Source organism: Methylobacterium sp. W2, from assembly GCF_020662345.1.
Lineage (GTDB): Bacteria > Pseudomonadota > Alphaproteobacteria > Rhizobiales > Beijerinckiaceae > Methylobacterium.
Genome location: NZ_VMOA01000006.1, coordinates 1 through 111,392, shown reverse-complemented (window position 1 = coordinate 111,392; position 111,392 = coordinate 1). Strand labels below are relative to the sequence as shown.

Genomic DNA, 111,392 nt, shown 5'->3' with positions numbered 1-111,392 from the left:
CCTGGTCGCGGGCGAAATTGGCCATGGAGAATTCTAGGAAGCTCGGCACCATCGTCCGCATGCTGTCGCCGTAGAAGCGGATAAGCTGGCGCAGGAAGGCCACCGGCAGCAGATTGTCCTCGCCGGCCTTGTTCTCCTGCTCGAAGATGATCTGCGTGAGCACGGAGCGGGTGATGTCGTCGCCCGAGCGGGCGTCGTACACGAGGAAATCCTCGCCGTTCTGGACCATCGTCGAGAGGTCCTCGAGCGTGACGTAGGTCGAGGTTCCGGTATGGTACAGTCGCCGGTTCGCATACTTCTTGATGACGGTCTGCTGAGACTTACCGTTATCCGCCATCCTCGTGGCCTTTCCCGACACGTTCATTCCAGCGCCCAATCCCTTCGAGGCCCGATGCGCCGTCCGGGTATCATTCGTATCCGCGCGTGAGCGGACCTTAAGGCTTTCGCCCGCTGACGAAAACAGCAATCTGACCCCGATCCCCGCAGAATAGTGCCACACGCCGTGCGGCGCCTCCGGTGACAAACGCCGGCCGGTCACTCGCCGACCTTCCGCACGCGCTTGACTTCACTCTGCCCAGCGCTTTCATCGCTTCAGTTGGCCTTAAGTGCGCATGCCCATCGGAGGGCTTCAACGTCGCGCGGGCTACCCAGAGGAGAACGTCAATGGCAGCGGAAGACATCGTCATCGTCGGAGCGGCGCGCACCGCCGTGGGATCGTTCGGAGGTGCCTTCAACACCGTGCCGGCCCATGAGCTCGGCGCCGTCGCGATCAAGGCCGCCCTGGAGCGCGCCGGCGTGTCCCCCGACGACGTGGACGAGGTGATCTTCGGCCAGGTCCTCACCGCCGGCGCCGGCCAGAACCCGGCCCGCCAAGCCGCCATCAAGGCCGGCATCCCGGAGAAGGCCACGGCCTGGGGCGTCAACCAGGTCTGCGGCTCGGGCCTGCGCACGGTCGCCCTCGGCATGCAGCAGATCGCCAACGGCGACGCCACGGTCATCGTGGCCGGCGGCCAGGAATCGATGTCGCTCTCCCCCCATGCGCAGTACCTGCGCGGCGGCCAGAAGATGGGCGACGTGAAGCTCGTCGACACCATGATCAAGGACGGCCTGTGGGACGCCTTCAACGGCTACCACATGGGCAACACCGCCGAGAACGTGGCCCAGGCGTTCCAGCTGACCCGCGAGCAGCAGGACGAGTTCGCGACGAAGTCGCAGAATAAGGCCGAGGCCGCCCGCAAGGAAGGCCGCTTCAAGGACGAGATCGTCGCCGTGACCGTCCCGGGCCGCAAGGGTGACACCATCGTCGACACCGACGAGTACATCCGTGACGGCGCCACCATCGAGGCCATGGCCAAGCTCAAGCCCGCCTTTTCGAAGGACGGCACGGTGACGGCCGCCAACGCATCCGGCCTCAACGACGGCGCGGCGGCCATCGTGCTGATGTCGGCCTCCGAGGCCGAGCGTCGCGGCATCACCCCGCTCGCCCGGATCGTGTCCTGGGCCACCGCCGGCGTCGACCCCAAGGTCATGGGCACCGGCCCGATCCCGGCCTCGCGCAAGGCCCTCGACAAGGCCGGCTGGAAGCCGTCCGACCTCGACCTGATCGAGGCCAATGAGGCCTTCGCCGCCCAGGCGCTGGCCGTGAACAAGGACATGGGCTGGGACACCGACAAGGTGAACGTCAATGGCGGCGCCATCGCCATCGGCCACCCGATCGGCGCGTCCGGTGCCCGCGTCCTCGTCACCCTGCTGCACGAGCTCAAGCGTCGCGACGCCAAGAAGGGCCTCGCCACCCTCTGCATCGGCGGTGGCATGGGCGTCGCCATGTGCATCGAGCGCGTCTGACCCGACCGAGCTCGATTGAATACAGTATAATCTCTGCGTTCGTGACAGATCCGCGAGGATGCCCGCAAACATTGGGGACATTGTCTTGGAGAATTCTTGAGAACGCAGCAAATTTAAATGGCATGGGCGGGCGGAGCCGATTGGGCTAAGCCCGCCCGCGCCGAAAATCTGCAAGAAATTGCATTACGCACGCCATCGAACATCAAAGAAAATCGGAGGAAGCCATGGCTCAGGAACGCATTGCCCTCGTCACGGGTGGAACGCGCGGCATCGGTGCCGCGATCTCGACGGGGCTCAAGGCCAAGGGCTACAAGGTGGCCGCCAATTACGGCGGAAACGACGAGGCGGCCAACGCCTTCAAGGCCGAGACCGGCATTCCCGTCTTCAAGTTCGACGTCGGCGATTTTGCCGCCTGCGAGGCCGGCATCAAGGCCGTCGAGGCCGAGCTCGGTCCCATCGACATCCTAGTGAACAATGCCGGCATCACCCGCGACGGCGCGTTCCACAAGATGACCTTCGAGAAATGGCAGGCGGTCATCAAGACCAACCTCGACTCGATGTTCACGGTCACCCGTCCGGTGATCGAGGGCATGCGCGCCCGCAACTTCGGCCGCATCATCCTGATCTCGTCGATCAACGGCCAGAAGGGCCAGGCCGGCCAGACCAATTACTCGGCCGCCAAGGCCGGCGTGATCGGCTTCGCCAAGGCGCTGGCCCAGGAGAGCGCCTCGAAGGGCATCACCGTCAACGTGATCGCGCCGGGCTACATCGCCACCGACATGGTGATGGCGGTGCCGGAGGACATCCGCAACAAGATCATCTCGACGATTCCCGTGGGCCGCCTCGGCGAGGCCGCCGAGATCGCCCGCGCTGTGGAATACCTCGCGGCGGAAGATTCGGGCTTCATCACCGGATCGACCCTGACGATCAACGGCGCCCAGTACATCGCCTGACGCTTTCCCGCGGCATCGACAAGACGAAGGCCTGCCCCGGCGACGGGGCAGGCCTTCTTCGTTTTCGAAAACCGTCTGCCTTCAGGGACCGAGCTTCAGGGAGCCTTGGGCGCCACGGCGGGCGTGCCCGCATCGGTGCGTTCGATCTTGGCGCTCTCACGCAGCTTCAAGATCAGGTCCTGCTGCGACTTGCGGGTGAGGTACTGGTCCACCTGATCCTTCATTTCGGCGAAGGTCGGCACCGGCTTGGTGCGCCGCTCCTCCACCTTGATCACGTGCCAGCCGAACTGCGTCTTGATTGGGTCGGAGACCTGGCCGACCGGGAGCTTGAAGGCGGCCTCCGCGAAGGGGGCGACCATGCGCTCCTTGGTGAACCAGCCGAGATCGCCGCCCTCGGCTTTGGAGCCGGGATCCTTGGAGAGTTCCGCTGCGATCTTCGAGAAGTCTTCGCCGCCCTTGATCCGGGCCGAGATCTTCTTGGCCTCCTCCTCGTTGTCCACGAGGATGTGGCGGGCATGGGCCTCCTCCTCCGGCTTCATCGTGGTGAGGGTCTGGTCGTAGAGGGCTTTGGCGGCCTCCGGGGTCACTGCCTTCTTGGCCTCCCGCTCGAGGTACTCGTCGAGGAGAAGCTTGCTCTTGAAGTAGGCAAGCTTGCGCTGGAACTCGGGCGAGTCACCGACCTTGGCCGCCTCGGCCGCCTGCGCGCCGACCTTGAGGTCGACCATGTAGTCGATGAGCAGATTCTTCTTCTGGGCCTCGTCGACGCCGGGCAGGGAGAGCGCCGGATCCTCGGCGGCGATGGCGAGGTCGCCCGCGGTGACCGGCGAGCCGTTCACCTTGGCCACCACCGTCTCGGGCGCAACAGGAGGCGCGGCGGGGGCGGCAGCCGGCGGCGTCTGCGCCAGGGCCTGCATCGGCAGCGCGACCGAGACCAGGGGGAGAGTAAAAGCCAGCGCCACGGCGCCGGTGCGCCGAAGAAGGTGGGGCGTCGTCATGAATGGAGTTTCCTCGGGAAATGGTACCACGCCCTCGGGGCACTGTCCGGCCGGGTTTGGAAGCATGGCAGCAGGCAAATGGTAGCAGAACAGGCGGCGGTACGCCGCGAGGATCTGTGGGCCACACGTGGCGCCGGCAAGGCCCGAAGGCAAGCGCAAGCGCGGTTTGATGAGAGTCCCCCCGATCACGATGAAGCGGCCGTGATACCGGACGGTGCGGCGGAGGGCGTCCGCTGCGTGCAGGATCGCCTTGTGAGCTCCGGCGCGGGTTCCTGCGAGATCGACTGACGGCCCCAGCCCTTTGGCGACAGCCGATTCGCCCGTTCTTCCGGACGGGCGCAGGCTTACCTTGCCCTGCGGAGGCAACGCCCGGATTCCCCCCGTGAGGGGCGACCGGGTCATCGTCGCGGGTCCGCGCGAAGGCACAGCCCTTTCGGATGCGCCCTGCAATATTTACCTCTATAAGCCCGCCCAACACACTCTTCCGATATCTCGCTTCAGATATCTCGACCGCAGGTTCACGATGCTCGGCGCCCTCGCTAAGAAGATTTTCGGCTCGTCCAACGACCGCCGCGTCAAGGGCTATCGCCCGCGCATTGCCGACATCAACGCCCTGGAACCGGAGATCGCCGCCCTGTCGGACGAGGCCCTGCGCGCCCGCACCGACATGCTGAAGGCCGAGCTCGCCGCCGGAAAGAGCCTCAACGAGATCCTCGTTCCCGCCTTCGCCACCGTGCGCGAGGCCGCCAAGCGCACCCTCGGCCAGCGGCATTTCGACGTGCAGCTCATCGGCGGCATGGTGCTCCACGAGAGCGGTATCGCCGAGATGCGCACCGGCGAGGGCAAGACCCTCGTGGCGACGCTGCCGGTCTATCTCAACGCCCTGTCGGGTCTCGGCGTCCACGTGGTCACGGTGAACGACTACCTTGCCTCCCGCGACGCCGAGTGGATGGGCCAAGTCTACCGCTTCCTCGGCCTTACCGTCGGCACCATCGTCCACGGGCTCGACGACGAGCAGCGCAGAGAGGCCTATGCCTGCGACATCACCTACGGCACCAACAACGAGTTCGGCTTCGATTACCTGCGCGACAACATGAAGTACGAGCTGAACCAGCTCTCGCAGCGCGGGCACAATTTCGCGATCGTCGACGAGGTCGATTCGATCCTCATCGACGAGGCGCGGACGCCGCTGATCATCTCCGGTCCCGTGGACGATCGCTCGGAGCTCTACGTCTCCGTGGACGCGCTGATGCCCCATCTCGAGAAGGAGCATTACGACCTCGACGAGAAGCAGCGCTCGGTCTCGCTCACCGAGAGCGGCAACGAGTTCATCGAAGACCTGCTCCGCGGCGCTGACCTCCTGAAGGAGGGCGATCTCTACGACGCCCATAACGTCAGCCTCGTCCACCACGTGAACCAGGCTTTGCGCGCCCACACCCTGTTCACCTTGGACAAGGACTACATCGTCAAGAACGACGAGGTGGTGATCATCGACGAGTTCACCGGCCGTATGATGCAGGGGCGGCGCTACTCTGAAGGCCTGCACCAGGCGCTGGAGGCCAAGGAGCGGGTGACGATCCAGCCCGAGAACCAGACGCTTGCCTCGATCACCTTCCAGAACTACTTCCGCCTCTACACCAACTTGGCGGGCATGACCGGCACGGCCTCCACCGAGGCCGATGAATTCGCCGAGATCTACAAGCTCGAAGTCGTCGACATCCCCACCAACAAGGAGGTCGAGCGCGTCGACGAGGACGACGAGGTCTACCGGACGGTGGGCGAGAAATACGACGGCATCATCGCGGAGATTGAGAAGGCGCATGCGCGCCACCAGCCAATCCTGGTCGGCACCGGCTCCATCGAGAAGTCGCAGCACTTGGCCGAGATGCTCACCAAGGCCGGTTTCCGCCAGCTCGACTATTCCGATCTCAACGCGCTGACCGATGTCTACGCCGCCGCCCGCGAGGGCCGCGTGACCAAGACCTTCGCCGTGCTGAACGCCCGCTTCCACGAGCAGGAGGCGTATATCGTCGCCGAGGCGGGCGTGCCGGGCGCCATCACCATCGCCACCAACATGGCCGGGCGCGGCACCGACATCAAACTCGGCGGCAACCTCGAGATGCGTCTTGAGAAGGAGCTCGCCGGTCTGCCCGCAGGCGCCGAGCGGGACGCGAAGGCGGCGGCGATCAAGGCCGAGATCGAGGAGAACCGCGCCAAGGTGCTGGCCTCGGGCGAGCCGGCCGACCCGGAGGCCGGGCGCAAGAAGGCCCTGCCCGGCGGCCTCTACATCATCGGCACCGAGCGTCACGAATCGCGGCGCATCGACAACCAGCTGCGCGGTCGCTCCGGCCGCCAGGGCGATCCCGGCCGCTCGAAATTCTACTTGTCGCTTCAGGACGACCTGATGCGGATCTTCGGCTCCGACCGCATGGACGGGATGCTCACCCGCCTCGGCCTGGAGAAGGGCGAGGCGATTATCCATCCCTGGATCAACAAGGCGATCGAAAAGGCGCAGCAGAAGGTCGAGGCACGCAACTTCGACATGCGCAAGAACGTGCTCAAGTACGACAACGTCATGAACGACCAGCGCAAGGTCGTGTTCGAGCAGCGCCGCGACTTCATGGGCCAGGACAGCGTGCGTGACACCGTGGACGAGATGCGCCACGGCGTCGTCGATGATCTCGTCGCCATCCACGTCCCCGAGAATGCCTATGCCGAACAATGGGACATCGAGGGCCTGCGCCTGCGCGTTACCGAGGTGCTGAACCTCGACGTGCCGGTGGAGGATTGGGCGAGGGAAGAGGGCATCGCCGACGAGGAGATGCGCGACCGCCTGCGCACCGCCTCCGACGAGGCCTATGCCGCCCGCACCGAGAAGAACACGCCAGAGGTGATGACCTATGTCGAGAAGCAGGTGCTGCTGCAAACCCTCGACCATCTCTGGCGCGAGCATCTCGTCACCCTCGACCACCTGCGCCAGGTGATCGGCTGGCGCGGTTTCGCCCAGCGCGACCCGCTCAACGAGTACAAGTCCGAAGCGTTCGAACTCTTCAACGGCCTCGTCGGCAGCCTGCGCGAGCAGGTGACCCAGCAGCTCGCCCGCATCGAGATCACGTACCAGGAGCAGGATTCGCAAGGGGCGAACCCGTTCGCGAGTCCGGAACTGCCGTCCATGTTCGCCCAGCACCTCGATCCCGTCACAGGCGAGAACGAGATGGACTTCTCCGATCGCGGCACGGGCAGTGCCGGCGGTGGCGGGCCGGCCTACGGCTATGCCGCGCAGGCGATGTCCACGGACGCGGCCGTGATCGAACGCGACCCGAACGACGCCACGACCTGGGGCCGCGTTGGGCGCAACGAGCCTTGCCCCTGCGGCTCGGGCAAGAAGTACAAGCACTGCCACGGCACCCTGACGGCCTGAACCGGACACGCACGGCCGGTTGTTCGATCCGGTCCGTGCATCCGCCCGTCGGTCGTCCACCGGAGCATCGCATGCGACAGAAGATCTTCGGGCCGACCGGGCGTCCCGTCCCCGTCATCGGTCAGGGCACGTGGTCCCTGGACGAAGGCCACCGGCCCGACGCCGTGGCTGCCCTGCGGCGCGGGCTTGATCTGGGGATGAGCCATATCGACACCGCCGACATGTATGGCGAGGCCGAACTCGTCGTGGCCGAGGCGATCGCGGGGCGGCGCGACGAGGTGTTTCTCGTCTCGAAGGTGCTGCCGAATCATGCCTCGGCCCGATCCGTCGTCACTGCCTGCGAGCGCTCGCTGGCGCGTCTGAAGACGGACCGGCTCGACAGCTATCTCCTGCACTGGCGGGGTGGGACTCCGCTCGAGGAAACCATCGGGGCTTTCGAAGGGCTGGTGCGGCAGGGCAAGCTGCTCTCGTGGGGAGTCAGCAATTTCGACGTTCCCGACCTCGAGGAGGCCCTGGCCGTGGCCGGAGACGGCCGCATCGCTTGCAATCAGGTGCTCTATCACCTTGGGGAACGGGCGATCGAACATGCCGTCCTGCCCTGGTGCGAAGCACACGGCGTCGCGGTCGTCGCCTACAGCCCCTTCGGCCATGACGATTTTCCCGGGCCGGACTCGGCCGGCGGGCGCGTGCTCGGTGAGATTGCCGCCGAAACGGGGGCGACGCAGCGGCAGATCGCGCTCGCAGCGCTGACGCGATCCGCCTCGGTCTTCACGATCCCGAAGGCCGCGCGCCTCGCGCATGTGAACGACAACGCTGCCGCCGGCGACCTAACCCTCACCGATCGTCAATGGCAGCGCCTCGACGAGGCCTGTCCGCGCGGGCCCAAGCCCGCGCACCTGCCGATGCTCTGAGGCGCGGACCGGGTTCGCCCTGCCCGGAGCGAGAAAAGCCGGGCGTGCCCTTCCGGCCACAGCATCGGGAAGATGATCGGGCCTCTCGAACCGTATCCGAAAAGAAACCACATTTCCCGCCGAGCTAGACCGTCCAGGAAACGGACGGGAGCGAGACGGCATGGGGTATCCCCAATCGGCGACGACGGGACTCTACGGGGTCCTGCTGATGACGACGATGGGCCTCGGTGCCTGTAATTCCCCTACCACGACCGGCTCCCTCGGCGGCCCGGGCCTCGCGGCCAGACCCATGGCGGTGAGCGACGAGGAGCGCGACTGCCTCGGACGCGCCATGTATTTCGAATCGAACCGCAGCGATTCCGAGGGCCTGCTCGCCGTCGGCACGGTGGTGATGAACCGCCTCGAAGCCGCAGCTTTCCCGAATGGCGGCATCTGCGCCGTGGTCGGCCAGCCCCGGCAATTCGCCACCGGCGTGCTCACCAAGCCCATGGCGGAGAAGGATCTGACCAAGGTCGCCGACGCCGCCGACGCGGTCCTGGCCGGACAGCGCCACCCGAAGGTAGGTCGCGCCATGTACTTCCACACCGCCGGACGTACGTTCCACTACAACAACATGCATTACGTGGCCGTGGCCGGCGGCAACGCCTTCTACGAGAAGCGCAAGCCCGGCGCCGTAGAGCAGGCCCGACCGCCGGCCGCCCTGGCCTTTGCCGCGGCCTCCACCCCGTCCATTCCCGAGACAGCACCGGTTCAGGTCGTGGCGAATTCGGCCCCCGCGGGCATTCCCTCGACTCCTCCGGTCGCCGCGCTGCCGGACGTGACGGGGACCCAGCCCGCCTCGACGGCTCTGGCGGAACCGGATCGCGCCGTTGCCGCCTCTCGCGCCGCCGTAGGTCAGGACGCGCGCTTCAAAGCCTCATCGAAGGCGGTCGCGAGAACGCGTGTCGCCCATGCCAAGAGCCCGGCGACGCTGGCCGCCCTAGCCCCCGAGGCGCCTCCGCCGCCGCCCATCATCAACCTGCCGAGGCCGTGACCCGGCCGGCTCAGACCGTGACCTGAGTCCCCACCTCCACCACGCGGCCGGTGGGGATCTGGAAGAAGTCGGTGGCGTCGTTGGCGTTCTTGGCGAGCGTGATGAAGATCCGGTCCTGCCAGAGCGGCATGCCGGAATGTGCGGCGGGGCGGATCGAGCGGCGCGACAGGAAGAACGACGTCGCCATGATGTCGAACTTGAAGCCCTGCTTCTTCAGGAGCGTCAGCGTCCGCGGGATGTTGGGCTGCTCCATGTAGCCGAACTTCATCACGATCTTCGAGAAGTGGGGGCCGATCGGCTCCAGGCGGATACGGTCCGCCTCGCTGGCGCGAGGGGTGTCCACGGTCTCGACCGTGAGAATCACGTTCTTCTCGTGCAGCACCTTGTTGTGCTTGAGGTTGTGCAGCAGGGCCGCCGGGGCGATCGACGGGTCGCTGGTGAGGAACACCGCCGTGCCGCGCACGTGATGGGGCGGGCTCTTCTCCAGCATGCCCACGAGTTCGAGCAGCGGCACGTCGGTCTTGCGGGTCTTGTTGAACAGAATGTTCACGCCCCGCACCCAGGTCCACATCACGACGATCAGGAATCCGGCCAGCACGAGGGGCACGTAGCCGCCCTCGAACACCTTCAGCATGTTCGAGAGCAGAAACAGGAACTCGATGACGATGAACGGCATGATCGCGGCGGCGGCGGCGATCGGCGACCATTTCCACGACTTCCAGAGCACGATGAAACCCATGCTCGCGGTCAGCAGCATCGTGCCCGTCACGGCGATGCCGTAGGCGGAAGCCAGGGCCGAGGACGATCGGAACAGGATCGCCAGGACCACGACCCCAATCAGCAGCAGGATGTTCACCTGCGGCAGGAAGATCTGGCCGGAATGCGATTCCGAGGTGTGTCGGATTTCAAGGCGCGGGAGCAGGCCGAGCTGGATTGCCTGGCGCGACAGGGAGAACGCCCCGGTGATGACGGCCTGGCTTGCGGTGACGGTGGCGATGGTCGCCAAGATCACCATGGGCAGAAGTCCCCATTCGGGGACGAGCTGGTAGAACGGATCGGTCGTGTCCGGTGCGTTGAGAACCAGCGCCGTCTGGCCGAGATAGTTCAGTGTCAGGCACGGGGCCACGAGGCCGAGCCAGGCCACCTGGATCGGCCGGCGCCCGAAATGCCCGAGATCGGCGAACAGCGCCTCGGCGCCGGTTACCGCGAGGAAGACTGCGCCCAGCGCCACCAGCGCCCCGGTGCCGTGGCCGAGAAGATAATGCAGCGCGTACCAGGGATTGAACGCCTGGAAGACCTCCGGCCGCGAGACGATGTGCGGCAGGGCCGCGAGACCCAGAGCCAGAAACCAGACCACCATGATCGGGCCGAAGAAGGCCGCCACCTTGCTGGTGCCCCGGCTCTGCACCATGAACAGGGCGAAGATGATCGCCACCGTAATCGGTAGGACGTAATGCTCAAAGGCTGGGGTGACGAGTTTCAGGCCCTCCACCGCCGAGAGCACGGAGATCGCCGGCGTGATGACGGCGTCGCCGTAGAACAGGGAGGCGCCGAGTAGCCCGAGCATGAAGACGATGCGCGAACCGCCGAGCGCCTTGCGAGCGAGCGCCATCAGCGAGAGGATTCCGCCCTCGCCGTTATTGTCCATGCGCAGCAGGATGACGACGTACTTGATCGTGACGATCAGCAGCAGCGCCCAGAGGATCAGCGACGTTGTGCCGAGGACCTCCTCGGGCAGCAGGATACCGTCCGCCCTCGCCGGGCCGAGGGCCTCGCGGAAGGCATAGAGCGGGCTAGTGCCGATGTCGCCGTAGACGACTCCGACAGAGCCAACGACCAGCGTCCAGAAGCTCGTCTTCCCGTGCCCGTGATTGCCCGCCCCCTGATCGCCGGACCCGGTCTCGGGTCGGGCCGCGGGGCCGGGCTGAGCGTCGGGGACGCTCGGGATGGCGGTTTGCGTCATGCGCTGCGATCAGGCTTCTGCGACGGGGAGAGGGATCGAACGGGGAGGCTCGGATTTTGTGACGCGGGCGACGGAGACGGGCGAGCGCCCCCCTGCCCCGCCTCGCGCCGACGTATCGTGGCCGAACCGGCGGCCGGCCACCAAGACACCGGTGCACGAAAACTCCCAGCGCGAAGCATGCCAAAGTCGTATCATGCGGGTGTGACGCCGAGAACGACGATCCCGCAATGGCCGGGAAGTCTTCTGCGGGGAGGCGAGCGGAGTCGCCCCGCGTGCCGGAGCAGCGCGGGGCGACGGGCGTCACGACGGACGGGCTCACTCGGCGGCGGTGCGGGCGCCCTGGCCGAAACGGCGCTCGATATAGTCGATCACCACCGTCTCGAAATCCTTGGCGAGTGTGGCGCCGCGCAGGGTCATCGCCTTCTTGCCGTCGATGAAGACCGGGGCGGTGGGGGTCTCGCCTGTGCCGGGCAGCGAGATGCCGATATCGGCATGCTTCGATTCGCCGGGTCCGTTGACGATGCAGCCCATCACCGCGACGTTCAGGCCCTCGACCCCCGGATAGGTCTTCTTCCATTCCGGCATCGAGGTGACGATCCAGTTCTGGATGTCGCGAGCGAGTTCCTGGAACGTGGTCGAGGTGGTGCGGCCGCAACCGGGACAGGCGGCGACCATCGGCACGAAGGTGCGGAAGCCCATGGTCTGCAGGAGTTCCTGCGAGGCCTTGACCTCCACGGTGCGGTCTCCGCCGGGCATCGGGGTCAGCGAATAGCGGATCGTGTCGCCGATGCCTTCCTGGAGCAGCACGCCGATAGCCGCGGAGGCCGCGACCAGACCCTTCGAGCCCATGCCGGCCTCGGTGAGACCGAGATGGATCGCGTAGTCGGAGCGCCGGGCGACCTCACGGTAGACCGCAATCAGATCCTGCACCGCCGAGACCTTGGCCGAGAGGATGATCCGGTTCTTGGGAAGGCCGAGTTCTTCGGCGCGCTGGGCCGAGGACAGGGCCGATCGCACCATGGCCTCGCGCATCACGGCGCGAGCATCGATGGGACGCGCGGACCGGGCGTTCTCGTCCATCAGGTGGGTGAGCAGAGCCTCGTCCAGCGAGCCCCAATTGGCGCCGATGCGGATGGTCTTGCCGTAGCGGATCGCCTGCTCGACGATGGTCGAGAACTGCGTGTCCTTCTTCTCCTTGAAGCCGACATTCCCCGGATTGATCCGGTACTTGTCCAGGGCCTCGGCGCAGGCCGGATGATCGGAGAGGAGTTTGTGGCCGATATAATGGAAGTCGCCCACGAGCGGCACGTGGACGCCGATGCGGGCCAGCCGGTCGCGAATCTTCGGGACGGCGGCCGCCGCCTCGTCGCGGTCGACGGTGATGCGCACGAGTTCGGAGCCGGCTCGCGACAGGGCGGCGACCTGCGCCACGGTGGCATCGATATCGGCCGTGTCGGTGTTGGTCATCGACTGGACGACGACCGGGGCGCCTCCACCGACGGTGACGGCTCCCTCGCCCTCGCCCACCGTGACCCCCACCGTGCGGTGGCGCGGCGTCGGACCGGCGATCTCCGGGCCGGTAATCGAAATGCCGGGGCCGAACGGATCGGCGGAAGTGGCTTCCATCATGGCGTCCATCGCTGACCTTGCTTATGGCTTGGCCTGCCCTGAAGCGAGCGCCCGGCCATGGTCGTCTGGTATCGAATCCTGCCGATCCTTTGCGAAGATCGGGTGAAGGGTCCGGTGATCGAGACCCTTGCCGGTTAGCTGAGATGGCGCGCCGCATGCGTCAAGCCCGCGTACCGCATGGTGGAACCACGGGGCAGGACGGACCGCGCGCAACACGTTGGCTCAGCGTCGGCTGACATGTCTTATCTCATGGGCGATGTCGAGGGAATTGGCGCAGTGCGACATGTCCGCCACAGGAACGGGCCAAGCGGAACCGATCCATGCAGTCACCGGTTTGCTGCCCTGCGACCTTTGATGCTGCAATGCAGCATGCCCATGCGCACCTTATCGATGCGCTTGTGCAATCCTGCCACGTGGAGCTGACGATGCTCGATTCCCACCAGCCTGCCCCGGTCGATTCGCCCTCTACCGACATGGAAGTGGCCCCGCCGCGCCCCGCCTCGCGCCCGCCCGTCAGCTTGGCTGGTCCGAATGCCGAGAAGACCGTGGCGCTGGCCCTGCAGGGCGGCGGCGCCCATGGCGCCTTCACCTGGGGCGTGCTGGATGCCCTGATCGAGGATGGCCGGCTCGCCTTCGAGGCCGTCACCGGGGCCAGCGCCGGGGCGATGAACGCGGTCGTGATGGTCGATGGCTGGATTGTTGGAGGGCCGGAGGGTGCCCGCGCCGCCCTCGACCGGTTCTGGCGCGAGGCGAGCCTCGACGGCGACCTGTGGCCGGCCCAGCGCGGCGTGTTCGACCGGCTCTTCGATTTCTGGAACGAGAACCCGGTTCTGGATTTCTGGATGCGGGCGCTCAAGACCAGCCCTTACGTCTCCAACCCGCTCAACGTGAACCCGCTGCGCAAGGCTCTGGCCAAGCACGTGGATTTCGAACGCCTCCGGGCGGCGGAGACCGCCGGGATCTATGTCTCGGCCACCAATGTCTGGACCGGCAAGCTCGCCATCTTCGAGCGGGATTCCCTCAGCATCGATCATCTGATGGCCTCGGCCTGCCTGCCGACAGTGTTCCAGGCGGTGGAAATCGACGGCGTGCCCTATTGGGACGGCGGCTATCTCGGCAACCCGCCGATCTACCCGCTCTTCCACGGGGCCAGGACCCGCGACGTGGTGCTTGTCCAGATCAATCCGGTTGAGCGCCGCGAGACCCCGCGCTCGCGCGAGGAGATCCAGGACCGACTCAACGAGATTACCTTCAACGCCAACCTGATGCGGGAACTGCGCGCCATCGATTTCGTCGACGGGCTGATCGAGGACGGTGTGCTCGGTCGCAACGACTACAACCGCATGCTGGTCCACCGCATCGACGGGACGGGGGCGCTTGACGATTACAAGGCGTCCTCGCGGATGGATGCCCGAATCCGCGTGTTCGAGGGCCTGCGCGACAAGGGTCGCGCGGCGGCGCAAGCTTGGCTCGCCGAGCATTACGAGGGCATCGGACGGACCTGCACTCTGAACCTCAAGGCGACCTATCAATAGGTTGCCGCCCGGCCGGATTAGCCGGCCGGGCTCGCGCGTTAACTGACCATGACGGCCGAACCCACTCAGACCGCCTCCGCCTCCACCATCGTCGACCTCCTGGTCCCGCTGCGACGCTATGCGCGTTCGCTCACGCGCGACGCGCTGAAGGCCGACGACCTCGTCCACGATACGCTCGTCCGCGCGCTGGAATCCGGCCTCTCCGTGAGGCCGAACACCAACCTGCGGACCTGGATGATGACGGTGTTGCACAACGTCTTCATCGACGACCAGCGCCGCAGGCGGGTGGAGGCTCGCCATGCCGAAGCCCTCGTCCAGATGGGCAACGAGAGCGTGCCGCCCGCGCAGGAGGGGCAAGTGCGTCTCGCCCAGATCCGCCAGGCCTTCCTGACTCTGCCGGAAGAGCAGCGCGCCGCGCTCCACCTCGTGACCCTCGAAGGCATGGCCTATGCCGATGCGGCGGCCGTCCTCGGAATTCCCATCGGCACACTGATGTCCCGCCTCGGTCGCGGTCGCGCCGCCCTTCGCGCCTTCGAGGAAGGCCAGGCCGGAAGCGGTCGCAGCCGCTCGGAAATCTCGTCGGAGTCGGGAACGGGCCGGCCCGAGCGACCGCACCTGCGCCTCGTCAGCGACTGGAACGGCCAGGATGCCCGGCAGGACGTCCGGCTCCAGTCGAAAGCCATCGGCGGGTCGTAACCGCACCGAATTCGAGGGTACTCGGTTCCTCCGAGTACCATGACTGCATGGAAGCCCCGCCGTTTCCGATCGTTGAACTGGATACGACCGTCATGATCGACCCGATCACCGACAGTGACCTCGCCGCCTTCGTCGATGGCCAACTCGACGTCATGCGCCGGCTCGAGGTGGAAGCCCATCTCGCCCGCACGCCTGAGGCAGCGGCGCGGGTGATGGCCGAGATGCATGACAGGGACGCCCTGCGCCAAGCCTTCTCGCAACTGCCGGGACCGGGACCGGAGCGCAACCGCGCGGCGGCCCGCCGCCTCGACCGGTCCATGGCCTGGCGGCGCGTGGGCGAGCGGCTCAAGCGGGCGGCGGTGATCGTGCTTCTCGTGGGTGCCGGCTGGATCGCGCATTCGGATACCGGCGTGTTCGGCGTCCCCGATACCTTCGCCGCGCCGGTGGATCCGGCCCTTGTCGCCGATGCGCGCCAGGCGAGGGAGGTGGCTCAGATCCGCGTTCGCCTCGGCTCGCGCGCCACGCCGAGCTACGACAAGGCCGGCATTTCCAGCGCCACGGGCATCGTCCTGCCGGACCTTCCGGGGGATTGGTCGGTGCGCGACGTCCAGATCGTGCCCGCGCGCCATGGTGCCGGCGTAGAGGTCGTAATCGAAGCCCCCGATCTCGGCGAGATCTCTCTGTTCGCGGCACGGGGCACCAACGAGGCGGCCTTCACCGGAGAGGTGACGAGCCCAGGTGACGGCGAGACCGTCTACTGGACGGCGGGCCGCTCGGTCTATGCCCTCAGCGGCACCGGCCGCCAGGACGCCCTGCAGCAGGCGGCGCGACGCCTCGCCTCGGTCGACCCCGCGAAGCGCTGATCCACCGAAGGACGCGGCCTGACCGTTGCCTCGGATCGTCAGCCGATCATCGACGGAACGCGGTCGCCTGCAATGAGTGTCCGCGCCTCGGCTGCGTCCACATCCATCCTGGCGATCAAGGCCTCGGCACTGGAGAAGCGTTCCTCGCCACGGATGTAGCCAAGAAACTCCACGGCGATGGTCCGGCCGTAGAGATCGCCCGAGAAGCCGAACAGGTTGACTTCGAGGAGAGGTGCGCCGTCGTCGAAGGTCGGACGACGGCCATAGCTCGCCACGCCGTCCCGCACCGTTCCATCGGGCAATCCGATGCGGACGGCATAGATGCCGTGGGCGAGGGCACAATCGGGCAAAGCCACGTTCGCCGTGGGATAGCCCAGCGTCCGACCGCGCTTGTCGCCGTGCCGGACCTCGCCGCAGACGAACCAGCGGTAGCCGAGCAGCCGGTTCGCCAGGACGATGTCACCCTGCCGCAGGGCTTCTCGGATCGCGCTCGACGAAACGGGAGCCTCGCCCTCCCCGATGGAGACGGGGGGAATGATCCGGCACGCCAGGGAGGCTTCGGCGCAGAGCCGGGCCAGCACCTCCGGCGTCCCCTCGCGTCCGCGCCCGAAATGGAAGTCGTGGCCAATCACGACGCCGGTGAGGCCGAGATCGCGCGCAAGCAGATCGTGGACGAACCCGGAGGCGGTAGTCCCCGCCATGAGGGCGTCGAAACGGCGCACGATCAGGCCGTCGAGGCCGAGGCGGGCGAAGACGATCTCCTTGGCGGCCGGTCCCGTCAGCCGGAACATCGGCAGGTCGGGGGCGAAATAGGCGCGTGGATGGGGCTCGAAGGTCAGCATCACAGCCGGCACGCCAAGGCGGTCGGCCTCCTCGCGGACGGCCTCCACGAGAGCGCCGTGGCCCCGGTGAACGCCATCGAAATTGCCGATCGCCGCGATGGCCCCGGCAAGGGCCGTCGGCACCGCCTCGTCCTCGCGGCAGATCGTGAAGGGCCGCCCCAACGGGGAGCCGGCTTCGGGGCGCGCGGAAGGATCGTCGGCTGGCGCCATCGGGTTCAAGCGGTCTCGAAGAAGCTGGGGCCGAAGCGGCGACCGTGGGGAGTTCCGCGCGGGAACCTGTCGAAAAGCCGGAGGAGGGTCAAGGGAAGCGGCCGCCCGATCGATGGGGGATGCACGATCGGCTGCGCAGTTAACCGCTTCGCAATGCTGGGTGCGGTACTTTCACGGACGAGAGGCGGCGCGTGGCGGCGCTTCCCCCCAATTCTTTTGCCACTTTTCCGGTCTGCGGCATGCCGCACCGGCCCTGCACCGACGGAGCACCCCGACCCATGGCCCTCGATCTCGGCATGCCGATCCTCGTCGTGGACGATTATCAGACGATGGTCCGCATCATCCGCAACCTGCTCAAGCAGCTCGGCTTCGAAGAGGTCGACGATGCCTCCGACGGGACCGCCGCCCTCGCCCGGCTGAAGAACCGCAAATATGGCCTCGTAATCTCCGATTGGAACATGGAGCCGATGACCGGCTACGAGCTGCTTCGCCATGTTCGTGCCGACGAGGCCCTCCGCACCACGCCGTTCATCATGGTCACCGCCGAATCGAAGACCGAGAACGTGATCGCGGCCAAGAAGGCCGGCGTGAACAACTACATCGTCAAGCCCTTCAATGCGGCGACGCTGAAGAGCAAGATCGAGGCTGTCTGCGGCGCCTAAGCCGCAGACCCGATCTCTTTTCTACGGCGATTCACAGCATCGTGGAGCGACAGGCGATGGCCATGGCGGAAAAGGCACGGACGGCCGGCCCAAACCCGGCATCGACGCGACCGTCGCTGATCCGGGAGTTGGTCGAGATCGCCGACTACATCGCGCATGTCCGCAAGGAGATCGCGGCCCTGCGGGCGAACGAGCTCACCCGCGACCGCCTGCCGATGGCGCATGTGGAGCTCGGCAGCGTCGTCGAGGCGACGGCGGGGGCGACGAACTCCATCATGACGGCAGCCGAAGAAATTCTCAGCCTGCCCAACGATAAGAATTACCGTTCCGCCGTCGAAGCACGGATGAACGACATCTTCGAGGCCTGCACGTTCCAGGACATCACCGGCCAGCGGATCGCCAAGGTGAGCGAATCCCTGCGCCAGCTCGAAGGCCGCCTCTCGCGTTTTGCCGTCGCGGTGAAAGCGAAGGACGAGGGCGGCGTCGACCCGGCCGAGGTGGAGCGCCGGGTACGGGCCGAACTCCTCCTCCTCAACGGGCCGCAGATCAAGGGGCCCGCAACCGCCCAGGACGAGATCGACGCCCTGTTCTCCTGATCGACTGGCCTCGCGGCGCGGGGGCGAAGAGATCCGGGAACGCTACCAGATCAGCCGCTCGATGACGGCATCCGGGCGCACTTCCTGCCGGGCGAACCATTCGGACACCTCGCCGAGCGTTTCGTGTTCGGCAAGAACGCCAAGTTCTTCCGCATGGATGCCGCGGGCCACCAGCAGGTTCGGGATCCCGTAGGCCGCCGCCCCCGCGATATCGGTGCGCAGGGCGTCGCCGACGGCAAGGACGCGGGCGGCGTCCGGTGCGGGGCCACCGTCGAGCTCTGCCGCCATGGCGAGCGCCGCCTCGTAGACGGGGCGGTACGGCTTGCCGGCATAGATCACCGCGCCGCCGATTTTTGCATAGGCTTGCGCGATCAGGCCGGCGCAGGGGATGAGCTTTTTTTCGCGCTCGACCACGAGGTCGGGATTGGCGCAGATCATCGGCACGTCCCGTGCCCGGAATTCGGCTAGCGTCTCCCGGTAATCCTGCGCCGTCTCGGTCGTGTCGTCGAACAGGCCGGTGCAGACTACGCGATCCGCTTCCCCGGCCGCCACGAGGCGGATGTCGAGGCCATCGAAGATCGTCGCGTCGCGTTCCGGCCCGAGATGGTGGATGCGCTCGCCCGGGTGCTCCGCGATCAGCCGCCGGGTCAGGTCGCCGGAGGTGAGGATGGCGTCGTAGGCCTCGCGCGGCACGCCGTAGCCATCGAGGATGGTCCGAACGCCAGCCCAGGGGCGGGGCGCGTTGGAGACGAGGATGACGCGCCGCCGGCGACCGGCCTCGGGCAGTGCGCGGAAGCGGATCAGCGCCTCGCCCGCCCCCACATGGGCACGCGTCCCGTCATGCAGCACACCCCAGACATCGCACAGGATGAGGTCGTAGGCCTCGGCCACGGCGCAAAGCCCGCGCAGAATCGGGACCGGCGCCGAGGGTGCGGCGCGCGCGATCGTTTCGCTCATGAATCTGGCCTGACTGGCAAGGGATCGGGGGCATCGAAGATGGCCGACCGGTTAGGCCGCCCGATCGCCGAAATCAACGCACCGACATCAACGCGTCGGGGTCCGAGCGGGTCTGCCTCAGCCGGCCCTGCGCAAGAAGTCGCGGAACGGCCGGCGCTGCGGCGGCGGTTCCGGATCGTCGCCGCCGGGTTCTCGGGACGGAGGCGGCGCCGGGGACGGCGCGACCTGCGGCGCCGCGACAGCAAGAACTTCGGCCCGCACCGCCCGCGCCGGGGCGAAGACGGTGCCTTGCGCCAGCGGCACGTCGAGGTCGATGAGATCGGGCACGTCGCTCTCGCGCTCGACCGCCTCCGCGACGAGCCGGATACCGGCCCGGGACAGAGAGGCGACGAGGTCGTCGAGGGCGATGTCGGGCATGGCCTGACGGGAGTTGGGGCGCAGCAGGAGATCGGCCGATACCTTGACCTGACTGACGCCCCGGTCGGCCAGGGCCAGGGGGTCGAGGCGCAGGTCCACGGGACGGTCGAGGGCGAAGCCGACACGGCCGCGCAGTTCGGCCAACGCCCCCGCCTGCTCGGCGTCGAGGCTGCGCCAGCTCGACTGGGGCAGCGCGATCACCAGGCGTCCGGAGAGGTCGGGCTCGCCGGCGAGCAGGCGCGGCAGCGTACGCAGGAAGCCGGGTTCGAACAGGGAATGCGGCGACAGGGCGTAGATCACCGCCGCCTGACTGCCGCGTCCGCTGAGATGGCGTGCCACGGTGGCGACGAGGGGAAGCATGCGCCGATCGAGTTCGGTCGTCCGCCCATGGCGTTCGAGGGCCGGCAGGAACAGTTCAGGCTTGAGGATGTCGGCACCCAGGCGCAGCCGCGCCAGCGCCTCGTACGACACGACCTTGCGTTGGGGCAGGGAGACGATGGGCTGGAGATGGACCTCGAGCCCGTCGCCGTCGAAGGCCGCGACCATGACCGCATCCCGGCTCCGGTCCGGCCGAGCCCTGTCCGTGACGGGCTCGGACCGCTCGAGCGGCGGCCAGGCGCGCGGCACCCAGGGCGCCGCGCCCGTGTCGTTCCGGAACGCCGGGGAAGGCGGCGGAACAACGGGCACATCGACGACGGCCTGACGGGAGACCGGCCGGACGACCGGGGGCGGGGCGGGACCGGCCGGCGGCGTCGCCTTCAGGCGGGCGATCTCGCCGTCCTGCGTGGCGACCACGGCGGCGAGCTCGCGGACGATGCCGCTGAGCAGGCCGATTTCCGCCGTGACTTCCTCGACGGCGGCATCCACCGAAGCATTCCCGCCCTGCATGCCCTGCGCCGGACCGGCTTCGTCGGTGCGGGCACGCTCGATCCGCATCTGCTGGTCGGCGATGAGGCGGGCCACCGTCTCCAGGCGAACGAGACGTTGCGAGAGAATGTCGAATTCGCCCGAGAGTTTCTCGCAGCGCTGGTCGAGCTTGCGCGCCCGGCGCGCGGCCAGGATAGCGACGAAGCCGCTCATGGCCGCCAATCCGAAGGCGCCGCCGAGGGGAGAGATCACTGCGAGCGGCGCCAGGACCACGAACCCGATGAGACTCAGGAGCCACGGGACCGTGCGTCGGCCGACGATCCGGGCCATCGGGATACTCTTACCCTCACGACGATCGAGCGGAGATCAGGGAGCCACGACCATGGATTCCGCAGGGATTCCGCAAGTCGAGACAGGCTCCGGTTGTCGCCGAGACGACGAAGTCCCACAAGATGGGCGCAGGCTGCGTGAACCGGTTTTTCGCCATGTGTTGCATGAGCTTCCAAGCTTGGCTTCAGCCAGTCTGGCATCGCCGCGGAAGCCGCCCGGGCCATCCCCCCCTCGCGGCAGGAGCGGATTTGGCGCTACATTGGCGCAGGACATGGCCCAGCGACGGGAGCGGGTGGATGGACGCGAGACGGGTTGACCTGCTGATGCAGGTGGACGGCATGACCTGCGACGGGTGCGCCGAGGCCGTGCGCAAGGCGATCCTGCGGATCGATCCGGAGGCGCATGTCGCCGTCGACCGCGATCACGGCCGCGTGGCGATCACCACCGATGCCCAGGCCCTGACGATCGCCGAGGCGCTGGACCAGACCGGCTACACCGCGACGGCCATGTCGGGCTGACGGCGGCCCCGCCCGCCGCCGCGGGCGATCCCTGCCGGATTCCGCGCTCTCAAATGAAATTTTGCAGACGCGTTGAAAAATTCCGACGCGCTTTTGCTTGCTCCATCGCTCACAGTGATGACAACGGTGAAGCCTGGTGCCCGTGGCGCCGATGCTCCGAACACACGACGTTCAACAATAAACGCCCGCGCGACACGCCATCGCGACGACAGACCGGGAGAGACCCATGCCCTCAGACATCGAGATCGCTCGCGCGGCAACCCTGAAGCCGATCACGCAGGTGGCCGAGACGATCGGCATTCCGGACGAGGCGCTGCATCATTACGGCCGGCACATCGCCAAGATCGACCACGCCTTCATCAAGTCTCTGGAATCGAAGCCCGAGGGCAAGCTCGTCCTCGTCACCGCCATCAGCCCGACCCCTGCCGGCGAGGGCAAGACCACCACGACGGTGGGTCTCGGCGACGCGCTGAACCGCATCGGCAAGAAGACCGTGATGTGTCTGCGCGAGCCCTCGCTCGGCCCCTGTTTCGGCATGAAGGGGGGTGCCGCCGGCGGCGGCAAGGCCCAGGTCGTGCCGATGGAGCAGATCAACCTGCACTTTACGGGCGATTTCCACGCCATCACCTCGGCGCACAGCCTCGCCGCCGCGCTCATCGACAACCATGTCTACTGGGCGAACGAGCTCAACATCGACGTGCGCCGCATCCACTGGCGCCGGGTCGTCGACATGAACGACCGGGCCCTGCGCTCGATCACCCAGTCGCTGGGCGGCGTCGCCAACGGCTTCCCGCGCGAGGACGGGTTCGACATCACCGTGGCCTCGGAAGTCATGGCGGTGTTCTGCCTCGCCCGTGACCTCGACGACCTCGAGGCCCGCCTCGGCCGCATCGTCATCGCCGAGACCCGCGACCGCAAGCCGGTGACGCTCGCCGACGTCAAGGCCACGGGTGCGATGACCGTGCTCCTCAAGGACGCGCTGCAACCGAACCTCGTCCAGACCCTGGAGGGCAACCCGGCCCTGATCCATGGCGGCCCCTTCGCCAACATCGCCCATGGCTGCAACTCGGTGATCGCCACCCGCGCCGGCCTCAAGCTCGGCGACTACGTGGTCACCGAGGCCGGCTTCGGCGCCGATCTCGGCGCGGAAAAGTTCATCGACATCAAGTGCCGGCAAGCCGGCCTGAAGCCGTCCGCGGTGGTCATCGTCGCCACGGTGCGCGCCCTCAAGATGCATGGCGGCGTCTCGAAGAAGGAGCTCGGCTCCGAGAACCTCGACGCCCTGGAGAAGGGCTTCGCCAACCTCGCCCGCCATGTGGAGAACGTGCGCGGCTTCGGCCTGCCCGTGGTCATCGGCGTCAACCACTTCTACGCCGACACCGATGCCGAGCACGCCAAGCTGAAGGAGCTGTGCCGCGACAGGCTCCAGGTCGAGGCCATCACCTGCAAGCATTGGGCTGAAGGGGGTGCGGGCGCCGAGGAATTGGCCCAGGCGGTGGTGAAGCTCGCCGAGGGCGAGCAGAAGCCGCTGACCTTCGCCTACGAGACCGACACCAAGCTCACCGACAAGATCAAGACCATCGCCACCAAGCTCTACGGGGCCGGTGACATCCAGGTGGAATCGAAGGCGGCCACCAAGCTCGCCCAGTTCGAGAAGGACGGCTACGGCAACCTGCCGGTCTGCATGGCCAAGACGCAGTACTCGTTCTCCACCGACCCGAACCTGATGGGCGCGCCCTCGGGCCACCTCATCTCGGTGCGCGACGTGCGGCTCTCGGCCGGCGCCGGCTTCGTCGTGGTGATCTGCGGTGAGATCATGACCATGCCCGGCCTGCCCAAGGTCCCGGCCTCGGAGGGCATCCATCTCGATGCTGACGGGCAGATCGAGGGGCTGTTCTAGCCTGACACCGGTGGCCCCTCTCCCGCTTGTCGGGGAGGGGCGCCTTCCCGGCACGCGTGATCCCTCGCCTCACCTGTGATAGCCGGGACGGCATGTCGTCCCGCCGATTCCGCCGATGATCCCCTGGACCGTCCTCGATACCGCACCGATCCCGGGGGATGCGGGCCAGCTTCGGCTGCTTCAGCGGGGCACGGAATTCTCGATCCAGCTCGGCCATAACGAGCTGATGAACAGCCGCCTCAGCGGCTCGGAGAAGGCGCTGGCGACCCTTGCGGCGGAGCGGGTCGGCACCCGCGCAGGCGCGCGCTTCCTCATCGGCGGGCTCGGCATGGGCTTCACCCTGCGGGCGGCCCTGGATGCCCTGCGGCCCGACGCCGAACTCGTCGTGGCGGAACTGGTGCCGAACGTGGTGGATTGGGTGCGCGGGCCGCTCCGGGACCTGTCGGCCGACGCGTTGTCGGACCAGCGGGTGGCGTTGCGGATCGGCGACGTGGTCGCTGCGATCCGCGCGGCCAGCTCGGCGTACGACGCCATCCTGCTCGACGTCGACAACGGCCCCGACGGCCTCACCCGGCCCGAAAACGACAGGCTCTACAACGAGATGGGTCTGGCTGCGGCCATGGCCGCCCTGCGCCCCGCCGGCGTGCTGGCGGTGTGGTCCGCCCATCCCGACCGGCACTTCACCCAGCGCCTGCGCCGCGGGGGGTTCGGCGTCGAGGAGGTGCCGGTGCGGGCCAACGTCACCAGCGGCGCCCGCCACACGATCTGGCTCGCTTCGAAGTCCGGCCGCGCCCGGCGCTGAAGCCAGAGGGGCGTGTCAGGCCGAGTGTCGACCGCGCTCCAGGCGTCGGTTGAGGCGGGTTACGCCGTAGATTTCGGCGAGGTGACGCCGGGCCGCCTTCACCGGCGCGTCGTCGCGCTCGGTGCGGGCCGCCGCGATGACGCGCAGCGTATGGGCCACGCAGCGCTCCAGACGGACCGTCGCGGCACCGTCCGACGGTCGCCGGTCCTGGGCCGGATTCTCGGCAATGGTCATGCGGCAAGCCCCCTCGCTCACGTCGGACGCGACCGGGTCTAACGGCGCCATGCGGCGGCCATTGGGTGGAGACTGGGCCACACGGTGGCAGCTTGGCCATGGCGGTGGCGCGTGGCGGTGCTCAGTCGCGCGTACTGCCCTCGTTGAACTTGTCGCGGCAGACATATCCGACGAAGCATTTGGCCACGTCCCGAGTGAGTTCGTAGGCGGGCTTGGGCGCTTCCGGCAGGGGACAGAACCCGCCGTCGCGGACGATCCTGTCGTAGGTGATCGGCCCTGTGGTCATCACGATGGCGCCGACGCGGTTCACCAGGGCGGCGGCGTCGGCGCAGAGCATGGCGGGGGTCGCGGGCCGCTCCTGTGCCGAAACAGTGAGCGGCGCCAGGACGATACAGGCGGCGACCGCGGATCTCATGGCGTGGATCTTCATAGCGGAGCGATCGGTTCGACCGGGGTGCCGGGCGGATGCGCCGCCCGATCGGACCGGAGGATAGCGCCCCGGGACACCGCCGCCAATCCGCCGCGTGACGCCATCTCTCACGCCGCCCGTTTCAGCGGTTCGGCGGCGGCGGCCACCGCGAGGGTGAAGTCCAGGGCCTCGTCGATCCCCTCCCGCCAGAGGGAGATCGGCGTCGGACGGGCCAGGATGAGAGCCCCCTTCGCATCGCCATCGGCCAGGGTTACGACGGCGCCGAGCTTCGTGGCGAGTCCGCGCATGGGTCCGTTCCGGCTGAGACAGCGGACATGCAGGTCACGGACGCCGCGGTTGCGCGCCGCCGAGACGATCCGGCGGAAGAGGGCGTGGCCGAGGCCGTTGCGGCGAAACCCGCGCTCCACGGCGAAGGCGGCCTCCGCGTCGCGGCCGAGGCTCAGCCCCGGAACGGGGCCGGTGAGCGGGCGCAATTCGCCGAGCGCGCGCAACGACCCCTCGACGAAGCCGCCGAAGACCAGCCCTTCGACCGTGAGGGCGCGGGCCGCATACGAGACGGCCGCCGCATCGCTCAGGGCGGCCATGAAGCGGTTGGCTCTGGTATCGGGGTCGAGCCGCAGGAAATAGGCCTCGACCATGGCACGGTCGCTCGGCCAGAGGCGCCGGACATTCGGTCCGGTCGGAATCGTGTCGGGCATGGTGGTGCCGTACTCCGGAATGACAGCGCGCACGCTGCGCGGGATCCGGGCGTAACCTCCCTCGAGGAGGCCACCAGATGGCATCGGCCCCGGCTGTGTGCAATGCAACAAAACGTCATCCCGCCGACGCGCCGCGCTTGATCGTCTCGGTGACGCGCGGCAGACCGGTCGCCGGGCCTCCGGTCTCTGTGTCTCTGTGTCTCCGGTCTTCGGGGCCTGTCGCCGGACCGGTTCCATCGACGCGCGGCCGCCGCGCCGTCCCGTATCCGAGGTCGCCATCGTCGTGAGTCCCCCCTCAGGTTCCGCCCCGTCCGCCGGTTCGCAGGGCGGCGATTCTCCTCCCGGTCCGGTCTCGGCACGCTACGACATGCTGGTCTCGTCGGGTGCCATCGAGCGCGACCCGGCGCAGATTCATCTGGTGCAGGCCCTCGACCGGCTGGTCCAGGATCTCGACCGGCGCAGACGGGCGAAGAAGGGCAGCGCGCTCGGCTGGCTGTTCGGGCGCAGCGGCGACGGCGAAGGCCCGCCCAAGGGTCTCTACATCTGGGGCTCCGTCGGGCGCGGCAAGACCATGCTGATGGACCTGTTCCACGAGGCGGCGCCGGGTAAGAAACGCCGCGTCCATTTCCATGGCTTCCTGTCGGATGCCCATGAGCGCATCCACGCCCACCGGCAGGCGCTCAAGGCGGGGACGGCCAAGGGCGACGACCCGATCCCGGTGGTGGCGGACGCGCTGGCCGACGAGGCGACGCTGCTGTGTTTCGACGAGTTCACGGTCACCGACATCGCCGATGCAATGATCCTCGGGCGGCTGTTCGGGGCCCTGTTCAAGCGCGGCGTCACCGTGGTGGCGACCTCCAACGTCGAGCCCGACCGGCTCTACGAGGGCGGGCTCAACCGCGCCCTGTTCCTGCCCTTCGTCGCGGAGCTGAAGAACCGGGTCGAGATCCTGCGCCTCGATTCCCGCACGGATTTCCGCCTGGAGAAGCTCGGCGGGGCCTCGGTCTATCACGTCCCCGCCGACGAGGCGGCCGAGGCCGCCCTGACCCAGGCCTTCAAGGGCCTCACCGGCAAGGCGAGGGGCAAGCCGGCCACGATCCGGGTGAAGGGCCGCGAGGTGGCGGTGCCGGAGGAGGCCGCCGGCGTCGCCCGGTTCGGCTTTGCCGATCTCTGCGCCCAGCCGCTCGGTGCCTCCGACTACATGGCCATCGCCCAGTCGTTCCAGACGGTGATCGTCTCGGGAATCCCGGTGATGGGGGAGGCGAACCGGAACGAGGCCAAGCGCTTCATCACCCTGGTGGACACGTTCTACGACGCCCACGTGAAGCTCATCGCCTCGGCGGCGGCCGAGCCGACCGGTCTCTACACGGCGACCGAAGGCCGCGAGGCGTTCGAGTTCGACCGCACCGTCTCGCGCCTCATCGAGATGCGCTCGTCGGAATACCTCGCTCTGCCGCATGGGCGGGGGGATTCGGAAGCGAGCGGGTCGAGCTTCGGCCTCGTGGAGACCTGAGCGCCCGTTTGCGGTGTTTCTCCAAGGCCTTCCTCATCGTGAGGTGGTCTGCCGGGATGATCGACTTTGGTATCCGCATCCGAGCGGACCGAGCGATCATGCGGTGTGACCACGACGAGATCGACGTGATTCGAAAGGTTTGGCCCGCAGCCGGGGCGATGTCGGCGGAGCCGGCATAGACAACGCGCGACCGTCGAAAGCGTCGCACGATCCCGATACGCGCCGTGCGCAACAGCACATCGAATCCGCGGCCGAGCTTCGCGAAAGCGGCGGCCGTGGCTGCCGGCCGTTGCACTGCAGCACCCCCACCGTTTAATTGGATTCATTATGAGGTACGGGGCGTGGGCGCTTCGTGCACTGCGACGGCTCCCTGTCGAGGGGCGCCGGATCCGCTGCCGCACCTCAATGATGTTTCGATGCGGGACGACGTCGCGCGCGCCCCGCGCCTGACTGACGACCTCCAAGGTATTCGCGAGCCCGACGGATTGGTGGCCAGCCGATCTCGACCGGTCCGTGGCCTGAGCGATGACAGGATACACCGATGATCAAACTCACCGTGAACGGGGCTGAACGCAGCTTCGACGGCGATCCCGACATGCCGCTGCTGTGGTTCCTGCGCGACGAAGTCGGCCTCACCGGCACCAAGTTCGGCTGCGGACAGGCCCTCTGCGGCGCCTGCACCATCCATCTCGGCGGCACCGCCGTGCGCGGCTGCGTCACCCCCATCTCCGCGGCCGAGGGCCAGGAGGTGGTGACCATCGAGGGGCTCTCCCCCGACGGCAACCACCCGGTCCAGGCCGCGTGGCGCGACCTCAACGTCTCGCAATGCGGCTATTGCCAGTGCGGGCAGATGATGCAGGCGGCCTCTCTCCTCAAGGAGACGCCCAAGCCCAGCGACGACCAGATCGACGAAGCCATGAGCGGCAACCTCTGCCGCTGCGGCACCTATCCGCGCATCCGCGCCGCGATCCACCAGGCCGCCGGAAACGCGCCGGCCGCCAACAAGGGAGAGCGCCTGTGATTCACGACGCACAGCTCATGGTCGACCTCGCCACCGAGACGACCGCCGTTCCCCCCGAAGCGCCGAGCGCTCTCGCCAATGTCAGCCGCCGCGCCATGCTCGGCGGCCTGGGCGCCCTGGTCCTCGCCCTGTCCTGGAAGGATTCCGCCCAGGCGGAAGACAAGAAAGACGAGCCGAAGAAATTTGGCGCCGATGCCATGCCGCATGGCTGGCAGGACGACCCGAAGGTGTTCGTGGCCATCGCGCCGGACGGCACCGTGACCATCACCTGCCACCGCTCCGAGATGGGCCAGGGTGTGCGCACCTCCGTCGCCCTCGTGGTGGCCGATGAGCTCGAGGCCGATTGGGCCAAGGTGAAGGTCGCCCAGGCCTGGGGTGACGAAGCCCGGTTCGGCAACCAGGATACCGACGGCTCGCGGAGCCTGCGCCACTTCTTCCCGCACCTGCGCCATGCGGGTGCCGCGGCGAAGGCCATGCTGGTCCAGGCCGCCGCCAAGCAATGGGGCGTGCCGGCCTCCGAGGTTAAGGCCGAGAACTCGGTCCTCACCCATGCGAAGTCGAAGCGCACCCTGGGCTATGGCGACGTGGCGGCGGCGGCGGCCGACCTCGCCGTGCCGGCCCGCGAAAGCGTGACCCTGAAGGACCCCAAAGCCTTCAAGTTCATCGGCAAGGGCAAGATCGGCCTCATCGACAACCGCGACATCACCACCGGCAAGGCCATCTACGGCCTCGATACCCGGCTCGACGGCATGCTCTACGCCCTCGTCGCCCGCCCGCCGGTCTTCGGCGGCAAGGTGGCGAGCTACGACGATGCCGAGACGATGAAGATCCCCGGCGTGGTCAAGGTGTTCAAGATCGACGCCCCCGAGATCCCGTCCGAGTTCCAGCCGATCGGCGGCGTCGCCGTCATCGCCAAGAACACCTGGGCGGCCATGAAGGGCCGCGAGGCCCTGAAGATCACCTGGGACGACGGCCCGAACGCCACTTACGACTCCGTCGCCTTCCGCGGCGAGTTGGAGAAGGCGGCACGCGCGCCCGGCAAGGTCGTGCGCAACCAGGGCGACGTCGACGGCGCCATGGCCAAGGCCAAGCAGCGGATCGAGGCCGAGTATTTCGTGCCCCATCTCGTCCAGGCCCCGATGGAGCCCCCGGCCGCCACGGTGCGGATCAAGGACGGGTTCTGCGAGGCCTGGGCCTGCACCCAGGCGCCCCAGGCGACCCATGACCGTCTGGCCAAGAAGCTCAACCTGCCCGCCGACAAGGTGCGGGTGAACGTGACGCTGCTCGGCGGCGGCTTCGGCCGCAAGTCCAAGCCCGATTACGTGCTCGAGGCGGCCCTGTGCTCGCAGGCCATGGACGGCGCCCCGGTGAAGCTCACCTGGACCCGCGAGGACGACCTCCATCACGGCTACTACCACACGATCTCGGTGGAGCGCCTGGAGGCCGGGCTCGACGACAAGGGCATGCCGGTGGCCTGGCTCCACCGCTCGGCCGCCCCGACGATCGGGTCCATCTTCGCGGCCGGCGCCAAGAACGAGCTGCCCTTCGAGCTCGGGATGGGGCTGACCAACACGCCCTTCGACGTGCCCAACATCCGCCTCGAGAACCCTGCGGCGGACGCGCATGTGCGGATCGGCTGGTTCCGCTCGGTCTCGAACATCCCGCACGCCTTCGCGATCCAGTCCTTCGTCGCCGAGTTGGCGCATGCGGCGGGCCGGGATCCGAAGGAATACCTGCTGGCCCTGATCGGCCCCGACCGGGTGATCGACCCGACCAGCATCGGCGATGTCTGGAACTACGGCGAGGATCCCGCCCGCTACCCAATCGAGACCGCGCGCCTGCGCGGGGTCATCGAGGCGGCGGCCAACGGGATCGGCTGGGGCCGGAAGCTGCCGAAGGGACGGGGCCTCGGCATCGCCGGACATTACAGCTTCGTCACCCACACGGCGGTGGCGGCCGAAGTGGAGGTGGGGTCCAAGGGTGAGGTCTCGGTCAAGCGCATCGACATCGCCGTCGATTGCGGGCCGCACGTCAACCCGGAGCGCATCCGCTCGCAGATGGAGGGCGCCGTCGTCATGGGGATGGGCTTGGCCTTGTCGGCCGAGATCACCTTCAAGGACGGGCGCGCGCAGCAGAACAACTTCGACGGCTACGAGATCACCCGTCTCGACGCCGCCCCGAAGGAGCTGCACGTCCATCTGATCCAAAACGCCGACTATACCCGCCCGCTGGGTGGTGTCGGCGAGCCGGGCGTCCCCCCCGTGGCGCCGGCCATCGCCAACGCGGTCTTCGCCGCCACCGGCCGCCGCATCCGGCAATTGCCGATCCGCGACCAGTTGAGCTCGTAAGACCGAAACGCTCTTCGGCCCCTTTCCTGTAAGGGGCCGAAGATTATCCCGATCGGCGGCCCTGGATTCCGGGCTCGCCTTCGGCGCCCCGGAATGACCAGGTCTTGTCAGACGGGTCCCGGCCTCACTCCGCAGCCACGGCCCCCCCATTCCGGTTCCCCTCGCGATACTCGCCCCAGGCCTGTTTCAGGATCTGGATCGAGGAGGTGAGGAAGATGCCGGCCATGAGGGCGGCGACCGCGAGGTCCGGCCAGGCCGACGTGGTGCCCCATACCGCCAGGGCCGCGCCCATCACCACCACGTTGCCGATGGCGTCGTTGCGCGAGCACAGCCAGACGGAGCGGACATTGGCGTCGCCGTCCTTGTAGCGCATCAGCAGCAGCACCGAGGCGACGTTGGCGGCGAGCGCCAGCAGGCCGATGCCGCCCATCCATTCCGCGCTCGGCACGCCGAGGACGAGGGTCTGGTAGATGGTCGAGCCGAAGACCCAGAGCGCCATCAGGCTGAGGCTCACGCCCTTGGCCAGGGCCGCCATGGAGCGGGTGCGCAGGCTCGCGCCGATGACCGCGAGGCTGAGGCCGTAGGTGACGGTATCGGCCAGGAAGTCGAGGGCGTCCGCCTTCAGCGCCTGAGACCCGGCCGCCTGCCCCGCCGCCATCTCGGTGACGAACATCGCGCCGTTGAGGGCGATGACGAACCACAGCACCCGCTTGTAGCGCGGATCGACCCCGTCGAAGACCGGAACGCCGCCGCCGCAGCCGCAGGATTCGTCGTGCGGCGAGGCCTTGGGTGTCTGCGTCGCGACGGCATGGTGATGCCCGTCGCCGGCCGCATGGGCATGATCGTGGGTGTGGGTGGCAGGCTGGTTGATGCCCGTGCCGCAGCAGGATTCGGCCATGGCTCTCTCCTCGTTTCGTCGTTAGAAAGGAGTCTACAAGCTCTAGCGACTAGAGGATCAAGCGGAAAATGACGTTCTCGATCGGAATCCTGTCGCGCCGCGCCGGGGTGAAGGTGCCGACGATCCGCTATTACGAGCAGGTCGGGCTGATGCCGTCGCCCCCGCGCACCGACGGGCAGCAGCGCCGCTACGGCGACGCCGAGGTGGCGCGGCTCAATTTCATCCGGCATGCGCGCGAACTCGGCTTCGAGGTCGATGCGATTCGCGAACTCCTCGCCATGAGCGCCCAGCCGGAGGAATCCTGCGCCGAGGTGGATCGCCTGGCGCGACGTCACTTGGCGGAGGTCGAGCAGCGCATCGCCCGGCTGATCTCGTTGCGCACGGAATTGCAGCGCATGGTGACGGAATGCGGCCACGGGCGGGTCGGCGAGTGCCGGGTCATCCAGGTTCTGGCCGATCACGGCGAATGCGACCACGACCATGGCGGTGCGCGGACAGGGTTCGCCGAGGCGTAAACTTCGCCGCTCCGGCGGAGCCGATGGGGCCGGCGGCGGGTTGTCCCGTCACAGACCCGCCCGTTGAGGAAACCCCATGATTCAGAGATCCCGTCCCCTCGCCGCCTTGCTGGCCGCCGGATTCGCCGCCGGCCTCGTGGCGAGCCCGGTCCTCGCCTCTCCCTGTTCGGAGGAGATCACGCGTCTCGACGCCAAGGTGAAGGACGAGGCGACCGGCGCCATCTCCGCCTCCACCTCCGGCAAGGCCGCGGCCGGCGCACGGGAAGGCCAGGGCGAGACCGGGCAGGGAGGCAACGCCTCGACCCCGGCCGCTCCGCCGGAGAAATCCGCCGAGGCCGGTAAGGGCGCCGATGCCGCGATGCAGGCCAAGGTCGCCCTGGACGAGGCCCGCACCGCCGACGGCAAGGGCGACGCCAAGGCCTGCGACGAGGCTTTGGGACGGGCCAAGAGCCACCTCGCCACGGCCCCCTGAGGGGTATGACTGTCGGGCGAGCGCGCGGGGCACCGGCCGGGCAATTCCGGCTCGGTGCCCCCGGGTGCACGACGTCTCAAGGATGGGTCAAAAGAGAAGTTTCTTCTTCCGGGGTCGAAACCGAACCCGGTGTCGTCGCGTCAAGAAGTGACTGCGTGCGGCGCAAACCTTGCCGCATCCAGAAGCCGACGCAGGAACACCATCGAAGCCGCAATCGCCGGCCTCGAGACTGCGTTACGCGGCGGCGCTCAGCGCGTGTTTATTGCCCTGAATGCCGGCACAGAGATCGTCGATTTCCGCAAGATCAAGACTTTCACCTGAGTGACTTGCAATTGCATCGATCAGGTGGTCTTGCCGCGGATCGAAAGGATGGCCCTGAAGGCGATAGAATTGATAGTAACGCAATGCCGCCAATACGGTATCGCGCTCTCGCACTGTGATGGTGATGGTCTGCATTCTTTGAAGATCTCCCCTTCGTGCGGCGATCGCCCTCCGAAGACTTGAATCCGACTCGGTGAGCGAGAGCGTTGTAACCCTGCTTCGGCGCAGCCGTCCACAGCCGGAAACCATTCGCTAACCCTGTCGGCGGATGGTCCGGGGGCATGGCGGGAGGCAACCCTTTGCAAGCGCGCCATTTCCTCCCGGAGGGGCGAGCGGCGGATTTATTTCGCCCTTAAAAATGAAAAATGTCATTGACAGAAAAGGGGAAAACTGGCGCTGCCCGCAAAAGCTTGGCCGCACACGTCTTTTGCGGAATCGATAAAATTGTTCTTAACCAATCCGTGTGAACCTTTTGGTCACGACCGACACACTCACCCGTGAGGAGGTCGGTATGAGCGGAGCGCTCCTGATGACCAAAATGCAGCCGGATGACCGGCAGGACGGTCGGGCGCATCGGACGAGACCCGCGCCGCTCTCGGCGAGCGTGAGACGCCATCTCGGGCTGAACCTGCGCAGCCTCTATGCCGATTCGCTGGTCGAACCGGTGGGCGAGCGCATCGAATCACTGCTGACGAAGCTCGGCCGCAGGAAAGGCTGACGCGTCCCCTAGGATGAGCGGGACGACACACGACGTTCAGAATTGCGGTGCTATGGATCCAGCCTACGCACCGGATCCGCCCGGCGCATCCTCAGCGAACCCGCGAAACCCCCTTCCATGACCATCCTCGTTCTCGTCGTCGCCGGAAACATCCTGCTCGCGACCGTCTTCTCTTTGGTGGCCCTCGCCTCCGACTGAGGTCGCCTTGGCCTTCGACTGAGGTCGCCCTGGCCTCCGACCGAGGCGCCCCTTCGGGCAACGCCCTTTCGCGTTCAACCTGCCTCCCCATCACGGCTCTCGAAATCAGCGAGAGCGATCCAGCCCGGACGACCGGTTGCGGCATGCCGCAGCCGGCTTTTCGTCGTGCGTCCCTGAACCGGTCCGACGCCGTCCGGCCCCCTTCGATTCGCTGAGCACGCGGCTTCGATGAATGGCCGTATGTCGCAACACGGATCGGCCTGCGATTCGCGGCAGTACGTCCTTTCTAAAGAACCGCCCTCCGGAAACGCTTTCTTCCCCACTTGGACTCAGTGAGAGAAATCGATTCTCCGCGCCGCCTATAGTTCTTCGAGGCCTCGCCTATTGAAGGAGAATTACCTATCTGAGCATAGTAACCGTCGCCCGGCCAAGCTTGACATTGTTCTTTAAAAAGAACGAAACGTAGCATCACCGGGGCGCCCGGACCGCAAGGGTCCCTCGCCACGACGTAGCCGGAGACAAACCTGTGACCGCGACCATGTCCTCGACGCCCAACGCCCGCCGCCTCTCCCGGAGAAGGCGCGTCCTCGCCCTGTGCGCCGGTTCGGTCGGCCTGGTCTCGGCGGGGCTCGCCTCCGCGTTGCTGACCTCCGGCGCCGCCCAGGCGCAGACAGAACTCCTCAACGTCTCCTACGATCCGACGCGTGAGCTCTATAAGGAGATCAACGCGGCCTTCATCGAGGAGTGGAAGGCCAAGACCGGCGAGACCGTCACCGTCCGCGCGGCCCATGGCGGCTCCGGCTCGCAGGCCCGCACCGTCATCGACGGCATCCCCGCCGATGTGGTGACCCTGGGCATCCCCTCCGATATCGACGCGATCAGCCGCCTCTCGAAGAAGATCCCCGCCGACTGGCGCACCAAGCTGCCCAACGAAGGCCTGCCCTATACCTCCACCGTGGTGTTCCTGGTGCGCAAGGGCAACCCGAAGGGCGTGAAGGATTGGGGCGACCTGGTGAAGCCCGACGTGAAGGTGATCACCCCGAACCCGAAGACCTCCGCCGGCGGGCGCTGGAACTTCCTCGCGGCCTGGGGCTACGCCTACGAGAAGGAAGGCAAGAATGTCGACAAGGCCAACGCCTTCGTCGGCCAGCTCTACAAGCAGGTGCCGGTGCTCGATACGGGGGCGCGCGGCTCCACCGTGACCTTCGCCCAGCGCGGTCTCGGCGACGTGCTGCCGACCTGGGAGAACGAGGCCTATCTCGTGTTCGACGAGTTCGGCCGCGACAAGTTCGACGTGGTCGTCCCGCCGACCTCGATCTACGCCGAGCCGCCGGTGGCCCTGGTCGACGCCAATGTCGACAAGAAGGGCACCCGCAAGCAGGCCGAGGCCTACCTCCAGTTCCTCTACACGGACAAGGCGCAGGCGATCTTCGCCAAGCACCATTACCGTCCGATCAAGCGCGAGGCCGCCAAGCCCGAGCATCTGGCGCAGCTGCCCGAGCTGAAGCTCTTCAAGATCGAGGATCTCCAGGGCAACTGGGACGATATCCAGAAGAAGAACTTCGACAATGGCGGCCTGTTCGACCAGCTGAGCAAGCCGCCGCAGTAACGCGCCCCTCCCCGGCCGACGATAGGCACACATCTCGCGGGCAGCACGGGGCCCCTCTCCTGGAAGGAGAGGGAGCCCGTCGCGCCTCGTGCCGAACCCTCTTGGATGGAGGGACGGCCTGCGACGGAGCGGGGCGGGCGCACCGCCTTGACACCACGCTCCCTCCTCCGCCGAGGCGGGAGGGTGGCGATCCAACGAGCATTCAGGACCACCCCATGGCAGAGCCGCCTCTGCGTCCGAGACGACGCTTCCGTCAGCCCAGCGTGATTCCCGGCTTCGGCATCACCTTCGGCTACACCCTGACCTGCCTCGGCATCATCGTGCTGCTGCCGCTCGCCGCCCTCGTCGCCCGCGCCTCCGGCCTCGGCCTGTGGGGGATCTGGGAGGTGGCCACCGATCCGCGCGTCGCCAGCGCCCTGCGCGTGAGCTTCGGCGTGTCGCTCCTCGCGGCGCTCACCGCCTCGGTCTTCGGCTTCCTCATCGCCTGGGTGCTCACCCGCTACCGGTTCCCCGGCCGCAAGATCGTCGACGCGGTGGTGGACCTGCCCTTCGCCCTGCCCACCGCCGTCGCCGGCATCGCCCTGGCCTCCCTCTATGCGCCCAACGGCCTCGTCGGCGAGCAGCTCGCCAAGCTCGGGATCGAGGCCGCCTACACGCCGGTGGGCATCTACATCGCCATGGTCTTCATCGGCCTGCCCTTCGCCGTGCGGACGGTGCAGCCCCTCATCGAGGAGATCGACAAGGAGATCGAGGAGGCCTCGGCCACCCTCGGCGCCGATCGCTGGCACACCCTGATCAAGGTGGTGGTGCCGCCGCTGATCCCGGCCGTGCTCACGGGCTTCGCCCTCGCCTTCGCCCGCGGCGTCGGAGAATACGGCTCGATCATCTTCATCGCCGGCAACCTGCCCTACGTCTCCGAGATCGCGCCGCTCCTCATCGTCATCAAGCTCTCCGAGTTCGATTACGGGGGCGCCTGCGCCATCGCGACAATCATGCTCGGCATCTCGTTCGTGACGCTGCTGGCCATCAACCTGATCCAGGCCTGGAGCCGCCGGAGGTTCGGATATGTCTAGCGCCAGCGCCACCACTCAGCCCCCCGCCCGCGCCGGAAGCGTGGTCACCGAAGGCTTCGCCGTCCGCGCGTTGCTGATCGGGATCGCGGTGGTCTTCCTCGCCCTGTTCCTAGTGCTGCCCCTGGTGACGGTGTTCATCCAGGCCTTCGCCAAGGGCTGGTCGGCCTATCTCGCCGCCTTCTCCGAGGTGGATGCCCGCTCGGCGATCCGCCTCACCCTGCTCACCGCGGCCATCGCCGTGCCGTTCAACCTCGTCTTCGGCATCATGGCCTCCTGGGCCATCGCCAAGTTCGAGTTCCGCGGCAAGAACCTGCTCGTGACCCTCATCGACCTGCCGTTCTCGGTCTCGCCGGTGGTCTCGGGCCTGATCTACGTGCTCGTCTTCGGCGCCCAGGGCCTCCTCGGCCCGTGGCTGCTCGAGCATGACATCCAGATCATCTTCGCCGTTCCGGGCATCGTGCTCGCCACGATCTTCGTCACCTTCCCCTTCGTCGCCCGCCAGCTGATCCCGCTGATGCAGGAGCAGGGGACGGCGGAGGAGGAAGCCGCCCTGACCCTCGGCGCCTCCGGCTGGCACGCTTTCCGGACGGTGACGCTGCCCAACATCCGCTGGGGGCTGCTCTACAGCGTGCTCCTCTGCAACGCCCGGGCGATGGGTGAATTCGGCGCGGTGTCGGTGGTCTCGGGCCATATCCGCGGATTGACAAACACACTGCCGCTCCACGTGGAGATCCTCTACAATGAGTACAACTTCGTTGCCTCTTTCGCCGTCGCTTCCCTCCTTGCCGGCCTCGCTCTTGTCACCCTCCTCGTCAAATCCCTTCTCGAATGGCGCTTCAGCGCCGAGATCGCAGCAGGCGCACGGCGCCACTGACCCGGCGGGATCATCCACGGCGATCCGGGTCGAGGGGCTGTCGAAGACCTTCGACACCGCGGCGGTGCTGCACGACCTCTCCCTCGACGTGCGGGCGGGCGAGCTGCTGGCGCTGCTCGGCCCCTCGGGCTCGGGCAAGACCACGCTCCTGCGCATCATCGCCGGGCTCGATTTCCCCGATCGCGGGCGGATCATCTTCGGTAGCGACGATGCCACCCGCGTTCCGGTGCAGGAGCGCGCCGTCGGCTTCGTGTTCCAGCACTATGCCCTGTTCAAGCACATGAGTGTCGCCGAGAACATCGCCTACGGCCTCAACGCCCGGAAGCGCGCGGACCGGCCGGCCAAGGCCGAGATCAAGCGCCGGGTCGGCGATCTCCTCGACCTGATCAAGCTCTCGGGCTTCGCCGACCGCTACCCGTCGCAGCTCTCCGGCGGCCAGCGCCAGCGCATCGCCCTGGCGCGCGCTCTGGCCGTGGAGCCCCGCGTGCTGCTGCTGGACGAGCCTTTCGGCGCCCTCGACGCCCAGGTGAGGAAGGACCTGCGCCGCTGGCTGCGCGAGATCCACGACCGCACCGGCCAGACCACGATCTTCGTGACCCACGACCAGGACGAGGCGCTGGAGCTCTCCGACCGCGTCGCCGTCCTGTCCAAGGGCCGCCTCGAACAGATCGGCACCCCCGACGAGGTCCAGGAGAACCCGGTCTCCTCCACCGTGCTGAAGTTCCTCGGCGACACGATCGAGGTGGAAGCCATCGCCCAGGGGAGCGAGGTCCGCGTCAACGGCCGCCTCACCCCGGTGAAGGCCCCGCCCGGCCTCGTCGGCCCGGTCAAGCTCTACGCAAGACCGTGGCAGCTGCAATTCGCCGAGCCCGGCCAGGCCCATCTCGAAGGCCATGTCCGCTCCTCCTACCGCAGCCAGGGCCGCCAGCGGATCGAGGTGGACCGCTCCGAGGGGAAGACCGTCGTGGTGGAAGCCTCCGACACCCACCGCCTCGCCGCCGGCCGCCCGGTCGGCCTGACGATCAACGCCGGCTACGTCTTCAAGGATTGACGGGGCGGCCACGAGGCCGCGGAGGAAACGGTTGCGCTTCCTCCGCGGATCGGCTGTGACTGCCGCCGTCGAAATCGAGCGGGAGCAAGCGGCATGTCGGGTCATGGAGCCATCGAGGGCTCGAACAAGAAGGTCGCGCTGCTGATCTCGGTGCTGGCGCTGTTCCTGGCGCTGGCCGAGACCCTGGCCAAGGGGGCGCAGACGGAAGCGCTCAGCGCCAACGTCGAATCCTCCAACCAATGGGCCTATTACCAGGCCCGCACCATCCGCGGCACCATCCTCAAGACCGCCGACGAGACCCTCGCCCTGATCCCGCCGGAGACGGCCAACGCACCGGCCATCGCGGCCAAGCGCGCGGAATGGGCCAAGACCATGGCCCGCTGGGAATCGGACCCCGCCACCGGCGACGGGCGCAAGGAGCTGCAGGAGAAGGCGCGGGCCTCGCAGGAGCACCGCGACCTCGCGCTCCATCGCTACCACCATTACGAGTTCGGCTCGGCCGCCTTCCAGATCGGCATCGTCCTCGCCTCGGCCCAGGTCATCACCGGCATCGCCGCGCTGACGCTGGCGGGCGGGTTCCTGGGCGTGGCCGGCCTGGTGATGCTGGGCTTCGGCCTCTACGCGCCGCATTTTCTGCCGTTCTTCCACTGACGCGCGAATCCCGGCGCCGAGCCTGGACTCTCGCCTCCCTCGCGACAGTTGAAGGATGAGGGGGGCGAGACATGGCGCGAGACAGCGAGCAGGAAGGCCGGCTGACCCGGATCTCGGCCTTCGTCTTTCTGCATACCGAACACGCGGTCTATGCCGCCCTCGGCCTGCTCCTCGCCGGGACGGCGATCCTCGCGCTCATCGACGCGACGGGCCTGCTCTTCGGCGCCATCCGCCATCTCGGGGGTTCGGGCGAACTCCTCAAGATCGTCGACAGCCTGCTGTTCCTGCTGATGCTGGTGGAGATCCTGCACACGGTGCGGGTCTCGATGCGCTCGGGGCGGCTCACCTGCGAGCCCTTCCTCATCGTCGGGCTGATCGCCTCGATCCGGCGCGTCCTCGTCATCACCCTGCAATCCTCCGAGGTGATGCATGCGCCGATGACGGCCGAGCGCGAGGCGCTGTTCCGCGCCTCGATGATCGAGCTCGGCGTGCTGTCCGGGCTCATCCTCACCATGGTGATCTCGATCTTCCTGCTGCACCGCGCCCGCGACGACAACGAGGTAGCCGGCAAGGAATGATCCCGCCGTCGCGGAATTGGCTTCGCACTTGCGAAGACGAGGCCCGATCTTCAGATCAGGCCGATGAGACGAGCGGTCGCGACGCCGCGATGCCGCGGATGAGACGGACCGGGACCGATGATCAGCGCCTTCGACCTGTTCAAGATCGGGATCGGCCCGTCGAGCTCGCATACGGTGGGGCCGATGGTGGCGGCCCTCGATTTCCGCGAGCGGACGCGGCGGCGTCCCGGCCTCGCCCGCATCCGCGCCGAGATCTTCGGCTCCCTCGCCTGGACCGGGCGCGGGCACGGGACCGATGTCGCCATCCTCCTCGGCCTCCTCGGCCATAGCCCCGCCGGGATCGACCCCGACCGGGTCGACGAATACGTGGCCGAAGCGAAGCGGACGGGCCGGCTCGGCCTCGGCGGGCCGGCCTTCGCCCTCGAGAGCGATCTCGTCTTCAATTTCACCGAGGTGCTGCCGGTCCACACCAACGGCATGCGCTTTCGCGCCCTCGACGGTCAGGGCACGGTCCTCGACACGGTCACCTGCTACTCCATCGGCGGCGGCTTCGTCGTCGGTGAGGAGGAGGTCCGCGAGGGCGAGGCGGTGACCTTTCCGCTCCCCTATGCCAGCGCCGCCGATCTGCTGGCGACGTGCCTGCGCACCGGTTTCTCCATCGCCCAGGTCCAGCGCGCCAACGAGGGCGCGAGCCGCAGCCGCGAGGCCATCGACGAGGGGCTGGATTCCATCCGCGACGCGATGTTTTCCTGTATCGACCGGGGGCTGCGCCAGACCGGGGAACTGCCCGGCGGCCTCAAGGTGCGGCGGCGGGCGAAGAAGCTGTTCGAGGACCTGGAGGCGAACCGCCACCTCAACGCCCGGCCGGCCCACGAGATCATGGACTGGATCAGCCTGTTCGCCCTCGCGGTGAACGAGGAGAACGCCGCGGGCGGCCGGGTGGTGACCGCGCCCACCAACGGCGCCGCCGGGATCGTCCCCGCCGTGTTGCGCTACGCCCGCGACTTCTGCCCCGGCTGGTCGGACGAGCGCGGCCGCGAGTTCCTGCTGGTCGCGGCCGCCATCGGCGGCCTCATCAAGAGCCGCGCCTCGATCTCCGGCGCCGAGGTCGGCTGCCAGGGGGAGGTCGGCTCGGCCGCCGCCATGGCGGCGGCGGGCCTCGCGGCGCTGCTCGGCGGCTCGACCCTGCAGATCGAGAACGCCGCCGAGATCGCCATGGAGCATCATCTCGGCATGACCTGCGACCCGATCGGCGGCCTCGTCCAGATCCCCTGCATCGAGCGCAATGCCTTCGGCGCCAATAAGGCGGTGGTCGCCGCCTCCCTGGCCCTGCGCGGCGACGGCATCCATCGGGTCAGCCTCGACGAGGTCATCGAGACCATGCGCCAGACCGGCCACGACATGCAGGCGAAGTACAAGGAGACCTCGCTCGGCGGCCTCGCGGTGAACGTGGCGGCGTGCTGAGCCGCCGATCCCGTCTCAGCCGTCACGGCCGGTTCTGCAGATGATCCAGACGGTGACGAGCGGACCCCATGGCCGTCCGTACACTCTGCGAACCCTCAGCTGCTGGGGCTAGCTGGCGAGACGCTGCGCCTGACGCTTGGCTGCATCGAAGGCCTGAAGATCGAGGGCAAGATTGATGACGTGAGCGCTCTTCAGGCGTGTCGGCTCGATCGCGCTTCCGATACCGTGCTGCAGGTAGACTTCTTCCACCTCTGGCGTTCGCATCGCGCCACCCATGGTCCAATTAGGGAAGGAGCGGCCCTGAACATTGCGCGCATCCATGATGGTTGCAGTGGCGTGGCGCGGGTCGCGTGCAATACGCGTATAGGTGGCACTCACCTGGGCTTGCTCACCCTCGAGAATCTGAATGAACCACGTCTTGTCGAAGATGAGGAAGCCGGTGATCCCGTCTCTGCTATTATTGCGCTGAGAAGTGGCAACGATGTCCCGCAAATTCGCAAGCATTGCGCGGTCGTTACCCTGCACGACGTTACGGCTGTAATAGACGAGCTGGTGAACCATCGCAGATTGTCACTTCTGTTGAAAAGCGGAGTGTAAGAGAATGATCGTCTCTTACGCTCATGCATCTCACCAACGCAGCACGAACCCTATCGTCCTTGATCCCATTGTCTTGTTTGACAGCTCAGTTAATCAAATCTCAAGACGCAACGATAAGCAGCTGTTGGACTCCTCCTCACGGCTCTGGCGAGCGACAGCCGGAGGTTTTTACGCGATGTGCCGGATGCCGGAGATGAGCCGTCGGTCGTCCTTCCACCACGGTCCCGGCTGAGCCTTCGGCATGAACGGCGCGATGACCGCTCACCGTCCAGCCGAGCGCCCGATCACAGGATCGCCGCCGTCAGCGGCGTCCCCGGTCCTTGCCCTCCGCCGCCCGGCGCAGGGCTTCGGCAAATGCGCCGTCCGGGGCCGGGCCGCGTGGCGCCGGATTTGGCGCGGGCCTCTGTTGGGGCCGTGAGGAGGAGCGCTCCTCCGGTCGCCCCGGTCGCGCCGCGCCCGCTTCCTCCGAGCGCATGCTGAGCGCGATGCGCTTGCGGTTGGCATCCACCTCGACGACGCGGACCTGCACCATGTCGCCGGGCTTCACCACCTCGCGGGGGTCCTTCACGAACCGGTCGGCCAGGACCGAGATGTGAACGAGACCGTCCTGGTGGACGCCGATATCGACGAAGGCGCCGAAGGCGGCGACGTTGGTCACGACACCTTCGAGGCGCATGCCGGGCCGGAGATCGGTGATCTTCTCGACACCCTCCTGGAAGGTCGCGGTCTTGAAGGCCGGGCGCGGGTCGCGGCCGGGCTTTTCCAGCTCCGCCAGGATGTCGGTGACCGTGGGCAGGCCGAAGGTCTCGTCGGTGAAGCGCTTCGGGTCGAGGCTCTTCAGGACGGGGCCGTTGCCGATGACGGCCTGGATGGGCTGCCCGGCGGCGGCGAGGATGCGGCGCACCACCGGATAGGCCTCCGGATGCACGCCCGACGCGTCGAGGGGATCGTCGCCGTCGCGGATGCGCAGGAAGCCGGCGGCGAGCTCGTAGGCCTTGGGGCCGAGGCCGGCGACCTTCTTGAGGCCGGCGCGGGTGCGGAACGGGCCTTTCTCGTCCCGCGTCGTCACGATGTTGGCCGCCACCCGCTCGGACAGGCCGGAGACGCGGGCGAGCAGGGGCGCGGAGGCGATGTTCACGTCGACGCCAACGCCGTTCACGCAATCCTCCACGACGGCATCGAGGGCCTTGGACAGCTGACCCTCGCCGAGATCGTGCTGGTACTGCCCGACGCCGATGGCCTTCGGCTCGATCTTCACCAGTTCGGCGAGCGGGTCCTGAAGGCGCCGGGCGATGGAGACCGCCCCGCGCAGGGTCACGTCGAGGCCCGGCAATTCGGCGCTGGCATAGGCGGAGGCCGAGTAGACCGAGGCGCCGGCCTCCGACACCATCACCTTGGTGAGTTTCAGCTCCGGCTGCTTGGCGATGAGTTCGGCGGCCAGCTTGTCGGTCTCCCGCGAGGCGGTACCGTTGCCGATGGCGACGAGCTCGACCTTATGGGCGCGGCAGAGCTTGGCCAGGGCGACGAGGGCGCCGTTCCAGTCGCGGCGCGGCTCGTGCGGGTAGATCACGTCGGTGGCCGCGACCTTGCCGGTGGCATCGACCACCGCGACCTTCACCCCGGTGCGGAAGCCCGGATCGAGGCCGAGGGTCGGCCGGGCCCCCGCGGGGGCGGCGAGCAGCAGGTCGCGCAGGTTGCCGGCAAAGACGCCGACCGCGCCGGTCTCGGCCACCTGGCGCAGGCGTCCGCGCAGGTCGGTGTCGAGGGCGGGTTTCAGCTTGGTGCGCCAGGTCCGGCGCACGGTCTCCATCAGGAAGCGGTCCCCCGGCCGGCCGTGATCGCCGATGCGGAAGGCGCGGGCGATGCGCAGCTCCTGCCAGGAGGGCACGCCCTTCTCGGCCCCATCGCCGGGGGCATCGGTGATGTCGAGGTCGAGGATCTCCTCCTTCTCGCCCCGGTACAGAGCGAGGATGCGGTGCGAGGGCAGGCGCGTGAGCGGTTCGGAGAAGTCGAAATAGTCGGCGAACTTCTCGCCCGCCGCCTCCTTGCCCTTCTTGACGGTGGAGGTCATCCGGCCGCGCTGCCAGACCGTGTCGCGCAGGTGTCCCACCAGTTCTGGGTCTTCGCCGAACCGCTCGATCAGGATGGTGCGCGCACCCTCGAGCGCGGCCTCGACATCGGCGACGCCCTTGCCCGCATCGACGAAGGCGGCGGCGGCCTGTTCCGGCGCGCGCTCGGGATGGGCGAGCAGCGCCTCGGCGAGGGGGCCGAGCCCGGCCTCGCGGGCGGCCTGCGCCTTGGTGCGCCGCTTCACCTTGAACGGCAGGTAGAGGTCTTCGAGCCGCGCCTTGGTGTCGGCGGCGAGGATGCGGGCCTTGAGGGCCGGGTCGAGCTTGCCCTGGCCGTCGATGCTCTCGAGGATGGCGGCGCGGCGCGCCTCCAGGTCGCGCAGATAGGCGAGGCGCTCTTCCAGGTCGCGCAGCTGGGCATCGTCGAGGCCGCCGGTGACCTCCTTGCGGTAGCGCGCGATGAACGGCACCGTCGATCCGCCATCGAGGAGCTCGACGGCCGCCGCGACCTGCCGCTCGGCGACCTTGAGCTCCGCCGCGATGGTTGCAGTGATGGCGGCCATGGAATCCTCGCGCGCGTGAAGGGGCCGCGGTGTCTACAGGCCGGGCCGGAGAGCGGTCAAACCGCGTCCGGCCGCCCTGCGCAGGCTCCCGGGCCGATGTGTTCGTGACAAAGCCCCCCCTGTCGATACCGATTGTCGCCACAGAGGCCGCGGATCACGCTTCCACGCGATGGACAAGGGGGTCGTCGCAGCGGAGACTTGTCGAAACAACAAACGGGTCAGGGAGAGAATCGCATGAGGCTCAGGCTTGCTCTGGCCGCGTTCGTCGTCGCCTTTTCAGGCGCGGCCTCGGCGGAACCCCCGACCTTCCAGGTCGATCCGGCCTGGCCCAAACCCCTGCCGAACAACTGGATCATGGGCCAGGCCTCCGGCGTCGCCGTGGATGCCGAGGACCGGGTCTGGGTGCTGCAGCGGCCCCGCTCGCTGACCGACGACGAGAAAGCGGCGAGCCTCACGCCGCCGCGCACCAAATGCTGCCACCCCGCCCCTCCCGTGCTGGTCTTCGACCAGGCAGGCACCCTGGTTCGCTCCTGGGGCGGTCCGGGCGCGGGCTATGACTGGCCGCAGAACGAGCACGGCATCCATATCGACCACAAGGGCTTCGTCTGGCTCGCCGGCAACGGCGAGCAGGATGGGCTGATCCTGAAATTCACGCCGGAGGGCCAATTCGTCCTGCAGATCGGCAAGCAGGGCCCGCAGACCAACAGCCTCGACACCACCCGCCTCGGCCGCCCCGCCGCCATGCAGGTGGACCCGGAGACCAACGAGCTCTTCGTCGCCGACGGCTACTTCAACCACCGGGTCATCGTGTTCGACGCCGAGACCGGGGCGTTCAAGCGGCTATGGGGCGCCTACGGCAAGCCGCCCACCGACGAGACCCTGCCGGCCTACGACCCGGCCGCCGCGCCGGCCCAGCAATTCCGCAACCCGGTCCATTGCATCCAGATCGCCCGCGACGGGCTGGTCTATGTCTGCGACCGGGCCAACGACCGGGTCCAGGTGTTCCGCCGCGACGGCAGCTTCGTGAAGGAATTCTTCGTGGAAAAGACCACCCGCGCCAACGGCTCCGTCTGGGAACTGGCGCTCTGGCCCGATCCCGACCAGACCTACCTCCTCAACGCGGACGGCGCCAACAACGAGGTCCGCACCCTGAAGCGCGACACCGGCGAAGTGCTCGGCGCCTTCGGCCGCAACGGCCGCATGGCCGGCGACTTCCACTGGGTCCACAACCTCGCCATCGACAGCCGGGGCAACGTCTTCACCACGGAGGTGGATACGGGCAAGCGCGCGCAGAAGTTCTTGTTTCGGGGGGAGATGGTGGTGCGCAAGCGGGTGGGGCCGTAGATCGACCGAGGACCGGGATACAGGTCCCATCGGGCCACCCTCCGGGTATCCGCTTCCGACAATTAAAAGAATATAATCATATAATCGCTCGATCCCCGCTCGCATGAGTTACGATGCTCACACATCGCGCGGGCAGCACGGGTCCCCTCTCCTGGAAGGAGACGGACAGGGTGAGGTGTGTGACCTCTTCGGAGATGGACCACACCTCACCCCAGCCCTCTCCTTCCAGGAGAGGGAGCCCGGCGCGCCTCGTGTCGATGCCTTCGGCTAGAGAAAACAGCCGTCGAGGAGATGTGTGAATCCGGTAGCTCCCATAAGGGAGACCGGCTCGACGGAACTCTCTCGGCGCGTCGGGCCGGAGACCGTCCCCTCACCGGGCGTCGATGAGGTTGAAGCTCGTGAGGCAGGCGTGCTTGACGAGGGAGGCACGCGGGATGATCGTGGCCGGGGTGGTGCCGAACGGGGCGCCGTCCTCGGCATCCTCCGGATCCTTGTATTCGCCCTCGACGTACTTTGTCTCGCAGTCGTTGTACTTGTTGCAGGTGGCGAGCTTGGTGCAGATGACCTTGCTGTTCTGCTGGTAGATATAATATGTCGCCCCGGAATAGGGCGGGCGCCCGAAGACCTCGGTCCTGATCGTGATGGGAGCGGCCGTATGGATGCCGGCGGCCTGTGCCTGGAACGCGACCGCAGACAGGCCGATCGCCGCGAGGATGCTGGTTTTCATGGGATTGACCTTTCGGTTCGCAGTCCGGTTTCGGATGATGTCGGATCGGGACAGCGGCGCCGTCCACGACCGCATCGGCCGCACGAAACCCGGTCCGTTCCGACGACGGATGGGTTTCTGCTTTTCCGTTCCAAGGCCGGCACCTCGATACTATGGTGAGCGATGCGAATACTGGAACACTCAGACGTAGTGACCGGGTATCCAGCGGGTGCGCATCGGGTTCCAATGGCCCTGAATGTAGGGTCCAGGCTGATCGGACGCGTGGCATGACGCCATCCAGACCGGGCCATGACTGCAGAGCTGACCGTAACGTCCGACCCATGCCGCCTTGGTGATCAAATCACTCACTGAACGGGTATCGTTCACACTATTGATCGCATTGGTGGCCGGCATTTCCGCTGCATCAGCTGCGGTGATCATTGCGGCCACGATGATGGCGGCGCTCATAAACATCTTCATGATATTGTTCCTTGTCGTCTTTGACTTGGGAATACCGGCTCCGTTGCCGGTAAGAGGGGGATATGCCTCCCAAAAACGACAGTCAACGCGATAGTTAGACCAAATGGTCAAAAACGACGCCTATCACGCTTTGTTGATTGTACTAGTCAAGTAGAGGCAAGCTTAAATAGATAATACAAAATTCCCGTCGAACCGCCTCCCCCCGGCCGCATCGGGTCGCCGGCCCCAAGCCTATGTCCGCAAACGCATTCTTTCATCGAACGGGTTTCCCCGTCGTCGGAATGCGCTCGAGTCCCTGCGCATGAAGAGGAGCGGCCGAGAACGAGTCGCTGGCGTCAAAACCGTCCCGCCCCCCTCAGCCGCACGGCCATCGGCTCCGCCGGGTGGAGATGCGTGTGGGCCACGCCGTCGATCCGAGCCCGGCGACGTCCACGAGGTCCGCACCCTCGCGGTGGACGATAAGCGCACCGTGTCCACCCCGGAGATGACCGGCGGCCGGGCAGGCGCAAAAATTCGTGTTCCGGGGGAGATGGGGGCGCCGAGGCGGGTGGGGCCGAACGATTAAGGAAGGGGTCGAGGCCTCGGCCCCGCCCCCTTGGACCCGACGACCAACGCAAGCGCGCGTCCTCGCGACGCGGCGGATCATGCCGACGGATGAGACGGCGCCGATGGTCCGTCAGGCATTGGCGCCGCCATCGACGGTGATCCCGGTCCCCGTGATCTGCCGCGCGGCCGGGCTGGCGAGAAACGCGACCGCCGCCGCGACGTCCTTCGACGTTCCGTAATGCCCGAGCGCGGTGAGCGCGCGCTGGCCATCCGCCTGATCGCCGGTCGCCGGGTTCATGTCCGTGTCCGTTGGTCCCGGCTGTACGAGGTTCACGGTGATCCCGCGCGGACCGAGTTCCCGGGCCAATCCTCGCGTGAACGCGAGCAGAGCGGATTTCGACATCGCGTAGACCGTCACCCCCGGCATGGGGACGCGCTCGGCGAGACAGGAGCCGATGGTGATGACCCGGCCGCCCTGCCCGAGATGCGGAACGGCGGCCTGCGACGCGAGGATGACGGAGCGGATGTTCACCCCGAGGATCGCGTCGATATCCGTCAGGCTCATCTCCTCGACAGGCCCATAGCGGACGATGCCGGCATTGTTGACGAGGATGTCGAGGCCACCCAGCCCTGCGGCGGCCTCGTCGACCGAGCGCTTCACGGCCGCCGCATCGGCGCTGTCGGCCTGGATCGCGAGCCCGCGCCGGCCTTTTGCTTCGATGGCCCGAACCACCTCGGCCGCGCGGTCGGCCGATCGCTCATAGGTGAGCGCCACATCCGCCCCCTTGTCGGCAAGCGCCAAAGCGATGGCGGCACCGATCCCGCGCGAGCCACCGGTGACGAGGGCGCGCCGGCCCATCAACTCAGTCATGATGTCCTCTTTCTATAACGATCGACACATAAATGGCTAGATGCGTTGTCGGGACGGGTCAAGCCATTTATAGATCGATCGATGCAGAAATCGGAACGGACATCGAGAGCCGCCGGGACGGGACCGGGCCGTGGTCGCGGTCGACCCCGCGCGTTCGATCGTGACGCCGCCCTGACGCAGGCGACCCGCTTGTTCTGGCTCAAAGGCTACGCCGCGACGTCGATGGCCGACCTGACCCAGGCGATGGGGATCGGCTCGCCCAGCCTGTATGCCGCGTTCGGCTCGAAGGAGGCGCTCTTTACGGAGGCCCTGCGCCACTACAACGACAGATACGAGGCCCTGGTCTGGGACGGGTTCCGATCGGCCGGGACCGCCCGCGACGCCATCCTGTCCCTCCTGCTGGATTCGGCTGCCGCCTTGACGGGATCCCTCGCCGACAATCCCCTCGGTTGCATGGTGACTCTGTCGGCGGTCGGCAGTGAGGGCCGTCCGGAACTCGGCGAACTCGTCCGCTCGGCCCGTGCCGTCACGCTGGAGCGCTTGAAGGCGCGGCTCGCTGCAGCCGTGTCGGCAGGGGAACTCCCGGCCTTGGCGGATACCCATGCCCTTGCCCGTTTCGTGCAGACGATCCAGAGCGGCATGTCGATCCTGGCCCGCGACGGGGCGAGCCGCGCCGAACTGGAGGCCGTGGCCGAGCTCGCGATGCTGAGATGGGACGATCGCGAGGGAAGCGCATCGGGCTAAGCAGGCTCGCATTGGCAAGCCAACGCTTCGCCTTGCTTAGGCCTTTGAAGTGTCGCAGGTTTTAGGACGCAGAACCGGTGACCACTTCTGCGAAACCTGCTTGGGGCTGGTAGAGCCCTGACGGGACGGGTTAGACCGCCGGTCCAGGCTTCAGAACCGCCCCGCCACCGTCAGCCGCACGGCCATCGGCTCCACCGGATGCAGATGCGTGTCCGCCACGCCGCCGGCGGGTTCTCCCCGCAGGCGAGACTCGTAGAAGTAATCGATCTGGCTCGCCTTGACGTTGAGCAGGTTGAGGATGTCGAGCTGCACCGTGACGCCGTTGTCGAAATTGTAGCCGATGCGGCCGTTCACCAGGGTGGTGGGCTTCGAGCGGACGGAATTGTCCTCGATCAACGGGCGCGGCCCGAAATAGCGAAGCCGTAGCGTACCGAACCAGCCGAGGGACTCGCCCAGCGTGAAGCCGGCGGCCGCGATGGCGGTGGGGGCGGCGGGAATGCGGCTCCCCGCCGGGTCGCGGTCGGCAAAGCGCGCATGGGTCACGGTGAGGTCGGCATCGAGCGCGAGCCAGGGCGTCACCGCGTAGTGGTTGGTCCACTCGATGCCGGTGCGCCGGCTCGGGCGGCTCGGCTCGGTGGTGCCGGCATCGCCCACGAACAGGTTCTCGGAGTCGAAATCGAGCTGGAACAGGGTCACGGTCGATTCGAGGCCGGCGATGGAGCGGTTGCGGAAGCCCACTTCCGAGCCCACCGAGCGCACCAGCAGCGGCACCCGGTCGAGGGGGAACAGAGGGTTGCCCGGATCGACCGTGATGGTCGCGCCCCGCGCATCGTTGGAGTGGAAACCCTCGCCGTAATTCACGAACAGCTCGGTCTCGGCCCAGGGCCCGAACACCGCGCCGAGCTTGGGGCTGACGATGCCGTCCCGCGCGTGGCCCGAATTCAGCGGATTGTTCGATCTCACGGTGGCGTCGTAGGCGTCGGCGCGCAGGCCAACGCTGGTGCGCAGCCAATCGGTCCAGCGCAGGCGGTTCTCGACGTAGAGGGCGGCGCTGCCCTCCTGCACGCGGTCGTCGCGCACGGTGGAGAGCGAAGAGCGCGCCCGCGTGTTGAACAGGCCGACATGGATGTCGTCGAACCGGGTCTGCACGCCGATCTCGTTCTCCATGGAGAGACCGAAGACCTCGCCCTTGAACACCCGGGCGATCTCGCCGCCGGCGACGGTGCGGCTGTCGAGCTGGCGGAACTGGTCGCCGTTGACCGGATCGTTGAGAAAGTAAGTGAAGTTGTTGAAGAGGTTGAGGTTCGAGCGGATGACATAGGCGCTGGCGCGGGTGACGCCGCCGTCGTCCGACCGGCTCCAGCGGCCCGACAGGGAGAAGCGGCTCGCATCGCCGCCATCGCTGGGGTCGAGGGTGCCGAAGCGGCCAATCAGGCCCTCGGAGATGGCCCGCTGGGGGATCTGGTTCGTCGCCGTCCAGCGGTTGGAATAGGCCATGCCGGTGACGGAGAACCCGTCGAGGGCGTTCCCCTGGCTGTAGCGCAGCACGCCGTTGAGCTTTCGGATGGCGTCCGGCACCACCCAGGGGCCGTCATAGACCTGAGCCTCGCCGGCGGCGAGGAGAGTCCCGTCCCCGAGGGGCGCGGAGGCGATGGTGAGCGCCCGCTTGTAGCCGAAGCTGCCGAGGGAGGTGAGCGCGAGAGGGCGCGGCACCGCGTCGATCGTATCGATCCGCACCGAGCCGGCGGAGGCGAAATCGCCGTCGCGGGCGAAGTACGGGCCCTTGTGGAACTCCACAGCGCCGACGAGTTCGGGAATGAGGAAGTTGATGTCGGCATAGCCCTGGCCGTGGCCGTGGGTGCGCATGTTGGCGGGCATGCCGTCGATGGTGATGGCGATGTCGCTGCCGTGATCGAGGTTGAAGCCGCGCAGGAAGTACTGGTTGGCTTTTCCCTCACCGGAATGCTGCGTGACGATGAGGCCGGGCACGGCTTCCAGCACCTCGCCGGGGCGGGTGACCGGGCGGTCGTTGAGGACCTTGCCGGTGATGACGCCGGAACTCGACGTCAGCGCGGGAGCGGACAGGGCGCCGAACGCCTCGGCCCCGCCGGCTCCGCCCGTGGCCCCGCCGAAACCGGGACCGGCGGCAGGAGGCGGCCGCATGTCGGCGGCCACGGAGAGTTCGTCGAGGGTCGCCTCGGCGGTGGTCGCCGCGCCGGCCTGGGCGAGGACCGGTGAGGCGGAGGTCAGCAGCGCGAGGACGAGAAAGGGAGGGAGAGCGCGTGGAGGATGGGCGGACACGGCGGGAACCTCGGGCGACGGCAGTGGCACGTCACCGCGAACGAAGCCGATGCGTTCGCGACATGCGAACGCCCCGACACCCCACCAGGACACCCCGCCCGATGCGTTTCGCGTGTGACCACGACTGACGGCAGGTCTCCTGGCTCGCGGGTCGCCGCCCTCTCATCGTCTTCCCAGGTGGATCACCCAGTGACGTGTTGATGAAGGACTCGCCGCTTACAGTTGCGGGGGCAGCCGCGGCATCGGACGCAAGATCCTCACCGCGTTCCCTTTTGATCCTCCGAAGAGGAACCGTCGCGGCCACGCTAGGTCGGGGCTGACGGGACGGTCAATGGCGAGATTCTCCCGCACCGACCATCGCCGCCGCCCTGTCGCATCGCGGCAACGTCGGGCTTTACTCCGGCAGCGCGTCGAGGCTCCTCGGCTCCTCGATGCGGCGGCCGTTCTTCTCGGCCCGGAAGCGCTTGCCCATCTCGTAGGCCGATTTGCGCATGCGCATGATGCCGCCCAGGGGCCGGTGCGCGGCGAGCCCGTGCCAGGGGCTGAAGGACAGACCGTCATCGACGAAAGCCGCGCGGGCCTCGCTCCAGCTCGCCTGCGGCGCGGCGGTGAGGGTGGCGATGGTGCGGTAGGGGCTCGCTGCCTCCGGCCAGACCACGGAGGCGTCCTCCACCGGCATGTCGTCGAGGTTCAGGCAGAGCTGCGCCCGCAACTCCCAGGTGCCGCCATGGAGGCGGAAATGCTCCAGCACCGCCTCGCGGATCGCGTTGGGGGCGCTGGTGTCGTCCAGCGGCTTGTCGGTGAGCGCCGTCAGGTCCGGCGAGACCGGGACGAGGGCGATCTTGGCGATGTGATCGCCGAAGCGCAGCGGAACCTGGCTGTAGAAGCTGTCGCCGAGGATATGCGTCTCCGGCTGTCCGCCCAGCGTCGCCAGGGTCGGGCTCGGCGAACCGGTGGTCGCCACGACCGCGCTCTGCACGCCGCGCAACGCCGCCGAGGCCACCTTCTTCAGCCCCTCGGCCCGGTCCGTGGTCTTGGCGAGGAGCTTCAGGGTCGCGAGGAACTGCTTCGGTCCGGGTGCGGAAAAGGCCGGGCCGTTGACGAGCACGAAATCCTGGGTGGCATCCCCCTCCGACCCTTCGAGACGTTCGCCCTCGACGCCGACGATCTTGATCGCCACGCCGCGCGGGGTGGAGACGCTGTCGTCGAGGATATCGCCGGGGATGGTCGAGAAGCGCATCACCACCGGATAATGCCCCGGCTTCGCGAACAGGCCCTGCGCCAGCTCGGGGGACAGGCCGGGCGCCACCTCCAACTCGGCCCTCAGCGCGCCATGCGCCTTGGCGTGGACGCTGCGGATGGCATGGCCGCCATCGGCGAGGGTCGTCTCGCTGATGGAGCGCATGGTCTCGTTCAGGGACCGGCTGGTCTCGGCCTCATCGGCGTCAGGGGTCTCGACGGCAGGCGTGTAGCGCAGATAGGGGGTGTTGATCGCCAAGGGTGCTGCTCCGGGGGATGGCGGACGCCGCACCCCAAGGCGCTTCGAAGGCCCCGGGGGAACCGGGCGGCTCCGCAACTTGGTGGTGTTCCAAGGTAGAAATCCCCGACCGGTGCTCACGTTCCGATCCCCTCGCCAAGTCGTGAGGCCGTGAGAATGCCCGGTGATCAGGCGGGGTTGTCCCAGGTCTCGCTGATCGGACGACCGGCCCGCATGAGGCGCGCCCGCAGGATGACGTCGCCGGGCGGCAGGGGCGTCGGTGGGCGCCATTCCACATAGAGGCGCCAGCCCCCGGTCTGGGGCACCCGCTCCACCACCGGATCGACCATCGTGCCGGCACTGGCCGAGACCTCGGCCGCGATGTCCCCGTCATGGCCGGCGGGCAGGCCCGGCCCTTCGAAATCGATGACGTAGAGGCGCCGGTCCGGGCTCGGCGGCGTGGTCGGGCGCAGACGTTCCGCCGAGCCGACGCGGGTCGAGACCACCCGGGCCAGCGCGCTGAGCACGGCGGTGTCCGGCTCGGCCCCGACAGTGGCGAGGGTGTAGGCGAGGTCGAGGGTGCTTCCCGCCGTAATGGGTGCGCCCGGCACGAAGGCGGCGACGATGTTGTCCATGTACTCCTCGCGCGACGGGATCTCGAAGAGCTGCACCGCCCCGGCGCCGAACCCCGCCTGGGGCGTGACCCAGAGGCCGGGCCGGGCCTCGTGACGGGCCTGGACATCCAGATAGGCGGCAAAGCTTCGCTCGCGCTGGAGAAGCCCGAACCCGTCGAGGGGATCGGTCCGGAAGGCCGAGATCTGCGGATCGCGCCGTCCGTTGCTCAGGGGACGCCACAGGCGGTCGTCCCTGGTGGAGACCACGAGCCCGTCGGAATCGTGGACCTGGGGCCTGAAATCGTCGAAGGGCGCGGCTCCGCGCGCGCCCGGACCGTTCTGCCCGTGCAGGAACATGCTGGTGAGCGGGGCGAGACCGAGACGCGGGATCGCGGCGCGGGGATGCAGCGAGGCGGTGACCACCATCCGCGAGGTCTCGCCGGGTTCGACCACGAAGCGGTAGGCGCCGGCCAGGCTCGGCGAATCGAGGAGGGCCAGGATCGTGACGGCACGGGCTTCGGCCTTCGGCTCGCAGATCCAGAACGCCGTGAAGTCCGGAAACTCCTCCGCTCCGGGGCCGCCGGCCTGGATCGCGGCGCCGCGCGCCGACAGGCCGTATTCCTGCGTCTTGCCGCGAAGCCGGAAATACGAGGCGCCGAGGAAGACCAGGAACTCCTCCTGGTGAGCCGGCTTCGCATCGTCGAAAGCATGATGCAGCCGGAAGCCGGCAAAGCCGAGATCGCGGGAAAAGTCCTGCCCGCCGAGGTCCGATCCGAGATCGAACAGACTCGACTGGTAGAGGATCGGTTGCGGCGGGCCGTCCGGCGGCTGGAGGAACAGGGCGACGCGCTTCTTCTGCAGAAAGCCGCGATGGAACAGCTGCAGCGAGAACGAGCCGCCGAGGCGGGGGGACGCGTCGGGGCGGAAGGTGATCGCCCGGTAGCCGTCATAGCTGAGGCCGACGAGGGGGGGCGGGAGATCGTCGGGAGCGGGCCGGTAGGGTGCGGCGGCGAGGCGGCGGGCCTGGGCCACGACGCCCTCGAAGGTCATCGGCGCGTCGCGCGGTGGGTCGAGAGTGTCGGCGGCCATCGTTCTGGCGGTATTCAGGTCGACGGCACTAGGCATTATCATGCCTGCGGTCATACCGAGCGCGGTTCGCAAGGTCTGCCGCCGCGAGAGGGGCTCGCGTCCCGAACGCTCGTCTCCACCATCATCCCGTGTCATCGATGCCCTTCATGTCGTGACGGATGACGGCCCACTTCACGTCGATCGAGTGCCCATCGCCCCATGTCCATCACCCGGTTGTCGCACGACGCATCCCAAGCCGGAATCCCGGACCCGGCGATTCCCGCGATCCGGCCGAGCGAGACGCCCTCGTTCGAGGCGCCGTCGTTGCTGCGGCGGCGGCTTCTGCTGGCGGTGCCGACCCTGGTCACCGCGGCCGCGATCGTCTGGCTCGCCCTGTCCGCCTATGGACGCCCCGACGGCGCCTTGGGCTGGGCCGTGCTGGTGCTGTTCGGCCTGGTGATGACGTGGCAATCCTACGTCGCTTGGCAATACGTCTACGGCCTCGCGGCGGCCGGGTTCGGCGATGCCGCCAAATCCGCGATCGAGATCCGCTCGGCCACGGTGCCGGCCACCGCCTCGGGCCTGAGCCGCACCGCGGCCGTGGTGGCGATCCATGCCGAGGACGCGGTGGCGGTGTTTGCCGCCCTGCGCGTCATGGCCCGCTCGCTCCAGCGTGGCGGCGGCGACGGGTCCGATATCGACATCTTCGTCCTCTCCGACACGCGTGACGGCGCCATCGCGGCGGTGGAGGAGCATGAATTCGCCCGGATCGAGGCCTGGGCGCGCCTGAACGGCCCCGGCCTGCCGCGCTTCCGCTATCGGCGGCGCGAGGACAATGCGGGCCGCAAGGCCGGCAACATCGCCGAGTTCTGCAAGTCCTACGGCTCGGACTACGATTTCATGATCGTGCTCGACGCCGACAGCCTGATGACCGGCGCCACCATGCGCCGCCTCGCCCGGCTGATGGAGGAAGCCCCCAAGGTCGGGCTGATCCAGACCGTCTCCTACGCCACCGGCCGGGACACGCTGTTTGCCCGCATCCAGCAATTCGCCGTGCGGCTCTACGCGCCGCTGTCGATCCGCTGCCTCGAGACCTGGCAGGGCGCCGATGGGAGCTATTGGGGCCACAACGCGATCCTGCGGGTCGCGGCCTTCGCCGACAATGCCGAACTGCCGGTGCTGCCCGGCAAGGCGCCGCTGGGCGGCGAGATCCTGTGCCACGACATCGTCGAGGGCGCCCTCCTGCGCCGGGCCGGATGGGAGGTCTGCCTCCTGCCGGAGATGGGCGGCACCTGGGAGGAAATGCCGACGAATCTCGTCGATCTCCTCGGGCGCGAGCGGCGCTGGTGCCAGGGCAACATGCAGCACCTGCGCGTCACCACCCTGCCCGGCCTGCGCGCGGCGAGCCGCTGGCACCTGATCGTCGGGATCCTGTCCTACCTCGCCTGCCCGCTCTGGGTGCTGTTCCTCGCCGCCGCCTCGATCCAGGCCGCCGTGACCGGCGATCTCGGCCTGCTGGCCTATGGGCTTACCGGAACCGGCCTCGCCGCCCATGCGCTGGCCGCCCTCGTCGTCACCGTGATGGCCCTGCCGAAACTCCTCAGCCTCGGCCATGTCCTGGCCTCGCCGACCCGCCGCGCGGCTTTCGGCGGCACCGCCTCGCTCCTGAAGAGCGCCGTGCTCGAACAGATCGTCTGGGTGCTGCTCTGGCCGGTCATGACGGTCTTTGCCGCCGGCGCGGTCGCCACCACCTTCATCGGCCGCGTGGTGCGCTGGGATTCGCAGGCACGCGACGACCGGCAGGTGCCGTGGTCCGAGGCGATCCGCCTGCAGGTGGACGCCCTGGTGGCGGGAGCCCTGCTCGCCGGCCTGCTCGTCTATGCGGGAAATCCCTGGCTCGCCCTGTGGATGGGGCCGGTGGCCCTCGCCCTGCTCACGAGCCCCGCCTTCAGCGTGCTGACCAGCCGCGCCGATCTCGGCCGCGCCTCGCAAAGCAACGGACTGTTCCTGTCCATCGACGACACGGACCGCGCCCCCGAACTCCTCGACCTGGCCTCGGTCCGCCGGGGCGAGGAGCGGGGCCTGCGCCTCCATGAGGAAGCCTGGGCGCATTGAGGAGCCGGCATCTCGGCGCCGCGGCGAGGTTAGAGGGGCGCGAGGCTGGGAGCTCGGTCCAAACCCAATCGGCTTGACAATGCGAAGGGCTGCTCAGGGTGGCGAGCGGGCCCTGATTGTTCGCCTCGAAGCGGACGTTGCGCCACCGACCCAACTCGGTCCTCCAGACGAAGAGGCAGGATGCGCATAAGCGGACGGGGCGGACACCTCACGCTGTGTGTCTAGGGCCGGGCAAAGCGCGCCCGGAACTCACCAGGGCTGATACCGATGCGTTTGCGAAAGTGGTGCCGCAACGTGTCGGCTCCGCCCAGCCCGACGACAGCAGCGATGTCGTCAACGCCCAGGCGGCCTGCGGCGAGAAGGCGCTTGGCCTCTTCGATCCGCTCTGCGGCAAGCCACTCGCCCGGCGGTGACCCGGTGGCCTCGGTGAAGCGCCTGACGAACGTACGCAGGCTCATGCGGCATTCCTCGGCCATGCGCGTCAGCGGCCACGACGCGCCCAGTTCGGCCCGCATCTGGTCGAGCAAGGGCGCGACCTCGCTGTTCCGCCGCACCGGTACGGGGCGCTCCAGGAACTGCGCCTGCCCGCCCGTGCGGTGGGCGGGCATCACGAGGCGGCGCGCCACCGAGTTCGCAGCCTCCGGCCCGTAATCCTGACGCACGATCTCAATCAGGAGGTCGAGCCCTGCCGCACTCCCGGCAGAGGTGAAGAGGCGCCCGTGGGATTGGTAGAGCGAAGCGTGGTCGACCGCGACCTCGGGATGGCGCCCGCGCAGAGCCTCAGCGTAGCGCCAGTGGGTCGTAGCCGGCCCGCCATCGAGGAGCCCCGTCGCGGCGAGCACGAACGCGCCGGAGCAGATGGAGGCGAGCCGCGCTCCGCGCTCGTGGGCCGTTCGCAACCGGCGGCAGAGATCCTCCGGGACCGGCTCGTCTGCACCCTTCCAGCCGGGCACCACGATGATGTCGGCGTGGTCGATCAGTTCGATGCCGTGGTCCGGCGTGAGCGTGAAGCCCCCGTGCGCACGCAGCGGCCCCCCCTCGATCGCGCAGCTGGCGAAGCGATACCAAGCCTCACCCATCTCGGGTCGGGGGAGACCGAACACTTCGGCCACGATCCCGAACTCGAAGGTACATAGGCCATCGTAGAGAAGCGCGACGGCGAGAGGTCCAGTCGTGTTTGGCACGATCTTCACGATGTCTGGCGTTTCAGCCAATTGCAAGCCGAACTCCGCGAGGGCGACATGGCATGGTCAAACGAGGGAGATTCCGATGCCTACCGCAGTCACCGCAGTGCCACCCGCCCCGAGCGCCCTTGCCTGCGAGCGCTTCGCCGCTGAGTTCGCTTTCGAGACCGACTGCTGGGACGTGCATGACGCTCTGGCGCATGGGGCGGACTTCGTGCTGCTCGACGTGCGCGGCCCCGCCCTCTTCGCCGCAGGTCATGTTCCGGGTGCGATCAACCTGCCACACGGCAAGATCGTGCGTTCGAAGCTCGAACATTGGCCGGAGCACACGGTGTTCGTGACCTACTGCGCCGGGCCGCACTGCAACGGTGCTGCCAGGGGGGCGCTGCGGCTTGCGGAACTCGGCCGACCCGTCAAAATCATGGCTGGCGGCATCACCGGCTGGCTCGACGAAGGCTTCGAATTGGCGCGGACTGGGGCAGCGTCATGAGCACGCGCGTCCGGAAAGCGATGGTGCCCGATGCGCCAGCGCTCCTCAATCTGGTTCGGGCGCATGCCGCATTCGAGCGGGGCGAGGCTCCCCTGTCGTTCGGTGAGCTCGAGACGATCCTTTCGGCGGACGACCCACCGACGCATCTGCTCGTGGCCGAGGGGCATACCGCACTTGTCGGCTACGCTGCGGTCACATTCGATTTCTCGCTATGGCAAGGGTGTCCCTATGGCCACCTCGACTGCTTGTTTGTCGTGGCTACAGCGCGTGGTCGGGGCATCGGCCGGCAACTCTTCGACGCGGCGGTGAGACTTGCGCAGGCGGAGGATATCGATCGGCTCGAATGGCAGACGCCGCTCTGGAACAAAGATGCCATCCGTTTCTATAGCCGGACTGGGGCACTCGGCGTCACGAAGGAGCGGTTCGCCATACCGCTCCGGTGATAATGACCGCTTCTTCGGGTCGGCTCGCCAACGCGAACCCGCTCATGGCTTCTCCAGCACCTCGATCGGGTTGGTGCGCTGGCTCGGCCTGGGCTCGGCGGTGGCCGCACCGGCATTGCCGTCCGCCTTCTCGCGCCGGGCGCCGGAGCTGGTATCCGCGCCGGGGCCGGTGCCCTGGGTCGGCACCGTGCCGCTGGCCAGTTCGAGGCAGGTCACCATCTCCACGTAGGACGGGAAGCCGCCGGCCTGGAACTGCTTCTCGCACTGGCTCTTGGCGGCCGGCGAATAGTCGCCCCAGCGGCGCTGGGCTTCCTTGCGCGCCGCCTCCTCCGAACGCAGGCAGCCCTCGACGGTGGAATTGTCGCTGACGCTGGCCTCCGCGCGGACCGAGGATTTGCAGGTGGCCTGAACGTCGAGCTTGGGCGGTCCATCGGCGGCCGAGGCGGCCCCGGTGAGAGTGACGAGCGCGAGGGCGCCGGTCAGAAGGGTGAAGGGGTATCGCATCGGGTCGTCCTCGATATCGGGTCACGCCAGCCGCCCACCGGCGGCTCCTCCTTCGCACAACGCGCGAAGGCCCCGATCACGCCACGTGCGCGCGAGGAAATCAGCCCAGCGCCGCGTCGAGATCCGCGAACAGGTCGTCCACATGCTCGATCCCCACCGAGAGCCGCAGCAGATCGGGCGGGCACGGCGTGCCCGGCCCCTCCACCGAGGCGCGGTGCTCGATCAGGCTCTCGACGCCGCCGAGCGACGTGGCGCGTTTCCACAGGCGCACCCGCGCCGCCGTGGCGATGGCCGCCTCCTCGCCGGCCGCGACCCGGATCGACAGCATGAAGCCAAAGCCGCCCTCCATCTGCCGCGCCGCCACCGCGTGGCCGGGATCGCCCGGCAGGCCGGGATAGAGCACCGAGGCCACGCGCGCATGCGCCGCAAAGCGCCGGGCGAGGTCCGCCGCGGAGGCGGATTGCGCGGCAACCCGCAGGGGCAGGGTCCGCAGCGAGCGCATGAGGAGATAGGCCTCGAACGGCCCGAGGATCGCTCCTCCCCCCGCCCTGATCGCGCCGATCCGCTCCCAGAACGCATCGGCGCGGGCCGAGGCCAGGACACCGGCGACCACGTCGGAATGCCCGTTCAGGATCTTGGTGGCCGAGTGCATGACGATGTCGGCCCCGAGCGTCAGGGGCCGCGTGTGGATCGGCGAAGCGGCGGTGGAATCGATGGCCAGACGCGCCCCCGCCTCGTGCGCGATCTCGGCCGCGGCGGCGATGTCGGTGATGGTCCACAGCGGGTTTCCGGGGGTCTCCACCCAGACGAGCTTCGTCGTCCCCGGCCTGATCGCAGCGCGCAGGGCGTCGAGATCGTCCATGGCGACGAAATCGAGGCCCCAGCCCCGGCGCGGCGCCTCCTGCTGGAGCCAGCGCTTCAAGGCCCAGTACATCACGAGGGGTGCGACGATGTGGTCGCCAGGCTCCAGGGCCGTGAAGACGGCGGTGGCCGCCGCCATGCCGGAGCCGAACAGCATCGCGCCGGCCTCCGCCTCCTCGAGCATGGCGATGACGGCCTCGGCCTCGCGGGTCGTGGCGTTGTCCGGCCGGGCATAGGAGAAGCCCGAACTGTAGCCGTTGTCGGGATCGCGGAGGAACGTCGTCGAGACATGGAGCGGCGCCACCACCGCCCGCGTCACCGGATCGACATGGCCCATGGCCTGTGCGGCCAGGGTGCGCTTGGTGAAGCCAAGCTTGGCGTGAGTGGGCGAGGGATCTTCGGCGGGTTCGGACATGGGTATCGTTCCGGCAAATGGGCCGCTTGACCCTTGGGAGAGACGTAGCGAAACAATAGCGGAATGCTATGTTCGACCTCGACGAATTTCGCTATCCGCTCACGTCATGATGCAGGTCGCCTACAGCAAGGATGCCGTGAGGGCACTGACCCGCATGCCGGCGAACGTAGCGAGACTCATTCGAACGAAGATCGACGAGTATGCGGGACATCCGGCGTCTCAGGCCAACAACGTCAAGGCTCTGAAGGGCCAGCTCGGCGTCTACCGCCTCCGGGTCGGTGACTGGCGAATTTTGTTCACCCAGGACGGGCAGATCCTCGCCATCATCAAAATCGCACGTCGCGGTAGCGCATACGATTAAATCAGGACGGTTCGCCATGGGTGCCCAGACGATCGTGACGGCAGGGGGCGAGCGGCTCGTCGTGTTGCCGGAAGCGGAATACGAAGCTCTCCTCGAAGCCGCCGAGAATGCGGAGGATCGCCTCGCCGTTACCGAGTTCCAGCGCAAGCTGGCCCTCGGCGAAGAGGAACTCGTGCCCTCGGCGATCGTCGAACGATTGCTCTCGGGTGAGAATCGCATCCGTGTCTGGCGCGACCATCGCGGCATGACGGCGGCAACCCTCGCGGACAAAGCTGGCATCGCACAGGCCTACCTGTCGCAGATCGAGACGGGGAAACGGGAGGGGACGATCGAGACCCTGCGCAGGCTCGCCTCGGCCCTGGCCGTCTCCCTCGACGATCTCGTCGGGTTCAGCCCCCACGGCACCGGAACGGAGCATCGCGATACGGGTAAGACATCGGCATGACCACGTCCCACATTCCGTTTCGTTCGCCGCTCTCTCCGATAGCGAGACTCGCGGTCGCCATCCTCCCGGTGGTGGCCACTTCGGTGATCGGCTCGCTCAGCACCACGCCGAATATCGAGAGTTGGTATGCTGGCCTGACGAAGCCTAGCTTCAACCCGCCGAACTGGCTGTTCCCGGTGGCCTGGACGATCCTCTATGCGATGATCGCGCTGTCGTTCTGGCGCTTGCTCGGGGCGTATCCGGCAACGGGTCCGACGCGGCGGGCCTGGGGGCTGGCGGTGGGTGCCTTCGCCGCCCAGCTGGCGCTCAACGCGGCCTGGTCGCCGGTCTTCTTCTCGGCCCATGCCCTCGGCTGGGCGGGGATCGTCGCCGCGGCGATGCTGGTGATGATCCTCTGGACCATCCGCCTGTCCTGGCGCTTCGACCGGTTCGCGGCGGGGCTGCTCGTGCCCTACGCCGCCTGGGTCACCTTCGCGACGGTGCTCACCGTGGCGCTCTGGCGGTTGAACTGACCGCCCCTATTCCGCCGCCTCGACGAACACCGTGCCGGCGCGGGGCAGGTCCAGGGTGTCCCAGGTCTCGGTGAGGGCCGCCGTCAGCTTGGCGATGCGGGCCGCGTCGTGGAACGGCGAGGGCGTGATCCGCAGGCGTTCCGTGCCGCGCGGTACCGTGGGGTAGTTGATCGGCTGGATGTAGATGCCGTGCTGCTCGAGGAGGTGGTCGGCCGCCGCCTTGCACAATTCGGCATCGCCCACCATCACCGGCACGATATGGGTCTCGGTGGGAAGTACCGGCAAGCCCGCCTCTTCCAGCGCCACCTTGGTGAGGGCGGCCTGGCGCTGATGCGCCGTCCGCTCGACTTGCGAGCGCTTGAGGTAGCGCACCGAGGCGCGGGCCGCCGCCGCGATGGCCGGCGGCAGGGCGGTGGTGAAGATGAAGCCCGGCGCATGGCTGCGCACGGCGTCGCACAGGACCGTGGAGGCGGTGATGTAGCCGCCGACGCAGCCGAAGCCCTTGGCGAGCGTCCCCTCGATCACGTCGACCCGGTGCATCACCCCGTCGCGCTCGGCGATGCCGCCGCCGCGTTCGCCGTAGAGGCCCACCGCATGGACCTCGTCGAGATAGGTCATGGCGCCGTACTTGTCGGCGAGATCGCAGATCGCGCCGATCTCGGAGACGTCGCCGTCCATGGAATAGACGCTCTCGAAGGCGATCAGCTTCGGACGGTCGCCGGCCGCGATCAGCAGTTCTTCGAGATGGGCGAGATCGTTGTGGCGGAAGATGCGCTTCTCGCAGCCCGAATGGCGCACGCCCTCGATCATCGAATTGTGGTTGAACGCATCCGACAGGATCAGACAGTTCGGGATCAGCTTGGCGATGGTGGAAATGCCGGCCTGGTTCGAGACGTAGCCCGAGGTGAAGACGAGGCCCGCCTCCTTGCCGTGCAGATCGGCGAGTTCGCGCTCCAGGTCCACCAGCGGCGAATTGTTGCCGGCGATGTTGCGGGTGCCGCCGGCGCCGACGCCGCAGCGGGCGGCGGTCTTGGTCATGGCCGAGACCACGTCCGGGTGCTGGCCCATGCCGAGATAGTCGTTGGAGCACCAGACGGTGATCTCGCGGGTGCTGCCGTCCGGACGGCGCCAGTTGGCCGTGGGGAAGCGCCCGGCGATCCGCTCGATATCGGCGAACACCCGGTAGCGGCGCTCGTCGTGCAGACGGTCCACCGCCTTGCGGAAATAGCTCTCGTAATCGGTCCGGCCCTGTCCGAACGACGCGCGGGTGGACGATCCCTGGCTGGAGGAATCGCGGGGCGTCGTCGTGTCGCTGATCATCGTCATCGCGGGCATCCGATTCACGGGCATCCGTCCTTCAGGCTAGGGCCGACCGCATGGCAGCGCCGCTCTTGCACGGCTCCGGCATCCGCTCGTCTGCATTCAGCAGCAGCATCGTTACAAAGGGCTTGTTCCGAAGCACCAAACTCTCCGCTGCGGGTCTTTCCCACCGTCAAGTCCCGCTGGCGCAACGATCTCGCTTCGCATGGCGCGGAAGGAATCAGACGGTGCTGATTTCGACGCCACGGCCCCGACGATACAGGCGAACTTGGAATTGGTTCAAGTCGACTCCTGCATTCCAGCTCTGCGCCTGTTGAGACGGGGTGGCAAAGTCGGTATTTCGCCGTGGCGACGATGGGTCGCGCAGTGATCGCCATGGTAGAGTGATCGCCATGAAGAACGACGCCACGCGCAACGAGCGGCTGAAGGCGGCCCTGCGAGACAACCTGAAGCGCCGCAAGGCCCAGACGCGGGTCCGCGGGCAGGCCAGCGCCGCGGCGGAAACCGGCGATGCCGGCGAACGATCGGACGCGAAGCCGGATCGCGACGGCGACGGCTGACGATCCTTTTTCGGACAAAACTCACGTATAGGCGGCTCGATAAGGCCGTGCCGCGAGCGCACCGCCACCGATTGCAGAACCAGGTCGGCGCCGCCCTCCCGTCACGGGAAGGGGCAGGACGCCGCGCGAAGGACGACGATGGACCGGATCAACATCATCGGCGGAAAGCCGCTCCACGGCGTCATCCCGATCTCGGGCGCCAAGAACGCGGCCCTGCCCCTGATGATCGCGAGCCTGATGACGGGGGAATCCCTCGAACTCATGAACGTGCCGCGCCTCGCCGACATCCATGCCCTGCTGCGCATCCTCGGCAATCACGGCGTCGACCACATGGTGGTGGGCAAGCGCCCGGGTGATACGACGGAGACCGGCCAGACCATCCGGCTCACCGCCTCCAACGTCATCGACACCACCGCGCCCTACGAACTCGTTTCCACCATGCGGGCGAGTTTCTGGGTGATCGCGCCGCTGCTCGCGCGGTTCGGCGAGGCCCGCGTCTCGATGCCCGGCGGCTGCGCCATCGGCACCCGCCCCATCGACCTCATGCTGATGGCCCTGGAGCGCCTCGGCGCCACCGTCGAGATCGATGGCGGCTACGTGGTGGCAAAGGCCAAGAACGGCCTGCGCGGCGGCGAGATCCACTTCCCCAAGGTCACGGTGGGCGGCACCCACGTGGCGCTGATGGCGGCGTCGCTCGCCAACGGCTCGACCCTGATCGAGAATGCCGCCCGCGAGCCGGAAGTGGTCGATCTCGCGGACTGCCTCATCAAGATGGGCGCCAGGATTTCGGGTGCCGGCACCCCGCGCATCACCATCGAGGGTGTCTCGCGCCTGAACGGTGCCCGCCACACCGTCCTGCCGGACCGGATCGAGACCGGCACCTACGCCATGGCCGCCGCCATGGTGGGCGGTGACGTGACCCTGGAGAACACCCGCGCCGACCTCCTGCACAGCGCGCTCGACGTGCTGAAGACCACCGGCGCCGACATCACCTCCACCGCCGACACGATCCGCATCCGGCGCAACGGCGGCGGCATCGTGGCGGTGGACGTGACCACCGACCCGTTCCCCGGCTTCCCCACCGACCTGCAGGCGCAGTTCATGGCGCTGATGACCCTGGCCAAGGGCCAGTCGCACATCCGCGAGACCATCTTCGAGAATCGCTTCATGCACGTGCAGGAGCTCGCGCGCCTCGGCGCCAAGATCCGGCTCGAAGGCGATCTCGCCATCGTCGACGGGGTGGAGCGCCTCAAGGGCGCCCCGGTCATGGCCACGGATCTGCGCGCCTCGGTCTCCCTCGTCATCGCCGGCCTCGCCGCCGAGGGCGAGACCAGCATCAACCGGGTCTACCATCTCGACCGCGGCTTCGAGGCGCTGGAGGCCAAGCTCGGCCGCTGCGGCGCCGAGATCAGCCGGGTCCGGTCCTGACCCTGTCCGACCCGGGAGGCGGCCCGCGCCTCCCGGACGACGGCCCTATTCCAGCACGTTGCCGCGCTTGGGACCGAAGCCCGGGATGTCGCAGCGGCAGGGCGACTGGATCGGGCTCGGATAGGCGGGACAATTGCCGCGTGAGGTGACGCAGACGCTGCCCATGCGCTGGCGTCCGTATCGCGGCGGCAGGGGCCGGCGCTCGCCATCCTCGTAGGGCCGGGCATAGCCATCGTAGCGATCGTAGCCCCGTCCCCGGTCGTCGCCGTAGGGCGAACGGCCATAGGGCGACCTGTCGTAGCCCTCGTCGATCCGGAACTGGACTTGTGCCTGGGACTGCCCCAAGCCGAGGGCCGTCGTCGCCGCCAGGGCGGTCAGGGCGGCGAAGGCGATGCGGCGTACGGGTCCGAGAATCATGGCGAGGGATGTCCCAATCGAGAATGCGGCGAAAGACTAACCTTGTCTGCATGAACGCCGTCTGAGGTCGCCGCCGCAAGCGGCCCGTATCGCCGGCACCCTGCAATTGTTCCCGGCCGCGCGGTTGCCGCAGGGCGGCCGCCTCGCTACCTACGACCGACCCACTTCCACACCCGGCGCCCGATCCGGCGGTGTCCGGCCAGCTGCGAACCCGACATGGAGCTTCTCAAGCTCGCTGCCCTCGACGCGGAGGATCTCGCCATCCTCTCGGCTCATCTCCAGGATGCGGTCCTGCGCCCGCAGGATCTCGCCTATCTCGCGTCGTCGCACCGCTTCGTGCTGGTGGGGCGGCGTTTCGACTGGTCGACGCCGGATGCCGAGGCCCCGCGCCGGCGCCTCACCGGCCTGCATTTCGAGCGGGTCATGGCCGTGCGCGCCCGCGGCATCACGCCCGGCTCCACCTCCGACGAGCCCCTCAACCTGCTGGCCGTCACCTTCGAGCCGAAGGCGGACCCCTCCGGCACCGTGACCCTGGTCTTTGCGGGCAAAGCGGCGATCCAGCTCGATGTAGAATGCATCGAGGCGCGGCTGAAGGATCTCGGTCCGGTCTGGGAGGTGGAAGGCCGCCCCGACCACGAGGCGGCGGAAGCCGGCCGCGCCGCGATCCAGGGTCAAGCGTTCCAGGGCCATGCGGATGAGGCTCCTTCCGCCAAGGACTCCGCCAAGGACAATGTCGTGAAAGATTCTGCCTGATGGTGCGCCTCGACAGCCGCGACGCCGATTTCGCCGCCGCTTTCACCGGTCTTCTCAGCGTCAAGCGCGAGATCTCCGAGGATGTGGACGAGACCGTGCGCGGGATCATCGCCGGCGTGATCTCCGGCGGCGACGCCGCCCTGGTGGACTACACCCGCCGCTTCGACCGGCTCGGCGAGGACTTTTCCGCCGCGACCCTGCGGGTGACGCCCGATGAGGTGCGGGTCGCCATCGCCGCCTGTCCGGCCGAGGCCCTCGACGCCCTCCGCCTCGCCGCGACCCGCATCGAGGCCTTCCATCGTGGCCAGGTGCCGGCCGACCACATGGCCACCGACGATCTCGGCGTGACCTCGGGCTGGCGCTGGACGGCGCTCGAATCGGTCGGCCTCTACGTGCCCGGCGGAACCGCGAGCTACCCCTCCTCCGTCCTGATGAACGCCATTCCCGCCCGCGTCGCGGGGGTGCCGCGGGTCGTCATGGTGGTGCCGATGCCGGAGGGGCAGATGAACCCCCTGGTTCTCGCCGCCGCCGACCTCGCCGGCGTCAGCGAGATCTACCGGGTCGGCGGCGCTCAGGCCGTGGCGGCGCTCGCCTACGGCACCGGGACCATCGCCCCCGTGGCCAAGATCGTCGGGCCGGGCAATGCCTGGGTGGCGGCGGCCAAGCGCCGAGTCTTCGGGCAGGTCGGGATCGACATGATCGCCGGCCCCTCCGAGGTGCTGATCCTCGCCGACGGCCACGCCAACCCCGATTGGGTCGCCGCCGATCTCCTCGCCCAGGCCGAGCACGATGTGGCCGCCCAGTCGATCCTCATCACCGATTCGTCCGACCTCGCCGACGCCGTGGAGAGCGCCGTCGAGCGGGCTCTCGCCACCCTGCCCCGGGCCGACATCGCCCGGGCGAGCTGGCGCGATTACGGGGCGATCGTCCGCGTCCGCGATTTCGACGAGGCCGTCCCCCTGGTGGACCGCCTCGCCCCCGAGCACCTGGAGATCGAGACCGCCGACCCGGAGGCCCTGGCCGCCAAGGTCCGCAATGCCGGCGCGATCTTCCTCGGCAGCCATACGCCGGAAGCCATCGGCGATTATGTGGGTGGCCCCAACCACGTCCTGCCCACCGCCCGCTCGGCCCGGTTCTCGTCGGGCCTCGGCGTGCTCGACTTCATGAAGCGGACGACGATCCTGCGCTGCGATCCCGCGGCGCTGAGGGTCCTGGGGCCGGCAGCCATCGCCCTCGGACAGTCGGAGGGCCTCGACGGCCACGCCCGCTCCGTGGCGATCCGCCTGAATCTGTGAGGGGACGATGGCAGGCCCAGACCAATCTGAAACGCAACAACCGGAAACGGGACGATCGGCAGGGGCATCGTCGTCCATCCACCGCCTCGCGGCGGTGACCTTCGACGAGGATTCCATCGGCCGGGGCAACCCGGACCAGGAACACGAGCGCGCCATCGCGATCTTCGACATCCTGGAAGAGAACCACTTCTCGATTCCCGGACGCGAGGGCCCCTACGCCCTCACCCTCGGTCTCGTGGAGAACAAGCTCGCCTTCGCGATCCGCCGCGAGGACGGCGAGCCGGTGATGACGCACCTGCTGTCACTGACCCCGTTCCGCCGGGTGATCCGCGACTACGAGATGATCTGCGAGAGCTACTACAACGCGATCAAGACCGCCTCGCCCACCCAGATCGAAGCGATCGACATGGGACGGCGCGGCCTGCACAACGAAGCCTCCGAGCTTCTGCGACAGCGGCTCGAAGGCAAGGTCGATCTCGACCACGACACCGCCCGGCGTCTGTTCACCTTGGTCTTCGCCTTGCACTGGAAGGCGTAAGCGCCCTCCCCGTCGTTTGAAGCCCGAGGCAGTCACCGGATGGCGGAAGAGGCCGGCCCGAAGAAGACGCGCGTGCAGTCGGTGCTGTTCATGTGCAACTTCAACGCCGTGCGGTCCCTCGCGGCGGAGGCGGTGGCGCGCCACTATTTCGGCAAGTCCACCTATGTCCAGTCGGCGGGCGTCCGCTCCGGCGAGCCGGCCGACCCGTTCATGGTGGCGGCTCTCGACGAGATCGGCATCAACGCCTCGAAGCACCGGCCCCGGACCCTCCTCGAACTGGAGGAATGGGAGGGACTGAACTTCGACCTCATCATCACCCTGTCGCCCGAGGCTCACCATGCGGCCCTGGAAGTCACCCGCACCAACGCCGTCGATGTGGAATACTGGCCGACACCGGACCCGACGCTTATGCAGGAAGCCTCCCGTGAGCAGCGCCTCGACGCCTATCGCGACGTCAGGGACGGGCTGATCACCCGCATCAAGACCCGGCTGAAGGCGTGATCCGCCGGATCGACGTCACCGCGCCGTAGCTCTTCTCGGCGATGCGCTCCACCGCCACCGCCAGGGGCTCCACCGCCACCGCCATGTGGTGGCCGTTGGCGTGGATGAGGCGGGTCTCGTCCAGCATCATCCCCACATGGCCGCGCCAGAACACGAGGTCGCCCCGAGCCAAGCCGTCGAGGCGCGTGGGCAGCGCCGTGCCGAGGGCCGCCTCCTGCTGGTCCGCGTCGCGGGGAGACGGGATGCCCGCAAGGGCGAGGCAGAGCTGGACGAGGCCCGAGCAATCGAGCCCGAGGCTGGTGCGCCCGCCCCAAAGATAGGGCGTCCCCACGAGACGCTCGGCGGTGGCGGCAGGATCGGGCTCCACGATGCCGGCAGGCGCGCAATGATCGGCGAAGACGTAGGCGCCGCCGGCAAAGGCACCATCGTGAAAGACATGCGCATCGTCGGCGAGGCGCAGGAAATCGCCCTCCCGCCCGGTGATGCCGAGCCCGGCGCCGAGGCTCACATGGCCCAGCGGCGGCCGCTTCATGTTGGCGGCCGGATAGAGGAACGTGCGCAGGGCCGTCACCCGGTGGCTCGGAGCCGGAGTCTCCAGGGCGAGAGCGGTCTCCGGCAGGTAGCCGACATAGCCGTCGGTCACGAGCTGCACGAAGGCGAAGCCCTCGCCCGTGTCGTAGAGGGTGACGGGGTCGCCCATCACCGCCTCGGTCTCGATCCCCGCATCCGGGCTCGGCCTGCGCCGCAACGGGGCCGAGGCGGCGACGAGGCGGCCGCTTCGCCCGGCGACGTAGCGGGCGGCCCCGACACGGCCCTGCAGTCGGATGTCGGCCAGATCGGGGCGGGCCGGGACCAGCCTGGCATCGGTGAGATCGGTGATGGGAAACATGATCGGGCCAGTATCGGCGGCAGCATGGCCGCATGCAACGGCGCACGGAACAGCTTCGCCGTCGCCTCATGGATGCGACATATCGACACGACGATATGCTCGTTCCCTGGGCAATCCGCCGCCCGTGCGGAAGCAGACAGGGCATCTCTCGCCGTATCTGCGGGAAAATCCGGCGGTCTGAGGCGGAATGCGCGGAACGCGTGGGTGTGTCGTCAAAATGGTGCAATGCACTCCCGCTGCCGTCGCGCTATCCTCGGTTGGTGTGGAGCGCGGGCCGAGTCGTGAAGAAGACGCCGAAATCCTTCCAGGATCTGCCGCCGATCCGTGTCCGGCGCGAACCGCCGACGATCCCCGAGGCGATCGCCGCGGCGCAGGATCTCGCCGACGATCTCGAACAGCAGGTCGAGATCGCCGCCGGCCTGATCGGACTTCCCCTCGACGAGATGCGCCCGCACGTGCTCGCTGCCGAGAAACCGAAGCCCGAGCGGGTCTCCGAGCGCATCCTCACCGCCGGCAGCCCGAGCCGGGCGCCGCGCACCGTCATCGTCGAGCGCCGCACCCGCCCGCCGGTGGTGGTGGAACGGCGCGGCCGCCCCCTCGACGGACGGCGCTGAGCGCCTACCAGGCCAAGGTCGCACCGGTATAGTCGAGATAGGCGATGCCGGTTTTGCCGAGGCGGCCCTCGATGACGTCGGCCAGACCGGCGACGCTCGTTCCCACGTCGACATCCGCATCCTCGCCGCCCATCTCCGTGCGGACCCAGCCGGGATGGAGGAGAGCGACGCCGAACCCCTCGTCGCGGTGGCGGATCTCGAAGCTGATCGCCAGCGTGTTCAACGCCGCCTTGCTCGCGCGGTAGGTCTCCCATCCGCCGCTGTCGTTGAGGGAGACGCTGCCGAGGACGGAGCTCATGAAGGCAATGAGGCCGTTGTCGGCCAGCCGGTCGCGGAACAGTTCGGCGAAGCGGATCGGGCTGATGGCGTTGGTGAGATAGACCTGCGCGGCGACGTCGCGCGGGACCTGATGGGCCGGGTCGTGGGCCTGGGTCGCCACGCCGGCTACCACGAAGATCAAGTCGTAGCGCTGGTGGACGAGCCGGTCGTGGAGGGCGGCTACCGCCCCGTCGTCGTCGATATCGGCGGTCTCGATGCTGAGCGCATCGGAGGCTAAAGCCGCCAATCCGCCGGAGGGCGAGCGCTGCGTGGCGGTGACGGCCCAGCCGCGCTGGAGGAACGTCTCCACCAATCCGAGGCCCAGGCCCCGCGAGGCCCCGACGATCAATGCGTTCCTGCGTGTTCCGGTCATGATGAGGGCTCTCCGCCGCCGGGGGCGAGCCCGGCCTCACCGGTCTAGGTTGGTCTTTTCCTCACGGCGACAATGGCGGCGGATGCGCTCAATCGGCGGTCTGGACCGACCAGGTGGCATGGCTGATCCGCCCGTCGCGCTCCAGCCCGGCCACCACCGCGTCGAGTTCGGCGGAATCCACCGCCGTCGCCACCAGGGTCGCCACCACCTCCACCGTCTCCTCGCCGCGCTCCACCACCTCGGTGCCGCCGACCGGGTAATGCGCCGCCTCGAGCCGCTCCACGAGGAGGTCGCGGGCGGGGCCGGCATGCTCGGCCTGCACCGTGATCTGCACTTCGTAGGTGGCCTCGGTCTGGCTCTCATCGATGGGGACGCGGTTGATGGCGTTGACGAGGGGCCGCAGCAATGTGTTGCCGGACAGGACCGCCGCCGTGACGAAACAGGCCTCCAGGGGGAAGTCCGCCCCGGCGAAGGCCCCCACCGCCGCCGAGCACCAGAGGGTGGCGGCGGTGTTGAGGCCGCGCACGTTCATGCCCTCCTTCATGATGACGCCGGCCCCGAGGAAACCGACGCCCGAAATGACGTAGGCGACCGTGCTCACCGCGCCGCGCGTTCCTTCGAGGCGCATGCCGAGATCGACGAAGGCCGCCGCGCCCACCGCCACCAGCACGTTGGTGCGCAGGCCCGCCGTGCGCTGGCGATATTGCCGCTCGGCCCCGATCATCGTGCCGAGGACGAACGCGACGACGAGGCTGATGGCGGAATTGACGAATTCGGGGAGCGGCGAGGCGAGGAGCGCGGTCATGGGCGCTGCATGTCGCCCGCCCATGACGAAACGGTGACGCTTCGCGCGTCAGCCCTCGAGAAAGGCCCGCAGGGCTTTCAGGGTCTCGGCCGGGTTCTCCTCCGCCAGGAAATGCCCGGAGGTGATGTCCACGGCCTCGGCCTTCGGCGCGAAGGTGCGCTGCCAGGCCGCCAGGGGGGTCTCGTGCGAATGGTCGAGATAACCGTCCCCGGTGAGGATCAGGGTCCGGCAGGATAAGGTCTTGCCCGCCGCGAGGTCGTCGAGATCCGCCTCGCGGTCGCGGGTCGCACCGGCCCGGTAATCCTCGCAGAAGGCGTGAATGCGCTCGGGCACGGTCCAGTTGTCGCGGTAGAGGCGCAAGGCCTCCGGGGCGAAGGGGTCGAGGTTCCGGGCGTTGCTCCATTGCCGGAGGAGGCCCTCGAAATAGGCGACCGGATCGCGGCCGATCTCCTCCTCCGGACCGGGGGCCGGCCGGGCCAGGGATGCCCAATGCGACGACACGTCGGGATCGGCTTCGATCCGCTCCCACTGGACGAGGGTGGGCAGGATATCGAGGAGGGCGAGGCGCTCGATCCGGCCCGGCTCGTCGAGGGCGAGGCGGTAGCCCACCCGCGCCCCGCGATCGTGACCCACGAAACCGAAGCGGACATGGCCGAGACGCTCCATGATCGCCACCACGTCCCGCCCCATGCGGCGCTTGGAATAGACGTCGTGGCGGGCGTCGCCCTTAGGTGCCTCCGACCAGCCGTATCCCTTCAGATCGAGGCAGACCACGCGATGGGTCTCGGCCAAAGCCGGCGCGATCCGGTGCCAGCAGGCATGGGTCTGCGGAAAACCGTGCAGCAGGATCAGGGGAGGCGCATCCTCCGGGCCGCCGCTGCGGGCGAAGAACCGGCCCTCCGGGATGTCGATCCAATCCGCGCTGAAGCCGGGGAAGAGGTCCGTGCTCATGGTCTGCTCCAGTCTGCCCGCTTAGCGTGCCTCACAAAACTCCCGATCACGGTCGGCTCTCGCTTCGAGCACGACAGTGCAGCGGGAGTTTTGTGAGAGACACTTGGTGAGGACGGAAACCGGGAGGCCGGCCCCGGGTTTCCACCGACGTCGCACGGGATGCGACATAACGCCGAAATCCGCCCGAAAATCCCTGGACCGGCGGAGAAATCCGCTCTGCATGCATTCGACTTCATGAAATCCCGGTGGTCGGGCATTCTGCCCGATCTCACCCTCGTGTTTCACGGGAAACGTCCCACGGGATTGACGCCGGTGCTGCGCAGCAGGCACACCCGATCGACATAGGGATCTCTTAAGAATCCGCCCGAGGAGACGCGCATGGTGCTGTACGCCGGCCCTGCCACGATCATGACCCGCTCATGAGTGATGCGACATTGGCCACGCGTCCCGCCGCCCTGCCACCGCAGGCCGCCGACGAAGCCTTGCGCGCCCGCATCTTCGCCCTTCGCGATGGGCTGAGCCATGGGCTCATCGGCGCGGAGACCCTGGTGGAGCGCCTGCTCATCGGGCTTCTCACCGGTGGCCATCTCCTCATCGAGGGCGCGCCCGGCCTCGCCAAGACCCGTGCGGTCAAGCGCCTGTCGGACGGGCTCGACGGCAGTTTCGCCCGCATCCAGTGCACGCCCGACCTGATGCCGGCCGATCTCACCGGCACCACCGTCTGGCGCCAGGATGCCGGCGACTTCGAGTTCCTGCCCGGCCCGCTGTTCCATTCGCTGATCCTTGTCGACGAGGTGAACCGCGCCCCGCCCAAGGTCCAGTCGGCGCTGCTCGAATCCATGGCCGAGGGCCAGATCACCGTCGCCGGACACACCCATGTGCTGCCCGACCCGTTCATGGTCGTGGCGACCCAGAACCCCATCGAGCATGCGGGCACCTTCCCCCTGCCGGAAGCCCAGCTCGACCGCTTCCTCCTCCACGTGGTGGTGGAGATGCCCGACGAAGCCTCCGAGCGCCGCATCCTCGACCTCGTCGAGGGCGAGTTGAACCACCATGCCGAGGCGATGGCGGTGAAGCTCACCGTGGCGGAGATCCGCGCCGCGCGCGCGGCGGCCCTCAACGTCCACGTCTCGTCGGCCCTCAAGGACTATCTGGTGCGGCTCGTGGCCGGCACCCGCACCGACAAGGCCGCCCCGGATCTCCGCGCCTCGATCGAGCATCCGGCCTCCCCGCGCGGGACGCTGGCGCTCATGCTGGCCGGCAAGGCGCGAGCCTATCTGCGCGGCCGCGACCACGTGATCCCGGAGGATATCTCGGATCTCGCCGCCGACGCCCTGGCGCACCGGATCGGTCTCACCTGGCGCGCCGCCGCCGAGGGACAGACCGCACGGGGCATCATCAAGGGCCTCGTCCAGCGGGTCCGGGCGCTCTGAAGGCGGAATGGTCGGGTAGCACAGCCATGGCGTCTCCCCCCGGCCCGACCACGGGCTCCGTGCACGGCCCCAGTATCCATCTCTCGGGCGAGGCCCTGATGGGCCTGCGCCACCTCGCCCGCCGGGGCGTCTCCCCGGCCACCCGCACCCTGGCTGGACTGCCCGGCGGCATCGTCACGCGGCGACGCGGGCGCGGCTCGGAGCCCGACGACGTGCGGCTCTGGTCCGAGGGCGACGACCGCCGCCATATCGACCGCAACGCCACCGCCCGCACCGGCATCCTCCACGTCCGGACCCACCATGACGAGCGCGACCGCGCCGTGGTGCTGCTGGCGGATTTCCGCCCCTCCATGCTGTTCGGCACGCGCCGCGCCCTGCGCTCGGTGGCGGCGGCCGAAGCCCTGGTGCTGCTGGGCTGGCGCATCGTCGGCGATAGCGGCCGGGTCGGCCTCGTGGCGGCCTCCTCCGGCGAGCCGGTGGTGGTCCGTCCCGGCGGCGGCGAGCGGGCGATGACGGCGGTGACGGGGGCCCTTGCCATGGCCCACGCCCAGGCGCTCGCCGCCCCGGACAGGATGGACCCTCCCCTCGACCGCAGCCTCACGGTGGCGGCGAGTCTGCTTCCGTCCGGCGGCCATCTCGTCATCGGCAGCGCCCTCGACGCACCGGGGCCCGAGTTCGACCATCTCCTCACCGTTCTGGCCGAGCGCCTGTCGATCCGCCTCGTCCTCGTCAGCGACGCGTTCGAGCGCCGGAAGCCGGCGGGGTTCTTTCCGTTCTCCACGCCGGACGGACAGCGCGGCACGGTCCAGGTCGGGCGCTCCGCCGCCATGGCGGACGGCGCGCCCGACGACCGGCTCATCGCCTATGCACGGCGCGGTATCGAGGGGTTGCGCCTCGACGCCGAGGCCGGCCCCGAAGCTTATGCCCCGCTGATGGAACGCCTCGATGCGGTGCTGTAGCGCGTGAACCCGCTCGCTTCCCCCACCGATCTCGCCCAGCTGCGCGGCCTGCACCTGCCGGCCGATGCGGCCAGCGGCGCGCAGGGCGAGGTGGTGCTGGCCATCGCGCTGGGTTTCGTCGCGGCCCTCCTCGTCGGCCTCGTCAGGCTGATGCGGGCACGGTCGAGGGCCTCGGTGCGGGCCTCGGCCCTGCGCGCTCTGTCCGAGACGCGGGCACTTCCCCCGGAGGCGCGCCTCGTCGCGCAGGCCCGCCTGCTGCGGCGCCTCACCCGGACGCTGGCCGGCGACGAGGCCGCCTCGACCCACGGGAAAGACTGGACCGCCACCCTCGACCGCCTCTTCGCCACGGACCTCTTCAGCAAGGGCGCCGGCAGGGTCGTGACGGAGGGCCTGTACCGGCGCTCCTCCCCGGCCGACGTCGAGGCGATCGATTCCGAACTCGGCCGTCTCTTCGCGCGGATCAGGGCCTGACCCGATGCCAGCCTGGTTCACCGCCTTCCTCTCGGCCTTCGATCTCGCCGCGCCCCTGGCGCTGCTGCTCCTGCCGCTGCCCTTTCTCGCGGCCCGGCTGCTGCCGCCCGAGCGGATGGGATCGAGCGGCGCCCTGCGCGTTCCCGCCTCCCTGGTGGCGGGAACGGGCCGCGGCGACAGCGTGGCGGCACGCGGACGCGGCCGCTCGCTCCTGATCTGGACCCTGTGGGTCGCCCTGGTGGCGACTCTCGCCGGCCCCCGCCTCGTCCTGCCCGCCACCGCGCTTCCGGCCTCGGGCCGTGAGATCATGCTGGTGATGGACCTGTCCGGCAGCATGGAGCGTCGGGACTTCGCCATCGACGGCGAGACCGTGACGCGGCTCACCGCCGTGAAGCGGGTGGGCACCGACTTCATCCGCCGCCGGGCCGGGGACCGGATCGGCCTCGTGATCTTCGCCAACGAATCCTACGTGGCCGCGAGCCCGAGCTTCGACACCCATACCGTGGCGCGTGCCCTCGACGAGGCGACGATCGGATTGGTCGGGCGCTCCACCGGCATCGGCGACGGTCTCGGCCTCGCCCTCAAGCGGCTGGTGCCGGCGACCTCCGGCGAGGCGCCCGACGCACCGCAGGCGACATCGAAGGTGGTGGTGCTGATGACGGACGGCGCCAACAATGCCGGCCAGACCACGCCGCGCGACGTGGCGGCCTTGGCCAAGGAACTCGGCGTCAAGGTCCACACCATCGCCCTCGGCCCCCGCGACATGTCCAATGCCGACGGCGAGCAGGATGTCGTCGATGCCGAAACCCTGCGCGAGATCTCGGCTTCCACCGGCGGTACCTTCTTCCGGGTGAAGACCACGGACGACCTCATCGCCATGGCCGATTCCATCGACGCCATCGAAGGAGGCCGTGCCAAGGCTCCCCCGGTGCCCCTGCGCCAGGACCTCTGGCCGTGGCCGGCCGGGCTCGCTCTCCTCTGCGCGGCGGGCCTGCTGGCGAGGCGCACGGCGTGAGCGCCCTCCTGTCCTTCGCCATCCTGCGGCCCTGGTGGCTCCTGGCGATTCCCGTCATCCTCGTCCTCGCCCTGCGCTCGGCCTGGCGCTCGGCCCCGATGGGCGATTGGGCAAAGGCCGTCGATCCCGGCCTGATGGCCTTCCTCGAGACGCGGGGGGCCGTCCTCGGCGGGCGGCGCCAGGCCAACCTCGCCGCCGCCATCGCGGCCGGGATCATCGCCGTCGCTCTGACCGGACCGGCCATCGAGCGTCCCGACGCGGCGACCTTCCGCAACCTCGATGCGACGGTCGTCGTCGTCGACCTCTCGCGCTCCGTCGCCGAGGGCGGCCACCTCAAGGAGGTCCGCCAGATCGCCGACAGCGTGGCCCAGGCGGCGGGGACCCGCAGCGTCGCCGTGGTGGTCTATGCCGGCGACGCCTATCTCGCCGCCCCGCCGACCACGGACCGCGACGCCCTCAGCCTCGTCCTCTTCGCCCTCGACGGCGACACCGTACCCGATCGCGGCACCCATCCCGAGCGCGGCCTCGCCATCGCGCGCCGGACCCTGGAGGAAGCGGGCGTCATCGCCGGGGACGTGGTCCTCGTCACCGATGGCGACGGGATCGGCGATGCGGCCATACGGGAAGCCACCGCGATCCGGACCAAGGGCTGGCATCTCCACGCGGTGTTCGTGCCGGCCACCAAGTCCCTGCCGGACGGTTCGCCCAAGCCCGACCGGGCGGCCCTCGACCGCGTGACCGGCGCGGGCGACGGTGTCACCGTCGATCTCGACAGGCCCGCCGCCCTCCTCGACATCGTCGGCGCCAGCACGGCCCAGCATCTGGCGGCGGGCGGCTATACCGTGCTCGCCTTCGCCGATCTCGGACGCTGGCTGATCCTGCTCGCCCTGTTTCCCGCCCTCGTCCTGTTCCGCAGGAGCGCCTGATGAGCACGGCGCGTCTCTCCTTGTCCGATCGTCTTTCTCTCCCCCGGCATTGGACCGGCTGGGCGAGGATCGCCGGCGTGACCCTGGCCGGGGCCGGCATTCTCGGCCTCACCATGGTCTCCGAGCCGCGCACGACGCTCGGCCGCAGCCTGATGGGCCTCGGCCTGCCGGGTGCCGCCGCCGTGATCCTCGCCGATCCGGCTTGGCGCGGGCCGGCGCTCTACGAGGCGGGACGCTACGAAGAGGCCATCGCGATCTTCCGGAACGGCGGCCGGCGCAACGCCTACAATCTCGCCAACGCCCTGGCGCGGTCGGGCGATTACCAGGGCGCCATCGACGCCTACGACGTCGCCCTGCAATACAACCCGCGCGATGCGGATGCGCAGGCCAACCGCTCCCTCGTCGCGCGCCTCGTGGCCGAGGGCCCGGGCGATCCGGGCAAGGGCGGCGGCCTCGCCAACGCCACGGCGACGGTGGGCTCGCGCTACAACAAGACTTCGAACCAGGACCCGAACGACGACATGAAGGCCTCCTCCGTCGGTGAGGGACTGGCCGGCAACAAGGAAGGGGGCACCTCCTCCTCGACGCCAGGCAACAGCAAGGTGGCGCGGCGCGGCAAGGCCGAGCAGCAATCGGTGGATTCCGGCAAAGGTGAAGCGAGGGGCTCGGCCAGCGACGCGGCCGGTCGCGGCCGGACAGGCGCCGGTTCCGCCATGGTCGCCGCCGCCCCGGAGCGGGAGGTGCGGCGCGTGACGAAGAGCTTCGAGGCCCACGAGATCCGGCCCGACCGGCTCTGGCTCCAGACCCTGCCCGACGATCCGGGCCGGTATCTCAAGCTGCGCCTGAAAGCCGAACAGGCGGTGCGTGTAGAGGCGGGCACGGCGGTCCCGGCGGGAAGCAACCCATGGTGAGCTTTAACGGAGAGATGCCGGTGTATTTCCCCTCTCCCCGCTCGCGGGGAGAGGACCGAAGGCACCTCGTCGTGCCTTCGGTAAGCGGAGGCGAACGCCGGAGCGAGGGTGAGGGGGCTTGTCCGAAGGAGTCTCTTTCGGACAAGCCCCCTCACCCTCGGCTGCCGCCTCGCCGCGCCGACGACGGGGTCGTCGCGGCCCTCTCCCCGCGAGCGGGGAGAGGGGAACGTCTCACGCTGTCCAATCATGAGCTTCCAGCCCGCAAAGCGGGGAGGGAATACGCCCGGCGCGGCATCCTCCTGCTCGGCGCGTTCTTGCTCCTCGCCGGTCCGGCCCATGCCGAAATCTCCCCCGGCGACCTCACCCTGACGGTGACTCCGGAGCTCAACGGCAATGCGGCGCCGTTTTCGCGGGAGATGGTGCTGCTCCACATTCGCGGCGTCTACCGGCAGGCGATCCTGCTGGAGGAAGTGGTGCAGCCGTCGCTGGCGAATTTCAGCTGGACTCAGCTCGGCCGCGACACCTGGTCGAAGACCCGCCTGCCGGACGGACAGGTGGCGGTGGCCTTCGACCGCACCATCGCGATCTTCCCGCACCATCCGGGCGATTTCACCATCGAGCCGTTCATCCACCGCCTCACCATCAACGATGGTGGCACCCGCAAGGTGGTGGACGTTCCCTCCGTGCCCGTCTCCCTGCCGGTGGCCACCTGGACGAAGGGGGTCGGCGGCCCCGATGTGAAGGAGCCGTGGTGGCTGCCGGCACGGGACGTGACGATCACCGATTCGTGGAATCCCGACCCCGAAACGGTGAAGATCGGCGAGACCACGCGGCGCATCGTCACCCTGGAGGCGCAGGGGCTGGTGGCCGAAGGGCTGCCGCCGCGCCCGGTCATGCGCACGCGCGGCATCCTCACCTTCGCCGGCCCCGTGACCCGTGAGACCATCATCACGCCGACGGGGCCGGTGGCGCGGGCCACCTATCAATGGGATGTCCGCCCTGCCGTCACCGAGATCGTCCCGCTCGATGCGATCTCCATCCCCTGGTTCGACACCGTCTCGCGGACCCTGCGCGAGGCGGAAATTCCGGCCCGCCAGATCGGCGGAGGCCTGCCCGACCGGGATGAGGACGCCAAGCCCGTCGCTCCGGCCTCGCCGATGCTGGTGGCGGCAGCGGCTCTGAGCGCCTTCGGGTTCGGCCTTGCCCTCATCGGCTTTGGCGTTCCGAGAGGTTCGCGCCGGTTGCGCCTCGATAGTGCGACACGGCGCGAGCTCGCACGAGACGCGGAGGCGGGCGACGGACCGGGTTTCCGCGCCGCCCTCGGCCCGGTCTTCGAGCGCGAGCCCGAACTCGTACGGCATTGGCGCTCCACCCCCGCCATCGCCGAGGCTCTGGCCGCCCTCGACGCGTCGCTCTATGGCCGAGCCGAGGAAACGACACCGGATCTGACTCTGTTAGCCGGCAACCTGTCGAAGCCGGTCAAGATCGACAGGCCTTCCACCGAGCCTGTCACCCGCCTGGCGGATCTCGATGGCCGGGCTTTGCGACGGTAACCTTTCGTTCACCCTGTTCTGAGAACGTTGAGCCTCGTCCACGGACGATGAGTTGGGTGGTGAACGTCCATGGACAGGGCTCCCGGCGACGGGAGCACGCAGCGGAATGACATGAGCCGAGGGCGCGAGACAGTCAGGGGCCATGCCGCAAGGGTGCTGATCGCAGCAGGTCTCGTCGCGTCCGTCTGGTGCGGCCCGGCCCAGGCCGCCGATGCGCGGGAGCGCTGGTCCACCCCCTACGGCGTGGAGGCCAACCGCCCTGTCCCGGGGGCCGAGCCGCCGCCGCGTTACTTTCCGCGCGCGGACGAGGACGGCGCGCCGCGACGGGAGCGTGCGAGACCCCGGCGGGTCGCCTGCATCCCGAGAAGCGTGCCCATCCCCACCGACGCGCCGGACGATCCGAGCTATGTCGGTTCCGCCTACGGGCTCGGAAAGCCGAGTTATTACGGGTTCAAGCCGGCGCTGGGTGTCGACGATCCGTTCGGCCGGTCGTTGCTGCCCTATTGCAACTGACCTCGGCCGCCCGCGGCGTCTGGCCTTCCGGCGCCGAGTTGGGATAGTCGAGGGACGATCCGACGTCCCTTAGTGTCTCTCACAAAACTCCCGCTGCGCCGTCGTGCTCCGAGGAGAACCGACCGTAGTCGGGAGTTTTGTGAGAGACACTCTCAGAGCCCTGCCGAAGAGTCCCGATGAGCAGCCAAGCCTCGCCCGTCACCCCGGCCCGGTTCGACGCCGTGGCCCCCATGCGGGCCTGCATCCGCGCCTGGAAGGCGGCGGGCGACCGTGTCGTCCTCGTGCCCACCATGGGTGCCCTGCACCAGGGCCACCTCTCCCTCGTGAGCCGGGCGCGGGAACTCGGAGAGCGGGTCGTCGTCAGCATCTTCGTCAACCCGACGCAGTTCGGGCCGAGCGAGGATTTCTCGCGCTATCCGCGCGACACCGAGGCCGATCTCGCGCTCCTGTCGGAGGCGGGCGTCGATGCCGCGTATCTTCCCACCGTGGAGACGATGTACCCGGCGGATTTCTCCACCAGCCTCGCGGTGGCGGGCATCAGCGAGGGATTGTGCGGCGCCTTTCGGCCGGGCCATTTCTCCGGCGTCGCCACGGTGGTGACGAAGCTCGTCAATCAGGTCCAGCCCGATACCGCCCTGTTCGGCGAGAAGGATTTCCAGCAATTGCAGGTCATCCGCCGCGCGGTCCGTGACCTCGACATCCCCGTCACCATCGGCGGCGTGCCGACCCTGCGGGAGGAGGACGGGCTCGCCCTCTCCTCGCGCAACCGCTACCTCGATGCGGACGAACGACGGATCGCCCCCCTGCTCCACCGCGAGCTGGTGCGCATCGCCGAAGGGCTGAGAGCGGGGAACGCCGCCTCACCGCTCGTCTCCGCCTCGACCGATCGCCTGATCGAGGCCGGGTTCAGCACAATCCAGTATCTCAGCGTGTGCGAGGCCGACACGCTGGCCCCGGTGGAGCACGCCACGGGACCGACCCGAATCCTGGTCGCCGCCTATCTCGGCTCGACGCGGCTCATCGACAACGTCGCCGTCTGACGGGACTGTGGAGTCAGTGGCGCGGCCGGTCCAGGCGGTGAGCCATGAAGAAGTCGACCATCGCCCGTGACGCATCCGGGCCACGCGCATCGGTGTAGCTGCCCGCCGGGTCACCGCCCGACCAGGAATGGCCGAGGCCGCGCACGACCCAGCTTTCCACCACCACGCGATCGGAGGCATCGGCATAGCGCGTGCGGAGATAGGCCAAGCCGCCGGGGCCGGTCCCATCCGAGACGGACGGCTGCAGGGCCTCGACGCCGGCCTGGATGAGAACGTGATCGCCGTTGCGCGGATGGACGGTGCCGTCACTTTCGCCATGGACCATGATGGTCGGCACCCGCGCGGTCTCCGCCGGCGGGATCACCACGGATCCCGACGGCCCGAGACGCATGGTCGTCAGCGCCGTGGAGATGTCCCCGGCGCAACCGGCGGCGAGACCCGAATGCACGCCGACGGCGGCATAGAGGTCGGGATAGGCCAAAGCGATGTTGGCGGCGGCAGCGCCACCGGCTGAGAGGCCTGCAATATACACCCTGCGCGTATCGACCTTGTATTCGCTCATCACCGCGCGGGTGAGACCCGCGATGATCTCGGCCTCGCCGGACCCGCGTCCCTGGTCGCCGGGCTGGTACCAGTTCCAGCAACGCTGGCCGTGAGCCCTCATGCTCTGGGCGGGATAGACGACGAGGAATCCCTCCGTCTCGGCGAGACGGTTCATGCCGGTTCCGGCCGCGAAATCGTCCGGCGACTGGGTACAGCCGTGGAGCATGACGAGGAGGGGAGGCTCGGCGACCGTCCTGCTCGGAACGTAGAGCTTGTAGTCGCGTGCGCCCGCATCGCTGGCGAACGCATGCTCGGTGAAGGTCCCCTCGCCTGCGGGAGAAGCCGGGACGTTGCCATCCCGGAACAGGTTGGTGGGATCGAACCCGGAGAATCCCGACGGCACCGATCCCGGCGCGACCACGCCCTGACCCGCCTGCCCGGATGGCGACGACAGCCCGAACTTCCGCACGACCTGGTCGATGGCCTCGCGCAAATGCTCCTGCAGGCCTTCCGTCATCGACCCGGCCGTCGGATGGCCGGGCTTTGCGGGCTCGCCGCCCCCGACTTGCACCATCTGGCCCGAAGTCTCGGCGCCGGACCGACCGAAGAGGCCGCGTTGGATAAGATCGACAGCTTCCTGCAGTCGCCCTGCCCCCGTCAGTTTGGTCGCTTCGACGAGATCGTCCATACGCGTCCGGTTCGGGTGATCAGCCATCGCATGATCGCTTTCTTGGGTTTTGGGAGAGCGGACGACGGATCCGATCGATGCTGGATACACAGAGATCCCGCATCGACGATGGGCTTGATTCGCCTCCGCGCCGACTCGATGTGCAAAGATGTAGGCTGGTTCTGTTGCAATGCAATATGTCTTTTATTGCATTGCACCTAACGGGTTTCACTCACCATCGTTCTCGCTGACGTAGTCGCGCCAGATTGGGCTGGAACCGAGGGTGGCGACGAACGCCGCGTGCTCATTAACTTCCAAGGTGTTCAAACGGTTGCGCAATCGGCGCGGTTCCGCGGCGATGGGTCCGTCGCCCGAGGCGATGATCCGGGCCGGCTCCGTAGTCTCGACCATGGCAAGGCCCAGGCTCGTCTGCTTGCCGCCGAGCAGTTCGATATAGACCTCGGCCAGGATCTGGGCATCGAGGAGCGCCCCGTGTTTGGTGCGCCGCGTCGTATCGATCCCGTAGCGGACGCAGAGCGCGTCGAGGCTGTTGGAGGCGCCGGTATGCTTGCGCCGCGCCATCTGCAACGTGTCGACCACGGCGCCCAGGTCGATCTGCGGCGGCCCGCCTTCGCCGAGCCGGGCGAATTCCATATTGAGGAAGCCCACATCGAAGGGCGCGTTGTGGATTACGAGGGGGGAATCGCCGCAGAAGGCGACGAAATCCGCGACGATCGCCGAGAAGACCGGTTTGTCGGAAAGGAACGCGTCGGACAGACCGTGGACGGCGAAGGCGCCCTGCGAGACGGGTCGCGTCGGGTTGACGTAGCGGTGGAAGGTCACCCCCGTCTGGATGTGGTTGATCAGCTCGACGCAGCCGATCTCGATCAGCCGATCCCCGTTCTTGGCGTCCGTTCCGGTGGTCTCGGTGTCGAGGACGATCTCACGGAGCATGGTGCGGTCCAATCGAGGGATACGAAGCGATCGGTCAGACCGGCCCTAAGCCGGCGAGACGTTCAATGAGAGCGTCGACCTGATTTTCGGCGTCAGCAAGGCCAAGCCCGGTATCGATGAGGACGTCGGCGCGGGCGCGTTTCTCGGCATCGGGCATCTGCTTGGCGAGGATGGCGGCAAGCGTCGCCTCGGACATGCCGGGACGTGCGAGCACACGCTGCCGCTGAACCTCGGGATCCGCCGTCACCACCAGAACCGCATCGCATCTTGCCTCCCCGCCGGTCTCGAACAGGAGGGGGATGTCGAGGATCACCAGGGATGCGTCGGCATGCTCGTCGAGGAAGCTTTGCTCCTCCGCCCGGACGAGGGGATGGATCGCGGCCTCGAGCCGGGCAAGGGATTCGGGCTGGCCGAGCACATGGTCGCGCAGGCGCGCACGGTCGACGGAGTCATCCTGCGCGATGGCATCGGGAAACAGGTCGGCGATGAGGCGAGCACCCGCGCCCCCCGTCGCGTAGAGGCGCCGCACCGCCGCATCCGCGTCGTGGATCGGGATGCCGCGCCGGGCGAATAGGGAGGCCGTGGTCGATTTCCCCATGCCGATGGAGCCGGTGAGGCCGAGGATGAAGGGCCGGGTCATCGCTTCGCCACCAGATCGGCGACGATGAGGGCACGCAGTTCCGACGTCACCACGGGACGGGTTCCGAACCAGCGCTCGAACCCCGGTACGGCCTGGTGCAGCAGCATGCCGAGCCCGTCGACCACACGATGCCCTCGCACCGCGGCCGCGGCGAGAAGCGGCGTCTCCAGGGGCGAGTAGACGATATCGGCGACGGCACATTCAGCCCGTAGGCGATCGAGGGTGATGTCGAGGGGCGGCTTGCCGGTCATGCCGAGGGAGGTGGTGTTGATGAGAAGCCGCGCGCGACCGAGAGCGGCGTCGAGGCCGTCCCACGCGATGGCCTCGACGCGGGCCGGGTCGAGCTCCGCGATGGCCTCGGCCCGTGAGCGGGTGCGGTTGGCCACGAGGATACGGGTCGCCGGCCCGTCGAGGAGACCCGCGACGACGGCCCGTGCCGCTCCCCCCGCCCCGAGGATCACGACGTCACCGGTATCCGCGCCGAGCCAGTCCGGTCCGAGGGTCTCGTCGAGATGGGCGGTGAAGCCGACGGCGTCGGTGTTGTCGCCGACGAGACGGCCCTGCCCGTCGAAGGAGAGCGTGTTGACCGCGCCGATCCGCCGGGCGGCCTCCGTCAGCACCTCGGTACCGGCGAAGGCGGCTTCCTTGTGCGGCAGGGTGACGTTTCCGCCGGCGAATTCAGAGGTTTTCAGGTTGCGCAGGAAGGCTCCGAAATCCTCCGGCGCCACGTCGATCCGCTCGTAGGACCCGTCGAGCCCGAGGGTCGCGAGCCAATGTCCGTGGATCATCGGCGACCGGGAATGGGCGATCGGATGACCGACGACGAAGGCTTTGATCATGAAGGGGTCTCGCGAGGCGTTCGGGATCAGAAGGCAAGACAGCCGTGGCTTCGCAACCGGTCGAGCAATCCGGTCAGCGGCAGGCCGAGAATGGTGGCATGAGCGCCTTCGATCCTCGTGAAGAGATGGATGCCGAGGCCTTCCAACTGGTATCCGCCCACCGTGCCGGTGACGCGGTCATGCCCGGCGATCGCCAGATAAGTGTCGATGGCTGACGCGCTCAGATCCCGCATGGTGAGACGGGCCTCGTCGTGAAGGAGGTCCGGCTCCCGTCCCGGCACGATGAGAGCAGCGGCGGAATGCAGCGAATGCGTCTTGTTCGATAGCCGGCTCAGTTGCTGTTTAGCAGCGTCGAGAGTGGCGGATTTGTGAAACACCTCCCCTTCGCAGGCGAGAACCTGATCCGCGGCGAGGACGATCCTGTCGCCGACCGTGGCTGCCACCGCCTGCGCCTTGGCCATGGCCAACCGGAGGGCGAGATCGGCGGGAGCGAGGGGACCGGAATCGGCCTCGATAGCGCGCTCGTCGACATTCGGGATGACGATTTCCACGTCGAGGCCGGCGGCTTCGAGGAGAAGCCTGCGCGTCGGCGAACCGGAGGCGAGGATGAGCGGGCGTTCGGGAAGCCAGAGGCGGGTCATCACGGATCTCGCTTCGCGCATCATGCCACGATGAACTTGAGGCGATGCTCGCGGTGCAAATCGACGATCGCGGCGGCGGTCTCCTCGATCGACCGCCTCGTGACGTCGATGGTCGGCCAGCGATGCCGGTTGCAGAGTTTGCGGCAGGCGGCAATCTCGTCGGCCACAGCATCGCGATCGACATAGAGTGACGTGTCGTCGGCCTTCAGGCTCAGCAGGCGGTTTTGCCGGATCTGCACGATCCGCTCCGCGCTCGCCAAAAGGCCGACGACGAGGGGCTTGCGGGCATTCTCGAGATTGGGCGGCACTGGCATGCCCGGCACGAGGGGGAAATTCGCGGTCTTCAGCCCGCGATTGGCCAGATAGATCGCCGTCGGCGTCTTGGAGGTGCGGCTGACGCCCACGAGGATCACATCGGACTCGTCGATATCGAAGGGCAGGTTGCCGTCGTCATGGGCGAGGGTGAAGTTCATTGCGTCGATGCGCTTGAAATACTCGGCGTTCAGCATGTGCTGCGCCCCCGGCCGGGCCGTCGTCTCCGCGCCGAGATAAGATTGCAGCAGGGCGTGGACCGGCTGGAGCACCGAGAGGCAGGGCGACCCGGTCTCGCGGCAGGCCGCTTCCAGCCGCTCGGTCAGATCGTGGCCGACGAGGGTGTAGAGGACGAGGCCCGGCGCCGCCTCGATCTCGGAGATCACCCGTTCGAGTTGGGCCGAGGATCGCACCAGCGGATAGACATGCTCGATGGCCGAGACACCCTCATACTGGGCGGCAGCGGCGCGACCCACATTGATGAGGGTCTCGCCGGTGGAATCCGAGACGAGATGAAGGTGGAAGTAGCTGCGACTCATCGGAAATTCCCATCCCAGGCCGGCGGACGGGCGTGAGGGATCTCCGGGTTATCCACCACACCTGACGGCCGGAGTCGACAGGTGGGGATAAAGCACCCCTTCACGGGTCGGGGGCGGAACCTTCCCCCGCGTTGTCGACTCTCGCGTCAACATGCAGACCAACGACCCTCGTCCCGATCCCGGTTTGGGAGATTCAGGGAGGGTTCGGGCACGGGGGACCCATCACGGCGCGCAAGTCGCTGATTAGACTTCCCGTTCTCGAAAGTTAGCGCGAACCCGTTAAAGCCCCGTTAACGGCGGTGGCGCGGGGATGGGGTGTGGACAAGTTCGCGGTCCCGTCATCCCCCGTCTAAAAGAAAAAACAGAGTCCTAGAATCTCTCTTTTCTTATTAGATAGACGGGACGGGGACAGGGATTTCCGGTCACCCTCGGAGGCTCTCGCAAGGAAGACGGTTTTTGGAATCGAGCCTTGGAGACGCGAGGACGTCCTGCGGTAAAACAACCTCCCGGGGCGAAAGACCTTCCAGAGGGCGGACGGGGGCGTCATAGCTCTGTCCCAGGTGAGACGATCTCTTCCCTTCCATGATCGATCGGACGGATACAGGCGGGTGGATACAGGCATGACTCGACGTGACGGCACCGATCGTGCGCTGCTTCAGGTTCTCGACGGCAAGCCGTCCCGGATCCCTCCCGCCTGGATGATGCGGCAGGCCGGACGTTATCTTCCGGAATATCGCGAGGTCAGGGCCAGGGCCGGCTCCTTCCTCGACCTCTGCTACAATCCGGACTTTGCCACCGAAGTGACTCTGCAGCCGATCCGGCGTTTCGGCTTCGACGCGGCGATCCTCTTCTCCGACATCCTCGTCGTGCCGGACGCCCTCGGGCAGGATGTCCGGTTCGTCGAAGGAGAAGGTCCGCGGCTCGATCCGGTCCACGGCCAGGACGAGTTCGCCCGTCTGAAACAGGCCGACGATCCGAGCATCTTCCAGCACCTGGAGCCGGTCTTCGAGACCGTCCGGCGCCTGCGCTCCGAGCTGCCGGCCGAGACGACGCTTCTCGGGTTCTGTGGCGGTCCCTGGACGGTGGCGAGCTACATGATCGGCGGACGCGGCACGCCCGATCTCGCTCCCGCCCGCGCACTCGCCGATACCGAGACCGCCCTGGTGGAAGCGCTGATCGACCGGCTGGTCTCGGTGCAGATCGCGTACCTGTCGCGCCAGCTCGAAGCCGGTGCCGATGCGGTCCAGATCTTCGAATCCCATGCCGGCTCGCTGCCCCGGGCGCCGGGCGGGACGGCGGATGCCCTCGCGCATTGGAGCTTCTCCCCCATCGCCCGCATCGTCGACGGGGTCAGGGCACGCGTGCCGGGCGCGAAGATCATCGTCTTCGCCCGGGGCTCGGGGCTCGAAGGCCATGCTCGTGTGATGGCGGAGACCGGCGCGGACGCCGTCGGCGTCGATTGGAGCGTCGATCTGAAGGCCCTGCGCGGTGCCGTGGCGCCCCGCACCGTGACCCAGGGCAACATCCACCCCGAAACGCTGATCGAAGGTGGCGAGGCCCTGGACGCGGCCGTGGACGGGGTGCTTGAGGCGACGGACGGTCTGCCGCACATCTTCAACCTCGGCCACGGCATCACGCCGCAGACGCCGATCGCCCATGTGGAGCGGATGCTCGCCAGATTGCGGCGCTGACGGTCGGACCATGGCCGACACGCTCTATCCTTGGATCAAGGCGATCCACGTCATTGCCGTCATCTCCTGGATGGCGGGATTGCTCTACCTGCCGCGTCTCTTCGTCTATCACGCGTCCCTGCCCGAGGGCGCAGCCTCCTCGGCCCAGTCCGAGACGTTCAAGGTCATGGAACGGCGCCTGATGAAGGCGATCATGAACCCGGCCATGATCGTCACCTGGCTGCTCGGCCTGTTCCTCGTCTGGCAGAGCGGGTTCTACGCGTCGGGCTGGATGCAGGCGAAATTCGCCCTGGTGCTCGCCCTGAGCGGCTGCCACGGCTGGTTCTCGCGGATGGTGAAGGACTTTGCCGCCGACCGGAACATGCGGCCCCACCGCTTCTACCGGATGGTCAACGAGGTTCCGACGCTCCTCATGGTGGCCATCGTCATCCTCGTCATCGTCAAGCCGGGATTCGGATCATGACTTCATCGCAGTCTCGCTACCGGGCATGGGGTCTGGCCGCCGCCATAATGCTCGCCGCATCCTGCGCAGTGTCTTGCGCCGAGGCCGCGAGCTTCCCGTGCGCGAAGGCCGAGACGCCCGACGAGACGGCGATTTGCGCTCATCTTCCCCTCAACGACCTCGACGTGGAGATGGCGGTCCGGTTCGAGATCCTGCGCGGGCTCCTGCCCATGGGCGGAAACGCCAAGCTGCGCGACGATCAGGAGGCCTGGCTGCAGGAACGGCGCAGCTGCGCGGCGGACGTCGCCTGCCTGACCAGGGCCTACGAGGCCCGCCTGAAGACCCTGCGCAGCGTCTTTTCGGAATTCGCCAAGCAGGGGCCCCTGTAGAAGGCAGGCCCCTGAAGGATTCAGCCCAGCCGCGTGAGCAGGCGGTCGATCAACGGGTTGTCCGGGCCGAAAGCGTAGTCGATCCGCCTGACGCTGACCGCGCTCGCACCCGATTTCACGAGGTCGTCCACGAGGTCGAACGTGGCGTCCACCGGGCAGTGCAGCACGATCTCGGCGCTCCGGGTCTCCGGCATGCCGTAGGGCAGCTGCGCATCGTGCAGGGCGCTGATCCCGGCGAGATCGAGATCGCCGTCGGGCGGCATCGCCGCCCTGATCTCGCGGGTGAGCCGCGCACGCTCCTCCGCCGCGATCCGGCCGAGCACGGTGCGCAATGCCTTCTTCTGGGTTTGGCCCCAGGGCGCCGTCAGCGAGGCGACGAGATTGGCCTCCGAGCGCAGGATGATGCCGTCATCGAGGATCTTGAGGGCATTGGCGGCGAGCGTCGCCCCCGTGGTGGTGATGTCGACGATGATCTCCGCCGAACCCGAGGCGGGGGCGCCTTCCGTGGCGCCGAGGCTTTCCACGATGCGGTAATCGGCGACCCCGTGCTCGGCGAAGAACCGCCGGGTCAGGTTCACGTATTTCGTGGCGATGCGCAGGCGGCGCCCTTGGCGGACGCGGAGTTCGGCCGCGACCTCGTCGAGATCGGTCATGGCGCGGACGTCGATCCAGGCCTGCGGCACCGCGACGACGACGGTGGCCTGCCCGAAGCCGAGCGGCGTCAGCAGCTCGACCTGGCCCCGCGCGTCGGGAAGGCTCTCGCGGATCAGATCCTCGCCGGTGACGCCGAGATGGGCGCTGCCGCTGGCGAGCTGGTTGGCGATCTCGGAAGCCGAGAGATAGCGCACCTCCACATCCGGCACGCCGACGAGCTTGCCGCGATAGTCGCGCGCGCCCGCCCCCTGAGCGAGTTTCAGCCCTGCCCGTGCGAAGAAGGCGGAGGCGTTCTCCTGCAGACGCCCTTTCGAGGGCACGGCAAGGACGAGGGGGCCGTCGACCGCGCCTTGCGAAGCCTGGGGGGTCGGAACGGTGTCAGCCACGGGACGATCCTTCCGACGTGAGGACGCGGGACAGCCAGACGGCGCAGCCCACCGCCGGGATCGGCGTGGGACTGCCCAGATGCTGGAGCAACCCGTCGTAGCGGCCGCCGCCGACGAGGGGGGCGGCCCCTTGTCCCCGCGTCACCTCGAAGATGAAGCCGGTATAATAATCGAGGTTGCGGGCAAAGCTGCCCGAGAAGCGGAACCGCTCCACATCGAGACCGCGCGCGGCCATGAACCCGGTCCGCTCCTCGAACAGGGAGAGGGCGGCCTCCAGCGGCGCGTAGGTGACGCCCGCCGACGCGGCGAGTTCGCGCATGGACCGGGCGGCCTGATCCGGATCGCCCGTGATGGCGCGGTAGCGCTCGACGACGGCGCGGTTCTCGGCGTTGAGCCCGGCGCCGCCATTGGCCCGCGCCGAGGCCTTGGCGAGGAAGCGTTCCGCGATCTCGCCGGCGCTGCGCCCACCCACGCGGGAGATGCCGGCGATGGACAGCACGTCCTCGACGAAGGCGCGCACGCCCTTCGGATCCTGGCCCTGGATCGCGGCCAGCAGCCCGGCATGGGGGTCTTCGACGGTGGCCACTGAGGTGACGTCGTCCAGCGAGCGTCCCGCCGCGAGCGCCCGCAGGGTCCGCCGCTTGGCGGCGGGCGGTACGCTAAGTCCGTCGAGCAGCGCGTCGATGACGCCCATATCGCCGAGCCTCACCGAGACGTCTCCCGCTCCGAGGAGATCGAGGCCTTCGAGGGCGAGGCCGAGCATTTCCGCGTCCGCCGCCGGGATGTCGGTGCGGCCGATGGATTCGATGCCGGCCTGGAGGAACTCCTCCGCCTCGCCGGAGCCGAGCCGGAAGACCGGGCCGAGATAGCTGTAATCGGCGGTGGCGCCCACGCCCCGCGCCAGATGCTGGCGGCAGACCGGGATCGTAAATTCCGGACGCAGGCAGAGCTCCGCGCCGGACGCGTCCTGCGTCACGAAGATGCGCCGGCGGATGTCCTCGCCGGAGAGTTCGAGGAACGGCTCCACTGGCTGGAGCACGGCGGGGGTGACCGCGCCGTAGCCGGCTTGCGAGAAATGCGCGAGGAGCCGCGTTCCCTCATCCGCTCGCACGGTGTCGATCGGATCGACTGCCTCCGGTCTCGTCATGGTTCACCCGCCGCCTGATGCCGCGTCCTTTATCAACCGTATCAGGACTTGGCGACCACCCACGGAGCGGGAAGTCCGCCGACCTCCCATGCGGGCGGTGGCGGCGTCTCAGATCCAGCCCTGCAATTCGCGGCGGACCACGTTCTCGATCACCTTCATCCCGAGATCGCTGTCGTTGAGGCAGGGGATGTAGGCGAAGCGCTCGCCGCCATTGTCCTCGAAATAATGGCGGTTCTCGCCGTCGAGCTCTTCCAGGGTCTCGAGGCAGTCGGCGGTGAAGCCCGGCGCCACGATGGCCATGCGCTTGACGCCGGATTTCGCCAGGGCCTGCACAGTCTCGTCAGTATAGGGCTTGAGCCATTCCTCGTTGCCGAAGCGCGACTGGAACGTCGTGCGCATCCGCTCCGTCGAGAAGCCGAGGGCCTCGCGGATGAGGCGGCCCGTCTTCACGCACTGGCAATGGTAGGGGTCGCCCTTGAGGAGGTAGCTCTTCGGCACGCCGTGGAACGAGGTGAGGATGACCTCCGGCTCGAAATCGAGCTTGGCCAAACCCTCGCGGATCGAGGTGGCCATGGCGTCGATATAGACTGGATCGTCGTGATAGGGCGCCGAGACCCTGACGGTCGGCTGCCAGCGCATCTGCATCAGCGCCTTGAAGGCCTGGTCGCAGGCCGTGGCCGAGGTGGCGGCGGCATATTGCGGATAGAGCGGCACCAGGAGGATGCGGTCGCAGCCCTGGTCGAGGAGGGCCTGGATCCGCAGGGAGACCTCCGGCTTGCCGTAGCGCATGGCCCAGTCGACCACGACGGAATCACCCATCGCCGCCTGCAGGCGCTCGCACTGGCCCCGCGTGATGGTCTTGAGCGGACCCTCGTTGCGCTCGTTGTTCCAGACGGAGGCGTAGTCGCGGCCCTTCGGACCGGGGCGCTTCGTGAGGATGATGAGGTTGAGGATCGGCCACCAGATCAGGCGCGGCACCTCGATGACGCGGCGATCCGACAGGAACTCCTTGAGATAGCGGCGCATGGGCCAGTAGCTCGTGCCCTCCGGGGTGCCGAGGTTCATCAGGAGCACGCCGACCCGGCCCCAGCGCACGGGCGGGTGGTCGGAGGGCAGGCTGGCGGTCGCGGAGGAGCTGGTCTGCAACGGCTTGAGGTCCTTGAGGGACGTCGGTTCGACGCGTTCGTTCATCGGGTTCCCGAGCGCCCCGGCAGGGCGCGGTTTGTCAAAGCGGTCTTCGTGGCGCAGTTGTCTGACGCAGCATATCTATCTAGAGCACGAGGCCTGCCAGCGACCATCTCTTGCTTGAAGGCGCGACATGCCGTCTCCCCGGTACTTCTTCAACCACTTCATGCCGTTCACCGGCTACCCCTATAAGGGGGGACCGACGGTCTGCAATCTGTGCGGATCGGCCGAGACGGTGACGGTGGCCGAGACCGACCGGCGCCTGAAGACCCTGAAATCCGTCGCTTGCGTCCAGTGCGGCCTGATTCGCACCGACCCGATGCCGACGCCGGACGAGCTGGCGCATTATTACGCCCATGCCTACCGGGCCGATTACCAGCTCGCCTTCGCCGGCGGTCCGCCGCGCCACCACCTCAACCGTTCGGCCCGTGAAGCGACCTTTCGCGCCGACCTGCTGGCGCCGAAGCTGAAGCCCGGCGCGCGGGTTCTCGATTTCGGCTCCGGCTCCGGCGAGTTCCTGGCCGCGGCCCGCGCCAAGGGCTGCGAGGCCATCGGCATCGAGCCCGGCCGCGATTACGCCGCCTACGCCCGCGAGCATCACAAGGTCGAGGTCCTGGACGACGCCGACGACGGACGCTTCCCCGCCGGGCATTTCGACGTGATCTCGACCCATCACGTGTTCGAGCACCTGCGCGATCCGGCCGTGGTGATGGAGCGCCTGTCCCGCTGGCTGAAGCCCGATGGTGTCATCTACGCGGCGGTGCCCAACATGGCCGCCACCGGCAAGCCGCCGCACGAGCGTTTCCACTTCGCCCATGTCCACGGCTTCGTGCGCGAGACCTTCGACCTCAACGCCCGCCGCGCCGGCCTCGTGCCGCATCCCGATTACTGGCGCGAGGACACCACGGTGGTCTACCGCAAGACCGACGCTCCCGTGGGCGAACTCGCCAATCCGGGTCTCGCGGAACGTCTCGTCGTCGAGCTCAAGGGCACGCCGGCCGCCGCCTATCTCGTCTCCGGCGCCTGGATCTGGCCGATGCTCCGCCGCAACGCCAAGGCGGTGCGTGACGGTCTCGCATCGCGCTGAACTCCGCGTTCCGGCCTGACGCCGGGATCGGCTCGCCGCTGTTGCAGCGGCTTCATCGATCGCGTCCACACTGGGCTCTGGGCGGAATCTCCACCGCCCGGCCCTTCGGAGACCTCTCGCGATGCCTCGTCCTACCCGTCGTCAGACCCTGAGCCTCGGCCTCGGGGCGGGTCTCGCGGCAGGTCTGGCCGCACCCGCCGGTGCCGCGGCGATCGAGCCGACCTTCACGCTTCTTCTCGTCAACGACATTTACCTGATGTCGGAAGTGGATGGCCGCGGCGGATTTGCCCGTCTCAACGCGGTGGTGAAGGCCGAGCGCGCGCGCGGCGTGCCGATGCTCTACGCCCATGCCGGCGACACCCTGTCTCCTTCGCTGATGTCGGGGTTCGACCGCGGCGCGCATATCGTCGAGCTTCTCAACATGGCGCCGCCCGATGTGTTCGTGCCGGGCAACCACGAATTCGATTTCGGCCCCACCACCTTCGCCCAGCGCATGGGCGAGGCGGCCTTTCCGGTCTTTGCGGCGAACCTGCGTGGTGCGGACGGCAAGCCCCTCGCGGGCCTCCGCGACCGGATGATCGTGAGTCTGGGCGGGATCCAGGTCGGCCTCGTCGGCATTGCGTTGGCCAGCACGCCGGAGAAATCGCAATCCGGCGACCTCGTCTTCGGTCCCGAGATCGAGACGCTGCGCGCGGCGGCCCAAGCCCTCCGCGACGAGGGGGCCGAACTCATCGTCGGCATCTGCCACACGGCGCGGGTCACCGACGAGGCCATCGTGGCGGCGCGGATCGTCGACATCCTGCTCTCGGGCCACGACCACGACCTCATCGTGCAATATGACGGCCGCAGCCTCCTGGCGGAATCGAGCTTCGACGCCCGCTACGTCACCGCCATCGACATCGCCGTGACGGTGAAGGGAACCGGCAAGGCCCGGACCCTGTCCTGGCACCCGACCTTCCGCATCCACGACACCGCCGACGTCACGCCGGACCCCGAGACCCTCGCGCTGACGCAGCGGCTCGAAGCGCGGCTGGCGAAGGAACTCGACGTGCCGGTGGGGACGATCAGCGCGCCCCTCGACAGCCGCATCTCGACCGTGCGCCTGCGCGAAGGCAGCTTCGGCAACCTCGTCGGCGATGCGCTCCGCGCAGCGACGGGGGCCGAGATCGCCATCACCAATGGCGGCGGCATCCGCGGCAACCGGCTCTATCCGGCCGGTACCGTGCTGACCCGGCGCGACATCCTCACCGAACTGCCCTTCGGCAACACCACGGTTCTGGTCTCGCTAACGGGCGCTCAGGTGCGGGCCCTGCTGGAATCGGCTCTCGCCGATCTCGGCCGCCCGGCCGGCCGTTTCCCGCAGGTCTCGGGGCTCGTCGTCACCGTCGATCCGGGGGCGAATGCGGGACACCGTATCCAGTCCATCCTCGTGGACGGACAGCCCCTCGACGAGGCGCGCGCCTACACCGTGGCCTCCAACAACTTCCTCTACGATGGCGGCAACGGCTACGGCCTTCTGGCCGACGGACGCACCCTCATCGGCGCCACGGACGGCAAGCTCGTCGCCAACGAGGTCATGGCCTATATCGCCCGGCATGATCCTCTCTCCGTCCCCGATGGCGGTCGGATCGTGATCCGGTGACGGCGCGCGGCCCGCTATGCCTGGCCCTCGACGAGTTCCGTGCCTCGGGCTCGTCCTGGCTGACGTTGCCGTTCTTCTCCAATGGGGTGGCGGATGCCGTCTGCGCGCGGGTCGATGACCGGATTGCGCAAGGGGCGAGCGTCCTGCCCTCCCCCGATGCGGTCTTCCGCGCCCTCACCCTGACGCCGCTGGAGGATGTGAAGGCCGTCATCCTCGGGCAGGACCCCTACCCGACGCCGGGCGATGCCAACGGCCTCGCCTTCTCCTATGTCGGCCCCCGCCGGCTTCCCGCCTCCCTCAAGGTGGTCCTCGCCGAATTGCCGGATCGGCCGGCGAGCGGCGACCTCACGCCCTGGGCGAGACGGGGCGTGCTGCTCCTGAACTCGGCGCTCACCGTGGAGGCCGGCAAGTCCGGCGCGCATCTGCGCTACGGCTGGTCCGCCCTCACCGACGACGCCGTGAAGGCCGTTTCGGAACGCTCGACCCCCGCAATCTTCCTGCTCTGGGGCGCGCAGGCCCGGGCGCGGGCGGGACTGATCGACCGCGAAAGATGCGGGGTGATCGAGACCGGCCATCCCTCCCCGCTCAACCGCCTGCGGGATTTTGCCGGAACGCGCCCCTTCGATGAGGCCAATGCCTGGCTGGCGGGCTGGGGCCTTTCCCCCATCGACTGGTCGCTCGACTGATCCCTTCGGCCGACGCCGCGAATCGGTCGCTTTGACAGTGCGGCCCGGCGGTCTATCTCGATGGGGCAGCATAAGCGGAACTTAAGAAGCCGCGTCTGCCCCGAGATCACGTCGCCGAGGAAACGCCGTCCATGCTCCCCAGAACCGTTCTCGCCGGTGGCCTCGCCGCCGGTCTGCTCATGACCTCCCTGGCCGAGGCCCAGATCCGCAACGCGCCGCCACCCCGCGCGCTGGAATTCGCCGCCTACATCTTCGCCGCCGCCAATGTCTGCGGGTACCGGGTCGGCGTCGACCAGTTCGATGCGCTGCTGCAGAAGCAGGGCGTGAACGCCGCCGATGTCGGACCGCGCGGCCCCTTCGGCGGCAAGGTCCAGACCATCTTCGCGCTGATGTCGAACCAGATGCAGCTCAACCGCGAGCAGGCCTGCCTTGCCGTGGCCGGCGAATACGGCCCCGAGGGCAACGTCACCAAGAACGTGCTGCTGCCGGCCGCCATGGACGGCGCACCGGCCGAATCGACGCCGCCCGCCGAGGCCAAACCGGCCCAGTAACCCCGCCATTCCGCCCACGCATCGGGACACATTCGCGTTCCGGTGCGGGATCGCCTATATCGGACCGATTCCAAGTCCGAAGGTTGAGTGATCCATGGCGACGGCGTCGGTCGACACCGCCGGCCGCGACGAAAGCGTCGTGGCCGCAATCGAGAAGCTTCCCGAGTTCCAGCCGGACGCCGTTCCGCCGGGACGCTCGTCCCTCATCGGCCTGACCCGTGAGCAATTGAAGGAGCGGCTGGCCGCCATCGGCGTGTCGGAGCGCGAGCAGCGCATGCGCTCGGGCCAGCTCTGGCACTGGCTCAACGCGCGCGGCGCCACCGATTTCGACCAGATGACCAATGTCGGCAAGGGCCTGAAGGCCGAGCTGGCGCGGGCCTACACCCTGGAGCGGCCGGAGGTCGTCACCGAGCAGATTTCTCGCGATGGCACCCGCAAGTGGCTGCTGCGCATGGCGCCTACCGGCAAGCACGACCACAATCGTGGCGCCGAGATCGAGTGCGTCTACATTCCCGGTCGTGGCCGCGGCACCCTCTGCGTCTCGTCCCAGGTCGGCTGCACCCTCACCTGCAGCTTCTGCCATACTGGCACGCAGCGCCTGGTGCGCAACCTGACCGCCGCCGAGATCACCGCGCAGGTGGTGGTGGCCCGCGACCGGCTGAACGACTGGGTCGGCCAGAACCCGGTGGCCGCCGGCGAGGACGAGACCCGTCGGGCCGTCACCAACATCGTCTTCATGGGCATGGGCGAGCCCCTCTACAACATCGACAACGTCATCGATTCGGTGGGCGTGATGTCCGATCAGGAAGGCCTTGGCCTCTCCCGCCGGCGCATCACCGTGTCGACCTCCGGCGTCGTGCCGCAGATGCAGCGGCTCGGGGTCGAGGCCCATGCCATGCTGGCGATCTCGCTCCACGCGGTGCGGGACGACCTGCGCGACACCCTCGTGCCCCTGAACCGCAAATATCCCCTGGCCGAATTGCTGGCGGCCTGCCGCCACTATCCCGGCCTCAACAACGCCCGCCGCATCACCTTCGAATACGTGATGCTGAAGGGCGTCAACGATTCCGATGCGGATGCGCGCGAGCTGGTGCGGCTGCTCAAGGGCATCCCGGCCAAGATCAACCTGATCCCGTTCAACCCCTGGCCCGGCAGCATCTACGAATGCTCCGACTGGGAGCGGATCGAGCAATTCTCCGAGATCGTCTACGAGGCCGGCTACGCGTCGCCTGTGCGGACCCCGCGTGGCCGCGACATCCTCGCCGCCTGCGGCCAGCTCAAGAGCGAGACCGAGAAGCTGCGTGCCCGCGCCCGGATGATGCTGGAAGACGGGATCGGCGCTGAGGGCGTCTATGCCGGGGCCGATGACGACGAAGGCTGAGCGCGTCTCATGCGGTTCCTCGGCCGCCTGATCTGGACGGGCCTCGCCCTGTGCCTCGCGATTCCCTGCGGGGCTCTGGTGCTCGTTCTCGCCATTCTCCTTGATCCGGTCTCCAGCGAAGCGCTGACCCGGATCGGCCTGTTCGGCTTCCTGCAGGGCATGACCGACCTCGCCTCCGGGATCGGACCCGACGCGATCCTCGTCCTTGCCGCTGGCCTCGCCAGGGCCGGGTTCATCCTGCTGGTGCTGCCGCCCGTGGCCATGGCGCTCATCGGCGAGGCGATGAACCTGCGCAGGGCCACCGCCTATGCCATTGGCACGGGCCTCGCCACCGCCCTGGTACCCTGGCTGATGCGGGGTGGTTCCGGCTCTCTCGCCGCGCGAAACCTCGCCGTCGAGGGACGGGTGACGGCCCTGCTGTTTCTCGCCGGAGCGGCTGCCGGGCTGGTTTATGGCTGGATCGCCATTCGTGACCGGCCGGCAAGGGCCTGAACGGGCCTCGCTGCCGAACGTTGCCTGTCGTGAGCATCGGTTTTGGCACAGGATGCCGTGGGAGAGCCTTCGCATGACGGATTGGGCATGACCGGACGTCGTCTCAGCCTCGCCCTGGCGCTTCTCACGCTCCTGCCCGGACCGGCCCTCGCGCAGGCGGTTCCGGAACTGCCGCCGATCCCCTCCGACGATGCCCGCATCCTCCCCGTCCTCGGGATCCACGGCATGGTGTCCTCGCAGGACGCCCTGGCGACCCGCGTCGGTGTGGCGATCCTGAAGGGCGGGGGCAACGCCGTCGACGCCGCCGTGGCGGTGGGCTTCGCCCTCGCGGTGACGCTGCCGCAGGCGGGCAATCTCGGCGGCGGCGGGTTCATGCTCGTCCGTCTCGCCGGCACCGGCGAGACCGTGGCCATCGACTTTCGCGAGACGGCACCCGCCGCGGCGACGGCGGACATGTTCCTCGCCGCCGACGGGCAGCCCGACCGCGGCGCATCCATCCGCACCGGCAAGGCCGTCGGCGTTCCCGGCTCCGTGCGCGGATTGGCCGAAGCGCACCGCCTCTACGGCTCCGGCCGCTTCGCCCTCGCCGACCTCATCGCCCCGGCCCGGGCTTTGGCCAGGGACGGGATTCCCGTGGACGGCGGGCTCGCCGATTCGCTGCCCCGTGCCGCCGACCGCCTCGGGCGCTGGCCCTCGAGCCGGGCCGTGTTCTTCCGCGACGGCCGACCGCTCCAGCGGGGCGAGACCCTGGTCCAGGCCGATCTCGCCGCGACCCTCACGGCCATCGCCGAACACGGGCCCGACGCGTTCCATACCGGCCCGATTGCGGAGCGGATCGCGGCAGCGGCGAGACGCGTGGGCGGGGTGCTGACGCCCGCCGATCTCGCCGCCTATCGCCCCGCGATCCGCCAGCCCATTCGCGGGACCTACCGTGGCTACGAGATCGTCTCGATGCCGCCGCCGAGTTCGGGTGGCGTCCATCTCATCGAGATCCTGAACATCCTCGAAGGGTTCGATCTCGCCGCCATGGGTGCAGGCAGCGCCCAGGCGCTCCACACCCTCGCCGAGGCGATGAAACCGGCCTATGCGGACCGTGCCACCTGGCTCGGCGACCCGTCCCGCTCGCAGGTGCCGGTGCGCGGCCTCACCGCCAAGGCCTATGCCGAGACCCTGCGTGCCGCCATCGACCCCGCCCGCGCCCGTCCGGTTGAGGCGGTGAAGGCCGGCGACCCGCTGCCTTACGAATCCGATCAGACCACCCATTACTCGGTGGTGGACCGAGCCGGGAACGCCGTCTCCACCACCACGACCCTCAACTTCTCCTACGGGCTCGGCCTCGTGGCCGAGGGGACCGGCGTCCTCCTCAACAACGAGATGGACGATTTTTCCGCCAAGACCGGGAGCGTCAACGCCTATGGCCTCGTTGGCGGCCCGGCCAATGCGGTGGCGCCCGGCGCCCGGCCGCTCTCCTCGATGACCCCGGCCATCGTGCTCAAGGACGGACGCCTCGTCCTCGTCACCGGAAGTCCGGGCGGCAGCCGCATCATCTCCACGGTGCTGCAGGTGATCGTCAACGTCATCGATTTCCGCATGAACCTCGCCGAGGCCGTCACCGCCCCGCGCATCCATCACCAATGGCGGCCCGACATGCTGTTCGCAGAGGACGGGCTCTCGCCGGACACCCTCGCCTTGCTCCGGGCGAAGGGGCACGCGGTGCGGGTGGGGTCGAGTTCGGGCTCGGCCAATTCGGTGATGACGGGAGACGGGCTCGTGGCCGGGGCCGCCGACACGCGCCAGCGCGGAACCCTGGCCGAGGGCGACTAGGGCGGTTCGGGTCCGGCGGATGGTGCGGCGGGACTGCGCGCGCTACAGGAAGGGCATCATTCCGGGTTTCCGATGCACATCCTTCGCTCCATCGCCTTCAACATCGTCTTCTACCTCGCCACCGCCCTCATCGCGATCGGCGGCTTGCCGGCCCTCGTCTCGGAGCGGGCCTGCATCCGTGTCGCCCGGTTCTGGGCCAAGGTGAGCCTGTGGCTGCTGCGCGTGGTTGGGGGTGTGCGTGTCGAGTTCAGGGGGCTGCACCACCGCCCGCCCGGCGCGCTCCTGGTGGCGTCCAAGCATCAATCCGCCCTCGAGACCCTGGCCCTCGTCACCGCTTTCCCGGACTTCGCCTATATCCTCAAGCGCGAGCTGCTCTGGATCCCGCTCTTCGGCTGGTTCCTGTCCCGCTCCGGCATGGTCGCCATCGACCGCTCCAAGGGCACCCGTGCCATGGCGGCAATGAACGAGGCGGCGGCCCGCGCCATCCGCGACGGGCGCCAGCTCATCATCTTCCCCGAGGGAACCCGCAAGGCGCCGGGTTCGCCCCCCGCCTACAAGCTCGGCATCACCCATCTCTACGCGGCGCTCGGCGTGCCCTGCCTGCCCGTCGCCCTCAACAGCGGCCTCTACTGGCCCCGCCGCCAGCTGACCCGCCGCCCCGGCACCACGGTGATCGAGTTCCTCGCCCCCATTGCTCCCGGCCTCGACCGCACGGCGTTCCTGGAGGAGATGCAAACTCGGATCGAAGCCGCCTCCGACGTCCTCCTGGCGTCCGGCCGGGCGGATCTGGCGGCACGCGGGCATGCCGTGCCGGAGACCGGTGCCGTCGGAGAACAATCCAGGACCGCGTGAGCGCGTCATCTATCCACAGGCTGTGGATAAGCCGGTCGGAGGCTCCCTGCGGAGAGCGAAAGCGCGACTCTTGACGGAAGGAAATTGTTAAGATTACTCTGGAACAAAGAGCGAACGAAAAAGCCGTGTTCGTTCTCAGTCCGCAAGGCGCGGAACACGGCTTTCACCGACGTCCATCCTCTGATCCGGAGATCCATCCATGCGCGAAGTACGTCTCAGGACGACAGCCAGCCTGCGTGGAACTCCTGCCCTGGCGCTGAGCGCCTGGCGCGGCCGGTCCGGGCGTCGCTACGTCGTCGGCATCCATGAACTGGCCGAACTCGAACTCGACGACATGGGCGAGGCGGTGGTGATGGCCGTGCGGCGGGACTCCGCCGGGATCGGCGAACTCATCGCCGTGGCCACGGCCGGATCGAGCCCGCGCGAGCGGCTCACCCGCAACTGGATCGCCCGTGCGCGCCATGGCGGCGCTACGGAGATGCATGTCCACCGTCTGGCCGAGGACGAGGCTGAGCGGTGCGAGATCGTCGCCGATCTTCGTGTGGACCGGCCCATGGATCGGTCCATGGACCAGATCACGGGCGTTGCCGCCTGAATCGGCGAGCGGCCATGCTTTCGCCGCCTTGAGACCCGCCAAAGCTCACTCACGAAGGAACCCCCGTCGACGGCGGCGGGGCTTCGAGAGCGAGGCGAGCGGACGATGGCGCAGGCACCGGATTTGACGGCCAGGAAACGGCCATCGCGGACCGGCCTGTTCCTGCCCTACATCCTCCTCCTCGCCGTTATCCTGCTCTGGAGCGCGGGCTGGTTCTGGATTCGCGGCAAGGCCGGGTCCGAGATAGATGCCTGGATGGCCCGCGAGGCCTCGGCCGGGCGCAACTGGACCTGCGCCGATCGCTCCATCACCGGCTATCCCTTCCGGATCGAGCTGCGCTGCGCCTCCCTCGCCTTCTCGCGGGCGGACAGTCGCTTCACCCTCGGGCCTCTGACGGCGGTGGTCCAGGTCTATCAGCCGCGCCAGGGCATCCTGCAGGCGAGCGGACCGTTCCACGTGGAACAGGACGGCCTCGTCGCCGACGCCACCTGGACCTCGCTGGAAGGGAGCTTCCACGGCACCTCCGACGGGTTCACGCGGGCCTCCCTGGCGGTGGATGGACCGAACGTCAGCGTGACGAATGCCGGACCGCAGCCCATCGACGTGGCGGCGAAGCACTTGGAATTCCACGCCCGGCCCACCCCCGCCCGCTTCGCCACCGAGGGCGCCGTCGATACCAGCCTGCGGCTGACGCAGGCGAACGTGCCGTTGCTCGATCCCCTCCTCGGCAACACCGCCCCCATCGACATGGCGCTGGATGCCACGGTGAATCAGGCGGCCGTCATCCGGACGGGACAGGTGGCCCGTGAACTCGAAACCTGGCGCCGGGCCGGCGGCAGCCTCGACATCGCCCTGCTCTCCCTGGCCAAGGGCGACCGCCGCCTCCAGGCCCAGGGTAAGATCGCCCTCGACGACGAGCACCGCCCCGCCGGCCAGATCGATATCCGCGCCGCCGGGGTGGAGGCCCTGGTCGGGCAGATCATGGGCCAGCGTTTCGGGGCGGAGAAGGGGGCCCTGATCGGAGGGCTCGTCGGCAAGCTGCTCGGTGGCGCGAGCCGTCGCCAGGAAACCGAGCCGGCCGCTGCGCCGGCGGCGGCGGGAGATCCGTCCCTCAAGGCGATGCCACCCCTGCGCCTCGCCGATGGCCGGCTGATGCTCGGCCCGTTCCCGATCCCCAACGTCCAGGTGCCGCCGCTGTACTGAGAGGCCGTTCGACAGATTCCGCCTGGTGTGGAGGAGGTCATCATCCCAGCCACGACCTCATCCTGAGGTGCGGCGACAGCCGCCTCGAAGGAGGCTTCCAGAACCCGCTGCGCGAACTGGAGCCCTCCTTCGAGGCCTCCGCTTCGCCTCGTCACCTCAGGATGAGGTGGTGGGTGAGAGACGGGTAGCGCTTGCCTCGGCCGGATGAACCCTACCGTTCGTTGACCGGTTCGTCCTTCGCCTGTTCAGGCGGGGTGCGGCTGCGGCCGAAATCCGCCTCTGCCGTCTCCTGCCCCAGGGCGACGATGCCCCGGCGGATGGCGCGGGTGCGGGTGAACAGATCGAACAGCGCGTCGCCGTCGCCCCAGCGGATGGCGCGGGCCAGTGCTGCCAGATCCTCGTTGAAGCGGCCGAGCATCTCCAACACCGCGTCCTTGTTGGTAAGGAACACGTCCCGCCACATGGTCGGGTCGGAGGCGGCGATGCGGGTGAAATCGCGAAATCCGCCGGCCGAGAACTTGATGACCTCCGATTGCGTCACCGCTTCGAGATCGGCGGCGGTGCCGACGATGTTGTAGGCGATGAGGTGCGGCACGTGGCTGGTGATGGCGAGCACGAGGTCGTGATGCTCCGGCGTCATGCTCTCGACGATGGCGCCGAGTCCCTCCCAGAAGGCCTGGACCCGCGCGGTGGCGGCCTCGTCGGTGCCCTCCGGCGGGGTGAGGATGCACCAGCGGCCCGAGAACAGGGTCGAGAAGCCGGCATCGGGGCCGGAATACTCGGTGCCCGCCACGGGATGGGCCGGGACGAAATGGACGCCGTCGGGCAGATGCGGCGCGACGGCGGCGACCACCGATGCCTTCACTGAACCGACATCGGATACGATGGCACCGGGTTTCAGATGCGGCGCCATGGCCTCGGCGACGGCACCGACCGCGCCCACGGGCACGCACAGGATGACGAGGTCGGCGCCAGCGACGCCCTCAGTCTCGCCCGTCGCCTCGTCGGCGAGGCCGAGGGCCTGCACACGCTCGATCACCGCCGGGTCGCGGTCGATGGCGACGATGTTCCGCGCCAGCCCGTATTGCCGCGCGCCCCGCGCGATGGAGGAGCCGATCAGCCCGAGGCCGACGATGGCGAGACGCTGGCAGACGGCTTTCGCCTCAGGCACGGATGCCGTCCTTCACGAAGGCGGTGAGCGCCGTGACGAAGGTCCGGTTGGCCTCTTCGCCGCCGATGGTGACGCGCAACGCGTCCGGCAGCCCGTAGGACGTGACCCGCCGCACGATCACGCCGCGCGCGGCGAGATAGGCGTCGGCCTCGGCCGCGCTGCGATTCGGCTCGTCGGGAAAGTGGACGAGGATGAAGTTCGCCACACTCGGCGTGACCACCAGGCCGAGGGAGGAGACGACCTCCGTCGTCCAGGCGAGCCACGTCTCGTTATGGGCGACCGCCGCCGCCACATGGGCCTCGTCGGCGATGGCGGCTGCCCCGGCCGCGATGGCGCTGCTTGACAGGTTGAACGGCCCGCGGATGCGGTTGACCGCGTCGACCACCTCGGGCGGACCCACCATCCAGCCGATCCGCAGGGCCGCCAGGCCGTGGATCTTCGAGAAGGTGCGGGTCATCACCACGTTCTCGGATTCGAGGACGAGTTCGAGGCCGGCGCTGTAATCGTTGGTCCGCACGTACTCGGCATAGGCCCCGTCGAGGACGAGGAGGACGTTCGGCGGCAGGCCCGCATGCAGGCGCCGGATCTCGGCGAAGGGCAGGTAGGTGCCGGTCGGGTTGTTGGGGTTGGCGAGGTAGACGATCCTCGTGCGCGGTGTGACGGCGGCGAGGATCGCGTCGACATCGGCGTGCAGATCGCGCTCGGGCACCACCACGGGGGTGCCGCCGGCGGCCAGGATGGCGATGCGGTAGACCAGGAAGCCGTGCTCGGTGAAGATCCCCTCGTCGCCCTCCGAGAGATAGGCGTAGGCGAGGAAGGACAGGAGCTCGTCCGACCCGGCGCCGCAGACGATGCGGGCGGGATCGAGCCCGTAGCGGAAGCCGATGGCCTCGCGCAGGCGTGTCGAATTGCCGTCCGGATAGAGGGCGAGGTGGAAGGCCTCGTCGCGCATGGCCTCGATGGCCAGGGGGCTCGGGCCCAGCGGCGTCTCGTTGGAGGAGAGCTTATGGACCTTCACCGCGCCGGGGGCGCCGCTCTTGCCGGGCACATAGGCCTCGATGGCGAGGATTCCGGGGCGGGGAACGGGACGGGACACGGGGGAAGCGAAGGACATGAGCGCGGGCCGGCTGGAGTTCAGGCTGCCCCTCTAGCGCAGCTTGCCCGCCTTGACGAGAGAACCGGCCGCTCTGGCCGTCGCCGTCACACCCGGAAACGGGCGGCGTGGCTGCCGATCTCGTCGAGGCGTTCCACGCTCGCGCCGGCCCGTTCCAGGGTCTCCCGCAATTGCCGGCCGCCGACCCCGCCCGGCACCGCGAGGAGAAGGCGGTGACCGTCCGCTGCCGCCGCGCGCGCCACCACCTCACCGTAGAGGTCCTGCAGGGCACGGGCGCTCTCGGGCGACCAGTTCCCGAGCCGGGCCGCGTGGAGCACCCAGTCGCGCTGGGCGGCGGCCGGATCGTCGAGGGGGTTGGCGACCACGAAGACCGGCGTACCGGCGGGATGGGTCGGCCGCTCGATGAAGGGCAGTCGCGCGATCACCTTGGGCCGACCCTCGCCGACGAGACCTTCCCACCACGGCGCCTCCGGGCTCGGCGGCGCTGCGCCGTCGGGGTCGAGGCGGAAGATACCGAGATCGCCGCGCGAGGCGGCCACGGCCTCGATCACCGCAGCGCAGGTGGGGTGCGGCCGGTAGGGCACCGTGAAGCCGAAATGGAATCGGGCCGAGTCGCGCATCGGGGCGTCGCCGCCGGACACGTCGGCATGGACGCTGAACGGGGCCTGGACCCAGGTGAAGGTGGCGATGATGACGCGCCATATCCCCTCCACGGTGTCGAGGGGGAGGAGCCCGCGATGGCGCTCGGCCACGCGCCGCATCATCGAAGCCTCGCGGCCGGGCCGGAAGGCCGAGCCGCTGGCCGAGGTACGCTTGACCGCGATGAGCCGGTCGATGATCGAGCCGCGCTGGATCAGCAGGGCATGCATCTCCGCGTCGATCCGGTCGATCTCGGCCCGCAACTCGGCGAGGTTGTCGAGGGGCGGTGCGGGTCTCGTGGTGAAGCGCATGCGGGCTGTCGCGTCCGGCGGCGGGTGTGAGGATGGCCGTTCCCGCATGAAGGGTCCGGCGTATCGTGTCTACGTTTCCCGAAGCCCGAGGGCCAGAGCGCTGGTCGTGACCTTCTCGCGAGCGGCCCCTTTCGTTGACGCCCGTGCATGCGCACATTACGCCCACATGTCGTCCGGCTGGGCCGGGCATCGATGGGGATGGACCTTCGCGCGACGCGTCGATGGGGTGGCAACCGGCCGCCCCTCTCGCATCACCGCGGAAGCGAATCGGCGAACAACGCGCGAAGACGCCTGATGACCATGTCGCTCGACAGTCTCGCAAGGCCCGACGAGGGGAACCTCCGCCAGGACGGCATCCCGACGGATGCGCCGCCCTCCCTCGATCCGCGAAGCCCGGTGGCGTTGTTCGGCCTCGATGAACCGCTCGCGATGGATGCCGGCGTCGATCTCGCGCCGTTCCGGATCGCCTACCAGACCGCCGGCACCCTCAACGCGGACCGGTCGAACGCGGTGCTGATCTGCCATGCGCTCACCGGGGACCAGCATTTCGCCCATACCCATCCGGTGACGGGCAAGCGGGGCTGGTGGGAGACCCTGGTGGGACCGGGCAAGCCCATCGATACCGACCGTTACTTCGTGATCTGCTCGAACGTGATCGGCTCCTGTATGGGCTCCACGGGTCCGGCCTCCACCGATCCCGCCACGGGCAAGCCCTACGGCCTCGCCTTTCCCCTGGTGACCATCCGCGACATGGTGCGGGGCCAGGCGATGCTCCTCGACCGGCTCGGCATCCGCGACCTGTTCCTCTGTGTGGGCGGATCCATGGGCGGCATGCAGGTGCTGCAATGGGCGGCGCTCTATCCCGACCGGGTCTTTGCCGCGATGCCCATCGCCACGGGCGCCCGGCACTCGGCCCAGAACATCGCCTTCCACGAGGTCGGCCGCCAGGCGATCATGGCCGACCCGGCCTGGGCGGAAGGGCGCTACCTGGAGGTCGGGACTCGGCCCGCCAAGGGCCTCGGCGTGGCGCGGATGGGCGCGCACATCACCTATCTGTCGGAGCCGGCCCTGCATCGCAAGTTCGGCCGCCGCTTCCAGGGCGGCCATGCTCCGACCTTCTCGTTCAACGCCGATTTCCAGATCGAGAGCTACCTGCGCCACCAGGGCCTCAGCTTCGTCGAGCGGTTCGACGCCAACGCCTATCTCTACCTCACCCGCGCCATGGATTACTTCGACCTCGCGGCCGACCATGGCGGGGTGCTCGCCAACGCCTTCCGCAACACCAGAACACGGTTCTGCGTGATGTCCTTCACCTCCGACTGGCTGTTTCCCACCGCCGATTCCCGCGCCATCGTGCATGCGCTGAACGCGGCCTCGGCACCGGTCGCCTTCGTCGAGATCGAGAGCGACAAGGGCCACGACGCTTTCCTCCTCGACGAGCCGGTGATGTTCAACGCCGCCAAGGGCTTCGTCGATGCCGCAGCGCGGGCGAGGGGCTTGTGACGTCGGTGAGTCGCGTCGCCCCCGCCCCCTGGAGCACGACCGATACGCTGCCGCGCAGCGATGGCGCCCGCGTCGACCATCTCGTGGTCCTCGGCCTCGTCCCGCCGAGCGCTCGCGTCCTCGATATCGGCTGCGGCGACGGAACCCTGCTTGCGCTGCTGCGTGACCGGCGCGGCGTCGACGGGCGTGGCATCGAACTCTCCCGCGAAGGCGTCAATGCCTGCCTCGCGCGCGGCCTGCCGGTGATCCAGGGCGATGCCGACACCGATCTCGCCAATTATCCCGACGACGCCTTCGACGTGGTGGTCCTGTCCCAGACGATCCAGGCGACCCGCAACCCGCGCATCGTGCTGGAACACCTGCTCCGCATCGGCCGGCAGGTGGTGATCTCGTTTCCGAATTTCGGCCATTGGCGCGTCCGCTCGGAACTGGCCTTCCGGGGTCGGATGCCGGTGACCGAACTGATGCCGGAGGAGTGGTACGAGACCCAGAACATCCACCATTGCACCATCCGCGACTTCGTCGGCCTGTGCCGGACCGTGGGGGCGGAGATCGAGAAGGCCACGGCGCTCGACGCGCGCGGCCGGCCGATGCGGATCTCCATGCCGTGGTGGGTCTGGAACCTGTTCGGCGCGCAAGGGGTGTTTCTCTTGCGGCGCGGCGACGGATCGCCGTCCGACGCCGCATAGGGCGATCCGGGCGATCATATCCTCGTCCTGCGAAGTCGGTGCCCGGCATGCGGCAATCTCCACCGATGGCCTGCGCGGGCCGCATCCGGCATGAGGAGCGGCCGATGGCGCAGGAGGAGACAGCTATTGAGAACCGGGGATCGAGACCGGGCAAACGGGGAAGAGCCGCGTTCGCCGACGATCGCGCATCTGCAGCAGGCATCGAGCGGCCGGTCCTTTGCCCTGCAGCTGCTCATCGTCCTGGTCCTGCTCGCCACTGCGCAGGCCTATGACGGATCGATCCACGGGCTGGGGCACTGGATCGTGCTGTCGGCCTATGCCGGAGCCTCGATCCTCCTGGCCGTGGTCAGTCTGCGGACGGCGCCGGGTGCGGGCATCCCCGCGAAGCCGAGCCGGGAGTGGCTGAGCTGGGGCTCGACCCTGCTGAATGCCAGCGTCGCGATCTACGTCCTCATCGAGCACATGTTTCTGGGCGCCGCCGATACGGAAGAGGCCGCGGCGGCGGCCAGCCGGCTCCCCGCCTTCCTGATCCTGCTGCAGACCGCGCTGACCATGCGCGTCTGGCACACCTGCCTCTTTGCCGGTCTGGTGACGGCGGGGTGGGGCGGGGCCATCCTGTTCGTTTATCTCTCGCCCGAGAGCCATCATCTCGGGCCTCACGTTACCCTCGACGAAGAGGTGCCGGGACTTCTCACCTTCATGGTGGCCAGCCTCGTGGTCCTCGACGGAGTGCGGCGACTGACCTGGGCGGTGGCGGCGACGTTCCGGCTGGAGCGGGAGCGCCTGATCCTCACCCGCTTCGTGCCGGCCGCCGTCGCCGAGGATCTGGCGCAGGGCGGCGGTCCGGGCGAGGTCCAGGAGCGTCATGCCTGCCTGTTCGCCCTCGACATCCGCGGGTTCTCGGCGCTGACGCGGACGCGGCCTCCCCAGCAGGTGGTGGAGGTCCTCATGGAGATGCGCGCCCTGACGCACCGGGCCGTGACGGAACGCGGCGGCATCATCGACAAATACATCGGCGATGGGGTGCTGGCGCAGTTCCTCGTCGGCCCGCCCAATGCGCAGGCGCGCGCGGCCCTCACCTGTGCCGAGGCGGTCCAGCTGCGGCTGGCCGCCCTCAACCAACGCCTCGCGGAGAAAGGCCTCCCCTCGCTGCGCGTCACCATCGCGCTGCATGCCGGCGACGTCCTCGTCGGTGTGTTCGACGACGGCCACCGCGCCGAATTCACCGTCCTCGGTCCGGCGATGAACACCCTCGCGCGCATCGAGGCGCGGGCCAAGGCCGTAGACCTCCCGATCGCCATCTCGGAGGATTTTCGCGATCTCCTTGCCGGCTCCGGAGCGAGCGGCCTCAACTGGATCTCGGCCGGGACGGTGAGCGAAGCCTCGGGGCCTCGGCTCTACGCGGTCGCGCGCTGAGGCGTATCCGGGGCCCGACGCCATCGGCAGGCTTGCCCCTTAATCCCGCATGGTTCGTGTGCGGTGACACGTCATGACGGAAAAAGACTTCCTATATCAGGTTCATACAGAGTGAAGCAGGCCAAACATCTGGTCTGCACTGTAAAGGAACTTATTGAACGCTATGATGAACCGTATCGCCGCCGTCGCTACCGCTCTTGTGCTTGGCGCCGCTTCGATCTCTTCTGCAACGGCGTTCGAGCGCCCCTCGCGCTACACCGCTTTCTCGCCCTACGACGTCACCGAGACAGGCTCCCTCAGGGAGGTTAGCCGCCCGCCGGCTTATCTCGGCTGCCCGATGAGCTCGGCCGCCGAAGGCAACGCCAACCAGCCGAATTTCCCGGTCCAGCAGTACGGTCAGACCTCCGGCGGAAACCGCTGCTGATCCTTTGAGACGAGAGGGACGAACATGGTTCTGAAGGGCTTTTCCTACGCCATGATCGGTGCCTTCGCGGGCGGCCTGATCTGGACGATCGTCGGCTCCGCGAGTGTCCTTCTGGCCTCGTAGGTCGGACGTTCACCGAGACCGGAACGCTGTGCGGCGGGGCGAGAGCCCCGCCGTTTCCATGTCAGGGATCGCGCCGGATCTCCAGGGTGGCGACCTCGTAGGTGATTGCCGCTCCCCCCGTCTCGAACTGTCTGATCACCGTGCGCAAGGCGCCGGGGGAGAGGGGACGGACGGCGCCCGGCGTTCCCGCCCCGATGGCGCGGAGCGATCGGAGGAAGGCCCGGCCGTCGGCATGCTCCTCGACGACCGGTTCCAGGGACAGGCTGCTCGTGCAGCCGGCGAATCGAAGCCGGGCCAGGGCCTCCGCCGTCGGATAGGACGGTGTGGCCGGGTGATGGCCGACGGCGTCATGCGCCTCATGCCATTCGCGGAAGGTGCCCGAGGCCAGGGTCGTCACCACGAGGAACCCGCCGGGCGCCAGCAGACCGGCAAGGCGGCCGAGCGCGCCCTCCAGATCCTCGAACCATTGCGCCGCCAGGCTCGAACAGATCAGGTCGAAGCCCGGCGCCAGGCAGGGCCGCTCGCCGTCCATGACGAGGAACGCCAGGTCGGATCGGTGCTTCAATCGCTCGCGCCCCCGCCGGATCATGGCGGGGGCCAGATCCGAGGCGACCATCAGGCCGGGCGTCACATGATCGAGGACGGCCCGCGTGAGGAAGCCGGTGCCGCAGCCGATCTCGAGGATCCGCGGCGCCGGGGGAAGGGGCAGGGCGGCGATGCGTTGCGCCAGCCGCCCGGCGACCGCCGCCTGGATGATTCCGGCGGCATCGTAATTGTCCGCCCCGTCGAAGGCCCGGGCCACAGCCTGTTTCCAGGGACGCATCGGTGCCGTCGGCGGGATCATCGGTGAGGCTGCGATAGACCGGGCGGGGGGCGCGCTCAAGCGTTCCGGCGCCACTTGCCGTCCCGCCGAGAAAGACGGAAGCGTCGACTGTCCACACTCCTCAACAGGTGGGCGATCGCTCCGCATCGTTGACGAACGCTTTACGAAAAGCTGCCCATTGTTCCGATATGTGGCGTAGCGTACTCGCGTTTTCCGTTCTCGGCCTCATCGGCGCAGGTCTCACCGGCTGTGGACGCAGCCCGTTCGAGAGCCGCGAGGCCTGGCGCGACCAGACCGAACAGGCCTGCAACGCCAAGCGGCTGGTGGACACCACCGAGTTCGTGACGCCGGTGAAGGAGATCAACGGTCCCGGCGTCTGCGGCATGCTGCAGCCTTACCGCATCACCCGTCTCGGCAAGGGCTCGGTCGTCCTGAAACAGCGGATGACGCTGGCCTGCCCGGCCCTGGCCGAGGCCGAGGCCTGGCTGGCGGACACGATCCAGCCCGCCGCCAACCTGTATTTCGGCCAGCCCGTGGCCGAGATCAACGCGGGCTCCTATGCCTGCCGCGGTCGCAACAACCAGGCCGGCGCCAAGCTCTCCGAACATTCCTTCGGCAATGCCGTCGACATCATGTCGTTCAAGCTCGCCGACGGCTACGTTATTACCGTGAAGGGTGGCTGGCGTGGCACCGAGGCCGAGCAGGGTTTTCTGCGCGAAGTCTTCGTGGGGGCCTGCGCACGCTTCTCCACCGTGCTCGCCCCCGGCTCCAACGTGTTCCACTACGATCATATCCACGTGGATCTCGCCCGCCACGACCCGCGCGGCCTCAGGCGCATCTGCCAGCCGCTGCTGAAATTCACGCCGCAACTCGGCGCCGACGGCGTGCCCCGGCCGATCTCGCGTCCGCGCCCGGTGGAGCGCCAGCCCGCCC

The 111,392-nt window shown here is 68.3% G+C and carries 110 protein-coding genes and 1 riboswitch (1 of these 111 running past the window's edge); of the genes, 68 read left to right on the top strand and 42 right to left on the bottom strand.

Features of this window, described 5'->3' with window-relative positions:
* Positions 1–337: the 5' portion of a polyhydroxyalkanoate synthesis repressor PhaR gene (phaR, locus tag FPV16_RS05165; protein ID WP_227436675.1), read on the bottom strand. Its footprint begins 278 nt before the window's first position; 337 of the gene's 615 nt are visible here — the first part of the coding sequence; its start codon is at positions 335–337; its stop codon lies beyond the left edge, outside the window.
* A 326-nt stretch (positions 338–663) separates the two neighbouring features.
* Here phaR and FPV16_RS05160 point away from each other — a divergent pair, with 326 nt between their 5' ends.
* Both FPV16_RS05160 and phbB read left to right on the top strand, forming a co-directional pair.
* On the top strand, positions 664–1,845 hold the full coding sequence (locus FPV16_RS05160; RefSeq protein WP_227436673.1) for an acetyl-CoA C-acetyltransferase: 1,182 nt from the start codon (positions 664–666) through the stop codon (positions 1,843–1,845).
* Positions 1,846–2,069: 224 nt separating this feature from the next.
* Entirely contained in the window at positions 2,070–2,798 is a 729-nt protein-coding gene (gene phbB, locus FPV16_RS05155) for an acetoacetyl-CoA reductase (protein WP_227436671.1), read from the top strand.
* A gap of 95 nt (positions 2,799–2,893) precedes the next feature.
* Here phbB and FPV16_RS05150 read toward each other — a convergent pair whose 3' ends face one another.
* A complete protein-coding gene (locus FPV16_RS05150) occupies positions 2,894–3,793 on the bottom strand; it encodes a peptidylprolyl isomerase (protein WP_227436670.1) in 900 nt (299 codons plus the stop codon).
* 523 nt (positions 3,794–4,316) lie between these two features.
* Here FPV16_RS05150 and secA point away from each other — a divergent pair.
* The 3 genes from secA to FPV16_RS05135 all read left to right on the top strand — a co-directional run bounded on the left by secA (position 4,317) and on the right by FPV16_RS05135 (position 9,158).
* Positions 4,317–7,214, top strand: a complete 2,898-nt coding sequence (gene secA, locus FPV16_RS05145) for a preprotein translocase subunit SecA (RefSeq protein ID WP_227436667.1) — start codon at positions 4,317–4,319, stop codon at positions 7,212–7,214.
* A gap of 71 nt (positions 7,215–7,285) precedes the next feature.
* Entirely contained in the window at positions 7,286–8,125 is an 840-nt protein-coding gene (locus FPV16_RS05140) for an aldo/keto reductase (protein WP_227436665.1), read from the top strand.
* Between the two features lie 160 nt (positions 8,126–8,285).
* On the top strand, positions 8,286–9,158 hold the full coding sequence (locus FPV16_RS05135; protein WP_227436663.1) for a cell wall hydrolase: 873 nt from the start codon (positions 8,286–8,288) through the stop codon (positions 9,156–9,158).
* A 10-nt stretch (positions 9,159–9,168) separates the two neighbouring features.
* Here FPV16_RS05135 and FPV16_RS05130 read toward each other — a convergent pair whose 3' ends face one another.
* Together FPV16_RS05130 and ispG are read right to left on the bottom strand one after the other, a co-directional pair.
* Positions 9,169–11,121, bottom strand: a complete 1,953-nt coding sequence (locus FPV16_RS05130) for a potassium transporter Kup (RefSeq protein WP_227436661.1) — start codon at positions 11,119–11,121, stop codon at positions 9,169–9,171.
* Positions 11,122–11,436: 315 nt separating this feature from the next.
* Positions 11,437–12,750, bottom strand: a complete 1,314-nt coding sequence (gene ispG / locus FPV16_RS05125; protein WP_227436659.1) for a flavodoxin-dependent (E)-4-hydroxy-3-methylbut-2-enyl-diphosphate synthase — start codon at positions 12,748–12,750, stop codon at positions 11,437–11,439.
* 425 nt (positions 12,751–13,175) lie between these two features.
* Here ispG and FPV16_RS05120 point away from each other — a divergent pair, with 425 nt between their 5' ends.
* The 3 genes from FPV16_RS05120 (at position 13,176) to FPV16_RS05110 (ending at position 15,844) form a co-directional block, all read left to right on the top strand.
* Positions 13,176–14,285, top strand: a complete 1,110-nt coding sequence (locus FPV16_RS05120; RefSeq protein WP_413629186.1) for a patatin-like phospholipase family protein — start codon at positions 13,176–13,178, stop codon at positions 14,283–14,285.
* Between the two features lie 48 nt (positions 14,286–14,333).
* Positions 14,334–14,981, top strand: a complete 648-nt coding sequence (locus FPV16_RS05115; RefSeq protein ID WP_227436657.1) for a sigma-70 family RNA polymerase sigma factor — start codon at positions 14,334–14,336, stop codon at positions 14,979–14,981.
* A 92-nt stretch (positions 14,982–15,073) separates the two neighbouring features.
* Entirely contained in the window at positions 15,074–15,844 is a 771-nt protein-coding gene (locus FPV16_RS05110; RefSeq protein ID WP_227436654.1) for an anti-sigma factor family protein, read from the top strand.
* 38 nt (positions 15,845–15,882) lie between these two features.
* Here FPV16_RS05110 and FPV16_RS05105 read toward each other — a convergent pair whose 3' ends face one another.
* Positions 15,883–16,896 carry a bifunctional riboflavin kinase/FAD synthetase gene (locus tag FPV16_RS05105; RefSeq protein ID WP_227436653.1) on the bottom strand — a complete coding sequence of 338 codons (1,014 nt, stop codon included), beginning with the start codon at positions 16,894–16,896 and terminating at the stop codon, positions 15,883–15,885.
* Between the two features lie 278 nt (positions 16,897–17,174).
* Between FPV16_RS05105 and FPV16_RS05100 the strand changes: the two genes are divergently transcribed.
* Both FPV16_RS05100 and FPV16_RS05095 read left to right on the top strand, forming a co-directional pair.
* Complete coding sequence (locus tag FPV16_RS05100; protein WP_018046001.1) at positions 17,175–17,558, top strand: response regulator; 384 nt, start codon at positions 17,175–17,177, stop codon at positions 17,556–17,558.
* A 56-nt stretch (positions 17,559–17,614) separates the two neighbouring features.
* Positions 17,615–18,154, top strand: a complete 540-nt coding sequence (locus tag FPV16_RS05095) for a protein phosphatase CheZ (protein WP_227436651.1) — start codon at positions 17,615–17,617, stop codon at positions 18,152–18,154.
* A 42-nt stretch (positions 18,155–18,196) separates the two neighbouring features.
* Here FPV16_RS05095 and FPV16_RS05090 read toward each other — a convergent pair whose 3' ends face one another.
* Positions 18,197–19,111, bottom strand: coding sequence for a TIGR01459 family HAD-type hydrolase (locus tag FPV16_RS05090; protein ID WP_227436648.1), 915 nt, complete (start codon positions 19,109–19,111; stop codon positions 18,197–18,199).
* Between the two features lie 117 nt (positions 19,112–19,228).
* Entirely contained in the window at positions 19,229–20,725 is a 1,497-nt protein-coding gene (locus tag FPV16_RS05085; protein ID WP_227436646.1) for an EAL domain-containing protein, read from the bottom strand.
* Between the two features lie 296 nt (positions 20,726–21,021).
* Here FPV16_RS05085 and FPV16_RS05080 point away from each other — a divergent pair, with 296 nt between their 5' ends.
* The 3 genes from FPV16_RS05080 (at position 21,022) to FPV16_RS05070 (ending at position 23,945) form a co-directional block, all read left to right on the top strand.
* Entirely contained in the window at positions 21,022–21,243 is a 222-nt protein-coding gene (locus FPV16_RS05080; protein ID WP_227436644.1) for a heavy-metal-associated domain-containing protein, read from the top strand.
* A gap of 226 nt (positions 21,244–21,469) precedes the next feature.
* Positions 21,470–23,143, top strand: coding sequence for a formate--tetrahydrofolate ligase (locus tag FPV16_RS05075; RefSeq protein WP_227436642.1), 1,674 nt, complete (start codon positions 21,470–21,472; stop codon positions 23,141–23,143).
* Between the two features lie 115 nt (positions 23,144–23,258).
* Positions 23,259–23,945, top strand: coding sequence for a spermidine synthase (locus tag FPV16_RS05070; RefSeq protein ID WP_227436640.1), 687 nt, complete (start codon positions 23,259–23,261; stop codon positions 23,943–23,945).
* A gap of 15 nt (positions 23,946–23,960) precedes the next feature.
* On the opposite strand, the gene FPV16_RS05065 is transcribed toward FPV16_RS05070, so the two are convergent.
* The 3 genes from FPV16_RS05065 to FPV16_RS05055 all read right to left on the bottom strand — a co-directional run bounded on the left by FPV16_RS05065 (position 23,961) and on the right by FPV16_RS05055 (position 25,307).
* Positions 23,961–24,179 (bottom strand): hypothetical protein, encoded by a 219-nt coding sequence (locus tag FPV16_RS05065; RefSeq protein ID WP_227436638.1) that lies wholly within the window; start codon positions 24,177–24,179, stop codon positions 23,961–23,963.
* 121 nt (positions 24,180–24,300) lie between these two features.
* Positions 24,301–24,594: a hypothetical protein gene (locus FPV16_RS05060; protein ID WP_227436636.1), complete on the bottom strand. Its 294-nt coding sequence runs from the start codon at positions 24,592–24,594 to the stop codon at positions 24,301–24,303.
* 122 nt (positions 24,595–24,716) lie between these two features.
* The gene (locus FPV16_RS05055; protein WP_227436750.1) at positions 24,717–25,307 is read right to left on the bottom strand and encodes a GNAT family N-acetyltransferase; all 591 of its coding nucleotides are present in this window, start codon (positions 25,305–25,307) and stop codon (positions 24,717–24,719) included.
* A gap of 367 nt (positions 25,308–25,674) precedes the next feature.
* On the opposite strand from FPV16_RS05055, the gene zapE reads away from it, so the two are divergent.
* From zapE to FPV16_RS05040, 3 genes are all read left to right on the top strand, one after another.
* Entirely contained in the window at positions 25,675–26,820 is a 1,146-nt protein-coding gene (zapE, locus tag FPV16_RS05050) for a cell division protein ZapE (RefSeq protein WP_227436748.1), read from the top strand.
* A gap of 541 nt (positions 26,821–27,361) precedes the next feature.
* Complete coding sequence (locus FPV16_RS05045; protein WP_056143750.1) at positions 27,362–27,841, top strand: (2Fe-2S)-binding protein; 480 nt, start codon at positions 27,362–27,364, stop codon at positions 27,839–27,841.
* Positions 27,838–30,189, top strand: a complete 2,352-nt coding sequence (locus tag FPV16_RS05040; protein ID WP_227436634.1) for a xanthine dehydrogenase family protein molybdopterin-binding subunit — start codon at positions 27,838–27,840, stop codon at positions 30,187–30,189. Before FPV16_RS05045 ends, FPV16_RS05040 begins: the two co-directional genes overlap by 4 nt.
* Positions 30,190–30,313: 124 nt before the next feature.
* Here the strand turns inward: FPV16_RS05040 and FPV16_RS05035 are convergent, their stop codons facing one another.
* Positions 30,314–31,087, bottom strand: a complete 774-nt coding sequence (locus FPV16_RS05035) for a cation transporter (RefSeq protein WP_227436632.1) — start codon at positions 31,085–31,087, stop codon at positions 30,314–30,316.
* A gap of 68 nt (positions 31,088–31,155) precedes the next feature.
* Between FPV16_RS05035 and FPV16_RS05030 the strand changes: the two genes are divergently transcribed.
* A complete protein-coding gene (locus tag FPV16_RS05030; protein WP_227436631.1) occupies positions 31,156–31,602 on the top strand; it encodes a MerR family transcriptional regulator in 447 nt (148 codons plus the stop codon).
* A gap of 76 nt (positions 31,603–31,678) precedes the next feature.
* Complete coding sequence (locus FPV16_RS05025) at positions 31,679–32,074, top strand: hypothetical protein (protein WP_227436629.1); 396 nt, start codon at positions 31,679–31,681, stop codon at positions 32,072–32,074.
* Positions 32,075–32,308: 234 nt separating this feature from the next.
* Here FPV16_RS05025 and FPV16_RS05020 read toward each other — a convergent pair whose 3' ends face one another.
* The gene (locus FPV16_RS05020) at positions 32,309–32,530 is read right to left on the bottom strand and encodes a hypothetical protein (RefSeq protein ID WP_018045985.1); all 222 of its coding nucleotides are present in this window, start codon (positions 32,528–32,530) and stop codon (positions 32,309–32,311) included.
* 376 nt (positions 32,531–32,906) lie between these two features.
* Here FPV16_RS05020 and FPV16_RS05015 point away from each other — a divergent pair, with 376 nt between their 5' ends.
* The 8 genes from FPV16_RS05015 to FPV16_RS04980 all read left to right on the top strand — a co-directional run bounded on the left by FPV16_RS05015 (position 32,907) and on the right by FPV16_RS04980 (position 40,611).
* Complete coding sequence (locus FPV16_RS05015) at positions 32,907–33,113, top strand: hypothetical protein (RefSeq protein ID WP_227436627.1); 207 nt, start codon at positions 32,907–32,909, stop codon at positions 33,111–33,113.
* Between the two features lie 724 nt (positions 33,114–33,837).
* Complete coding sequence (locus FPV16_RS05010) at positions 33,838–34,920, top strand: sulfate ABC transporter substrate-binding protein (protein ID WP_413629184.1); 1,083 nt, start codon at positions 33,838–33,840, stop codon at positions 34,918–34,920.
* A 215-nt stretch (positions 34,921–35,135) separates the two neighbouring features.
* Positions 35,136–35,993 carry a sulfate ABC transporter permease subunit CysT gene (cysT, locus tag FPV16_RS05005; protein ID WP_026176312.1) on the top strand — a complete coding sequence of 286 codons (858 nt, stop codon included), beginning with the start codon at positions 35,136–35,138 and terminating at the stop codon, positions 35,991–35,993.
* Positions 35,986–36,867, top strand: coding sequence for a sulfate ABC transporter permease subunit CysW (cysW, locus tag FPV16_RS05000; protein ID WP_227436624.1), 882 nt, complete (start codon positions 35,986–35,988; stop codon positions 36,865–36,867). Before cysT ends, cysW begins: the two co-directional genes overlap by 8 nt.
* 64 nt (positions 36,868–36,931) lie before the next feature.
* Positions 36,932–37,918 (top strand): sulfate/molybdate ABC transporter ATP-binding protein, encoded by a 987-nt coding sequence (locus tag FPV16_RS04995; RefSeq protein WP_413629191.1) that lies wholly within the window; start codon positions 36,932–36,934, stop codon positions 37,916–37,918.
* Between the two features lie 93 nt (positions 37,919–38,011).
* Complete coding sequence (locus FPV16_RS04990; protein WP_207411111.1) at positions 38,012–38,569, top strand: DUF4337 domain-containing protein; 558 nt, start codon at positions 38,012–38,014, stop codon at positions 38,567–38,569.
* 71 nt (positions 38,570–38,640) lie between these two features.
* Positions 38,641–39,147 carry a phosphate-starvation-inducible PsiE family protein gene (locus FPV16_RS04985; RefSeq protein WP_227436622.1) on the top strand — a complete coding sequence of 169 codons (507 nt, stop codon included), beginning with the start codon at positions 38,641–38,643 and terminating at the stop codon, positions 39,145–39,147.
* A 117-nt stretch (positions 39,148–39,264) separates the two neighbouring features.
* Complete coding sequence (locus FPV16_RS04980; RefSeq protein ID WP_227436620.1) at positions 39,265–40,611, top strand: L-serine ammonia-lyase; 1,347 nt, start codon at positions 39,265–39,267, stop codon at positions 40,609–40,611.
* 108 nt (positions 40,612–40,719) lie between these two features.
* On the opposite strand, the gene FPV16_RS04975 is transcribed toward FPV16_RS04980, so the two are convergent.
* On the bottom strand, positions 40,720–41,172 hold the full coding sequence (locus FPV16_RS04975; RefSeq protein ID WP_227436618.1) for a BLUF domain-containing protein: 453 nt from the start codon (positions 41,170–41,172) through the stop codon (positions 40,720–40,722).
* Between the two features lie 337 nt (positions 41,173–41,509).
* A complete protein-coding gene (locus FPV16_RS04970; RefSeq protein WP_227436616.1) occupies positions 41,510–43,840 on the bottom strand; it encodes a Tex family protein in 2,331 nt (776 codons plus the stop codon).
* Between the two features lie 234 nt (positions 43,841–44,074).
* Between FPV16_RS04970 and FPV16_RS04965 the strand changes: the two genes are divergently transcribed.
* Complete coding sequence (locus FPV16_RS04965; RefSeq protein ID WP_227436614.1) at positions 44,075–45,184, top strand: hypothetical protein; 1,110 nt, start codon at positions 44,075–44,077, stop codon at positions 45,182–45,184.
* A gap of 370 nt (positions 45,185–45,554) precedes the next feature.
* On the opposite strand, the gene FPV16_RS04960 is transcribed toward FPV16_RS04965, so the two are convergent.
* The 3 genes from FPV16_RS04960 to FPV16_RS04950 all read right to left on the bottom strand — a co-directional run bounded on the left by FPV16_RS04960 (position 45,555) and on the right by FPV16_RS04950 (position 47,787).
* Positions 45,555–45,911, bottom strand: a complete 357-nt coding sequence (locus tag FPV16_RS04960) for a hypothetical protein (protein WP_227436612.1) — start codon at positions 45,909–45,911, stop codon at positions 45,555–45,557.
* 180 nt (positions 45,912–46,091) lie between these two features.
* Positions 46,092–46,370, bottom strand: coding sequence for a hypothetical protein (locus FPV16_RS04955; RefSeq protein ID WP_227436610.1), 279 nt, complete (start codon positions 46,368–46,370; stop codon positions 46,092–46,094).
* A gap of 676 nt (positions 46,371–47,046) precedes the next feature.
* Complete coding sequence (locus tag FPV16_RS04950) at positions 47,047–47,787, bottom strand: SDR family oxidoreductase (protein ID WP_227436608.1); 741 nt, start codon at positions 47,785–47,787, stop codon at positions 47,047–47,049.
* A gap of 81 nt (positions 47,788–47,868) precedes the next feature.
* Here FPV16_RS04950 and FPV16_RS04945 point away from each other — a divergent pair, with 81 nt between their 5' ends.
* Positions 47,869–48,531 carry a TetR/AcrR family transcriptional regulator gene (locus FPV16_RS04945; RefSeq protein WP_227436606.1) on the top strand — a complete coding sequence of 221 codons (663 nt, stop codon included), beginning with the start codon at positions 47,869–47,871 and terminating at the stop codon, positions 48,529–48,531.
* Positions 48,532–48,681: 150 nt separating this feature from the next.
* Here FPV16_RS04945 and FPV16_RS04940 read toward each other — a convergent pair whose 3' ends face one another.
* From FPV16_RS04940 to FPV16_RS04930, 3 genes are all read right to left on the bottom strand, one after another.
* Positions 48,682–50,832, bottom strand: a complete 2,151-nt coding sequence (locus FPV16_RS04940) for a TonB-dependent receptor (protein ID WP_227436605.1) — start codon at positions 50,830–50,832, stop codon at positions 48,682–48,684.
* Positions 50,833–50,943: 111 nt separating this feature from the next.
* A riboswitch (cobalamin riboswitch) is annotated at positions 50,944–51,143 on the bottom strand.
* 83 nt (positions 51,144–51,226) lie between these two features.
* Entirely contained in the window at positions 51,227–52,330 is a 1,104-nt protein-coding gene (locus FPV16_RS04935) for a catalase family protein (RefSeq protein ID WP_227436603.1), read from the bottom strand.
* Between the two features lie 167 nt (positions 52,331–52,497).
* A complete protein-coding gene (locus FPV16_RS04930) occupies positions 52,498–53,973 on the bottom strand; it encodes a glucan biosynthesis protein (RefSeq protein ID WP_227436743.1) in 1,476 nt (491 codons plus the stop codon).
* Positions 53,974–54,210: 237 nt separating this feature from the next.
* Here FPV16_RS04930 and mdoH point away from each other — a divergent pair, with 237 nt between their 5' ends.
* On the top strand, positions 54,211–56,106 hold the full coding sequence (gene mdoH / locus FPV16_RS04925; protein ID WP_227436602.1) for a glucans biosynthesis glucosyltransferase MdoH: 1,896 nt from the start codon (positions 54,211–54,213) through the stop codon (positions 56,104–56,106).
* A gap of 221 nt (positions 56,107–56,327) precedes the next feature.
* On the opposite strand, the gene ftrA is transcribed toward mdoH, so the two are convergent.
* Positions 56,328–57,320, bottom strand: coding sequence for a transcriptional regulator FtrA (gene ftrA / locus FPV16_RS04920; RefSeq protein WP_227436600.1), 993 nt, complete (start codon positions 57,318–57,320; stop codon positions 56,328–56,330).
* A 55-nt stretch (positions 57,321–57,375) separates the two neighbouring features.
* Here ftrA and FPV16_RS04915 point away from each other — a divergent pair, with 55 nt between their 5' ends.
* Positions 57,376–57,780, top strand: a complete 405-nt coding sequence (locus FPV16_RS04915; protein WP_227436598.1) for a rhodanese-like domain-containing protein — start codon at positions 57,376–57,378, stop codon at positions 57,778–57,780.
* Positions 57,777–58,223 carry a GNAT family N-acetyltransferase gene (locus FPV16_RS04910; protein WP_227436596.1) on the top strand — a complete coding sequence of 149 codons (447 nt, stop codon included), beginning with the start codon at positions 57,777–57,779 and terminating at the stop codon, positions 58,221–58,223. The genes FPV16_RS04915 and FPV16_RS04910 overlap by 4 nt, the downstream gene beginning before the upstream one ends.
* A gap of 42 nt (positions 58,224–58,265) precedes the next feature.
* On the opposite strand, the gene FPV16_RS04905 is transcribed toward FPV16_RS04910, so the two are convergent.
* Both FPV16_RS04905 and FPV16_RS04900 read right to left on the bottom strand, forming a co-directional pair.
* Positions 58,266–58,727: a hypothetical protein gene (locus FPV16_RS04905; RefSeq protein WP_227436594.1), complete on the bottom strand. Its 462-nt coding sequence runs from the start codon at positions 58,725–58,727 to the stop codon at positions 58,266–58,268.
* A gap of 100 nt (positions 58,728–58,827) precedes the next feature.
* Positions 58,828–60,003, bottom strand: a complete 1,176-nt coding sequence (locus FPV16_RS04900) for a trans-sulfuration enzyme family protein (protein WP_227436591.1) — start codon at positions 60,001–60,003, stop codon at positions 58,828–58,830.
* A 106-nt stretch (positions 60,004–60,109) separates the two neighbouring features.
* On the opposite strand from FPV16_RS04900, the gene FPV16_RS04895 reads away from it, so the two are divergent.
* From FPV16_RS04895 to FPV16_RS04885, 3 genes are read left to right on the top strand one after another with little or no spacing between them, the layout of a single operon-like run.
* On the top strand, positions 60,110–60,364 hold the full coding sequence (locus FPV16_RS04895) for a type II toxin-antitoxin system RelE family toxin (RefSeq protein WP_227436589.1): 255 nt from the start codon (positions 60,110–60,112) through the stop codon (positions 60,362–60,364).
* Between the two features lie 16 nt (positions 60,365–60,380).
* Entirely contained in the window at positions 60,381–60,809 is a 429-nt protein-coding gene (locus FPV16_RS04890; protein WP_227436587.1) for a helix-turn-helix domain-containing protein, read from the top strand.
* Positions 60,806–61,321: a TspO/MBR family protein gene (locus FPV16_RS04885; RefSeq protein ID WP_227436585.1), complete on the top strand. Its 516-nt coding sequence runs from the start codon at positions 60,806–60,808 to the stop codon at positions 61,319–61,321. Before FPV16_RS04890 ends, FPV16_RS04885 begins: the two co-directional genes overlap by 4 nt.
* 6 nt (positions 61,322–61,327) lie before the next feature.
* Here FPV16_RS04885 and hemA read toward each other — a convergent pair whose 3' ends face one another.
* On the bottom strand, positions 61,328–62,671 hold the full coding sequence (hemA, locus tag FPV16_RS04880; protein WP_227436583.1) for a 5-aminolevulinate synthase: 1,344 nt from the start codon (positions 62,669–62,671) through the stop codon (positions 61,328–61,330).
* Between the two features lie 362 nt (positions 62,672–63,033).
* On the opposite strand from hemA, the gene FPV16_RS04875 reads away from it, so the two are divergent.
* Together FPV16_RS04875 and murA are read left to right on the top strand one after the other, a co-directional pair.
* The gene (locus tag FPV16_RS04875) at positions 63,034–63,201 is read left to right on the top strand and encodes a hypothetical protein (protein WP_227436581.1); all 168 of its coding nucleotides are present in this window, start codon (positions 63,034–63,036) and stop codon (positions 63,199–63,201) included.
* 138 nt (positions 63,202–63,339) lie between these two features.
* Positions 63,340–64,629, top strand: a complete 1,290-nt coding sequence (gene murA / locus FPV16_RS04870; RefSeq protein WP_227436579.1) for a UDP-N-acetylglucosamine 1-carboxyvinyltransferase — start codon at positions 63,340–63,342, stop codon at positions 64,627–64,629.
* 45 nt (positions 64,630–64,674) lie between these two features.
* On the opposite strand, the gene FPV16_RS04865 is transcribed toward murA, so the two are convergent.
* The gene (locus tag FPV16_RS04865; RefSeq protein WP_227436577.1) at positions 64,675–65,046 is read right to left on the bottom strand and encodes a hypothetical protein; all 372 of its coding nucleotides are present in this window, start codon (positions 65,044–65,046) and stop codon (positions 64,675–64,677) included.
* Between the two features lie 216 nt (positions 65,047–65,262).
* On the opposite strand from FPV16_RS04865, the gene FPV16_RS04860 reads away from it, so the two are divergent.
* The 4 genes from FPV16_RS04860 to FPV16_RS04845 are packed head-to-tail and all read left to right on the top strand — an operon-like array spanning position 65,263 to position 68,133.
* Positions 65,263–65,799: a DUF2948 family protein gene (locus tag FPV16_RS04860; protein ID WP_227436575.1), complete on the top strand. Its 537-nt coding sequence runs from the start codon at positions 65,263–65,265 to the stop codon at positions 65,797–65,799.
* Positions 65,799–67,094 carry a histidinol dehydrogenase gene (hisD, locus tag FPV16_RS04855; protein ID WP_227436573.1) on the top strand — a complete coding sequence of 432 codons (1,296 nt, stop codon included), beginning with the start codon at positions 65,799–65,801 and terminating at the stop codon, positions 67,092–67,094. Before FPV16_RS04860 ends, hisD begins: the two co-directional genes overlap by 1 nt.
* Before the next feature lie 7 nt (positions 67,095–67,101).
* Positions 67,102–67,632, top strand: a complete 531-nt coding sequence (locus FPV16_RS04850) for a UPF0262 family protein (protein WP_227436571.1) — start codon at positions 67,102–67,104, stop codon at positions 67,630–67,632.
* Between the two features lie 39 nt (positions 67,633–67,671).
* A complete protein-coding gene (locus FPV16_RS04845; RefSeq protein ID WP_018045953.1) occupies positions 67,672–68,133 on the top strand; it encodes a low molecular weight phosphatase family protein in 462 nt (153 codons plus the stop codon).
* Here the strand turns inward: FPV16_RS04845 and FPV16_RS04840 are convergent.
* Entirely contained in the window at positions 68,111–69,013 is a 903-nt protein-coding gene (locus FPV16_RS04840) for an NlpC/P60 family protein (RefSeq protein ID WP_227436741.1), read from the bottom strand. The genes FPV16_RS04845 and FPV16_RS04840 overlap by 23 nt on opposite strands.
* A gap of 290 nt (positions 69,014–69,303) precedes the next feature.
* Here FPV16_RS04840 and FPV16_RS04835 point away from each other — a divergent pair, with 290 nt between their 5' ends.
* Positions 69,304–69,636, top strand: coding sequence for a hypothetical protein (locus tag FPV16_RS04835; RefSeq protein ID WP_227436569.1), 333 nt, complete (start codon positions 69,304–69,306; stop codon positions 69,634–69,636).
* Between the two features lie 4 nt (positions 69,637–69,640).
* Here FPV16_RS04835 and FPV16_RS04830 read toward each other — a convergent pair whose 3' ends face one another.
* The 3 genes from FPV16_RS04830 to FPV16_RS04820 all read right to left on the bottom strand — a co-directional run bounded on the left by FPV16_RS04830 (position 69,641) and on the right by FPV16_RS04820 (position 72,083).
* The gene (locus tag FPV16_RS04830; RefSeq protein WP_227436567.1) at positions 69,641–70,327 is read right to left on the bottom strand and encodes an SDR family NAD(P)-dependent oxidoreductase; all 687 of its coding nucleotides are present in this window, start codon (positions 70,325–70,327) and stop codon (positions 69,641–69,643) included.
* Between the two features lie 88 nt (positions 70,328–70,415).
* Positions 70,416–71,132 (bottom strand): MgtC/SapB family protein, encoded by a 717-nt coding sequence (locus tag FPV16_RS04825; RefSeq protein WP_227436565.1) that lies wholly within the window; start codon positions 71,130–71,132, stop codon positions 70,416–70,418.
* Positions 71,133–71,180: 48 nt separating this feature from the next.
* Positions 71,181–72,083 (bottom strand): alpha/beta fold hydrolase, encoded by a 903-nt coding sequence (locus FPV16_RS04820; protein ID WP_227436563.1) that lies wholly within the window; start codon positions 72,081–72,083, stop codon positions 71,181–71,183.
* A 419-nt stretch (positions 72,084–72,502) separates the two neighbouring features.
* Between FPV16_RS04820 and FPV16_RS04815 the strand changes: the two genes are divergently transcribed.
* The 9 genes from FPV16_RS04815 (at position 72,503) to panC (ending at position 80,904) form a co-directional block, all read left to right on the top strand.
* On the top strand, positions 72,503–73,516 hold the full coding sequence (locus tag FPV16_RS04815; protein WP_227436561.1) for an AAA family ATPase: 1,014 nt from the start codon (positions 72,503–72,505) through the stop codon (positions 73,514–73,516).
* A gap of 26 nt (positions 73,517–73,542) precedes the next feature.
* A complete protein-coding gene (locus tag FPV16_RS04810) occupies positions 73,543–74,475 on the top strand; it encodes a DUF58 domain-containing protein (protein ID WP_227436559.1) in 933 nt (310 codons plus the stop codon).
* A gap of 3 nt (positions 74,476–74,478) precedes the next feature.
* Complete coding sequence (locus tag FPV16_RS04805; protein ID WP_227436558.1) at positions 74,479–74,946, top strand: DUF4381 domain-containing protein; 468 nt, start codon at positions 74,479–74,481, stop codon at positions 74,944–74,946.
* Between the two features lie 4 nt (positions 74,947–74,950).
* The gene (locus FPV16_RS04800; RefSeq protein WP_227436555.1) at positions 74,951–75,961 is read left to right on the top strand and encodes a VWA domain-containing protein; all 1,011 of its coding nucleotides are present in this window, start codon (positions 74,951–74,953) and stop codon (positions 75,959–75,961) included.
* Positions 75,958–76,887 (top strand): vWA domain-containing protein, encoded by a 930-nt coding sequence (locus FPV16_RS04795; protein WP_227436553.1) that lies wholly within the window; start codon positions 75,958–75,960, stop codon positions 76,885–76,887. Before FPV16_RS04800 ends, FPV16_RS04795 begins: the two co-directional genes overlap by 4 nt.
* Positions 76,887–77,798 carry a tetratricopeptide repeat protein gene (locus tag FPV16_RS04790; RefSeq protein WP_227436551.1) on the top strand — a complete coding sequence of 304 codons (912 nt, stop codon included), beginning with the start codon at positions 76,887–76,889 and terminating at the stop codon, positions 77,796–77,798. Before FPV16_RS04795 ends, FPV16_RS04790 begins: the two co-directional genes overlap by 1 nt.
* 299 nt (positions 77,799–78,097) lie before the next feature.
* Positions 78,098–79,351, top strand: a complete 1,254-nt coding sequence (locus FPV16_RS04785; RefSeq protein WP_227436739.1) for a hypothetical protein — start codon at positions 78,098–78,100, stop codon at positions 79,349–79,351.
* Positions 79,352–79,462: 111 nt separating this feature from the next.
* Complete coding sequence (locus FPV16_RS04780) at positions 79,463–79,864, top strand: hypothetical protein (protein WP_227436549.1); 402 nt, start codon at positions 79,463–79,465, stop codon at positions 79,862–79,864.
* 176 nt (positions 79,865–80,040) lie between these two features.
* On the top strand, positions 80,041–80,904 hold the full coding sequence (panC, locus tag FPV16_RS04775) for a pantoate--beta-alanine ligase (RefSeq protein ID WP_227436547.1): 864 nt from the start codon (positions 80,041–80,043) through the stop codon (positions 80,902–80,904).
* A gap of 13 nt (positions 80,905–80,917) precedes the next feature.
* Here panC and FPV16_RS04770 read toward each other — a convergent pair whose 3' ends face one another.
* From FPV16_RS04770 to FPV16_RS04745, 6 genes are all read right to left on the bottom strand, one after another.
* On the bottom strand, positions 80,918–82,162 hold the full coding sequence (locus FPV16_RS04770) for an alpha/beta hydrolase family esterase (RefSeq protein WP_227436545.1): 1,245 nt from the start codon (positions 82,160–82,162) through the stop codon (positions 80,918–80,920).
* 180 nt (positions 82,163–82,342) lie between these two features.
* Positions 82,343–83,068, bottom strand: a complete 726-nt coding sequence (dnaQ, locus tag FPV16_RS04765; RefSeq protein WP_227436542.1) for a DNA polymerase III subunit epsilon — start codon at positions 83,066–83,068, stop codon at positions 82,343–82,345.
* A gap of 34 nt (positions 83,069–83,102) precedes the next feature.
* A complete protein-coding gene (gene coaE / locus FPV16_RS04760) occupies positions 83,103–83,708 on the bottom strand; it encodes a dephospho-CoA kinase (protein ID WP_227436540.1) in 606 nt (201 codons plus the stop codon).
* Entirely contained in the window at positions 83,705–84,547 is an 843-nt protein-coding gene (locus tag FPV16_RS04755; protein ID WP_227436538.1) for a shikimate dehydrogenase, read from the bottom strand. The genes coaE and FPV16_RS04755 overlap by 4 nt, the downstream gene beginning before the upstream one ends.
* Positions 84,548–84,573: 26 nt before the next feature.
* Complete coding sequence (locus tag FPV16_RS04750) at positions 84,574–85,188, bottom strand: Maf family protein (RefSeq protein ID WP_227436536.1); 615 nt, start codon at positions 85,186–85,188, stop codon at positions 84,574–84,576.
* A 20-nt stretch (positions 85,189–85,208) separates the two neighbouring features.
* Positions 85,209–86,039, bottom strand: a complete 831-nt coding sequence (locus FPV16_RS04745; protein ID WP_227436534.1) for a pyruvate, water dikinase regulatory protein — start codon at positions 86,037–86,039, stop codon at positions 85,209–85,211.
* Positions 86,040–86,659: 620 nt separating this feature from the next.
* Here FPV16_RS04745 and hemE point away from each other — a divergent pair.
* The 3 genes from hemE to FPV16_RS04730 are packed head-to-tail and all read left to right on the top strand — an operon-like array spanning position 86,660 to position 88,561.
* On the top strand, positions 86,660–87,730 hold the full coding sequence (gene hemE, locus FPV16_RS04740) for a uroporphyrinogen decarboxylase (RefSeq protein ID WP_227436533.1): 1,071 nt from the start codon (positions 86,660–86,662) through the stop codon (positions 87,728–87,730).
* A 10-nt stretch (positions 87,731–87,740) separates the two neighbouring features.
* The gene (gene hemJ / locus FPV16_RS04735) at positions 87,741–88,193 is read left to right on the top strand and encodes a protoporphyrinogen oxidase HemJ (protein ID WP_227436531.1); all 453 of its coding nucleotides are present in this window, start codon (positions 87,741–87,743) and stop codon (positions 88,191–88,193) included.
* Positions 88,190–88,561, top strand: coding sequence for a lysozyme inhibitor LprI family protein (locus FPV16_RS04730; protein ID WP_227436529.1), 372 nt, complete (start codon positions 88,190–88,192; stop codon positions 88,559–88,561). The genes hemJ and FPV16_RS04730 overlap by 4 nt, the downstream gene beginning before the upstream one ends.
* A gap of 20 nt (positions 88,562–88,581) precedes the next feature.
* Here the strand turns inward: FPV16_RS04730 and hisG are convergent, their stop codons facing one another.
* The 3 genes from hisG to hemH form a co-directional block, all read right to left on the bottom strand.
* Positions 88,582–89,601 (bottom strand): ATP phosphoribosyltransferase, encoded by a 1,020-nt coding sequence (hisG, locus tag FPV16_RS04725; protein ID WP_227436527.1) that lies wholly within the window; start codon positions 89,599–89,601, stop codon positions 88,582–88,584.
* Positions 89,594–90,748: an ATP phosphoribosyltransferase regulatory subunit gene (locus FPV16_RS04720; protein ID WP_227436526.1), complete on the bottom strand. Its 1,155-nt coding sequence runs from the start codon at positions 90,746–90,748 to the stop codon at positions 89,594–89,596. Before FPV16_RS04720 ends, hisG begins: the two co-directional genes overlap by 8 nt.
* A 108-nt stretch (positions 90,749–90,856) precedes the next feature.
* Positions 90,857–91,939, bottom strand: a complete 1,083-nt coding sequence (gene hemH, locus FPV16_RS04715; RefSeq protein ID WP_227436523.1) for a ferrochelatase — start codon at positions 91,937–91,939, stop codon at positions 90,857–90,859.
* Between the two features lie 127 nt (positions 91,940–92,066).
* Between hemH and FPV16_RS04710 the strand changes: the two genes are divergently transcribed.
* The 10 genes from FPV16_RS04710 to FPV16_RS04665 all read left to right on the top strand — a co-directional run bounded on the left by FPV16_RS04710 (position 92,067) and on the right by FPV16_RS04665 (position 102,246).
* A complete protein-coding gene (locus tag FPV16_RS04710) occupies positions 92,067–93,020 on the top strand; it encodes a class I SAM-dependent methyltransferase (protein ID WP_227436521.1) in 954 nt (317 codons plus the stop codon).
* Between the two features lie 121 nt (positions 93,021–93,141).
* Positions 93,142–94,662, top strand: coding sequence for a bifunctional metallophosphatase/5'-nucleotidase (locus FPV16_RS04705; protein ID WP_227436519.1), 1,521 nt, complete (start codon positions 93,142–93,144; stop codon positions 94,660–94,662).
* On the top strand, positions 94,659–95,348 hold the full coding sequence (locus tag FPV16_RS04700; RefSeq protein ID WP_227436518.1) for a uracil-DNA glycosylase: 690 nt from the start codon (positions 94,659–94,661) through the stop codon (positions 95,346–95,348). Before FPV16_RS04705 ends, FPV16_RS04700 begins: the two co-directional genes overlap by 4 nt.
* A 131-nt stretch (positions 95,349–95,479) precedes the next feature.
* Positions 95,480–95,899 carry a hypothetical protein gene (locus tag FPV16_RS04695; protein WP_227436515.1) on the top strand — a complete coding sequence of 140 codons (420 nt, stop codon included), beginning with the start codon at positions 95,480–95,482 and terminating at the stop codon, positions 95,897–95,899.
* Positions 95,900–95,993: 94 nt separating this feature from the next.
* Positions 95,994–97,280 carry a 23S rRNA (adenine(2503)-C(2))-methyltransferase RlmN gene (gene rlmN, locus FPV16_RS04690; RefSeq protein ID WP_227436514.1) on the top strand — a complete coding sequence of 429 codons (1,287 nt, stop codon included), beginning with the start codon at positions 95,994–95,996 and terminating at the stop codon, positions 97,278–97,280.
* Positions 97,281–97,289: 9 nt separating this feature from the next.
* Positions 97,290–97,772 carry a hypothetical protein gene (locus FPV16_RS04685; protein WP_227436512.1) on the top strand — a complete coding sequence of 161 codons (483 nt, stop codon included), beginning with the start codon at positions 97,290–97,292 and terminating at the stop codon, positions 97,770–97,772.
* Positions 97,773–97,859: 87 nt separating this feature from the next.
* Complete coding sequence (ggt, locus tag FPV16_RS04680) at positions 97,860–99,596, top strand: gamma-glutamyltransferase (protein ID WP_227436510.1); 1,737 nt, start codon at positions 97,860–97,862, stop codon at positions 99,594–99,596.
* Positions 99,597–99,668: 72 nt separating this feature from the next.
* Positions 99,669–100,448, top strand: a complete 780-nt coding sequence (locus FPV16_RS04675) for a lysophospholipid acyltransferase family protein (protein ID WP_227436508.1) — start codon at positions 99,669–99,671, stop codon at positions 100,446–100,448.
* Between the two features lie 199 nt (positions 100,449–100,647).
* Entirely contained in the window at positions 100,648–101,043 is a 396-nt protein-coding gene (locus FPV16_RS04670; RefSeq protein ID WP_227436506.1) for a hypothetical protein, read from the top strand.
* Between the two features lie 105 nt (positions 101,044–101,148).
* Positions 101,149–102,246 (top strand): DUF2125 domain-containing protein, encoded by a 1,098-nt coding sequence (locus FPV16_RS04665; protein WP_227436504.1) that lies wholly within the window; start codon positions 101,149–101,151, stop codon positions 102,244–102,246.
* A 211-nt stretch (positions 102,247–102,457) separates the two neighbouring features.
* On the opposite strand, the gene FPV16_RS04660 is transcribed toward FPV16_RS04665, so the two are convergent.
* From FPV16_RS04660 to FPV16_RS04650, 3 genes are all read right to left on the bottom strand, one after another.
* Positions 102,458–103,417 (bottom strand): prephenate/arogenate dehydrogenase family protein, encoded by a 960-nt coding sequence (locus FPV16_RS04660; RefSeq protein WP_227436502.1) that lies wholly within the window; start codon positions 103,415–103,417, stop codon positions 102,458–102,460.
* A complete protein-coding gene (locus FPV16_RS04655) occupies positions 103,410–104,531 on the bottom strand; it encodes a pyridoxal phosphate-dependent aminotransferase (protein WP_227436500.1) in 1,122 nt (373 codons plus the stop codon). The genes FPV16_RS04660 and FPV16_RS04655 overlap by 8 nt, the downstream gene beginning before the upstream one ends.
* Positions 104,532–104,617: 86 nt before the next feature.
* Positions 104,618–105,481, bottom strand: a complete 864-nt coding sequence (locus FPV16_RS04650; RefSeq protein WP_227436498.1) for a chorismate mutase — start codon at positions 105,479–105,481, stop codon at positions 104,618–104,620.
* 429 nt (positions 105,482–105,910) lie between these two features.
* Between FPV16_RS04650 and metX the strand changes: the two genes are divergently transcribed.
* From metX to FPV16_RS04630, 4 genes are all read left to right on the top strand, one after another.
* Positions 105,911–106,984 carry a homoserine O-acetyltransferase MetX gene (gene metX / locus FPV16_RS04645; RefSeq protein WP_413629190.1) on the top strand — a complete coding sequence of 358 codons (1,074 nt, stop codon included), beginning with the start codon at positions 105,911–105,913 and terminating at the stop codon, positions 106,982–106,984.
* A complete protein-coding gene (metW, locus tag FPV16_RS04640; protein ID WP_413629179.1) occupies positions 106,981–107,673 on the top strand; it encodes a methionine biosynthesis protein MetW in 693 nt (230 codons plus the stop codon). Before metX ends, metW begins: the two co-directional genes overlap by 4 nt.
* A gap of 126 nt (positions 107,674–107,799) precedes the next feature.
* Positions 107,800–109,089, top strand: coding sequence for an adenylate/guanylate cyclase domain-containing protein (locus FPV16_RS04635; RefSeq protein WP_227436493.1), 1,290 nt, complete (start codon positions 107,800–107,802; stop codon positions 109,087–109,089).
* A 163-nt stretch (positions 109,090–109,252) separates the two neighbouring features.
* Positions 109,253–109,513 carry a hypothetical protein gene (locus tag FPV16_RS04630; RefSeq protein ID WP_227436491.1) on the top strand — a complete coding sequence of 87 codons (261 nt, stop codon included), beginning with the start codon at positions 109,253–109,255 and terminating at the stop codon, positions 109,511–109,513.
* 184 nt (positions 109,514–109,697) lie between these two features.
* On the opposite strand, the gene FPV16_RS04625 is transcribed toward FPV16_RS04630, so the two are convergent.
* Positions 109,698–110,459 (bottom strand): methyltransferase, encoded by a 762-nt coding sequence (locus tag FPV16_RS04625; protein WP_227436489.1) that lies wholly within the window; start codon positions 110,457–110,459, stop codon positions 109,698–109,700.
* 188 nt (positions 110,460–110,647) lie between these two features.
* Between FPV16_RS04625 and FPV16_RS04620 the strand changes: the two genes are divergently transcribed.
* Positions 110,648–111,392, top strand: a 745-nt coding sequence (locus FPV16_RS04620; protein ID WP_227436487.1) for an extensin family protein, incomplete at its 3' end; no start/stop codon positions are given.

Coding starts and splice junctions, on each gene's coding strand:
- FPV16_RS05120 (WP_413629186.1), top strand. CDS start 13,176: ATGCTCGATTCCCACCAGCCTGCCCCGGTCGATTCGCCCTCTACCGAC.
- FPV16_RS05075 (WP_227436642.1), top strand. CDS start 21,470: ATGCCCTCAGACATCGAGATCGCTCGCGCGGCAACCCTGAAGCCGATC.
- FPV16_RS04990 (WP_207411111.1), top strand. CDS start 38,012: ATGTCGGGTCATGGAGCCATCGAGGGCTCGAACAAGAAGGTCGCGCTG.
- FPV16_RS04980 (WP_227436620.1), top strand. CDS start 39,265: ATGATCAGCGCCTTCGACCTGTTCAAGATCGGGATCGGCCCGTCGAGC.
- FPV16_RS04850 (WP_227436571.1), top strand. CDS start 67,102: ATGGCAGGCCCAGACCAATCTGAAACGCAACAACCGGAAACGGGACGA.
- FPV16_RS05150 (WP_227436670.1), bottom strand. CDS start 3,793: ATGACGACGCCCCACCTTCTTCGGCGCACCGGCGCCGTGGCGCTGGCT.
- FPV16_RS05135 (WP_227436663.1), top strand. CDS start 8,286: ATGGGGTATCCCCAATCGGCGACGACGGGACTCTACGGGGTCCTGCTG.
- FPV16_RS05030 (WP_227436631.1), top strand. CDS start 31,156: ATGACGTTCTCGATCGGAATCCTGTCGCGCCGCGCCGGGGTGAAGGTG.
- FPV16_RS04875 (WP_227436581.1), top strand. CDS start 63,034: ATGAAGAACGACGCCACGCGCAACGAGCGGCTGAAGGCGGCCCTGCGA.
- FPV16_RS04650 (WP_227436498.1), bottom strand. CDS start 105,481: ATGCGCTTCACCACGAGACCCGCACCGCCCCTCGACAACCTCGCCGAG.
- FPV16_RS04950 (WP_227436608.1), bottom strand. CDS start 47,787: ATGACTGAGTTGATGGGCCGGCGCGCCCTCGTCACCGGTGGCTCGCGC.
- FPV16_RS04885 (WP_227436585.1), top strand. CDS start 60,806: ATGACCACGTCCCACATTCCGTTTCGTTCGCCGCTCTCTCCGATAGCG.
- FPV16_RS05115 (WP_227436657.1), top strand. CDS start 14,334: ATGACGGCCGAACCCACTCAGACCGCCTCCGCCTCCACCATCGTCGAC.
- FPV16_RS04790 (WP_227436551.1), top strand. CDS start 76,887: ATGAGCACGGCGCGTCTCTCCTTGTCCGATCGTCTTTCTCTCCCCCGG.
- FPV16_RS04975 (WP_227436618.1), bottom strand. CDS start 41,172: ATGGTTCACCAGCTCGTCTATTACAGCCGTAACGTCGTGCAGGGTAAC.
- FPV16_RS04770 (WP_227436545.1), bottom strand. CDS start 82,162: ATGGCTGATCACCCGAACCGGACGCGTATGGACGATCTCGTCGAAGCG.
- FPV16_RS04845 (WP_018045953.1), top strand. CDS start 67,672: ATGGCGGAAGAGGCCGGCCCGAAGAAGACGCGCGTGCAGTCGGTGCTG.
- FPV16_RS04675 (WP_227436508.1), top strand. CDS start 99,669: ATGCACATCCTTCGCTCCATCGCCTTCAACATCGTCTTCTACCTCGCC.
- FPV16_RS04895 (WP_227436589.1), top strand. CDS start 60,110: ATGATGCAGGTCGCCTACAGCAAGGATGCCGTGAGGGCACTGACCCGC.
- hemH (WP_227436523.1), bottom strand. CDS start 91,939: ATGAACGAACGCGTCGAACCGACGTCCCTCAAGGACCTCAAGCCGTTG.
- FPV16_RS04970 (WP_227436616.1), bottom strand. CDS start 43,840: ATGGCCGCCATCACTGCAACCATCGCGGCGGAGCTCAAGGTCGCCGAG.
- FPV16_RS04930 (WP_227436743.1), bottom strand. CDS start 53,973: ATGACCTTCGAGGGCGTCGTGGCCCAGGCCCGCCGCCTCGCCGCCGCA.
- FPV16_RS05020 (WP_018045985.1), bottom strand. CDS start 32,530: ATGCAGACCATCACCATCACAGTGCGAGAGCGCGATACCGTATTGGCG.
- FPV16_RS04915 (WP_227436598.1), top strand. CDS start 57,376: ATGCCTACCGCAGTCACCGCAGTGCCACCCGCCCCGAGCGCCCTTGCC.
- FPV16_RS04630 (WP_227436491.1), top strand. CDS start 109,253: ATGATGAACCGTATCGCCGCCGTCGCTACCGCTCTTGTGCTTGGCGCC.
- FPV16_RS04655 (WP_227436500.1), bottom strand. CDS start 104,531: ATGTCCTTCGCTTCCCCCGTGTCCCGTCCCGTTCCCCGCCCCGGAATC.
- hemJ (WP_227436531.1), top strand. CDS start 87,741: ATGGCCGACACGCTCTATCCTTGGATCAAGGCGATCCACGTCATTGCC.
- FPV16_RS04705 (WP_227436519.1), top strand. CDS start 93,142: ATGCCTCGTCCTACCCGTCGTCAGACCCTGAGCCTCGGCCTCGGGGCG.
- FPV16_RS04755 (WP_227436538.1), bottom strand. CDS start 84,547: ATGATCAAAGCCTTCGTCGTCGGTCATCCGATCGCCCATTCCCGGTCG.
- cysW (WP_227436624.1), top strand. CDS start 35,986: ATGTCTAGCGCCAGCGCCACCACTCAGCCCCCCGCCCGCGCCGGAAGC.
- FPV16_RS04900 (WP_227436591.1), bottom strand. CDS start 60,003: ATGTCCGAACCCGCCGAAGATCCCTCGCCCACTCACGCCAAGCTTGGC.
- FPV16_RS04945 (WP_227436606.1), top strand. CDS start 47,869: ATGCAGAAATCGGAACGGACATCGAGAGCCGCCGGGACGGGACCGGGC.
- panC (WP_227436547.1), top strand. CDS start 80,041: ATGAGCAGCCAAGCCTCGCCCGTCACCCCGGCCCGGTTCGACGCCGTG.
- FPV16_RS05065 (WP_227436638.1), bottom strand. CDS start 24,179: ATGACCATTGCCGAGAATCCGGCCCAGGACCGGCGACCGTCGGACGGT.
- ggt (WP_227436510.1), top strand. CDS start 97,860: ATGACCGGACGTCGTCTCAGCCTCGCCCTGGCGCTTCTCACGCTCCTG.
- FPV16_RS04695 (WP_227436515.1), top strand. CDS start 95,480: ATGCTCCCCAGAACCGTTCTCGCCGGTGGCCTCGCCGCCGGTCTGCTC.
- FPV16_RS04800 (WP_227436555.1), top strand. CDS start 74,951: ATGCCAGCCTGGTTCACCGCCTTCCTCTCGGCCTTCGATCTCGCCGCG.
- FPV16_RS04810 (WP_227436559.1), top strand. CDS start 73,543: ATGGCGTCTCCCCCCGGCCCGACCACGGGCTCCGTGCACGGCCCCAGT.
- zapE (WP_227436748.1), top strand. CDS start 25,675: ATGCTGGTCTCGTCGGGTGCCATCGAGCGCGACCCGGCGCAGATTCAT.
- FPV16_RS04745 (WP_227436534.1), bottom strand. CDS start 86,039: ATGAGTCGCAGCTACTTCCACCTTCATCTCGTCTCGGATTCCACCGGC.
- hemA (WP_227436583.1), bottom strand. CDS start 62,671: ATGCCCGTGAATCGGATGCCCGCGATGACGATGATCAGCGACACGACG.
- FPV16_RS04625 (WP_227436489.1), bottom strand. CDS start 110,459: ATGCGTCCCTGGAAACAGGCTGTGGCCCGGGCCTTCGACGGGGCGGAC.
- FPV16_RS04865 (WP_227436577.1), bottom strand. CDS start 65,046: ATGATTCTCGGACCCGTACGCCGCATCGCCTTCGCCGCCCTGACCGCC.
- FPV16_RS04665 (WP_227436504.1), top strand. CDS start 101,149: ATGGCGCAGGCACCGGATTTGACGGCCAGGAAACGGCCATCGCGGACC.
- dnaQ (WP_227436542.1), bottom strand. CDS start 83,068: ATGCTCCGTGAGATCGTCCTCGACACCGAGACCACCGGAACGGACGCC.
- FPV16_RS04780 (WP_227436549.1), top strand. CDS start 79,463: ATGAGCCGAGGGCGCGAGACAGTCAGGGGCCATGCCGCAAGGGTGCTG.
- FPV16_RS04710 (WP_227436521.1), top strand. CDS start 92,067: ATGCCGTCTCCCCGGTACTTCTTCAACCACTTCATGCCGTTCACCGGC.
- FPV16_RS04960 (WP_227436612.1), bottom strand. CDS start 45,911: ATGAAAACCAGCATCCTCGCGGCGATCGGCCTGTCTGCGGTCGCGTTC.
- FPV16_RS04910 (WP_227436596.1), top strand. CDS start 57,777: ATGAGCACGCGCGTCCGGAAAGCGATGGTGCCCGATGCGCCAGCGCTC.
- FPV16_RS05140 (WP_227436665.1), top strand. CDS start 7,286: ATGCGACAGAAGATCTTCGGGCCGACCGGGCGTCCCGTCCCCGTCATC.
- FPV16_RS04820 (WP_227436563.1), bottom strand. CDS start 72,083: ATGAGCACGGACCTCTTCCCCGGCTTCAGCGCGGATTGGATCGACATC.
- FPV16_RS05090 (WP_227436648.1), bottom strand. CDS start 19,111: ATGAGCGAAACGATCGCGCGCGCCGCACCCTCGGCGCCGGTCCCGATT.
- FPV16_RS05045 (WP_056143750.1), top strand. CDS start 27,362: ATGATCAAACTCACCGTGAACGGGGCTGAACGCAGCTTCGACGGCGAT.
- FPV16_RS05085 (WP_227436646.1), bottom strand. CDS start 20,725: ATGGCCCGGATCGTCGGCCGACGCACGGTCCCGTGGCTCCTGAGTCTC.
- FPV16_RS05160 (WP_227436673.1), top strand. CDS start 664: ATGGCAGCGGAAGACATCGTCATCGTCGGAGCGGCGCGCACCGCCGTG.
- FPV16_RS05080 (WP_227436644.1), top strand. CDS start 21,022: ATGGACGCGAGACGGGTTGACCTGCTGATGCAGGTGGACGGCATGACC.
- FPV16_RS04750 (WP_227436536.1), bottom strand. CDS start 85,188: ATGACCCGCCTCTGGCTTCCCGAACGCCCGCTCATCCTCGCCTCCGGT.
- FPV16_RS04860 (WP_227436575.1), top strand. CDS start 65,263: ATGGAGCTTCTCAAGCTCGCTGCCCTCGACGCGGAGGATCTCGCCATC.
- FPV16_RS04825 (WP_227436565.1), bottom strand. CDS start 71,132: ATGACCGCGCTCCTCGCCTCGCCGCTCCCCGAATTCGTCAATTCCGCC.
- FPV16_RS04685 (WP_227436512.1), top strand. CDS start 97,290: ATGCGGTTCCTCGGCCGCCTGATCTGGACGGGCCTCGCCCTGTGCCTC.
- hisD (WP_227436573.1), top strand. CDS start 65,799: ATGGTGCGCCTCGACAGCCGCGACGCCGATTTCGCCGCCGCTTTCACC.
- FPV16_RS05110 (WP_227436654.1), top strand. CDS start 15,074: ATGATCGACCCGATCACCGACAGTGACCTCGCCGCCTTCGTCGATGGC.
- FPV16_RS04730 (WP_227436529.1), top strand. CDS start 88,190: ATGACTTCATCGCAGTCTCGCTACCGGGCATGGGGTCTGGCCGCCGCC.
- FPV16_RS05025 (WP_227436629.1), top strand. CDS start 31,679: ATGATTCAGAGATCCCGTCCCCTCGCCGCCTTGCTGGCCGCCGGATTC.
- FPV16_RS04985 (WP_227436622.1), top strand. CDS start 38,641: ATGGCGCGAGACAGCGAGCAGGAAGGCCGGCTGACCCGGATCTCGGCC.
- phbB (WP_227436671.1), top strand. CDS start 2,070: ATGGCTCAGGAACGCATTGCCCTCGTCACGGGTGGAACGCGCGGCATC.
- FPV16_RS05070 (WP_227436640.1), top strand. CDS start 23,259: ATGATCCCCTGGACCGTCCTCGATACCGCACCGATCCCGGGGGATGCG.
- mdoH (WP_227436602.1), top strand. CDS start 54,211: ATGTCCATCACCCGGTTGTCGCACGACGCATCCCAAGCCGGAATCCCG.
- FPV16_RS05100 (WP_018046001.1), top strand. CDS start 17,175: ATGGCCCTCGATCTCGGCATGCCGATCCTCGTCGTGGACGATTATCAG.
- murA (WP_227436579.1), top strand. CDS start 63,340: ATGGACCGGATCAACATCATCGGCGGAAAGCCGCTCCACGGCGTCATC.
- FPV16_RS05015 (WP_227436627.1), top strand. CDS start 32,907: ATGAGCGGAGCGCTCCTGATGACCAAAATGCAGCCGGATGACCGGCAG.
- FPV16_RS04670 (WP_227436506.1), top strand. CDS start 100,648: ATGCGCGAAGTACGTCTCAGGACGACAGCCAGCCTGCGTGGAACTCCT.
- coaE (WP_227436540.1), bottom strand. CDS start 83,708: ATGACCCGGCCCTTCATCCTCGGCCTCACCGGCTCCATCGGCATGGGG.
- FPV16_RS04955 (WP_227436610.1), bottom strand. CDS start 46,370: ATGAAGATGTTTATGAGCGCCGCCATCATCGTGGCCGCAATGATCACC.
- secA (WP_227436667.1), top strand. CDS start 4,317: ATGCTCGGCGCCCTCGCTAAGAAGATTTTCGGCTCGTCCAACGACCGC.
- FPV16_RS05060 (WP_227436636.1), bottom strand. CDS start 24,594: ATGAGATCCGCGGTCGCCGCCTGTATCGTCCTGGCGCCGCTCACTGTT.
- cysT (WP_026176312.1), top strand. CDS start 35,136: ATGGCAGAGCCGCCTCTGCGTCCGAGACGACGCTTCCGTCAGCCCAGC.
- metX (WP_413629190.1), top strand. CDS start 105,911: ATGGATGCCGGCGTCGATCTCGCGCCGTTCCGGATCGCCTACCAGACC.
- FPV16_RS04890 (WP_227436587.1), top strand. CDS start 60,381: ATGGGTGCCCAGACGATCGTGACGGCAGGGGGCGAGCGGCTCGTCGTG.
- FPV16_RS04830 (WP_227436567.1), bottom strand. CDS start 70,327: ATGACCGGAACACGCAGGAACGCATTGATCGTCGGGGCCTCGCGGGGC.
- ispG (WP_227436659.1), bottom strand. CDS start 12,750: ATGATGGAAGCCACTTCCGCCGATCCGTTCGGCCCCGGCATTTCGATT.
- FPV16_RS05130 (WP_227436661.1), bottom strand. CDS start 11,121: ATGACGCAAACCGCCATCCCGAGCGTCCCCGACGCTCAGCCCGGCCCC.
- FPV16_RS05105 (WP_227436653.1), bottom strand. CDS start 16,896: ATGGCGCCAGCCGACGATCCTTCCGCGCGCCCCGAAGCCGGCTCCCCG.
- FPV16_RS04815 (WP_227436561.1), top strand. CDS start 72,503: ATGAGTGATGCGACATTGGCCACGCGTCCCGCCGCCCTGCCACCGCAG.
- hemE (WP_227436533.1), top strand. CDS start 86,660: ATGACTCGACGTGACGGCACCGATCGTGCGCTGCTTCAGGTTCTCGAC.
- FPV16_RS04720 (WP_227436526.1), bottom strand. CDS start 90,748: ATGACGAGACCGGAGGCAGTCGATCCGATCGACACCGTGCGAGCGGAT.
- FPV16_RS05055 (WP_227436750.1), bottom strand. CDS start 25,307: ATGCCCGACACGATTCCGACCGGACCGAATGTCCGGCGCCTCTGGCCG.
- FPV16_RS04965 (WP_227436614.1), top strand. CDS start 44,075: ATGAGGCTCAGGCTTGCTCTGGCCGCGTTCGTCGTCGCCTTTTCAGGC.
- rlmN (WP_227436514.1), top strand. CDS start 95,994: ATGGCGACGGCGTCGGTCGACACCGCCGGCCGCGACGAAAGCGTCGTG.
- FPV16_RS05095 (WP_227436651.1), top strand. CDS start 17,615: ATGGCCATGGCGGAAAAGGCACGGACGGCCGGCCCAAACCCGGCATCG.
- FPV16_RS04905 (WP_227436594.1), bottom strand. CDS start 58,727: ATGCGATACCCCTTCACCCTTCTGACCGGCGCCCTCGCGCTCGTCACT.
- FPV16_RS05035 (WP_227436632.1), bottom strand. CDS start 31,087: ATGGCCGAATCCTGCTGCGGCACGGGCATCAACCAGCCTGCCACCCAC.